The sequence below is a fragment of the Achromobacter sp. RTa genome (assembly GCF_000757485.1).
Taxonomy (GTDB): domain Bacteria; phylum Pseudomonadota; class Gammaproteobacteria; order Burkholderiales; family Burkholderiaceae_B; genus Achromobacter.
Genome location: NZ_JPYO01000006.1, coordinates 49,468 through 156,167, shown reverse-complemented (window position 1 = coordinate 156,167; position 106,700 = coordinate 49,468). Strand labels below are relative to the sequence as shown.

Genomic DNA, 106,700 nt, shown 5'->3' with positions numbered 1-106,700 from the left:
ATGTCCCCGGTCCATACACTGGCCCGCCTTGGGGCGGCCCGGCGGCGGGCCGGCCATTCTTATGGAGACTGCGGATGCTGCCGACGTTACGCTCGCCAAGCGTGCTGGCGGCCCCCGAGGGGGCTGCGCCGTCGTAACCAACCTTAACGGTGTTTGAATTCCGGTTTGCGCTTTTCCGTGAAAGCAGCCATCCCTTCCTTCTGGTCTTCGGTGGCGAACAGCGAGTGGAAGACGCGGCGCTCGAACAGCAGGCCTTCGTTCAGCGAGCCTTCGAAAGCCCGGTTGACGCATTCCTTGGCCATCATGACCGACGGCAGGGACATGGAGGCGATGACGGTGGCCGCGTCCAGGGCTTCTTCCATGAGCTTGTCGGCGGCGACCACGCGCGACACCAGGCCGGCACGCTCGGCTTCCTCGGCGCCCATCATGCGGGCGGTCAGGGCCAGGTCCATGGCCTTGGCCTTGCCCACCGCGCGCGGTAGGCGCTGGGTGCCCCCCGCGCCAGGAATCACGCCCAGCTTGATTTCGGGCTGGCCGAACTTGGCGGTGTCGGCCGCGATGATGATGTCGCACATCATGGCGAGCTCGCAGCCGCCGCCCAGCGCATAGCCGGCCACCGCCGCGATCACGGGCTTCCTGATGCGCTTGAGCGTTTCCCAGTTGCGGGTGATGTATTCGCCGCCGTATACGTCCATGTACGACCAGTCTTTCATCGCGCCGATGTCGGCGCCCGCGGCAAACGCTTTTTCGCTGCCGGTGATGACGACCGCGCCGATGTCGGGATTGGCTTCGAAAGCCAGCAACGCCGCGCCGAGCTCATCCATCAGTTGATCGTTCAGCGCGTTCAGCGCCTTGGGGCGGTTGAGCGTCAGCAGGCCGACGCGGCCCCGGGTTTCGACCAGCACAAACGACTCGCTCATTGCATGTCTCCGAAGTTGTATGAAAGTAAGATATGGCTATGGAAAAAGACCAAGCCCCGCCGCTACTTTACCGCCTCGCGCCCCATGATCCCGCCGGACACCGCTACCGGATAACCCTAACCATCCCCGCGCCCTCTCCCGGCGGCCAGCGCCTGTCCCTGCCGGCCTGGATTCCGGGCAGCTACCTGATCCGCGATTTCTCGCGCCAGATCGAATCGCTGGCGGCCTATTCGGGCTCGCGCCGCGTGCCGGTCGACAAGACGGACAACCACACCTGGCAGGCCGCGCCCTGCGACGGCCCGCTGCGGGTGGAATATGTGGTCTACGCCTGGGACCTGTCGGTGCGCGGCGCGCACCTTGACGAGACCCACGGTTTCTTCAACGGCACCAGCGTGTTCCTGCGCGTGCACGGCCAGGACCACCTGCCCTGCCTGGTCGACCTGGCACCGCCGCGCGGCATCGATGGCTGGAAGGTCTACACCAGCCTGCCGGAAGCCCGCGGCCACCAGGGCGCGGCCCGCCGCCACGGCTTCGGCCTGTACCTGGCGCCGGACTACGACGCGCTGATCGACCACCCCGTCGAAATGGGCACGCCGCAAGTCTCCAGCTTCACGGCGCACGGCGCCGAGCACGAACTGGTGTTCACCGGCGTCGCGCCCAACCTGGACCTGGCCCGCATCACCGAGGACGTGCGCAAGATCTGCGAGACGCAGATTGCCTTCTTCGAACCCCGGACCCAGCGCGCGCCCTTCCTGGACAGCGCGGACCGCTACGTCTTCATGACCATGGTCACGGGCGACGGCTACGGCGGCCTGGAGCATCGCGCAAGCACGGCGCTGATGACCGCGCGCAAGGACCTGCCCGTCCTGGGGCAGCAGGGCCAGGGCGAGGGCTATCGCGGCTTCCTGGGCCTGGTCAGCCACGAGTACTTCCATACCTGGAACGTCAAGCGGATCAAGCCGGAAGCGTTCGCGCCCTACGATCTGACGCAGCCCGACCTGACCCGGCTGCTGTGGGTATTCGAAGGCTTCACCTCTTATTACGACGACCTGCTGCTGCTGCGCTCGGGCGCCATCACCCGGCCCGACTACCTGCGGCTGCTCGCCAAGACCATCTCCAGCGTGGCCCGCACGCCGGGCCGCGGCAAGCAATCCGTGGCGGAGAGCTCTTTCGACGCCTGGACGCGCTATTACAAGCAGGACGAAAACTCCCCCAACGCGCTGGTCAGCTACTACACCAAGGGCGCGCTCGTGGCGCTGGGGCTGGATCTGCTGATCCGCCGCGAAAGCGCGGGCGCGCGTTCGCTGGACGACGTCATGCGCCTGTTGTGGGAGCGCTACGGGCGGGACTTCTACCGGGGCAAGCCCCAGGGCCTGCCCGAAGACGGCCTGCCCGCGCTCATCCAGGAAGCCACGGGCGTCGATACCCGCCGCTTCATCGCCAGGCATGCCTATGGCACGGCCGACGTTCCGCTGGCGGAGCTGCTGGAGCCGCAAGGCGTCACGCTGCAATGGAAAGCCGCGGCCAATATCCCGTCGCTGGACGTGCGCACCCGCAAGCAGGGCGATTCGCTGGCGCTGGCAACGGTGCTGGAAGGCGGCGCCGGGCACAAGGGCGGGCTGTCGGCCGGCGACGTGCTGGTGGCGATCGACGGCTTGCGCGTGGATGCGCCGGCCGGCCTCGACCTGCTCCTGGCGCAATACCGGGCGGGCGACAGGGTGACGGTGCACGTGTTCCGCCGCGACGAGCTGCGCGCATTCCGCGTGAAGCTGGCCGCGCCGGAAGCCTTGGAGTGCGTGCTGACGGCCTGAAGCATCAGTTCAACTTGGCGCCCGACGTCTCGACCGCTTTCTTCCAGGTTGCGAGCTCGCGGTCGATGTGGCTGGCGAATTCGGCCGGTGTGGATCCTACGGTTTCATAGCCGTATCCCTCCACCTGCTGCTTCAGAGCCGGCACGGCCAGCGCCTCGGCGATGCCGCGGCTCAGGGTATCGACGACCGCGGGCGGCGTGCCAGCAGGCGCCAGCACGCCGTACCAGCCGTTCACCACGAAGCCCGGCACGGTTTCGGCCACCGTCGGCACGTCGGGCAGCAGGGGCGAACGGCGCGCCGCCGTGACGGCAATCGCCTTCAGCTTGCCGGCCCGCACTTGCGGCAGCGATGTGGAGATGCTGTCGAACATCAGCGACACCTCGCCGCCCAACAGGGCCACCACGGCCGGGCCGCTGCCCTTGTAAGGCACGTGCATCATGTCCGCGCCGGTCTGGTTCTTGAACATTTCCGCGGCCAGGTGGCTGGTGTTGCCATTTCCCGCGGAAGCGAAGCTGAGCTTGCCGGGATGGCTCTTGCCGTAGGCGATGAGCTCGCCAATGGTGTCGGCCGGGGTCGTCAAGGGCGCCGCCACCAGCATCGGCAAGGTGGCGACCAGCGACACCGGCGCGAAATCGCGGCGCGTATCGTAAGGCAGGGAGGGATACAGGCTGGGGTTGATCGTGTGGGCCGCCAGCACCATCAGCAGGGTATGGCCATCGGGCTTGGCGCGCGCCAGCTGCGCGGACGCAATGGCGCCGCCCGCGCCCGGCTTGTATTCCAATACCACGGGCTGGCCCCACTTCTTCTGCAGTTCCGCGCCCAACGGGCGCGCCAGCATGTCCGCGCTGCCGCCGGGCGGATAAGGGATGAGCAAGGTGATCGGCCTGTCGGGATACGCGGGCGCGGCCTGCGCGGCGCCCATGCACAGCATGCCGAGCGTTGCCGCGGCCAGTATGGAACGGATCATCAGGGTCTCCTTGGCCCGGGATCGGGCGGGAAGCGCCACGCGTCAGGCGTAGCGCGGCGTGCCGTCGGCCTCCAGCACGATACGCAGGGGCGCCGCCGGGAAATACAGCGGCGCGCCGGTCACGGAACGCAGGAATGCTTCATCTACGCCGGACGCCATCGCGTGGACGCGGAAGCCTTCCGGAGCCACGTCGATCACGGCCAGGTCGGTATAGATGCGAGTCACCACGCCCTTGCCCGTCAGCGGGTACGTGCATCGCTCCAGCAATTTTGGAGCGCCGTCGCGGCCGCGGTGCTCCATGGTGACCAGCACCTGCCTGGCGCCCACGGCCAGGTCCATCGCGCCGCCCACGGCGGGGATGGCGTCGGCCGCATCGGTCTTCCAGTTGGCCAGGTCGCCCCGCTCCGATACCTGGAACGCTCCCAGCACGGCGTAGTCCAGGTGGCCGCCGCGCATCATGGCGAACGAAACGGTGTGCTCGGTGATCGACGCGCCTTGCCGCAGCGTGACCGGCTGGCGGCTGGCGTTGATCAGGTCCGTATCCACGTTCTCGCCGCTGGCGGCCGGGCCCATGCCCAGGATGCCGTTTTCGCTGTGCAGGAGAATGTCCTTGTCGGGCGGGAGATAGTCGCCCACCAGGGTCGGCATGCCGATGCCCAGGTTGACGATGGAGCCGTCCGGGATGTCGCCGGCCAGGAGCCGGGCGATCTGCTGCCGGGTCAAGCCTATGGTTTCTTGCATATCAGGCCTCCACCCGCACGACGGACTTCACGAAAATACCCTGCGTCATGACCTGTTCGGGCGCAAAGGCGCCCAGCGGCACCACTTCATCGACCTGCGCGATGGCGTGGCCCGCCGCCATGCACATCACGGGATTGAAATTGCGCGCGGCGTGCCGGTACATCAGGTTGCCCCAGCGGTCGCCCAGATGCGCGCGGATCAAGGCGTAGTCGCCGCGCAGCGGCTGTTCCAGCACATAGCCCACGCCGTCGATCACTTCCTGGCGGCGGCCTTCGGCCAGTTCGGTGCCATAGCCGGTAGGCGTGTAGAACGGCCCCAGCCCGGCGCCAGCCGCGCGCAGGCGCTCGGCCAGCGTGCCCTGCGGCACGCATTCCAGTTCGACCTCGCCGGCCCGGTAGGCGCGCGCGAAGGCCTCGGAATTGGGCGGGCGCGGATGAGAGCAGATGATCTTGCGCACCTGCTTGCGGATCAGCAAAGCGGCGATGCCGCGCTCGAAGGTGCCTGCGTTGTTCGAGATGATGGTCAGGTCGCGCCGCCCCAGCTCCGCCAGGCAATGCAGCAGCTCGTAGGGCACGCCGGCCTCGCCGAAGCCTCCCACCAGCACCGACGCCCCATCGGGGATCACCGCCACCGCCTCGGCCATGGATGTTTGAATCTTGTCGATCACTTATTGCTCCTGCGCCAACCCGGCCGCATCCACGATCTGTTTCCAGCGCGCGCGCTCCTGGTCGATGAATGCCGAGAATTCCGCCGGCGTGTTGCCGCCGGCCTGCCCGCCCATGGCCTTGAAGCGTTCTCTGATCTCGGGACTGCGGACGATATCGCGCGTGGCGGCGTAGAGCTTGTCGACGACGCCGTCCGGCGTGCCCGCGGGCGCCACCAGGCCGAACCAGGCGGTGACCACCATGTCCTGCACGCCGGCCTCGGCCATGGTCGGCACGTCAGGCAATTCCGCCAGGCGCTTGCCGCTGGTGACGGCCAGCGCGCGCAGCTTGCCGGACTGGATGTACGGCATCGAACTGGGCAGGTTGTCGATCATGAAGGTGAACTGCCTGCCCAGCAGCGCGGCCACGGCCGGCCCCGCGCCCTTGTACGGGATGTGCGTGCCGGAGATGCCCGCGCGCTGCTTGAAGAGTTCGGCCGAGAGATGCGGCGACTGGCCGGCGCCCGAGCTCCCGAAGGACACCTTGGAAGGATCCCGCAGCGCCTCGGCCTTCAGCTCCGCCACCGTGCGGACGGGCGAGGCCTCGTTCACCACCAGCACGTTGGGCACCGAGATCACCAGCGTGACCGGCGCGAAATCGGCGGGCTTGTAGGGCAGCGTCTTGTATAGCGCGTAGTTGATGGCGTTGGGGCCGATGTTGCCCATCAGCAGCGTATAGCCGTCGGGCTTGGCTCGCGCCAGCGCCTGCGCGCCGATGATGCCGGCCGCGCCCGCGCGATTCTCCACGATGACCTGCTGGCCCAGCCTGGCGCCCAGCTTGTCCGCGATCAGGCGCGCGGAGATATCGGTGGTGCCGCCGGGCGAGGCCGGGATGATGAGTGTGATCGGCCTTTCAGGCCAGGCGGCATGGGCCGGGCCTGCCAAGGCGGCGGCCATCGCGCCGACGGCCAGCCAGCGGTGCGCGTGCAACATGTCTGTCTCCCAATGCGATCATTGTTCGATCAACTTGTGGCACAGAGTGTGTGCGCCGCGCTGGCAAATGACCATTCTCCAATCTGGAGGAGAGGCTTCGCCTGGGCTTAACGCCGCCTGCGCGGCGGGCACGGCCCGATTACGATCCGGCCCGCTCCCAGCGCCGCTGGATGGCCTTGGCCGCCACCACGCCGTCGGCCATGGAGGTCACCACGCAGGGATGCATGCGGTTGGCCACTTCGCCCACGGCGTAGATGTCCGGCACGCTGGTTTCGGCGGTGGCGAAATCCGTGCGGATGTAGCCGCGCTCGTCGCGCGCCAGTTGCAGGCTGTCGGCAAAGCCGGCCTGGGGCTCCCAGCCGTAGAAAACCAGGATCAGGTCGTACCGGCGGCCGTCGACGGTGCGCGCGGCCGGGTCGACCTTGTACGGGCCGATGCTCACGCCGTCGCGGCCGGCGCGCGTGACCCATTGCTGCTGGGCGCGGACGCTGCGGGCATAGAGATGGACGGCGCGCGCCCCGCGGTTGCGCACATAGACGTAATTTTCGAAGGCGTTGTCGCCGCCGCCCAGCACCGCCACGGACAGGCCGGAATAGTCCTGCGCCACGATGGGCGAGCCGGGGCCGATCAGCACGCCGGGCCAGGAGGCCCCCGCAGGATGGTCCGGCAAGCCCTTGGCCCGAACGCCGGAGGCGATGACCAGGGTGCGCGCCCGTGCCAGGGTCTCGGCCCCGCCCGGGCCGGCAAGGGTGGCCTCGATGCCGCCCTTGCAGGGACGCACCCCGGTGACGCGGGTTTCCAGGCGCAGCGGCACGCCGGCCGCCCGCACGCTCTCGGCTATATTGGCGGCCACCTGCTGCCCGGTGACGCCGGGCAGCACGGCGATCCAGTCGTCGGCGAACGGGTTCTCGTTGCCCAGCCCTCCCAGCCGGGCGCTGGCCTCGACCAATAGCGGGGACAGGCCCAGCCTGGCCAGCCACAGGGCGCAGGAGGCGCCGGCCGGGCCGCCGCCTACAATGACCGAATCGTGCATCTGTTGCATTTCACCCCTTATTGACTGCGCCGGCGCCTCGCGGGCGCCCGGACATGGCCGGATTGTAGCCAGCGGACCGCCCTCGTCCCGCGTCCGCCTTACAATTCCCGGCTACCCCACCCAGGTTTTCATCATGCCTACACGCCGCATCATCCTTTCCGGGCTCGCGCTCGACGCCCGCATCGGCATCCTCGAGCACGAACGCCGCGCCACCCAGCCCCTGCATGTCGACGCCGACTTCGACGTGGACATCCAGCGCGAGGTCGACGACCACGACATCCACAGCGTGCTGGACTACCGCCGCCTGCGCGAGGCCATCGTGGAGGAATGCACGCATGCCCACGTGAACCTGATCGAAACCCTGTCCGAGCAGGTTGCCGCGCGCCTGCTCGCCGACTTCCAGGAAATCCGCGCGCTGCGCCTGCGCATCAGCAAGCCCATGGCCTTTTCCGACTGTGCGGCGGTAGGCGTGGAAATCCAGATCACGCGCTGACCATGAACGACATCGCATCCCCCGGCCTCCTTACCGGAGCCGAAGAAAAGAAAGCCCGCCACGAAGGCAACAAGCTGACCAAGCGGCTTGCCCGCGAGACCACCCGCGCCCTGTCCGACTACAACATGATCCAGGACGGCGACCGCGTGATGGTGTGCCTGTCGGGCGGCAAGGACTCCTACGCGCTGCTGGACATCCTGCTACAGCTGCAAAAGCGCGCGCCTTTCAAGTTCGAACTGATCGCGGTCAACCTGGACCAGAAGCAGCCGGGCTTCCCGGCCGACATCCTGCCGCGCTACCTGACCGAGCTGGGGGTGCCCTTCCACATCGAGACCCAGGACACGTATTCGATCGTCACGCGCGTGCTCGAGGAAGGCAAGACCATGTGCTCGCTCTGTTCGCGGCTGCGCCGGGGCATCCTGTACCGCGTGGCGTCCGAACTGGGAGCAACCAAGATCGCGCTGGGACATCATCGCGACGACATCCTGGGCACCTTCTTCCTGAACCTGTTCTATGGCGGCAAGGCCAAGGGCATGCCGCCCAAGCTGGTGTCCGACGACGGCCGCCACACGGTGATCCGCCCCCTGGCCTATGTGCCGGAAACCGACCTGATCGCCTATGCGGAACTCAAGCAGTTCCCCATCATTCCGTGCAATCTCTGCGGCTCGCAGGAAAACCTGAAGCGCAAGGAAGTCGGCCGGATGATCAAGGAATGGGACAGGCAGCACCCGGGCCGCTCCTGGAACGTGTTCAACGCGCTTTCACGCGTGGTGCCCTCGCACCTGATGGACCGCGACCTGTTCGACTTCGTGGGCCTGAAACCCACGGGCGTGCCGGACGCCAACGGCGACACGGCGTTCGACGCCGTGGATCCGGAAGAGGATGGCGCCGAAGCCTGCGGCGACACGCCCCAGGCCGAAGAGCCGGGCGCCATCATCGAGAAGAAGGTGGTGTTCTCTCGGGGGTGAGACTTCCGTGTCTGACACCCTGGGGCGATGCCGTCACGGTCCATACGGGTGGTCAGAGGGTGTCAGACACTGGCCTCACCGTCTCGACTGCCTGACACCTGCCTCATCGTCTCGACTGTCTGATACTTGCCCCACCGTCGAGTACCTGACACTGGCGCCCGGCGGCATTGCTTACCCGTTCAGTACGCGTATCGGCTTGCCCGCGTGCCACGCTTGCACGGCTTCGAGCGCGTTCTGGTAGAACGCCTCGAAATTTTCGCGGCTGACGTAGCCCAGGTGGGGAGTCAGGATCACGTTGTCGAGGTCCCGCACGGAATCCGTGGGCGAGAGCGGCTCCTCGGGATAGACGTCCAGCCCCGCGCCGGCGATGCGGAACTTCACCAGCGCGTCCATCAGCGCTTCCTGGTCCACCAGGCCTGCCCGCGAGGTATTCACCAGGTAGGCCGTCGGCTTCATTGCGGCCAGCGCGGCGGCGTCGACCACGTGGCGGCTGCGTTCGGAAAGAATCAGGTGCAGGCTGATGACGTCGGACGTGGCGAAGAGCTCGTGCTTGTCCACCCGCTTCACGCCGGCGGCCTCGGCGCGCTCGTCGGTGAGGTTGGGACTCCAGGCCACCACATCCATGCCGAAGGCCAGGCCCACCTTGGCCACCGCGGCGCCCAGCTTGCCCAGGCCCAGCACGCCCAGGCGCTTGCCCGCCAGCGGCTCGGGCATGGCCGTCTGCCACATGCCGCGCCGCATGGCGGCGTCTTCGGCGGGCAGGTGCTTGAACAAGCCCAGGATGTGCGCCCAGGCCAGTTCGGCCGTGGCGGTGTTGGCGTCGGCGCTGCCGGGCGCGCCGCAGACGATGATGCCCTGCTCGGCGCAGGCCTGCATGTCGATGGCGTTGTTGCGCATGCCCGTGGTGATGAGCAGGCGCAAATTGGGCAGCGCCCGGATGCGTTCCGCGGGGAACGGAGTGCGCTCGCGCATGGCCACGATCACGTCGAAGGCCTCGAGCGAAGCCTCGACCTGTTCGGGCGGGATGAAATTGTTGAAGATCTGCACCTCGGCGTCACCGCCCAGCGAGGTCCAGTCCGCATAGCGCCGGGCTACGTCGTGGTAATCGTCGAGTATTGCGATTTTCAAGTGCTGTCTCCGGGTGGCGTGGCGCCTGTGGCGCCAGCCTCCCGGCCGGCGCTCATGGCGCCGGTCAGTTCAAGCGGGCTTTGAGTTGTTCCAGGGGCAGCGCGCCGCTGGTGCGCGAGCCGTCCGCGAAAAACAGGGTGGGCGTGCCCCGCACCATCAGCTTCTGGCCCAGGGCCAGCAGCTTGTCCTCGGGCACGTCGCACTCGGCGGTGGCGGGTTTCCGGCCGCGCAGCATCCAGTCGTCCCAGGCGGCGCCGGGGTCCTTGGCGCACCAGACGTCACGCACCTTGACCTTGGAGTCGGGCGACAGGATGGGATAGAGGAAGGTGTAGACGGTCAGGTTGTCGACGTCTTCCAGCGTCTTGCGCAACTGCTTGCAGTAGCCGCAGTTGGGATCCTCGAAAATCGCCACCTTGCGCGAACCGTCGCCCTTGACCTGCTTGATGGCCAGTTCCAGCGGCAGTTGGTCGAACGTGACGGCGCTCAGGCGTTCCTGGGATTCCCGCGTGACGTCGCGGCGCGTCATGGCGTCGATCAGCGGACCTTCCATGACCCACGTGACCTTCTCATCCGTGTAGATCATGTCCATGCCCAGCTGCACTTCGAACAGGCCATAAGGCGTGCGGCGCACGGCGGTGACGTCCATGCCGGAGAAACGCTGCTTGAACCGTTCCTTGACGGCGTCCGCCGCGGGATCGGCCGGCGCCGCCTGGGTCGTCGAGTAGACCTTGTCGCCCTTGGCGGGCAGGCCCTGCGATTGAGTGGAGACGGACTTGCCGTCCTGCGCCATCGCGCCGGTGGACACGCCCAGCCCCGCGGCCAGGAAACCAGCCGCCAGGACGGCGGATATGCGGAAATTCATCAGTACTCCTGTACTTGTCTATCGTGTTCTTCCGGGGAAGCGTAACCGATCCCCCCAAGGGCCGGCCCGGCAGAACCGTCTTAAAGTGAGACGCCCGCCATCATCCAAGGTTCCACTTCCGTGGCCGCCGCCCGGCGGGCAGGCGCCCCTTTCCTTGGCGTCAGTTGGTCGAGGCGCCGGCGATCAGGCGGCGCTTGATGAGGGGCGCGCGCTCTACCCAATGCATGCCGGCGTTGCGCAGCCACACCAGCGGCGTCGCCCGGGAGGCGAACAGCTTGTGCAGGCCGTCGGTGGCCAGGCGCATGGCCAGCACCGGCTCGGCCCGAGCGCGCTGGTAACGGTGCAGCACCCTCAGGTCGCCCGCTTCGCGGTAGGGTTCGCGTCCGGCGACCGTGCGCGCCAGGGCTTCGACGTCGCCCAGGCCCAGGTTCAGGCCCTGGCCGGCCAACGGATGCAGGCGGTGCGCCGCATCGCCCGCCAGCGCAATGCCGGGCGCGACCATCTGGGCGCGCTCCAGGGTCAGGGGAAAGCCGTGGAGCTTGCTGCGGACCTTCAGCGCCCCCAGGCGGCCTTCGGCGGCGTCGGCGAGCAGGGCCTCCAGGCGCGCTGCCTGCTCGGCAGCCGGCAGCGCCAGCAAGGCCTGGGCCCGCTCGCTGCGCATGGACCAGACCATGGAGACCTGCGGGCCATCCGCCGTGTCGGGCAGCGGCAGCAGGGCCAGCACGCCATCGTCGCGGAACCATTGGAAGGCCGTTCCCTGGTGCGGATGCTCAGCATCCAGGTGCACCACCAGCCCCGTATCGTCGTAGGGCTGGGACTCGTGCTTCAGGCCGGCCGCCGTGCGCAGCGGCGAGGCCGCGCCGTCGGCGCCCACGAACAGCTCCGCCTGGATCCGGGCCCCGCTTTCCGTTTCGACCGTGCCGGCGTGGTATCCCGTGCAGCGGTCTTCCAGCCAGGGGATCCCGAACATGCGCACGGCCTGGATCAGCACGCGTTCGATTTCGCCGGATTCGACGATCCATGCCAGCTGCGGCAGCGCCGCCTGCCAGGCGTTGAGATTCACCTGCCCGTCGGCGTCGCCGTGGATCTCCATGGCGCTGACCGGCATCAGCCGCGAGGCGGGCATGGCGTCCCAGACGCCCAATTCGGCCAGGAAACGCTGGCTGGCGGGAGAAATCGCGTACACGCGCGGGTGGTAGCGGTCGGGATCGGCCGCCGGCACGCTGGCGCGCGGCGCCAGCACGGCCACGCGCTGGCCGCGGCGGGCCAGCGCCAGGGCGGTGGACAGGCCGACGATGCCGGCCCCGCAAACGACGATCTGATGGCTCATCTTGCTGTCGGCTCCCCTGCTTGCTTGGGCCACAGCACCCACATCTGGCCGCGCTGCTTCATGCGGCCCGCCTGCTGGCCGGCCTCGTCCCCGTAGCCCCAGTAGAAGTCGGCGCGCGCCGCGCCGCGGATGGCCGTGCCCGTGTCCTGGGCGAACACCAGGCGCTGCAGCGGCCGGTCGGACGCCGGGTAGGTGGTGGCCAGGAACACCGGCGTGCCCAGGGGCACGAAGCTCGCGTCGACCGCCACCGAGCGCATCGGCGCCAGCGGGATGGCGTATGCCCCCTTCGGGCCCTGTTCCGGATCGACCACGGGCTCTTCCCGGAAGAACACGACGGCCGGATTGGCGTTGAGCATTTCGGGCACGCGCTTGGGATTGCGCTGCGCCCAGGCGCGGATGTTCTGCATCGACGCCTGGTCCGCGGACAGTTCGCCGCGGTCGATCAGCCAGCGGCCGATGGACGCATAGGGCTGGCCGTTGTGATCGGCGTAGGCCACGCGGATGGTCTTGCCGGTATCGGGGCCATCGGTGAGCTGAACCCGGCCCGATCCCTGCACCTGCAGGAAGAAGTTGTCCACCGGGTCGTCCACCCACACGACCACGGGCGGGCGGCGGCCGGACGATTCGATGGCGGCGCGCGTGTCGTAGGGCACCACCCGCTTGCCGTCCAGCTTGCCCCGCACCCGCTTGCCCGCCAGGTCGGGATACACCGACCCCAGGTCGATGGTCAGCAGGTCGGCCGGCACGGCGTACAACGGCCATTGGTAGTTGCCGCCCTGGCGGCGCGAACCGCGCACCAGGGGCTCGTAGTAGCCCGTGACCGTGTTGCTGGCCGGCTTGCCGTCGGCCGCGTTCAGGCGCCAGGGCTGGAGGTAGGTCTGCAGGAAGCGGCGCACGGCCTCGCCGTCGCCGGCGGCGGGCGCGCGGGACGGATCCACCGCCGCTGCGCAGACCGGCTGCCAGGCCCGCGGCGTGGCGCGCGCGGGCGCGGCCAGGTTGCCGGAGGTCGGACGCATCAGGCCGCGGCAGTTCCGCAGGAAAAGGGGCCAGAATCGCGACAGATCATCATTGGTCCAGCCGGGCATTTCGGCCCAGGTCCCGGGCTTGAACTTTCCCGCCAGCGCGCGCGGCGGGGTGTCGGGCAGCGCCGACAGCGGCGGAACCACCAGCGGGCCGTCGGCCGGGAAGCGGCTGCCGGCCGTGCCAGGCGCGCCGGATTCGGGAGGGATGTCGGAGGGCGTGGAACATGCCGCCAGCAATACGGACAGCACGGACAGACTGAGAATGCGCTTCATGAGCTGAGGAAAAACGTACGACGGGAGCCGGGCCATTCAGTGCAGGGTGCGCGGCATGGCCAGGACGAATTCGGAGATCGGCACTTCGAACGGGATGCCGTTCTCGCCGACGCAGTGATAGGTGCCTCGCATCGTGCCCACCGGGGTGGGCAGGGGACAGCCGCTGGTGTATTCGAAGGTCTCGCCGGGCGCCAGCAGGGGCTGCTGCCCGACGACGCCCAGCCCGCGCACTTCCTGCACGCGCTGGTTGCCGTCGGTGATGATCCAGTGGCGGCTGATCACCTGGGCGGGATGCTCGCCCGTATTGGTGATGCGGACGGTATAGGCGAATACGAATTGCTGTTCGCCGGGATCGGACTGTTCGGGCACGAAGCGCGGAGAGACAGAGACGCTCAGGTCGTAAGGTTTCACAGTCCTTCCCTGTGTAGCAGGCGCGGATCCCGGACCCTCCGGACCGGGCCATTCCCGGTACTGCGCCTCAAACTGCAATAATGGCACATTATGCCCTCCCCGACCCCGAACATCATGTCTACCCAACCGGCCTCCACCCGCATCACCCCCAGCATCCTGTCGGCTGACTTCGCCCGCCTGGGCGAGGAAGTCCGCAACGTCGTCGCCGCCGGCGCCGACTGGATCCACGTGGACGTGATGGACAACCACTATGTCCCCAACCTGACCATCGGCCCGATGGTGTGTTCGGCGATCCGTCCCCACGTCTCGGTGCCCATCGACGTGCACCTCATGGTGGAGCCGGTGGACGACCTGGTCCCGATGTTCGCCAAGGCCGGCGCCGACTACATCAGCTTCCATCCCGACGCCAGCCGCCACGTGGACCGCACGCTGTCGCTGATCCGCGAGAACGGCTGCAAGGCCGGGCTGGTGTTCAACCCCGCCACCCCGCTGTCCTACCTGGACTACGTGATGGACAAGATCGACCTGGTCCTGATCATGTCGGTCAACCCCGGCTTCGGCGGCCAGAGCTTCATTCCCGCCGCCCTGGCGAAGCTGCGCGAGGCCCGCGCCCGCATCGACGCCTGGACGCAGGCCGGCGGCCAGGAAATCGTCTTGCAGGTGGATGGCGGCGTCAAGATCGACAACATCGCCGAGATCCGCCGCGCGGGCGCCGACACCTTCGTGGCCGGCTCCGCCATCTTCGGCAAGCCGGACTATGCCGGCATCATCAAATCGATGCGCGAGCAGATCGCCATCGGCGAAACCACCGCCATCTGACCAGGAACCGACATGACCGCTTTTCGCGCCGCGCTGCTGGATCTCGACGGCACCCTCCTCGATTCCATTCCCGACCTGGCCTTCGCCGCCAATGCCATGCGCGTGGAGCTGGGCATGTCCCCGCTGCGCGAGGACGTGGTGGCCACCTTCGTGGGCAAGGGCGTGGACAACCTGGTCCGCCGCAGCCTGGCGGGCAGCCTCGACGGAGCCGCCCCGGAACCGGCCGAATTCGAACGCGCCCGCGCGGCGTTCTTCCGCCACTACCACCTGGTCAATGGCGAAAAGGCGATGGTCTATCCGGGCGTCATCGACGGCCTGAAGCACATGCGCGACCACGGCCTGAAGCTCGCGGTCGTCACCAACAAGCCGACCGAGTTCACGCTGCCGCTGCTGCAGCGCACGGGCCTGGCGGGCTTTTTCGAGGCGGTGGTCTGCGGCGACACCTGCGCGCGCCGCAAGCCGGATCCCGACCAGGTCCTGCATGCCTGCGAGCTGCTCGGCGTCTCCGTGGGCGAGGCCGTGACCATCGGCGATTCCCTTAATGACGCCCAGGCCGGCCGCAGCGCCGGCACGCAGGTGCTGGTGGTGCCATATGGCTACAACGAAGGAAGGGACGTGCGCGAGCTGGATGTCGATGGTATAGTTGACACGCTAGTCGACGCCGCCCAGTGGATCGCGGTCTGGAATCAGAACCAGAACGCGGCAAAAACCGGCTCTTGATGCCTCTGGCGGCTCGCAGGCACGCTTGACGCAAATTCAGCACCCGAATCCAAATACAGCTCAATGAACGCTTCCATCCAGAACCAAATGCTCGGCGCCTCGTGGCGCTGGTGGCGTTTGTCTTCCGGGTGGCGATGATCCCTCCCGGCCCTGGACGCGTATGCCGCCTAGTGCCGTAGCTGTGTAACCACAGAGCCAAGCCCGGAACCAGTAACCTGGACCGGGCTTTTTTGTTGTGCGCCTGGTCCGATAGCAAATCAATCGCTTACGAGACCCGACATGACCGAAATCGAATTCAAGGCCCTCGCCGCGGAAGGCTACAACCGCATCCCGCTGGTTGCCGAAACCTATGCCGACCTGGACACTCCCCTCGGCATCTACCTGAAGCTGGCGCATGCCGGCCCCCTGGCGGGCCGCATGACCTGCCTGATGGAATCGGTGGTGGGCGGCGAACGTTTCGGCCGCTATTCCTTCATCGGCCTGCCGGCCCGCACGGTGATCCGCGCCAGCGGCACCCGCACCGAAGTGCTGCACGACGGCAAGATCGCCGAAACCCATGACGGCGACCCGCTGGCCTTCATCGAGCAATACCAAAGCCGCTTCAAGGTCGCCCTGCGCCCCGGCATGCCGCGTTTCTGCGGCGGCCTGGCCGGTTATTTCGGCTACGACACGGTGCGCCACATCGAGCCCTGCCTGGGCCCCGCGGTCAAGCCGTTTCCCGCCGGCATGGAAGGCGGCACGCCCGACCTGATGCTGATGCACGTGGACGAACTGGTCATCGTGGACAATCTGGCCGGCCGCATCTACCTGATGGTCTACGCGGATCCCAGCCAGCCCGAGGCCTACAGCCGCGCCCAGCAGCGCCTGCACGACCTGCGCGTCCGCCTGCGGCGCCCGGTGGAAATCCCCTACAGCCACGCCAGCATGCAGACCGAAGAGCGGCGCGACTTCAAAAAGGAAGACTATCTGGCCGCCGTGCGCCGCGCCAAGGAGCACATCGCCGCGGGCGACCTGATGCAGGTACAGATCGGCCAGGTCATCGCCAAGCCCTTCCGCGACTCCCCCCTCTCCCTCTACCGCGCCCTGCGGTCCCTCAATCCCTCCCCCTACATGTACTTCTGGAACTTCGGCGACTTCCAGGTGGTCGGCGCGTCGCCCGAGATCCTGGTGCGCCAGGAGCGCGTGGTGGAGAACGGCGAGGCCAAGTCGCAGATCACGATCCGTCCCCTGGCCGGCACCAGGAAGCGCGGCGGCACGCCCGAGGAGGACGCCGCCCTGGCCGCCGAACTGAAGGCCGACCCCAAGGAAGTGGCCGAACACGTGATGCTGATCGACCTGGCGCGCAACGACGTGGGCCGCGTGGCCCAGGTGGGTTCGGTCAAGGTCAGCGACACCATGGTGATCGAACGCTATTCGCACGTCATGCACCTGGTGTCCAACGTCACCGGCACGCTCAACTCCAAGAAGATGCCCCCACGCTCACTGGGTTCGCTGCCCCCCGAGGGGGCTGCCGGCGCCTTGGGGCGGCCCGGCGACGCCGGCCTGAGCAGCATGGACGTGCTACGTGCCGTATTTCCGGCCGGCACCCTGACTGGCGCGCCCAAGGTCGAGGCCATGAAGATCATCGACGAGCTGGAGCCCGTGCGCCGCGGCATCTACGGCGGCGCGGCCGGCTACCTCAGCTATGGCGGCGAAATGGACGTGGCCATCGCGATCCGCACCGGCGTCATCAAGGACGGCACGCTGTACGTGCAGGCCGCGGCCGGCATCGTGGCCGATTCCAGCCCCGAAGCCGAATGGGCCGAGACCGAAGCCAAGGCCCGCGCCGTGCTGCGCGCGGCGGAGCAGGTGCAACACGGCCTGGACGAACCCATCTGAGGCCCGCGCGGCTCAACCCGGACACCCCCGGGCCGCCGGACGGCCCGACAGGAGAAAACAATGCTGCTGATGATCGACAATTACGATTCTTTTACCTACAACCTGGTCCAATACTTCGGCGAGCTGGGCGAAGAGGTGCGCGTGGCGCGCAACGACCAGATCACGCTGGAAGAGATCGCCGCCATGAACCCGGACCGCATCTGCGTGTCGCCCGGCCCCTGCTCCCCCGCCGAGGCCGGCATCTCCGTGCCTGTCATCCAGGCCTTCGCGGGCAAGAAACCCATCCTGGGCGTATGCCTGGGCCACCAGGCCATCGGCGCCGCCTATGGCGGCGACATCGTCCGCGCGCAGCAGATCATGCACGGCAAGACCGTGCGTATCTCGCATACCGGCACCGATATCTTCTCCGGCCTGCCCACCCCGTACACGGCCATCCGTTACAACTCCCTCACCATAGACCCCGACACCCTGCCCGAGTGCCTGGAGGTAACGGCGACCGCCCCCGATGGAGACATCATGGGCGTGCGCCACAAAACTCTGCCGCTATACGGAGTACAGTTCCACCCCGAGTCCGTGCTCAGCGAGCATGGCCATGCCCTGCTGCGCAATTTCCTGAACCTCGCCTAAGAAGGAAGCATCGTGACGATTTCCCCCTCCGAAGCGCTGACGCGCTGCATTGAACACCGCGAAATTTTCCACGACGAAATGCTGCATCTGATGCGCATGCTGATGCGCGGCGAGATGTCGCCGCAGATCGCAAGCGCCCTGCTGATGGGCCTGCGCGTGAAAAAGGAAACCATCGGCGAGATCACGGCGGCCGCGCAGGTCATGCGTGAATTCGCCACGCCCGTGGCCACCCCCAACCCCGAAGACCTGCTGGACATGTGCGGCACGGGCGGCGACGGCAGCCATACCTTCAACATTTCCACCACCGCCATGTTCGTGGCCGCGGCGGCCGGCGTGCCGATCGCCAAGCACGGCAACCGCAGCGCCTCGTCCTCCAGCGGCAGCGCCGACGTGCTGGAAGCCCTGGGCGCCAACCTCGTGCTGACGCCCGAGGAAGTGGCCGAGTGCATCCAGGCCACCGGCATCGGCTTCATGTTCGCCCCTGCCCACCATGGCGCCATGAAGAACGTGGCGGCGGTGCGCAAGGAACTGGCCGTCCGGACGATCTTCAACATCCTCGGCCCCCTGACCAACCCGGCCGGCGCCGCCAACCAGCTCATGGGCGTATTCCACCCCGACCTGGTCGGCATCCAGGTCCGCGTGCTGGAACGCCTGGGCTCGCGCCACGTGCTGGTCGTGCATGGCAAGGACGGCATGGACGAAGCCTCGCTGGGCGGCGCCACCATGGTCGGGGAACTCAAGGACGGCAAAGTCCTCGAATACGAGATCCACCCCGAGGACTACGGGCTATCCATGATGTCCAACCGGAGCATCAAGGTGTCCAATCGCGAACAATCGCGCGAGCTTGTCATTGAAGCGCTCGAGAATGTCGAGGGCACGGCCCGCGACATTGTCGCGCTCAACGCCGGGCTCGCCATCTATGCCGGCAATAAAGCCGATTCCATTCCCGCAGCCTTAGCGCTAGCATTTGAACTGATTTCCACCGGCGCGGCACGAGCCAAGCTGGAAGAATTCTGCGCATATACCCGGAAATTCCAGAAATGAACGATATTCTTGCGAAGATCCTCGCCGTCAAGGTCGAGGAAGTCGCCGCCGCCCGCCAGATGCGCAGCGAAGCCGAAGTCCTGCGCGAGGCGCAGGCCCGGCAAGACGTCCGCGGCTTCGCCCAGGCCATCGAAGACAAGATCTCGCAGGGCAAGGCCGGCGTCATCGCCGAAATCAAGAAAGCCTCGCCCTCCAAGGGCGTGCTGCGCGACACCTTCAACCCTGTCGAAATTGCCTCCTCCTATGCGGTGCACGGCGCGGCCTGCCTGTCCGTGCTGACCGACGTGCAGTTCTTCCAGGGCTCCCACGACCACCTGCGCCAGGCGCGCGCGGCCTGCTCGCTGCCGGTCCTGCGCAAGGACTTCGTGATCGACCCCTACCAGATCATCGCCGCGCGCGCCATGGGCGCGGACTGCGTGCTGCTGATCGTGGCCGCGCTCTCCCCGGCGCAGCTGCGCGACATGGAAACCCTGGCGATGGAGCTGGGCATGGACGTGCTGGTGGAAGTTCACGACGCCAAGGAACTGGACATCGCGCTGGAAATGAAAACGCCCTTGCTGGGCATCAACAACCGCAATCTGCGCACCTTCGAAACCAGCCTCTCGAACACGCTGGACCTCCTGCCGCGCATCCCCCCGGGCAAGCGCGTCGTGACGGAAAGCGGCATCCTCAAGCCGGAAGACGTGAAGCTGATGCGCGAACACAAGGTCGACGCCTTCCTGGTGGGCGAGGCCTTCATGCGCGCCAAGGATCCGGGAGTGGAGCTAGCGCGCCTGGTCGGCTAGCCCCCGCCGGCGGCCTCGCGCGCCGGGCGCGGCCCGCCCCGGACCCGCCAGGAGCCCATGGATACTTCCTTCCTGCTCAATTTCATCCAGGTCATCGAGCACGGCTCGATAGCCGAGGTCGCGCGGAAGAACGGCCTGACCCCGGCGGCGGTGAACCAGCGCATCAAGAAAATCGAGGACGAACTCGGTTTCAAGCTGGTCGTGCGCTCCGGGCGCACGGTCAAGCCTACGGTCGAGGGCGCCCAGATCCTGGCGCAGGCCAAACACGTCATGGAAGAGGTCCGCAACCTCAAGGCCGCGTCGCAGGGGCCTGTGGTGTTCGGCCACCTGACCCTGGGCGCGTTCGATTCCGCCATGACGACGCTTATGCCGCCGCTGCTGGCGCGGCTCATCGCCCGGTACCCCAATCTGGAGATAAGCCTGGTCAAGGGCTATTCCGTCAATCTCTACAGCAAGATATGCGACGGTGAAATGGACGCGGCGCTGATCCTCCAGCCCCAGTTCCAGATGCCCAAGAACCTCGAATGGCGGCGCGTCCGCGACGAGCCGCTGGTGGTGCTGGCGCCGGCCTCGCTGGCGGAAACCGACCCGCACCAGCTGCTGCGCGCCAACCCGCTGATCTGCTACGACCGGAAACTGTGGGGCGGGCAGCTTGCCACCAACTATTTCCGCCAGCACAGCATACGGCCGAAGATCCGCATCGAAACCGCGTCCATCGAGGTCATCGCCCTGCTCGTTGCCCAGGGGCTGGGCGTGACCCTGATCCCGGACGGCGCCGGCGAACTGGCGGCGAATCCCAAGCTGCGCAAGGTCCCGCTGCCCGGCAACGAGCATTTCCGCAGCGTCGGCCTGCTGTGGAACCGGCAATCGGTCCGCGCCGCGCTGATCGAGGAAATCTACGACATCGCGCGGGCGGCCTGAACGGCTAAAGCGTCTCCGCGGAACCCAGGATGACGGTGGACTGGCTCGACAGCGTGCCGCCGTTGCCGTGGGCCAGCGCGAGGCGGACGTCCTTGACCTGCCGCTGCCCCGCCTCGCCACGCAACTGGCGCACCGCCTCGATCACCAGGAATACGCCGTACATGCCCGGGTGCACGCAGGACAGCCCTCCTCCATTCGTGTTCACTGGCAGGCGGCCGCCCGGAGCGATGCCGCCCCCGCGCACGAAGGCCCCGCCTTCTCCCTTGGGGCAAAAGCCCAGGTCCTCCAGGAACAGAATGGTATTGATGGTGAAGGCGTCGTATAGCTCGGCCACGTCGATGTCGGCGGGACGGCAGCCCGCCATGTCGAAGGCCAGCGCGCCGGACTGCCTCGCCGCCGTCATGGTCAGGTCCTCCATGGCGGAAATCTGGCGGTTCCATACCGCCGTGGCGCTGCCCATGATATAGGCCGGCGGCCGGGGCAGGTCCCTGGCGCGGTCGGCCCGCACCATGACGAAGGCGCCCGCCCCGTCCGTCACCAGGCAGCAGTCCCGCACGGTCAGCGGATCCGACACCATGCGGGCGCCAAGCACGTCCTCGATCGAGAGCGGATCCCGGGAGTGCGCCTCGGGGTTGAGCCGGGCCCAGCGGCGCGCCGCCACCGCGACCTCGGCAAGGTCCTCGCGGCGCGTGCCGAACTGGTGCATGTGACGCCTGGCCGCCAGCGCGTAGGCGCTGGGCGGATTCAGGGGCGCATAAGGCGCCTCGTGGGGCTGGGGATCCAGCGCCTTGCGGGCGCCGGCGATCGCCGAACGGCCGACCGCGGCGGTTTTCTGCGCGCTGCCGTAACAAACGAGCACGGCATTGCACTGCCCCGATTCCAACGCATGCGCGGCCGCCAGGATGTAGGACATGAAACTGGACCCGCCCAGGCAGGTGCCGTCGATGTAAGTCGGCCGGATGCCCAGCGTCTCGATGACGGACATCGGCCACATGCTGGCGGCCACGCTGGACGTCGCGATGCCGTCGATGTCCCGCAGCGTCAGCCCCGCGTCCCGCACGGCGGCATGCGCGGCGCGCGTCAACAGCTCCATGTCCGTATAGCCCGGCGCCTGGCCCAGCCCGAAGTGGCCGACACCGGCGATGGCCGTCTTGCCCCGAAGTTGCCGGTAGTTCATCTCGCCTCCTCGAACAGCACCGCCGGCGCGCCGTCGCGCTCGCCGATCAAGGCCTGCACGGCCATGCCGATGCGCACCTGATCGGGCGGCATGCCCACCACGCAGGACATCATGCGCACCCCCTCCTCCAGGTCGACCAGCGACACGTTGTAGTCGCCGCCCGCCTCGGGTTTGCGCGCCACGGTAGTGAAGCTGTAGACCGTCGCCCGGCCCGCGGGCGCGACCCAATCCAGCGCATCGCCGCCGCAATGCGGGCAGATCTCACGCGGATAAAAGACGTGGCGGCGGCATGCGGAGCAATGCTGTATCAGGAAGCGGCCCTGCGCCAGGTGGTCGAAATACTGCCGTTCGACGCCCACGGCTGCGGTTGATGCGCCGGTCATCGCGATCCTCCATTGGCGGCGTGCTGCTGCAGCGCCGCGATTTCAGTGTCGGAGCATCCCAGCCTCGCGCTGAGAACGTCCCGGGTGTCGGCGCCCAGCAAGGGCGCGGCATTGCGGTAGGCCACCGGGCTGTCCGAGAAACGCATCGGGCTGCGGACCTGGGGCACGCTGCCGCATACGGGATGCGGCAGCGAGAACTTCAGGCCCCGTGCCTGCACCTGCGGATCTCCGTGGACCTGGGCGATATCGTTGATCACGCCCACGGGCACGCCAGCGGCGTCCAGCAGCCTGACCCACTCGTCGCGGCCCCGCGCGCGGAAGAGGCGTTCCAGCTCCGGGATGAGCGTGGCCTTGCCGAGCACGCGGCCGGTGTTGGTGAGGTAGCGCGGATCCTCTCCCAGGTCCGGGCGGCCGGCGGCCTGGCAGAACTTCTGGAACTGGCCGTCGTTGCCCACGCCCAGCACCACGTGCCCGTCGGCGGCCTCGAACACCTGGTAAGGCGACAGGTTGACATGGGCATTGCCTTCGCGGCGCGGCACTTCTCCCGACAGGAAGTAGTTGAAGTTCTGCACGCCCAGCGCCGCCACCTGGCAGTCCAGCATGGAGATATCGATGTGCTGGCCCAGGCCGCTGCGGCCCCGCTCGTGCAGCGCCGCCAAGATGGCGCTGGTGGCGTACATGCCGGCCATCAGGTCCGCGGCGGCGTTGCCGGCCTTCTGTGGGCCACCGCCGGGCAGCGCGTCCTTCTCCCCGGTGATGCTCATCAGGCCGCCCAGCGCCTGGATGACGAAGTCGTAGCCGGGCTTTTCCGCGTAGGGGCCGTCCTGTCCGAACCCCGTGATCGAGCAGTAAATGAGCCGCGGGTTCATGGCGATCAGGCTGGCATGGTCCAAACCGTACTTGCGCAGCCCGCCCACCTTGAAGTTCTCCACGAATATGTCCGCTCCGGCCGCCAGGCGGCGCACCGCGTCGGCGCCGGCCGGCGTGGAGACATCCAGCGCCAGCGACTTCTTGTTCCGGTTGGCGGCCAGGTAGTACGCAGATTCCTGCGTCCGGCGCCCGGCGGCGTCCATCAGGTTGGGCGGCCCCCAGCCGCGGGTATCGTCGCCCGACAGCGGACGCTCGATCTTCAGCACTTCGGCGCCCAGGTCCGCCAGGTTCTGGGTGCACCAGGGCCCCGCCATGATGCGGGTCATGTCCAGCACGGTGATGCCGCTAAGCGGCGGTTCTCTTTTGATCGACATAGGATGGATTCCTGGATGACGGGTGAAGGTCAGCGCGAGTAGAAGCCGCTGCCGTCCCGGGCCTGGGCGAGCAGCAGGGGCGACGGGGTCCAGTACGCTTCGCCGGCCTGGCTGGCGTAGTGGCGGATCCGCTCGCAGATGCGGGCGGCGCCGACCTGGTCCGCATGGAACATCGGCCCGCCGCGAAAGCGCGGAAATCCGTAGCCGTTGAGCCAGATGGTGTCGATGTCCTCGGGCCGGCTGGCGACGCCCTCTTCCAGGATGCGGGCGCCTTCATTGATCATGGCGTAGAGGCAGCGTTCCAGGATCTCGTCGTCGGAGATGGCGCGGCGCCGGATGCCGCGCCTTTCGGCATTGCGCACGATGAGGTCCGAGATCGCCGGATCCACCGAACGGTTGCGCTTCTCGTCGTAGGTGTAGAAGCCCGCGCCCGTCTTCTGGCCCAGGCGGCCCGACGCGACGATCTCGTCAAGGATGTCGCATGCCGCTTCGCGTTCGCTCAGGCGGTGCAGCCGGCTCTGCCGGTTGCGCCAGGCGACGTCCAGGCCCGCCAGGTCATTGAGCTGGAACTGCCCCATGGGAAAGCCGAACTCGCGCAGCACGCGGTCCACCTGCTCGGGCAGCGCCCCCTCTTCCAGCATGAAATAGCACTCGCGGGTGCGTCGCGCCAGCATGCGGTTGCCGACGAAGCCGTCGGACACGCCTACCATGACCGCGACCTTGCCCAGGCGCTTGCCCAACGCCTGCGCCGAGGCCAGGGCGCGCGGCGAGCTGCGGGCCCCGCGCACGTTCTCCAGCAGTTTCATGATGTGGGCCGGGCTGAAGAAGTGCATGCCCACCACGTTCTCCGGCCGTCGCAGCCCGGCGGCCAGCGCGTCGATGTCGAGGAAAGACGTGTTGGACGCGATGATGGCGTCCGGCTCCAGGACTTCTTCTATCGCGGCCAGCACCTGCCGCTTCACGTCCATGTCTTCGAAGACCGCCTCCACGACCAGGTCGCAGCCCCGTAGCGCGCCGTATTCGAGCGTCGGCGCAAGCGCGTTGCAGCGCGCTTCGCGCGTGTCTTCGCCGATGCGCCCTTTCGCCACGTCGTTGCGGTAGGTCTTGCGTATCGTCTCCACGCTGGCCGCCAGCACCTTTTCGTTCTGCTCCACCAAGGTGACGGGAATGCCCGCGTTCAGGAGGCACATGGCGATGCCCGTTCCCATGGTGCCCGCGCCCACGACACCGGCCTTGCGGACCGGCGCGGCATCCTCGGCGGGCAGGCCCGCCGGCTTGGTCGCGACGCGCTCGGCGAAGAAAGCATGGCGCAAGGCCGCCGCCTGCGGCGACGCGACGAGCTCGCGGAAACGCTCGCGTCCATGGGCGACGCTCTCGTCGAAGTCCGCGGACACGCCATGCTGCGCCACGTCCATGCAAGCCTGCGGCGCGAGCTGGCCCCGATGGCTCGCCTGGAACCGCGCGCGCGCGGCATCGAAGACGCCTGGATCGAAAGCCGGAACCGGCAGCTCGCGCGTGCGCCGAGCGCCCCGCCCCTGCGCCAGCAGACGTTCCGCGAACGTGATGGCGGCGGCGCGCACGTCGTCTTGCGCCAGTTCGTCCACCAGGCCCGCCTCGCGCGCCTCGGCCGCGCCGATGGGTTTACCGCCGGCCGCCATGTCCAGCGCCCTTTCCACGCCGACCAGCCGCAACAACCGGGGAATGCCGCCGGCGCCCGGAATGATGCCCAGCGTCGACTCGGGCAGCCCCAGCCGGGCCCGCCGGTCCGCCACCCGGTAGTGGCAACCCAGCGCCAGCTCCAGCCCGCCGCCCAGGGCGTTGCCGTGGATTGCCGCGACGACCGGCTTGGCGCTGGACTCGATGGCATGGATGACCACGGAGAGATGCGGGTCCAGCGGCGGCTTGCCGAATTCCTTGATGTCCGCGCCGGCCACGAAGGTGGCGCCCGCGCAGGCGATCACGACGGCCTGGGCCGCGGCGTCGGCGCCGGCCTGTTCAATGGCCTGCATCAGGCCCGCGCGCACCGCCTGCGAAGTGGCGTTGACCGGAGGGTTGTCGATGATGATGACGCGGATGTTTCCGCTGAGCGTGGAAGATACGGCTTGCATGGTTGTCCTGTAGTGATGGCGGCGAGCCGCCGCCGCGATTCAGCGCGATTTCTGCATCGGCACCTTGGCCGTCTTGATGACCTGGGCCCACTTGTCCTTTTCCTGCCCGATGTAGCGGCCGAAGCCCTCGGGCGTATCGGTCTGCGGCTCCATGCCCTGTTGCTGCAGCCATTGCGTGAAGTCGGGTTTGCTCACCATGTCGCGCAGCGTGGCGTTGAGCTGGGCCACGATGGGCTTGGGCGTGCCGGCGGGCGCAAGCAGTCCGTACCAGCCCGCGGCCTGGAATCCCGGATAGCCCGATTCGGCCACCGTCGGCACCTGCGGCAGCGACTGGATCCGCTGCGCCGTTTCCACCGCGAGCGGAACGAGCTGCCCCGACTGGATCAGCGGCACCAGCGTGATCGCGTTGTCGCTGACCGCGGAGATCAGCCCCGACTGCACGTCGACCAGGGACGCCGCGCTGCCCTTGTAGGGCACGTGCAGCATGTCCACGCCTGCGGTGGACTTCAGCAGCTCCATGGAAAGATGTTGCGTGGACCCGGTGCCGGCCGATCCGAAGGTCAGCTTGCCGGGATCCTTTTTCGCCAGGGCCAGGAATTCGCCCAGCGATTTCGGCCCCAGCTTGGGGCTGACCGCGATGACCAGGGGCGATACCGCCACGATGGTGATGGGTTCGAAGTCCTTGACGGGGTCGTACGGCAGCTGCTGGTACAGCGAAGGATTGATCGACATCGCGCCCGAGAAGGTCATGCCCAGGGTGTAGCCGTCGGCGGGCGCCTTGGCGATGGCGGACATGCCCACGATGGCCGCGGCGCCCGGCTTGTTCTCGATCACCACGGGCTGGCCGAACTTCTCCGTTAGGCCGCGGCCTATCATGCGCGCCAGCGTGTCGGCGGCGCCGCCCGCCGCGGCGGGCACGATCATGCGTATCGGCTTGTCGGGATAAGGCGCCGCCTGCGCGGCCGTCGCGCTCAACGCCGCGCAGGAAAAGGCAAGACTGATCAGGATGCGTTTCAAGATTGTCTCCGTATGCTTGTTTTGAGAGATGGCGTAAGAATCAGCCGAGACGGCGGGTGATGGTCCCCACCTGCACCTTCTTCCCATCGGGCAGCGCGCAGGCGTAGGCCAGCTCGAGCCATCCGGGTTCACTGCGCGTCACTTCGAACTCCACGTCCACCGCGTCCCCCGGCCGCGTGAACGCCACGAACTTCGCTTCGATCTCGCAGCCGTCGTACCAGCCCGCGCCCAGCAGTTCGGCCGCCATGTCCATGACCGGGGCCATCACCAGCGCGCCCTGCACGATGACGCCCCCGAACACGCTCTTGGCGGCGTACTCCGGATCGGTGTGCGTCCTGCCCGTCGTGCCGTGCAGCGCGCCGAAGCGGTTGATGTCTTCCTGCGCGACCCCGCGCGCGGCGGAACGGAATGTGTCGCCTGTTTTGAATTCCATGCTCGCCTCCTCAGTTGGGCCAAACCAGGCTGCGCTCCGCCACCAGGGCGACGCGCGCGTTTTCCAGCTTGCGGACGGTGATCTCCAGCACGACGAAACGCTTGTCGTTCTTGAGGTATTTGTCCTTCACCCGCACGCTGGCCTCGAGTTCCTCGCCCGGATACACCGGCGCCAGCAGGCGGACCTTTTCACGGGCATGCAGCACGCCGACGGGCCAGGAAAACGCCGCGTGCTGCGGCTGAAAGCTGCCGACGAGGATCGGGTGCACGCTGCGCACGGCGCTTGCCGCGCCATTGCCCGGCACCGCGCGGCCTGCGGCGTCGAGAACGGGGGAATGATCGAAGGTGCCGATGAATGCATCGCTATCGGCGGCGCCGATGCTGTATCGGCAGGGAGGAAAGAGACGGCCCGGTTCGAAGTCGTCGTAGAACAGCTCGTTGCTTGCCATGTCATCACCTGCGTTGAAGGGGATGCGGGCATCGTAAGCAGTTCTTCCCAGGCGCAGGGATACTTAACTTATCTTCAAAAGATAGTTTTTCTTCAAGCGGCGCACAGCCGCCCCAGGCAAGGCCGCGCCGCCACCGAGGGTGGCGAGCGGTACTGGAAAAGCGCCCTCAGGCGGGGCGCGGCAAGCGGCGGTAGAGGGTGCTGCGGTGCACGCCCAACGCGCGGGCCGCGCGGCTGACGTTGCCGCCATGGGCTGCCAGGGCATCGCGGATCGCGGCATCCGTCATCGCCTGCAGATTGGCGGGATCGCCGGCGCTGGCGGACGGAGGAAGGCTGGGCGCGCCGCGGATATCCGCGGGCAGCATGTCGGCATCGACTCTGCCCGCCGGCCCGGCCAGCACGTGCAAGGTGCGCAGCACCGCCACCATCTGCCGGTAGTTGCCGGGCCAGGGATAGGCCATCAGGATGGCTTCGATCTCGGGAGGAAGGACCGGGCCCGCGCCATGCGCCGCCCACAGGCCGCGCAACAGATCCAGGCGATCCGCGCGTGCGCGCAGCGGCTCCAGCGTGACGGTGTACTCGGCGATCCGGAAATACAGGTCGGGCCGCACCGGCGCATCGGGACCTTCATGCGCCAGCGGGCGATGCGTTGCGCATACCAGCGCGAAATCCACCGGCACCGGCCGCGCCGCGCCCAATGGCGACACCTCGCGTGTCTGCAGCACGCGCAGCAGCCGCGATTGCAGTATCAGCGGCATGTCGCCGATCTCATCCAGGAACAGCACGCCGCCATGCGCCTGCCGCAGCAAGCCCTTGCTGCCCTGGCGGCGCGCGCCGGTGAATGCGCCCTCTTCATAGCCGAACAATTCGGACTCGATCAGGCTTTCCGGCAACGCGGCGCAGTTCACCGCCACGAATGGCCCCGACGCCCGCTTGCCGCGGGCGTGCAGCTGCCTTGCGAACACTTCCTTGCCCACGCCGGTTTCGCCTTGCAGAAGGATCGCCACGCCGGCATCGGAAAGATGCACTGCGCGCGCCAGCGCGCCCAAGGTCGCGGTATCGAAATTCGGCGTGTCGACGCGCGCGGGGCCGGCGGGCGGCGAGGCCGGCTGCGCCGGCGCCTGGCGGACTCGGGAGCGCGGCAGCCGCAGGCGCGCGTGATACACCGCGCCCGAACGCGTCTGCACCCTGCCCGCTGCATCGGGGCAGCGGTCGATGTCTCCATCGAAAACATCCGCGTAGCGGTACACGCCCAAGGCGGTGGGCGCAAGGCCCAGGGCCTGCAACGCGCACCGGTTCGCGCCGACCAGCCGGTCGCCCTCGAACGCCATCAGACCTTCGCCCGGCATACCCAGACCGGAATGATCCACGTGCAGCCGCAACACCGCATATTGTTCGTAGGCTTGCTCGAACAAACGGTGCTCGATCAGGTCCACCGCAGCGCGCACCAGTTCCAGCACGTCCGGGCGCACCTCGCGCGCCTGGCTGGACAGGTCCAGCACGCCCAGCGTGCGGCCTTCGCCGTCGGCGATGGGGATCGCCGCGCAGGTCAAGATACGGTTCGGTTCGAAATAATGCTCGGCGCCGTGGACCGTAATGGGTTGGCCCTCCACCAGCGCGGTGCCGATGGCATTGGTGCCTGCGGCGGCTTCGTCCCAGGGCGCCCCGGGCATGAGCGCGACGCGCGAAGCGCGCTGGGCGAAATCCAGGTCGCCATCGCTGTCCAGGACCAGCCCTTGCGCGTCGGACAGGATGACCAGGCTGCCGCTGCCGCCGGCCTGGCGGCGCAACATGGACATGGCGGGCTCGGACATGCGGCGCAGCGCTTCATTGCGCTGCTGCGCCTCGCGCAGCTCTCCCTGCGTCATGAGTTCGGCCCGGCGCACGCCGCGCATGTCGAAACCCAGGTCGGCGCAGCGCCGCCATGATCGCAGGATGGGCTCGGCGACCATGCCGCCGGGCACCGCGCCCTGCTGGTTGAACAGCAGGCGCGCTTGCGTCAGCGCGTGCTGACGGGACTGAGTGGCCATGCATGTCTCCTTGGACAGGCGTTCTGCGACACCTGTTCCGCGACACTGTCGCAAAACGCAACGGTGAGGGGAAGGCCCCCACGCCGCACCCGCTTGCGCGGGCTTGCTGCCCCCCGAGGGGACGCCGAGGAACATTCGCTGTGCGTCGCCCGCTTGGAAAATCTACTTTCGCATGTGCCGCGTGGGCTGTCCAGCGGATAAGTCCGGGCTGGCACGCTCCTTGCTTGATACAGGTCAGGCAGCCGACTGCCGCATCCCCACAATACCGGAGACAAGCATGGACATCGCGACCCGCGTTACCCCCGACACCTACGGCACGCGCCTCGACCTCAAAACCCAGTACGACAATTTCATCGACGGCAAGTGGCAGAAGCCGGCAGACGGCGAATATTTCGACAACGTCACCCCCGTCACGGGCCAGGTCCTGACCCGCAACGCCCGCTCCAAGGAGCGCGACATCGAGCTGGCGCTGGACGCCGCGCACCGCGCCGCTCCCAAATGGGGCTCCACCCCCGCCGCCGAACGCGCCCGCATGCTGATGCAGATCGCCGACGTCATGGAAGCGAACCTGGAACGCCTGGCCACGGCCGAGACCTGGGACAACGGCAAGCCCATCCGCGAGGCGCGCGCCGCCGACATCCCGCTGGCGATCGACCACTTCCGCTATTTCGCCTCGTGCATCCGCAGCCAGGAGGGCGGGCTGTCCGAGATCGACCACGACACGGTGGCCTATCACTTCAACGAGCCGCTGGGCGTCGTCGGACAGATCATTCCGTGGAACTTCCCCATCCTGATGGCGGCGTGGAAACTGGCGCCCGCCCTGGCCGCCGGCAACTGCGTGGTGCTCAAGCCCGCCGAACAGACGCCGCTGGGCATCCTGCTGCTGATGGAACTGATCGCCGACATCCTGCCTCCGGGCGTGGTGAACGTGGTCACGGGCTTCGGCCTGGAGGCCGGCAAGCCGCTGGCGTCCAGCAAGCGCATCGCCAAGATCGCCTTCACTGGCGAAACCACCACCGGCCGCCTGATCATGCAGTACGCGTCGCAGAACATCATCCCGGTCACGCTGGAGCTGGGCGGCAAATCTCCCAACATCTTCTTCGCCGACGTGGCCGCGCAGGACGACGACTTCCTCGACAAGGCCGTTGAGGGCTTCGTCATGTTCGCGCTGAACCAGGGCGAAGTCTGCACCTGCCCCAGCCGCGCGCTGATCCAGGAATCCCTGTACGACAAGTTCATGGAACGCGCCTTGAAGCGCGTCGCGGAGATCAAGCAGGGCAATCCGCTGGATGCGGACACCATGCTGGGCGCGCAGGCGTCCACCGAGCAGCTGGAGAAGATCCTGTCGTACCTGGACATCGGCAAGCAGGAAGGCGCCGACGTGCTGGCCGGCGGCTCGCGCGCGCAGATGCAGGGCGCGCTGGAAGGCGGTTACTACGTGCAGCCCACGGTTTTCAAGGGACACAACAAGATGCGCGTGTTCCAGGAGGAAATCTTCGGCCCGGTGGTGGCGGTGACGACCTTCAAGGACGCCGATGACGCGCTTGCCCTGGCCAACGATACGCTCTACGGCCTGGGCGCCGGCGTGTGGTCGCGCGACGCGAACACGTGCTATCGCATGGGACGCGCGATCAAGGCCGGCCGCGTGTGGACCAACTGCTACCACGCCTACCCGGCGCACGCGGCGTTCGGCGGCTACAAGCAATCCGGCATCGGACGCGAGAACCACAAGATGATGCTCAACCACTATCAGCAGACGAAGAACCTGCTGGTGAGCTACTCGCCGAAGAAACTGGGCTTCTTCTAAGCCGCAAACCGCGAAGGACGGGCGCGCCTGGCCTTGCGGCCGGGCGCGCCCGAAAGGACGACATCATGGCAGAGCACACGCCGCGCGTGGTCGCGACCGACGAAGCGCGCGAACTGATCGAAACCCTGCGCGCCAAGCACGGCCCGCTGATGTTCCACCAATCCGGCGGATGCTGCGACGGCAGTTCGCCCATGTGCTATGCGCTGGGGGAATTCATGGTGGGCGGTTCGGACGTGCTGCTGGGCGAACTGGAAGGCTGCCCCTTCTACATGGGCGAGGACCAGTTCGCCTACTGGGAACACACCCAGCTCATCATCGACGCCGTGCCCGGCCGGGGCGGCGCCTTTTCGCTGGACAGCGCCGAGGGCAAGCGTTTCCTGCTGCGCTCGCGGCTTTACTCGGATGAAGAGTGGGCGCGGGTGGCGCCGGTGGGGCGTGGCTAGGGGGAGATGTGCGTTATGTCGTTATGTGTCAGACACCCGTGTCAGACACCCGGGAAGCGTCTGTTCGGTGCGTGGCGGCGGGGCGTAAGGGTGTCGGACACGGCTTCTGATGAAGGGTGTTAGACACGGCTTCTTTTGAAGGGTGTCAGGGACCCGGCTTCTTTTGGGATGGTGTCTTTTGGCGGTTCTTGGGGCAGGTGCTCGGCCTGTTCCCATTGGAACGACACCCGCCTGATGCGGGCGGCGCGGAATTGCGTGAACGAACGGCCGCCCGGCATGGGCGCACCGCGATAGGCACTGCTGGCGTTCTTCATTGCTTGTTGGTGGTTTGACGAAAAACTCGTGCGGCGTCTGGGCTCAGGCGCGGGCCGCGGGCGGCGTCCAGGCGCTGGCGGGCGCACCCCGGCGCGTCCAGTCCAGCGCATCCTCCAGCCGGTCGTTGCCCCAGAACATTTCGCCGTCCACGAAGAACGTGGGCGCGCCGAACAGGCCCAGGTTGCGGGCGCGGTCCACCTGGCGCCGCAGCGCCTCCTTGGCGGCCTCGGACTTGGCGCGGGCGATCAGCGCGTCCGCGTCCAGCGAAAGATCCGTCAGCAGCTGGTGCACGACGTCCTCGGCCTGGATGTCCTGGTCATGCTGGAAATTGGCGCGGAACACCGCCACGCAGAAATCCCGGCCCCAGGGCTCATCCTGGCCCAGCAGGGCGATGCGTGCGGGCAGCACGCTCATGCGCGGGAATAGGCGCGGCCGCTTGTAGACCACCCCGTACTTCTCGGCCAGACGGGCGATGTCCCGCATCATGTAGGCGCCCTTGCCGGGAAAGAGCCGGAACGGCGTGTCGTTCCAGCCCTGGGCCTGGAAGATCGGGCCCAGCAGAAAGGGGCGCAGCTCGACCCGAACGCCGGCATCCTGCGCCAGGGCGTCGATGCGCTCGATGGCCAGGTAGCTGTAGGGGCTGGCGAAATCGAACCACATCTCGATGCGGGGCGAATCGGGCAGGGACGCAGTCATCACGAACTCCGGTAGGACCCTAGGAAATTAGCGCGACCTGCGCATCCGGCAGGCCGCTGAGAACGACGTCGCGATCGCTGCCGACGGTAACGGAATCACCGGCTTGAAGCACGCTGTCATCGAAGCGGCGGTATTCGGAGACCCACAAGGTGCCGGCGTGACACACGATGCGGAGGCCCGATGCCCGCTTGAGCAGCATAGTCGACCCGCCGGCCAAACGGAATGACATTCCCGCAGTGCAACATACCTGGATCATGGCGTTCCTCCCGGGCCGCGGCGGCGGCAATCGAGGCGGATCGCCGGGCAACGCCCGTTGATCCGTCGTCTGGGTTCTATTGAACGCCTGCGGAGTACTATTGCTCAAGCGACATTTCTGTCCGGTACGCATGAGTTTTACGAATGCCATATCCGCTGGCCAAACTTCCGCCCCTTGATCTCGTCCGAGGCTTCGTGGCCGTGGGCCGCCGCATGAGCATCACCCTGGCGGCGCAGGACCTGCATGTAACCCAGTCCGCCGTCAGCCGCCAGATCCGGGCGCTGGAAGCCCACCTGGGCGTGCCCTTGCTGGTGCGCGGCTTCCGCAGCGTGTCGTTCACCTCCGAAGGCGCCCAGCTATTCCGCATGGCCGACGTCTGGCTGAGCCAGCTGGGCGATTTGACCGAGCAGCTGCGGGCCCCCGAAAGGCGCACGCCCGTCACCATCACCACTACCATCGGCGTGGCGTCGCTCTGGCTGCTGCCCCGCCTGGGCGACTTCCAGGAGGCCCACCCGCATATCGACGTGCGCGTGGCGGCGGACAACCGGCTCATCGACATCGACCGCGAGAACGTGGACATCGCCATCCGCTACAGCCTGCGCGACAGCGTGCCGGACACGGCGGCCTGGCTGTTCGGGGAATCGGTGGTGCCGGTGGCGCACCCGTCCCTCCGGGCGCGCGAACTGGATGCGCGCGAACTGCAGCGCCACGTCTTGCTGGAGTTCGACGACCCCACGCGGCCCTGGCTGCAATGGTCCGAATGGCTCAATGCCCGCGGCCTGGGCCGGGTGGCCGCCAAGGGCATGCTGCGTTTCAACCAGTACGACCAGATCGTGCATGCAGCCCTGGCGGGCCACGGCATCGCGTTGGGACGGCTGGCGCTGATCGCCCCGATGCTGGCGGACAAGCGCCTGGAGGCCGTTGGCGGGCAGGCCGCCCGCGCCACCGATCTTGCCTACTGGCTGGTGCGCAATGCGCGCCGCAGCACGCCGGACGCGGAGGTCGTCATGCAATGGCTGATGGAACAGGCCGCGGCGACCGCGCGCGACCTGACCTCGTAGGGCCCGCGGGCCCCGCGCCTACTCCACGCGCACGAGGGGCTCGCCGGCGCTCATCTCGCCGATGACGGCGGCCTGGGCGAAGCCCTGCCCATGGAACAGGTCCAGCACCGCCTCGGCCGTTTCCGGCGCGCAGGACACCAGCAGGCCGCCGGAGGTCTGGGGGTCGGTCAGCAGGGCGCGCTGCGTGTCGGTGACCGCGGCGCCCAGGCGGATGGATTCGCCATAGGACGCCCAGTTGCGGCCGGATGCGCCAGTAATGACGCCGTTTGCCGCGTGGGCCTGCACGCCGGGCAGCCAGGGCAAGGACTCCAGCCGCAGGCGCGCCGTCAGTTTCGCTCCGCGCGCCATTTCCAGCGCATGGCCGAGCAGGCCGAAGCCCGTCACGTCGGTAACGGCATGCACGCCGTCCAGCGCGGCCAGCGCCGCCCCCGGCCGGTTCAGGCGGGTGGTGGTGTCGATCATCACCCGGTAGCCGGCCTCGTCCAGAAGGCTTTTCTTCAACGCCGCCGACAGAATGCCCACGCCCAGGCCCTTGCCCAGGATCAGCACGTCGCCGGCCCGGGCGTCGGCGTTGCGCTTCACGCGGGCCGGATGCACCAGCCCCATCGCAGCAAGACCGTAAATGGGTTCGACGGAATCGATGCTGTGGCCGCCGGCCACCGGTATGCCGGCATCCGCGCACACCGATTCGCCGCCGCGCAGGATGTCCGCGATGACGCTGTGCGGCAGGACGTTGATCGGCATGCCCACGATCGCCAACGCCATGATCGGCGTGCCGCCCATCGCATACACGTCGGACAGCGCGTTGGTCGCCGCGATGCGGCCGAAATCGAATGGATCGTCCACGATCGGCATGAAGAAGTCGGTGGTGGCGATCAGCGCCTGCTCGTCGTTGAGGCGGTACACCGCTGCATCGTCGGCGGTCTCGGTGCCGACCATCAGATCCGGGTAGCTGGCCGCGGGGCCGAAGCGCGCCAACAGCGCCGACAGCACGCCCGGCGCAATCTTGCAGCCACAGCCGCCGCCGTGCGAAAGCGAAGTCAGCCGCGGCACCGCGGCGCTAGCAACATCCTGGGGCATTTCGATCTCCATACGCCAATCGAAAAGCATAGCACCGCCTTGGCGGCCCTTTTGCGCGGCCCGGCCGCGTGGCCCGCGGGCGCGCCGCCGGCCGCCCCTATGGCAGAAATTGGCCGCGGAAATGCGCTTTTTCACGGATTCCGGATGCGCGCCCCGCTGCTACCATGGCCGCCACCCTCGGGGAGGCGGCAGGCTCGCCTTCCGGCGACGCCGCGCCGCGGATTGCCTGCACGCGGCCCCCTCATTTTTTCCCGGTTAGTCCGTAGGAACGCCGATGCGCCGCCTTGTTGTCCTGGCCCTGTCTTTCGCCGCCGCGCTGGCGCCCGCCATGACGGGTGCCGCGCCGGCCATGCCGACCCCGGCTGCGGCGGCCACCGAGGCGGCCCGCCAGGCCGCCATGGAGGGTTATCTCTATTTCTACCCCCTGGTGACGATGGACCTCACCCGCCGCCAGTCGATCCATCCGTCCCGGGGCGCGCAAGGCGCGCCCGCCAATACCTTCCTGCACGGACGGGCCCTGCCGGAACCCGAGGCCGCCACGCCGTGGGCCAACCCCGACATGCTGCGCAGCACCGCCTGGCTGGACCTGACCGGCGGTCCGGTGGTGCTCTCCACGCCGGACACCCAGGGACGGCTCTACACGCTGACGCTGCTGGACATGTGGACGGACGCCTTCGCCATCCTCGGCAAGCGCGGCACCGGCACGGCCAAGGGCAATACCGCCATCGTGCCGCCGGGTTGGACCGGCGCGCTGCCTCCGGGCATGGCCCGCATCGACGCTCCCACGGCCCATGTCTGGGCCAAAAACCTGATCCAGGCCGACGGCCCCGCCGACTACGCCGCGGTCCACGCCTTGCAGGACGGCTTCGTCCTGACGCCGCTTGCGCAATGGAACCTGCCCCCCCAGGCTCAGCGGCTGCGCTCCGATCCCTCACTGGACCTGGCCATCCCGGTGCGCGAGCAGGTGGAATCGATGCCCACGGACGCTTTCTTCACCTACGCGGCCGGACTGCTGCGCAAGAATCCGCCGCACCCCACGGACCAGCCCGTGCTGGCCCAGTTGCGCCGCGTAGGCCTGGTTCCCGGCAGGCCGTTCGATTTCGACAAGCTCGACCACCCTGCCAAGCAAGGCATGCGCCGGGGGATGCGGGCCGCGCGCGAGCGCATGGCGGCCGCGGCGGGCCGGACGGTGCAGGACGTCAACGGCTGGCAACGCGAAACCGCCAGCATCGGCGTGTACGGCAACGCCTATCTGCGGCGCGCGCTGGCCGCCCAGGCGCAGCCGGGCTCGGGCCTGCCCGAGGACGTGGCCGTGCTGCTGCTGGCTGCCGACAGCGAGGGAGCGCCGCTGGACGGCGCGCACGGCTATGTGCTGCGCTTCGAAAGCGGCCAGCTCCCGCCCGCGGGCGCGCTGTGGTCGCTGGCGGCGTACGATGGCAACGGCATGCCTGCCGCGAATCCCCTGGGCCGCCGCGCGCTCGGCAGCCGCGCGCCCCTGCGCTACAACGCCGACGGTTCGCTGGACGTGCGCCTCAGCCATGCGGTCCCCGCGCCCGAAGCGCAATCCAACTGGCTGCCCCTGCCGCTCTCGGGCCCGGCCAGCGTGCTGCTGCGCGTCTACCAGCCCGGGCCGGCGCTGCTGGACGGTTTGTGGGCGCCCCCGGCCGCGCAGCGGGAAGAAAACCCGGAAAGCGCCGAAAAGACGGAGCCATGACGGGCGCCTGCCGCTACCATAGGCGTTTTATCCGAGATTCAACGCCGCCATGGACGACGCCTTTAGCCACCAATTGTCGATGACCATCCTGATGACGCCCGACATGGCGAATTTTTCAGGGAATGTGCACGGCGGAACCATCCTCAAGTACCTGGACCAGGTGGCCTACGCCTGTGCCAGCCGGTACGCCGGCCAGTACGTCGTGACCTTGTCCGTCGACCAGGTCGTGTTCCGCGAACCCATCCACGTGGGCGAGTTGGTGACCTTCCTGGCCGCCGTGAACTACACGGGCCGCACGTCCATGGAAATCGGGATCAAGGTCGTCACCGAAGACATCCGCAAGAAGCTCGTGCGCCACACCAACAGCTGTTACTTCACGATGGTGGCGGTAGACGACCAGGGCGCCCCCACCGCGGTGCCGCCGCTTGCGCCGCGCACGCTCGAGGAAAAGCAGCGCATGGAAGCAGCCAGGCTGCGCCGCGAACTGCGCCAGGAAATGGAACGCCGGCACGGCGAGATCAAGCGCGAAACCACGCACGACGCCCAACCCGGCGCCTGACCTGCCACCGGGCCGCGGCCTGCGTTCAATCCGGGCCGCTGCCATGATGCCGCCGGTACGCCGCCGGCGACACCCCGACATGCTTGACGAAGGCCCGCCGCAAAGTGTCCACGTTGGCGAAGCCGCACTGAGCCGCCGCCTGCTTGGGCGTGGCGGCGCCGCCCTCCAGCATGGCCCGGGCCGCCGCCACGCGCGTCATCTCCACCCAGGCCGCCGGCGTGACGCCGACCTCGGCGTGGAACAGCCGCGCAAAGTGCCGCGGGCTGAGGCCCGCGTGCGCGGCCAGGGCATCCACCGACAACGGCAGCTGCGGGTGCGCCGCCACCCAGCGCTGCACTTCCTGCAGCACCGACCTGCCGACCGGCCCGGCCTGCCCCTTGCGGCTGAACTGAAGCTGCCCGCCAGGGCGCTTGAAGAACATCACCAGCTGCGACGCCACTTTCGCCGCCACCTCGCGTCCCAGGTCCTCTTCGACGAGCGATAGCGCCAGATCCAGCCCGGCCGTCACGCCCGCCGAGGTGCGCAGCTTGCCGTCGCGCACGTGCAGCGCATCTTCCTCGACCTCGACCCGCGGATAGGCCAGCCGCAACTCCCGGGCCGCATTCCAGTGCGTCGTCACCCGGCGCCCATCCAGCAGGCCCGCGGCCGCAAGCACGAACGCGCCGGTGCAGACCGATCCGTAGCGCCGGGCCTCTCGCGCCGTCGCCCGGATCCATTGCAGCGCGGGCGTGCTGAGCACCGCGCGCGAGGCATGCGGCGTGCCGGCGACCAGCAGCGTGTTCAAGCGCGGCAGCGGGTCGCCCACCACGGCGTCGGGCAGGAGGCAGACGCCCGACGAGCTGCGCACGGGCCCCGGTTCATAAGCCACCACGCGCAACACGTAGTACGCGCGCCCCAGCTCCGCATTGGCCTGGGCGAAGACGTCGAGCGGGCCCGAAACGTCGAGCATCTGGACGCCCGGCAGGGCCAGCACGGCAATGGTTTGGGTCATGGCAGCAGATCGCGGTATTTGGCAGGAATCGGCGTATTACGCCTATTGAGGCCATTCTAGTGCGGCAGCAGAATGAATCGCCACCCCCTACCTGAAGGCCTTTGCCATGACATTCTCCATCGACGACATCCAGATCCCCGACAGCCAGCTGGCCCGCGAAATCACCGAACTGGTGCGCGACACCGAGTCGCCGCTGCTGTTCCATCACTCCAGCCGCGTCTATTACTTCGGCGCGCTGGCGGGCAAGCAGCGCGGGCTGAAATTCGACCCAGAGCTGCTGTATTGCGGCTGCATGTTCCACGACATGGGACTGACGCAGCGGCACAGCAGCAACTGCTGCCGCTTCGAAGTGGACGGCGCCAACGCGGCGCGCGATTTCCTGCAAAGCCGCGGCATCGCCCCGCGGGACATCGAGCTCGTCTGGACGGCGATCGCGCTGCACACCACGCCCGGCATTCCCGAATTCATGGATCCCATCGTCGCGCTGGTGACCGCGGGCGTGGAAATGGACGTGCTGGGCCTGACCTATGGCGAATACAGCGACGCGCAGCGCCAAGCCGTGGTGGCGGCCCATCCGCGCGGGCCGCGCTTCAAGGAGGAGATCATCCAGGCCTTTTACGACGGTATCAGGCACAAGCCGCAAACCACGTTCGGCAACGTCAAGGGCGACGTGATCGCCGACAAGGAGCCGGACTTCCGGCCCGGCAATTTCTGCGACGTCATCCGCCAGTCGCGCTGGGCGGGCTGACGCCGGGCCTGGGCGCGTCAGGCGCGCTCGGCGGCTGGCGGCTGGCCCGGCGGCGCACCGGCCGGTTCGCGGTCGCGGTCCCGGCCCGCCAGGCGCTTGAGCCCGAGCCACTGCTGGGACCAGAAGCTACGGCCGTAGTCCCTGGCGCCCGCTTCGGGCTGCTGGTCATGGATGCCGGTGGGGCCGTAGCCCACGCCGAAACGCGCGGTGCGGAACAGCACGTCCCAGATGGGGAACAGCGCGCCGAAGTTGTAGCCGCCCGCCGGCCCCGGCGACGAAGCGTCGTAGGCGATGGAGTGATGGTGGCGGTGGAAGCGCGGACTGACCAGCAGGCGTTCGCCCACGGCGCCGAAATGCATGCGCAGGTTGGCGTGCGAAAAGCTCTGCGCCAGCTGGGTAATGGCCACCACCATCACGAACTGCGCCGGCGGCACGCCCACCAGTTGCGACACGAACACCACCAGCACGTCGCGCAACATGTCGTCCAGCAGGTGGTTGCGGTCGTCGCTCCAGATAGTCATCTGGCGCTGGCTGTGGTGCACGGCATGCAGCGCCCAGAGCCAGCCGAAGCGGTGCTGGGCGCGGTGATAGAAGTAGTCCACCGCGTCGAACAGCAGCAGGTAGATGATCAGGCTGACCCAGGCCTTATCGGTCACGCCAGGCCAGTACTGGTCCAGCTGGAACGTCGCGAAGCCCCATATGTGGAGCTGGCCGAACACGCTGTCCCATAGCGGATCGATGGTGAAGAAGAGCACCAGGCGGAACGCGCCGAGCCGGTGGATCAGCGTGTACAGCACGTCGATGCCGATCTGGCGGCGGTCGGTGACGGGTTCCACGGGCCGCAGGCGCTGCAGGGGGCCGAACACCAGGACCAGCACCGCGATCTGCAGCAGGCCGACCAGCAGCCACATCGTGGCGTCATAGCCGTCCTCGATGAAGTTGCTCATGCCCAGATGAAACAGCGCGGGCTGAATCGCCGTTTCGAAGACCCATTGCTGGCACTCTCCGAAAAGTTGACTAAGCGTATCCATGATCAATGATGAGTGGCAATCCAGTCGCGGTAGGCCGGATGCTTGTCCAGAGTAGCGAAACAATAGCCCTTGCGCTGCAAACCTTCAATCAGAGGCTCCAGCACGGCGGGCGCCCAGGGATCCTGGCGCGACCAGATGCCCAGATGGGCAAGCAGGATGTCGCCGGGCTTTATCGTGCGCAGCGCCTGGTCCAGCAACCGGGCATTGGGATATTTGTCGCTGGGCAGCTCGTCGCCCAGGAAACCCGCGGGCGCCCAGCCCACGTGCTCGAAGCCGCAGGCCTTGGCCGCCTTCAGCAGCGCCGGCGAGGTCTTGCCGCCCGGGGCTCGGTAGATCGGCAGCATGTTCTTGCCGGTCATCTGGTGGAAACGGGTGACGGACCGCTTGATCTCGGCGCAATACTGCTCGGGCGTCCACTCGGCGCGCTTGCCCGCGTCGGGGCCGGCGCTGGGCTTGACGCGGAACCTGCCGCCGGGCAGGTCGCCCTGCCAATAGACGTGATCGTAGGTATGCGAGCCGAAGGCATGCCCTTCCGCCGCGCGCGCCTTCCACCAGGGCGCCCACACGTCGTCCATGCTGGAGCCGTCCGTCAGCGTGCGTTCATTGGCGAGAAAGAACGTGACCGTGACGTGATGGCGGGCCAGCACATCCGCCACCAGCGGCGCCACGCCCATGTGGCCGGTGTCGAAGGTCAGGTAGACGGGCTTGTCGCAGGTGGCCGGTTCCGCAGCGCCTGCGGCGGGAACCGCCAGCGCCAAAAACAAGGCCCCAGCCAAGCCCCTTAAAGCGCGCGCAGCGTGGGGGCCCTCTTTCGCCGCCGGGCCGCCCCAAGGCGAAAGACGCCCCCTCGGGGGGCAGCAAGCGCGCGCAGCGTGGGGGCTCCCTTTCGCCACCGGGCCGCCCCAAGGCGAAAGACGCCCCCTCGGGGGGCAGCAAGCGCGCGCAGCGTGCGCAGCGTGGGGGCTCTTTCCTCTATCTTGTCGGAGCATGGTTCAGCGTCCACACGCCGTGGGGGGACTTGCCCACCGGCACCTGGTTGGAGACCTTCTTCTGCTCAAGGTCCACCACGGTGAGCTTGCGCGCCCAGCGCGAGGTGACAAGCAACGTCTTGCCATCGGCCAGCACGTCCATGCAGTCCGGGCCGCCGGGCACCGGGAACGTTTCTACGACGGTCAGCGTCTGCATATCGATGCGGCTGATGGAATTGGCGGTGCGGTTGCTCACGAACAGATGGCGATGGTCGCCTTGCGCGCGGAAGGCGTGCGCGCCGGCGGCGGTCTTGATGCGCGTCACCAGCCTGGCCGGGCCATTGCTGACGTCATAGGCCTCGACGTAGGAATCGCCCGTCAAGGCCACCAAGAGGGTTTTCTGGTCGGGCGTCAGGAATACGTCGGCGGGCGTCTTGCCCACGGGCACCGTCCACTTCGGAGTCTGGGTTGCCAGGTCGATCGCGATCAGCTGATCGCTGTCCTGCAGGGTGACATAGGCCGTCGTGCTGTTCTTGTCGATCATGATGTGGCTGGGCGTCTTGCCCGCCGGGATGCGCTTGACCAGAGCCAGGTCGAACCCCTTTTCCAGCGGCTTCCACGCATAGATGTCGATATGGTCCAGGCGGTTGGCCGCCGTCACGAACCATTTCATGTCGGGCGAGAATTGAAGCTGGTAGGGATCGACGATGCCCGTCAGGGTGCGCTGCACCTCGCCCGTCTTGGGATCCATCAGCGTGATCGTGTCGCCGGTGGCATTGGCCACCATGAGCGACTTTTCGTCGGGCGTGAGATACAGGTGGTGCGGCTCCTTGCCCGTCGGCACGCGCCGCAATTCCTTGTAGGTGGCCGGATCGATGATGCTGACGTTGGCGTCCAGGGAGTTCAGGACGAAAATCGGCGTGGACGCCGCCGCGGCGCTAAGCGCCATCCCTACGCCGAACAGGGCGTAGCGGACAAAATGCTTGGGGTTCAATTTCTAGGTCCGGCAAAGGGAAATCGGGCTGGGTCCCGGTGCTCGCCATTGTAGGCACGGCGGCCTGACAAAAGAGCGTCAAAGCCTGCTTTCGCCACAAACGCACACGCCTGTTGCGACCCAGCAACAAGCGTGTTCCGATCTGCCCCCGAAAACCGGAAAACTCATTTTGCGCCAATGGGTTGCGCGTTGGCGGCGGCCCAGTTTGCAGCGGCGATATCGCGCTCGCGCAATGTCGCCGCGCGCGCGGCGGATGAAGGCCCCAGGTCGGCCTCCAGCACACCGCCCTCGGGCCCCACCACGAAGGATCCGATGCCGGTCTGTCCGTAGCGGGCGGGCCAGGCGACGATGCGATACGTATCGCCCTGCCCGCCCGGGATCACCTTATAGCGGTATCCGTAATAGGCATCGTCCAAGGGCACCTCGGGCCCCATGGTCAAGGCGTCCGGTCCGAAAGCCTGCTGCGGGGAACCTGGGACCTCCGGCCAGTACAGGCCATCCCGCTCGCCCGTCCGGCTGACCAGGCGGCTGGCGTAGCGCCCCTGGCCCACGCCGTCCTTGTAGCGCGCCTGCGCAGCCTGCAACTGCTGCAGGGTTTCGATGGCAGTCAGCTCATTGCGGCCTATCGCCCGGCGGCGGATTTCCGCCGTGCCCGCGGCCGGATCGAAGCGCCAGCCGTGGCCGGCGCGCACGATGGGCACGGGCAGCGTCCAGCCCGAGTCGCCAACGCCCAGCCAGGAGCGCCCCCCGTCGGCGATGATCTCGTGCTTGCGGGACCACGCCGCCAGGAAGCGGTAGATATCCTCCTGCGCCACGCCGCCCGGCACGATCCGCTGATGATTCGGCCCCAGCACCTTGGCCAGCCCGTCGAGGTCGCCGGTCGCCATGGCGTCGACGAAGGCATCCGCGGCCGCCTGCGGACTGGGGTACAGGCTTTGCGCTGCGGCGGGAGCCGCCAGGCCGAGCGCCAGCGCCGATGCGGCGCACAGCGCGCGCAAACGGGCGAAAGCCATGAAAGTTCCGTTTTCCATGATGCTTATCTCCGGCCGCCGAAATGTCCGCCACCACCGCCGCGCCCTCCGCCTCCGTGCCCGCCGCCGCGCTGGATTCCTCCGCCGCCGCCGTGGCCCATTTCGCTGCGATGGCTCTGCTGCCGCATGCGTTCGCCGTTGCCTGCGTCGCTCAGCGCATTGGTGCTGTTGGAGGCCCGGCCCCGGTTGCGAGCGGCCGATTCGTCCGCGCGCTGGCGCTGGGCGGCGGCCTGGCGGTCTTGCGACGACATGCCCGAAGCCCGGTCGTGCTGCGCGCCAGCCTGGGGCCGTTCGCGAGCGCCCTGGCCGGCCTGCTGCCGCTGGCCTTGACCTTGCCCGCGTCCCGCGGCGCCCTCGCCCCGGCCAGCGCCCGGCTGGCTGTGCCCCGGAATGGCCTGGCCGGTACGGCCTTCAAACGATTGCGCCGCGCGTTCGCGGGCGGCATCGCGGGAGCTGGCCCCTGGCGCCGCGCCGGACGCGCGGCCGGCTTGGCCCTGCCGCTGCGCGCGGTCCTGCAGGCCCGCCTGGCGCTGGCTGTCGAAGCGCTGGCGGCTGGCCTGGTCGGCATATGGCGCGTTACCGCGGTTGGCCGCGTTGTGCTGCCAGGCAACCTTGTTGTTGTTGACGTTGGTCCGGTCGATGCGCTGGTTGACGTTGATGTTGTTGTAGCGGTTGACGTCGATGTCCACGTCGTTGTGCCCCCAGTCGAAACCGCCCCACATCGAGTTGATGGCGGCCACGCCCAGGCCGAAGCCGACGCCGGCCACCAGCGAGGTGGCGAACACCGATCCCGGCGGCGGCGGATAGTAGTAAGGGGGATAGGAGGGATAGGCCCAGGCGCCGTAGACCACGCTGGGGTTGTAGCTGGGCACGTACACCACCTGCGGATCCGCCGGCTCGATCACGACGACGGTCTTGTCATTGGCGGTGCTGGAGGTGACCTTCTGCTGCGGCGTGCTCTTCAGGTTGCCCGCCTTCTGGGCCTGGACCCGCAGCCGCTGGACCGAATCCATGACCGCGTCCGGTTGGGCCAGGAAGGCGTCGCCCACGGACTTCACCCAGTCCGGCTGCCGTCCCATCATGTCCATGACGGACGGAAAGGCCACCAGGGCCTTGACGCTAGGGTCCCAGGCCTCGCCCTCGACCGCCTTGACGGCCTTGTCGCCGGATTCGGAAGCATGGCCGGCCGACCACTTGGCGGCCGCCGCCACGTCGTCGGGATAGGTGGCGCCCATGAGTATCTGGGACAGCAGCGAATCCGGGTATAGCGCCACGGGAGCCATGAGCTGATCCAGTTGCGCGTTGTCCAGCTTGGTCTGCGCCGTGGCGGGGAGGCAGGCCGCCAGCCCCAGGCATAACCAGCCGATGAACCACCGATGCAGTCGACGCATTTTCCGTTCTCCGTGAATCGCAAAGCATCACGCCACAAGCCAGGAGGGAACAGCCGGATATCGCGCTGACAATATATGCCCAACGGCGGCGCAGGGGAAGCGCCGCGTTGTGGCGTTTATGGCGTTACAGCTTGGCGACGGACACCTCGGTGGCCTTGACGAAGGCCAGCACCTCGGTGCCCACCTGCAGGTCCAGTTCTTTCACGGAGCGCGTGGTGATCACGGACGTGACGATGCCCGCGGGAGTGTCCACGTCCACCTCGGAAACCACCGGTCCCAGGACGATCTCCCTGATCTTGCCGCGGAACTGGTTGCGCGCGTTGATGGATTGAATGCTCATGGTCCGGCTCCTGAAGGTATGACGAGTAGGGCAAGCCTACGGGCCGGGCGCGCCGCGGAGAAGGACCGATTCCGAATGGCGATATGCGGAATCGGCATATGGCGGGGCGGCGCCGGCCGGGCCGCGTCTCGTCCGTATGCGGGACTGGCCTGCCGCCGGACGCGAGCCTATACTGGATTCGCGGTTGCTCGGTATTCCTTTTCCTAAAGGAGAGGCAACATGTACAAGCACTTGCTCATCGCCGTGGACGGCTCGCTCCTGTCCGAATCGGCTTTCAAGCGTGCTCTTGTTTTCGCCAAGGAAATGGGAGCCACGGTGACGCTCATCCGCGCCATCCCGGAAGATCATCTGCTGATCTACCAGGCCGAGATGCTGGGCACCACGCAAACGCAGCATACCGACCAGGCACGCAAGAACGCGCAAACGTATCTGGACGGCCTGGAAGCGGAAGCGCGCCACGCGCTGGTGCCGTGCAACGCCATCGTCACGGTCAACGATCATCCCCATGCAGCAATCGTCGAGGCGGCGCAAAGCCTGGGCTGCGACCTGATCATCATGGGTTCGCACGGGCGCCACGGCATGACCGGCTTCCTGCTGGGCAGCGAAACCCAGCGCGTGCTGGCGCACACCCGCCTGCCGGTGCTGGTGTTCCGCTAGGGCCGGCTCAGCCGGCGACGGCCAGCGCGTGCTGGAAGGTGAAGCTGTCGGCGTACATGTGGTCGAGGCTGGCGCCGCGCGAGGCCAGCAGGCTCTTGGCCTGCTGGATCATCTCCGGCGCTCCGCACAGGTAGATCGCGTGCTCGGACAGATCTTCGTGGTCTTCCAGGACGGCCTGCTGCACGTGGCCGCGCCGCCCCTGCCAGCCCGCCCCCGCGCGCGACAGCACCGGCACGAAATTGAATTCGTACAGGCGCCCGGCCCAGCCTTCGATCACGTCGCGCAGGTACAGGTCGGACTCGGTGCGCATGCCCCAGTAAAGGGTGACGGGCGGGCAGTCCTCGTTGTCCAGCAGCGATTCCAGGATGGCCTTGATGGGCGCGATGCCAGTGCCGGTGGCCATCATGATGAGCGGCCGCCAGTCTTCCTCGTGATAGCTGAACACGCCCAGGGGAGCCTCGATCTCCACGCGGGCGCCGGCTTGGGCCTGCCCCAGCCAGAGGTCGGTATAGCGGCCTCCCGGAATGCGGCGGACGTGGAAGTCCACCAGGTTGCCTGCGGGCACGGACGCCATGGAAAAGCTGCGCGTCTCGCCATCGGGCAGCACCACGTTCATGTATTGGCCCGGCACGTATTCCAGGCCGGGTTCGGGAAGCGCCAGCGTCAGGTGGATGACGTCGTCGCAATACCTTTCGATGCCGTGGATCGTGGCGGGCAGGCGGCGCGGCTCCGGAAACGATTGCCGGCTGCTGGCCACGCTGATGCACAGGTCGCCCAGGGGCCGGGCCTGGCAGGCCAGCGCATAGCCGTCGGCAGCCTCCTCCGGCGTCAGCGCCATCGGAAACTCGTCGTACGCGACGGCGCCGGACTCCAGTTTGATGCGGCAGGTGCCGCAGCCGCCGAAGGTGCACTCGTGCGGCAGCTTCACCGCCGAGCGCTCCGCGGCCTGCAGCACGGATTCGCCGTCTTCGACGTGGAACGCCTCGTCGGTTTCCAGGATATGCACGCGGTATGCCATGGCCGGCCTCGCCTATTTCTTGATGTCCGCCTCGACCAGCACTTTCATGCCGCGCGGTTCCAATAGCGCCGCCAGCGCGGCCAATGCGGCCAGGCCAGCCTTGGTGTCCTGCTCGCCATTGCCGCCGCTCAGGCCCACGCCGCCGATCACTTCGTCATTCACCACGATGGGAAAACCGCCGACGAACACCGCAAACTTGCCGTCGAAGCTCCACTGGATGCCGAATGCCTCGTTGCCGGGCAGCGCGGGGCCGTTGGGCGGGGTGTTGAACAGATGCGTGGAGCGTTTGTGCCCGGCGGCCGTGAATGCCTTGTTCCACGCGATCTGCGGGCCGGTGATGCGCGCCCCGTCCATACGCTCCAGCGCGATGGGATAACCGCCGTCGTCCACGATGCAGATGGTTTCCAGCACGCCTATCTCTTCCGATTTGGCGATGGCTGCGCGGACCATGGCGCGCGCTTCTTCAAGTTCCAGGCGGTAGACCTGTTTCATATCGATATCCTCTTCGATTGCAATGGACGGGAGCGCGTGGCGTCAGCCCGCGCGGTAGACAGTCTTGATCTGGGTGTAGAACTCCAGGCCGGCGCGTCCCGACTCGCGGAACGTGGACGTGCTGGAATGCTTGAGTCCGCCGAACGGGGCGTTGATCAGGTTGCCGGTGGTGGTCCGGTTGATCTTCACCGTGCCCGCCTGGATGTCGCGCGCGAAACGATGCGCGTAGCGCGCGTCGGTGGTGGCGATCGCGGCCGCCAGGCCGTACTCGGTGTCGTTGGCCTTGGCGATGGCGTCTTCATAGCCATCGACCTCGATCAGCGCTATCACGGGCCCGAAAATCTCCTCCCGCGCGATGCGCATCTGTTGCGTCACCCCGGTGAACAACGCCGGCGACACGAAGTAGCCGCGGTCGAAGCCCTCGCCCGTGATGCGGTCGCCGCCATACAGATGGGTGGCCTCCTGCTTGCCGAGGGCCACATAGCCCAGCACGTTGTCCAGCTGCTTGGCCGTCGCCAGTGGACCCAGGTCGAAATTTCCATCCAGGCCATTGCCGATGGTCAGCGCCTTCATCCGGGCCAGCAGCCTGTCGGTGAAGTCCTGCCGCACCCGCTTGTCCACCAGCACCCGGCTGGTGCCGGTGCAGGCCTGGCCGCTGAGCGAAAAGCCACCCTTCACGGCAAGGTCCACAGCCCGGTCCAGGTCGGCGTCCGCCAGAACGATCAGCGGATTCTTTCCGCCCAGTTCCATCTGCGTGCGCGTGGTCAGCCCGGCCGTCCGGTGGATCTGCTCGCCCGCGGCGGTGGACCCGGTGAAGGAAATCGCGCGGACGGCGCGCGCGCCGGTGATCGCCTCGCCCACCGCGCCGGCCGGCCCCGTCAGGAAGTTGAGCACGCCGGCGGGCAGCCCGGCCTCTATGAACGCCTCGGCCAGGCGGTAACCCGACAAGGGGGCATCGGAGGACGGCTTGAACACCACCGTGTTGCCGGCGATCAGTGCCGGGGCGATCTTGCGGGCGGGGATGGAAATGGGGAAGTTCCAGGGCGAAATCACCGTCACCACGCCCAGCGGCTCGCGCTGGCTGTAGACCACCATGTCCGGATCGTCATTGGGATAGGTTTCGCCCGTGAAGGACTGGCCTTCCACGGCGTAGAACCGGATCGTCTGGGCCGAACGCAGCACTTCATCCTTGGCCAGGCCCAGGCTTTTGCCCTCCTCCCGCGTCAGTTCGCGCGCGATGTCGCCGGCATGGTCTTCCAGGTGCTGGGCCGCCCGAAACAGGATTGCGGCGCGCTTGGAGATCGGCATGTCGCGCCAGACGGGGAACGCCGCCTCCGCCGCTTCCACGGCCTGCTGTGCGTCGGACGCGTCCGATACCTGGAAACGGCCCACGATATCCGAGGTATCCGCGGGATTGACGTTGGGCGCCGTTTTGCCAGTGGCGCTGGGAACCCAGGCGCCGCCGATGTGGTTCAGGAAAGTTTGCTGCGAGAGATCGTCCACGGGAGCGCTTCCTTTGGCTATGCCAGGCGTGCCGCCAAGAGGACGGCTGATTGGCTTAGGAACATTGTATACTTTAATCAATATAGGGCGATACGTGAAAACCCCTGGTCCGCCGGCCAGCAAGCGGCCGCCCTCAAGTGCAAAGGGTCCCCGCAGGGACCCTCCAGCCCGCCTGGCGGCCGGCTCAATGCCAGATCAGCACCGCGCAGATCGTCGAGACGAACAGCGCCAGCAACACCGGCAGCAGCAGGGCGCGCACCAGGGACAGCACGTTCACCCGCGCGAAGCCCGCCACCGCGATCAGCGAGGACCAGGCGATCAGCGTGCCGCCCCCGGTCCAGACCGCGCCCATCTGCCCGACCGCCGCCAGCGTTGCGGGATCCACGCCCACCACCGGCCCCAGGGCGCCCGACAGCGTGCCAGTCAGCGGCAGGCCGGCGAAACCCGAGCCGTCGATGCCGGTGATCATGCCGACCAGCAGCACGCCGAAGGCCACGAGGAAATGGTTCTCGGGTATCAGATGCTGCCCCGCCGAGATCACCTCGAACAGCAGCCCGGGGGCTTGCGCCTGGGGCACGCCCAGGATCTGCGCGGCGGTTTCATTGGCGCCGACGAAGAAGAAGCCCGCGATCGGCAGCACGGAGCCCATGGCCTTGAAGGCGAACACGAAACCGTCGGTGACATGCTCCGGACAGACGTCCAGCATCTTGCGCGGCCCCTCCGCCGCCAGCGTGACCAGCATCATCACGACGAAGGCCACGCCGCCCACCAGCGCCGCCGCGTCGCCGCCCCGCAGCGCGGGCAGGGACGGGAACAGGCGCGGCAACACCATCACCGCGATCACGCCCAGGAAGGCCAGCGGCGTCACGACCGCGAAAGTCTTGGACCAGCGCACCCGGCGGCGCTCCTCTGCACTGAGCTGCGGCTCGCTGGGCAGGGCCGGATCGGCGCCCATGGTGCCGCGCGCAAGTTCCGCCTTGTCGAACGAGCCCGAATGTTCGATGCTCGCCAGGCTGCCGTCCTGCGCGCGCGCCTGCCAGGCCGACAGCAGCGCCGGATCGGCTGCCACAATGTGCTTGCGGACCAGCAGGTAGGCGGCCACCAGCGCCACGCCGCCAGTGATCAGCGACAGCACCAGCGCGCGGTCGGCCACCATGGCGGCGCTGACCGCCGCCCCCGCGGCCTTGGCGCTGATGCTCGGCGCCACGCCGATCACATAGTCCGAGGACAGGGCCATGCCCTGGCCGGCGATGGCGATGGCCATCGCGCCCGCCAGCGGCGGCAGTCCGGCCGCGATGGCGGCGGGCAGCAATATGGCGGAGACCAGCGGCACCGCCGGAGTGGGCCAGAAGAAAAGAGAGATCACATAGGTACAGAGGGCGATGATCAGGAACGAGGAGTGCCCGCCCCGCATGACGCGGCGGAACGGCTGCACCATGCGCACGTCCGCCTGCAGGGTCTTCAGCGCGTTGAGCAGCGCCGTCATGAAGGTGATCACCAGGAATATATTGAACAGCTCCTTGGCGGCCACGAAGCTGGCCGAGAAGATGCCTATCAGCGCGCTGATGGGGCTGCCGGTGATGGCGAACACCACCAGGAAAGTGCCTATGACCGACGGCACCACCACATTGGCCCGCAGGATCATCGTCAGGATGATGGCGGCCACGCTGAATAGGTACATCCAATGAGCAGCGTTGAGCACTACGTCCGATTGCATGCGCGATTCCCCTTGTAGGCGTGGCTGTTGGGTCGCCACAATCGGTATACTATATTTCGTTTCGAGCTATACCAATCAAAATATGCGGTGCCTAGGGAAAGCGATAATTCTTAAAAATCCTTGAATAAAATCAATAAATCAGGGAATTACCCTAAATTTCCACCTGGTTCGACCATTACGCTCGAATCATGGATAGACTACCGTATACATAAATTACCGCCCTAGGCATGACACCCTCCCTGCCGTACCCTGACCTGCTGCAATACGCCACCATGGCCATCGTCGTATTCGGCGCCGCGATCGCGCAGGGCGTGGGCGGAGTCGGTTTCGCGATGTTCGCTGCCCCGGTGGCCGCCATGTTCTTTCCCCAGTTGGCGCCCGGCCCGCTGCTGACGCTGGGCGGCTGCATCTCCCTCTTGACCGCGCTGCGCGAACGCGCGGCCATCGATTGGCCGTCCGTCTCCTACGCGCTGGCCGGCCGCGCCGTAGGCACGCTGATCGCCATCTACGCCATGACCCGCTTCGCCCCGCAGGCGCTGGGCGTGCTGTTCGCCGGCCTGATCCTGGCGGCCGTCGCGATCAGCGCGGCCGGCCTGCGCTTTTCCGCAACGCCGGGGCGCGTCTCCGGCGCGGGCGTCGCGTCGGGCATCATGGGCACGATGACCTCCGTGGGCGCGCCCCCGATCGCCATCGTGATGCAGCATTCCGCGCCGCCGCGCCTGCGCGCCACGCTGGGCATGGTGCTCTTCCTGGGATCGGTTTTTTCGCTTGCCATGCTGGCCTTGGCCAAGCGGTATACGGGTTACCACGCCGGGCTGGCGCTCAGCCTGGCGCCTTTCCTGCTGGCCGGTTTTGCGGTCTCCAACCGGCTTCGCAACCGGCTGCCGCCGCGCGCCGTGCGCGGCGTGCTGCTGGCCGTGTGCGCCCTGGGCGCGCTGGGAGTGCTGGCCAAGGCGTTCTGGGGCGGCTGATGCCATACGCCCCGACCCGCGCTCGGCCATGCCCGGTAATACAATGGAGACTGTATCCATTAAGCCAAAACCGCTCGCCATGACCACTCTTCCCGTCAGCCCGCAAGCTGTAGCCACGCAGCATTCCGCCCCGCTGAAGATCGGGGAGCAGCATCCGCAGTTGTTCGCGGTCATCCGCGACAAGCTGCGCGAACGCATCCTCAGCGGTGAATTCACGCCCGGCGACCGCCTGGTCGAAGGCCGCCTGTCCGAGGAAATGGGCGTGTCGCGCATTCCGGTGCGCGAGGCGCTGCGCGCGCTCGCCGCCGAAGGGCTGGTCACCATCGAACCGCGGCGCGGCGCGTCCGTGTCGGTACTGTCCGACGCGGTTGCCTACGACATGGTGGAAGTGCGCGCCACGCTGGAGGGGCTGAACGCCAAGCTCGCCGCGCAACGCCGCGACGAAAAGACGGTGGAGCGCCTACAGGCCTTCCTGCGCGAAGGCACCGAGGCCGCCCGCAGCGAGCAGCTGGACAAGTTCCTGGCGCTGAATTCGCAGTTCCATGAAATGCTCGCCACCATCGGCGGCAACGTGGTGCTGACCGACCTGATGCGTTCGCTGCGCGACCGCACCGCGCTGCTGTTCGCGCCCAGCAACATGCACCGGGCCAAGCAGAATTGGGACGAGCATTCCCAGATCCTGAACGCCGTCATCGCGGGCAATGGCGATCTGGCCGCCCTGCTGGCCAGCCAGCACGTGCATAACGCCGCCAAGGCCTATACCGACACGCAACAGGCGCAGCACGCTTCCGTGGCGTAGCAGCCAAGGCTCCTACGCCCCTGGCCCTCAGGTCGCGGTTTGCACGGGATCGGCGGGCGCGTCCACCACGATGCCCTTGCCGTTCTGGATCACCCACGACACCTTGATGTCGCCGTTCACGAAAGTCTGGCATGCCATGCGGTAGCCCGCCACGAAGTCCTCCGGGCGCAGATGCTTGCGCTCCTTGGGCTTGATGGCGTCGGTATTCTCAAGCCCCTCTTCTATCCGGCATTTGCAGGTGCCGCACAGGCCGCCCCCGCATTTGAACGGTATCCCGCCCTTTTCCTTGAGCGATACCCGCAGCAGATTGCTGTTCTCGGGAGCCGTCGCGATCTTGCCGCCATTGGATATGAATGTGATCTGGACCATGATGTTCAGTGCTCCGCGGGAACGGCGCCGCGGCGCAGCGTCAGGGTGGATTCCATGCTGCCGAAACGCGTGAGGTGCGCAAGCTCCTTGCGCGCTGCCTCCACCGACTCGAACTTCTCGAGGAACTTGGACGGCACGCGGTTCACCACGTACGGCGGCGTCTCTTCCGTGACGACCAGCTTCGTCTCCCCATGCAGTCGGGCGATGCGGTATTCCGCCAGCGCTCGGCCATAGAACACGTAATCGTAGGTTTCGATGATGTCGACCTCGCCGCCGGCTTCCGTGCGGAACACGCCGGGCTTGGAGGTCAGGATGACATATACCGGGTCCATCGCCGCTACGCCTCCACGTCCTGGGTCAGCTCGATATCGCTGTTGAGCCACAGCTGGCAAGCCAGCCGGTAGCCCTGGTCGATGCGGTCGCCCAGCTGCTTCTTTTCCTTCCAGTTGACCGGCGGCAGATGCTCGGACCCGGCCAGCACCCGGCAGGCGCACTTGGCGCACTTGCCCATGCCGCACTCGTAGCGCAGGTGCGGATACGGAAACTGCTTGATGCCGGCCCGCACCACCAGGTTGGTGTTTTCCTTCACCACGTCGGTGTAGGTCTGGCCGCCTTTATGAAACACAACGGTAGGCATGGTTCTCTAGGGCCTCTCGACACAAATAGGAGCCTCGCGCAGACCGTCCGGCGGGATAGCCGGACGAGCCGCGCGAGAGATTCAGGCGGCGAGGCCCAGTTCGGGCAGCGCGATGTCGTCCTGCACGTAGTCGGTGTAGAGCGCCGTGGTGTACAGCAGCCGCATCTGCGCGCCGATCTCGCAGATCTTCAGGCAGCGTTGCTGCAGGTCCACCGTATTGGCATGCTCCAGCACGATCTGGTAGCCGCGTTCGCCGTGGATTTCGTCGGACACGATGTGCAGGTCGAAGAATTCCACTTCCTCATCGGTAAAGCCGTACTTTTCGCGCAGCGTGGGCGTCTGCTTGCGGTAGATGGAGGGCACTTGCGATTCCAGGCCCACGACCAGTCCGGCCACGGCCACGATCGGGTCCTCGCGCATCGCAACCGCGTAGCACCAGCTTTGCAGCGCGCGCGTGGTGGGCGACATGTTGTCGGGGTCCACGACCCGCTCGCGGGTCGTGCCGCAGGCTTCGGCGAAGCGGATCAGCAGGTCCGTGTGGCGGTCGCCCCCGATCTCCTCTTCATACATATTGGCCAGCAGGAAATCCTTGGCCTCGGTGTAGGTGTCGGGCGTGCGGGCATACAGGTATCCCAGGTAGTCGGCGAAAGGCCCCACATAGTGATAGTGGTTCTCCGCCCAGCGCTGCAGGTGCTGGCGGCTGAGCTTGCCTTCTGCCCAGGCAATCGAAAAAGGCGAGGCGTTGGCGCTCTTGCCCTTGATCGCGTTTTCCAACGCGGTACGGAATTCATCTCGGTTCATCAGTTCAGCCATGACGCGCTCCAGGTCCAGTAGGGAGGGATCCAGGCCTGTCTCAGCCCGGGCATGTTGAACATTGTATACCGTCTACTATTTTGAGCTGCTAGGGCAATCCCGGAGATTCCCATCAACAAACGGGGACGGTCCCTTTAGGATCAAGCACTTGAGACTGTGGGCGGGGCTGGCGCCGCGAGGTCAACGCTGGTACACTGAATACAATCTCAATGCAATACGGAAATACCATGAATACCCGCCATCCCCTGGGAGACGCCCCGATCGGCCAGCAACTGCTGGCGCACTACGCCCGCCGCGATGCCGTGCGGCATGCCACTCCCCTGTTCCCCTCGTCGTGGTCCGAATGTTTCGCGCCGTTCCGCAACGCGCGGCTGCAGCCGTTGCGCGCGGCAGCGCCCGCCCCGCACCGGCACGATGACAACGCGGCGGTCTGCCAGGCAGGCTGAACGCCAGGCCAGGCCCTCGCGGCCAGGCCTGGATCCATGCGCGGCTAGGCGGCGCGCAACTCAGGCCGCCGCCAGGCGGCCAGCGCCAGCACCAGCCCGAATCCCAGCGTATAGGCCAGCACGTCCCACCAATCTGGCACGCTGCCCAGCACGATGCGCAAGAGCGGCTGCTCAAGCCGCCAGCCGAAATGCCGGGCCAGGTATTGGCCCAGCTCCACCGCATAGCCCGTCAGCAGCGCCGCGAAGGCCAGCGGCAGCACGCCCGCGCGGATGATGCTGCGGTACGCCAGGTACGCCCATCCCACCGCCACCACGTCTCCCACGAAGCCCCGCAACAGGGGATAGGGAGCGCCCAGGGTGGCGATAAGCGCTTCCAGCGCAGTCACGGCCAGCAGCGCGGCAAACGCGCGCCCATTGAATCTCAGGATCATCACAGCGGAAAACGCGGATATTGGAACGGTCAGCGCGGACATTAACGCATTTGTCAGGACGAGGCGCGTAGGCTCGTATGCATGCGCCGCGGGGTAGGGCGTTGGATAAAAACGAGGAGACACGGAGATGAGCACATTCGATGCGAATGGGCGTCGGCGCTTCCTGCGCCAGGCCTGTACCCTTGGCGCGACCAGCACGCTGGCCGGCCACACCCTGACGAGCCTGGCGGCGCCCGCCACCGTCACGCTGCCCTTCGCCAATGGCGAGCGCGACCTGATCGCCTACCCGCAAAAACGCCCGCTGATCCGGCAGACGTCCCGCCCGCCCCAGCTCGAAACGCCGTTCTCGGTCTTCAACGACAACGTCATCACGCCCAACGACGCCTTCTTTGTCCGCTATCACCTGGGCAACATCCCCACCGCCATCGACTTGAACGCCTACCGCATCCGGGTAAGCGGGCTGGTCGACAAGCCCTTGGAGCTGTCGCTGTCCGACCTGAAGCAGCAGTTCGGCAAGCCGGTGGAGCTGGTGGCCGTCACCCAATGCTCGGGCAACAGCCGCGGTTTCTTCTCGCCACGGGTGGGCGGCGGCCAGTCGGGCAACGGCGCCATGGGCAATGCCCGCTGGCTGGGCATTCCGCTCAAGCGCGTTCTTGAAAAAGCCGGCATCCGCGCCGGCGCACGGCAGATCACGTTCGAGGGCATGGACCGCCCGGTGCTCCCCGGCACGCCGGAATTCGTCAAGGCGCTGGACACGGCTCACGCCATGGACGGCGAGGTCATGTTGGCCTACGCCATGAACGGCTCCGACCTGCCCATGCTCAACGGCTATCCCGTCCGCCTGGTCGTGCCCGGGTATTACGGCACCTACTGGGTCAAGCACCTGGCGGACATTAAGGTGCTGGACAAGGAGTTCGACGGGTTCTGGATGCAGAAGGCCTATCGCATCCCGGACAACGATTGCGCCTGCACCCCGCCGGGCAAGGCGCCGGAGAAAACCCGCCCCATCGGGCGCTACAACGTGCGCAGCTTCATCACCAGCCTGACCGAAGGCGCACGGGTCGCCCAGGGCAAGCGCGTGCAGGTGCGGGGCATCGCTTTCGACGGCGGCAAGGGCATCCGCGACGTCCAGTTCTCGTCCGACGGCGGCAAGACCTGGCATGCCGCCACCCTTGGCAAGGACCTGGGCCGCTACTCCTTCCGCGAATGGCATGCCGATTTCACCCCCGCCACCGCCGGCGACTACGAGTTGAAGGTCCGCGCCACGAACATGGCGGGCGATACGCAGCCGCTCGATCCGCTCTGGAATCCGGCTGGCTACATGCGCAACGTGGTCGAAACCATCCGCGTCACCGCCGCTTGAGGAGCCCGCCATGACTCGCCACTATCGTCGCTGCGCGCTGGCGCTTGCCCTCGCCGCCGCCTGCCTGGCCCCCGCGGCCCAGGCCCTGGAGATCAAGCTCCCCCAGGAGACCGCCAAGCTGCGTCCCGGCACCACCCCCGGCGCCCAGGGCGCGTCCCTGTGCCTGATGTGCCATTCGGTGGATTATGTTTCGTCGCAACCGCCGATGCCGCTCGGCTTCTGGGATGCGGAGGTCAAGAAAATGATCGGCACCTACGGCGCCCCCATTCCCGCCGAACAGGTTCCCCTGATCGTGGAATACCTGAACCAGGCCTACCCGCCCGCGGCGAGCGCCGCGGCCAAATCCAAGCCGTAATACCGGCTGGCCTGCCCCGGCCTGGCCCCGCCCGGCGGCGGGCCAGGCCGGATCCGTCCGCTCCGGCGCGGCATCCCCACCTCCCATCCGCTTAGGCGTACCATTACCCGACCCAGACAGCCTGCCGGGGCGGCTCCCGCGCGCCCCGAACCCATCCCCATGCTGCAACCCGTTTCGGCCACGAACGACCTGCCCCCGGAAGCGCCGGCCGCCCCCGCTCCCGTCCTGCAGGTAAGCACGCTTTCCCCTTTCGCCTTCCCCGCGTTCCGCATCATCTGGATCGCCAATCTCTTCGCCAACCTGGGCACCTGGGCGCAGTCGGTCGCAGCCGCGTGGATCATTACCACCGAGCAGAGCAGCCCATTGATGGTCGCCATGATCCAGGTGGCCGCCGCGTTCCCGCTGGTGGCGCTGTCGATCCTGACCGGCGTGCTGGCCGACAATTACGACAGGCGCAAGGTCATGCTGACCGGCATGCTGCTGGAACTGGCGGGCGGCCTGTTCATCACCGTGCTCGCCTTCGCCGGGCTGCTGCATCCCATCACCCTGATCGCGTCGGTCTTCTGCATCGCGATCGGCAGCGCCATCGTTACGCCCGCCTGGCAGGCGGCGGTGGGCGAACAGGTGCCGCGCGCCCACGTCGGCAGCGCGGTGCTGCTGAACAGCGTCAATTTCAACGTCGCCCGCGCCGTGGGCCCGGCCATCGGCGGCCTGCTGCTGGGCGCCATGGGCGCTCCCTGGGTATTCCTGCTGAACTGTTTCTGCTACGGCGGCCTGATCTGGGCGATCTGGCGCTGGAAACGCGACCTGCCCCTGCGCCGGCTGCCGCCCGAGGGCATTTTCGAAGGCGTGGTGGCGGCGGTGCGCTACACCCAGCATTCCACCGTGACGCGCGTCGTGATGCTGCGATCCTTCGCCTTCGGGCTGTCCGCCAGCGCGCTCTGGGCGCTGCTGCCCCTGCTGGCGCACGAACACGAAGGCGGCAGCGCCCTGCTGTACGGCTACATGCTGGGCGCGCTGGGGCTGGGCGCCATCCTGGGCAGCGCCGTGGTGCGCCGCGTGCAGGCGGCCTGGGGCGCCAGCGGACTGGTCAGCGTGGCGGCCGGGCTGCTGGCCGCCTGCCTGCTGGCGCTGGGCCTGGCCGGCTCCCTGTGGATCGCGTTCCCCGCGCTGCTCCTTTCCGGCAGCTGCTGGATCGGCGTGCTGGCCACCTACAACACCACCGTCCAGATGCTGGTGCCCGACTGGGTCAAGGCGCGCGCCCTGGCGCTCTACCAGACCGCCATCTTCGGCGGCCTGGCCGCGGGCTCCTTCATGTGGGGCCACTTCGCGGAAACCATGGGTGTCTCCGGCGCGCTGGCAGCCGCCGGCATCATGCTGGGCATCACCGTGGCGCTCCTGTACCGGTCGCGCCTGCCCGAACAGGTGGACACGCAATCCCTGGCGCGCGCCGACAGCACCGAGCCCGCCCTGGCCGCGGCGGGCTTCAATACCCAGCACGGCTCCGTGCTGGTGGCGGTGGAATACCAGATCGAACGGGACAAGCTGTCCGCGCTGATCCAGGCCGCGCGTCCGCTGCGCCTTTTGCGGCTGCGCAACGGCGCGCAGCAGTGGCAGCTGTTCCGCGACCTGGAGCGCGAAGGAATCTGGCGCGAGGTATTCCTGGTGGAAAGCTGGATGCAGTACCTGCGGATGATCGACCGCATGACCCTGGCCGACAAGATGGTGCTGGACAAGGTGCACGCGCTGCACGCCGGCGACAAGCCGCCCGTGGTGTCGCGCAATGTCAGCTACCTGGCGATGAACGAAGCGCAGGGTTTTTCGCTGCGTCGCGATCCCGAATCGCTGTAGCAGCGTATCCGGCTATGCCGTCTCCGGCGCCCACCCGCCTGCCACGCGGCGCATGCGGGGGGACTCGAACGCGCAGGCCACCGGTATCGGCGCGCCCTGTGCGTCCACCAGGCGCGCGCGCCAGCGCTCGCCCTGGCACATGGCCACGACGATGCCCGCCACCTCGGCGCCGCAGCGGGCCAGCAGCTCCAGCGCGGAAACCATCGTCTGCCCAGTGCTGACGGCGTCGTCCACAACCAGCACCCGGCGGCCGGCCAAGCTCTCCGCGAGGTTCGGGTCCACGTACAGCAGCTTGCCGGCGTCCGGCGTCGTCAGCGAACGCACCGGCACCGCCAGGCGCTCGTCGTACCAATACTTGCGCGAGTAGCCGAAGGGCACATAACGCGTGAATCCGAGCCCGCGCGCCACCATGGGCGCGAAAGCCAAACCCAGCGTGGGCAGGCCCACCACCATTTCGGCCCCGAAGGCGCGCGCCCGCTCGGCCATGAAGCCCGCCAGCGCATCGACCACGTCCAGCCCCGCATGGTTGGCGATCAGCGAGGCCACGCAGCGCTCCGGATCGCCAGGCACGCCGCGCAGCGGCAGCACCAGGTAGCGGCCGTCCGGCAGCCTCGCGGGATAGCCCCGGCAATAGGGCGGATCCAGCGGCACGGATAGTGCGTCGGCGCCGACGATCTCCTGCCAGTAGCCGGTGGTGGCGTCGAACGCCGGCGCGCCGGCGGATGTCGAGTGTTGAGGAACAGTCATGCGTTGCGGATGGAACGGCGAAAAGCGGCGGATCAGCGCGCGCCGGCGGCCAGGTAGGCTTCCGCCAGCGTCACCCAGTAGCTGGCCGTGACCGGCAGGATGCCATCGTTGAAATCGTAGTCGGGGTTGTGCACCATGCAGCCGCCTTCGCCCTCGCCGTTGCCGACGATGAAGTAGCTGCCCGGCACCGCCTCCAGCATGAAGGCGAAATCGTCGCTGGCCTGCAGGGGCTCGAGGTCGGGAATCAGCAGGCCCTCGCCGAGCCAGCCGCGCGCCACGTCCGCCGCGAACTGCGTGGCGCCGCGGTCGTTGACCACGGGCGGATAGCGCCAGCGGTAGTCGACCTCGACGGTGGCGCGGTGCACCGCCGCCTGCGCGGTGGCGATCGCCGTGATGCGCTCGCGCAGCAGCGCGCGCGTCTCCGGCCGGCGCGCGCGCACCGTCAGCCGCAGCTCCACCGTCTTGGGAATCACGTTGGGCGCGTCGCCCCCATGGATGGCGCCGATGGTCACCACCGCCATGTCGTTAGGGTCGACCTCGCGCGAGACGATGGTCTGCAGGGCCAGCACGATGCTGGCCGCGGCCACGATGGGGTCCACCGCCACGTGCGGCATGGCGCCGTGGCCGCCCACGCCGCTGACCGTCAGCACCACAGTATCGGACGAGCTGTACATCACGCCGGAACGGAAACCGAAATGGCCCGCCGGATAGCCCGGCTCGTTGTGGAAGCTGTAGACGGCATCGCAGGGAAAGCGCTCGAACAGGCCGTCGGCGATCATCTTCTGCGCGCCCCCATGGCCCTCCTCGGCCGGCTGAAAAATCAGGTGCAGCGTGCCATCGAAGCGGCCGCGCCCGGCCAGGGCGCGGGCGGCGGCAAGCAAGGTGGCGGTATGGCCGTCATGGCCGCAGGCATGCATCTTCCCCGGGTTCCGGCTGGCGTACGGCAGGCCGGTGGTCTCGTGGATGGGCAGGGCGTCCATGTCGGCCCGCAAGCCCAGCCGGCGCTGGCCGCTGCCCAGCCGCAAGGTGCCCACTACGCCGGTCACGCCCAGGCCCCGGTGCACCTCGTAGCCCCACTCCGCCAGCTGTTGCGCCACCAGATCGCCGGTATCGACCTCTTCGTAGGCCAACTCGGGGTTGGCGTGGATGCGGCGGCGCAGGGCCACCATCTCGTCCTGGATGGCCTGGATTTCGGGCAGCACGGGGCCGCTTGCGGGAATGTTCATGGCGTTGGCGTCCTCGGGCTTATTCCTGCTGGATGTCGGCGCTCTTCACGATGTGGCCGTACAGGGCTTTTTCCTTCTTCAGGAACTCCGCGAATTCCTGGGCCGTGCCCTGGCCGGGGATGGCGCCGCCTTCGGCCAGGCGCTTTTGCACATCATCCAGCTTGAGCACGGCGTTCAGTTCCTGGTTGAGCCGCCCCACCACGGCGGGATCCGTGCCCGCCGGCGCGAAGACGCCCGTCCAGGTATTCAGTTCAAAACCCTTGAGCTCGGGCGTCTCGCCGAACGCCTGCACGTCCGGCAGCGTGTCGACGCGCTCGGCCGAGGTGACTCCCAGCGCATGCAGCTTCTTCTGCTGGACCAGCGGCGTGGCGCTGGTGGTCACCAGCAGGCCCAGGTCCACCTGGCCGCCCATGACGTCGTTGGTGATCTGCGCGCCCCCGCGATAGGGCACGTGCACCAGCTTGACCTTGGCCTGGTCCTGCATCACCTCCATCGCCAGATGCAGCACGGTGCCCACGCCCGACGAGGCGTAGGTCAGCGTGTCGGGCTTCGCCCGCGCCAGCGCGATGAGTTCGCCCATGTCCCGCGCGGGCAAGCCGGGGCGGGCCAGCAGCACGACGGGCGCGGTGGTCACCAGGGCGACCGGCTCCAGATCCGTTTCGGCGTCGTACTTCACGGCGGAATTGATCAGGCGGGCCACGCTGATGGGGCCGTCGAAGCCCATCACCAGCGTGTAGCCATCGGGCCTGGCATGCGCGGCCTTCGCCACGCCCAGCACCCCGCCTGCGCCCGCCACGTTATCCACGATGACGGATTGCTTGAGCCGGTCCGCCAGTTTCTGCGCCACCAGCCGGGCGGTGGTATCGACGTTGCCGCCGGGGCTGAACGGCACGATCAGGGTCAATGGCCGGGCTTCGGGCCAGGCGGCTTCGGCGGCCATGGCCGGAGCGGCGCACAGCGCGGCCGCCAGCGCGGCGACGGACAGGAACAGACGTTTGAACATGGCGGGAACGGTCGAATGCGCGCGCGCAGCGGGCGCGAAGAAGGGCGACGGCGCCATGCTACGCAGATCCTGGTAATAACTGAAATGCTATATTTTTATAGATTCATCAGGTAAATCTATGACCAAGCCTCCTCTGCCCGACAGCGTGTCCGTGCCGGCGCGCCAGCCCACGCTGCGGCAGTTGCGCGGCTTCAAGGAAGTGGCCCGCCACGCCAGCTTCAGCCGCGCCGCCCAGGCGCTGGCGCTGAGCCAGCCCGCCCTCTCCGCCGCCATCCGCGAGCTGGAGGCGCTGATGGGCATGGCGCTGTTCGAACGCAGCACCCACCATGTGCGGCTGACGCCCGCGGGCCTTGCCGCCCGCGCCCAGATCGAATGGCTGCTCAACAGCTACACCCAGGGCGCCGAAGACCTGCGGCGCCTGCTGGACACCCAGGCAGCAACCGTACGCATCGGTTGCATCCCGTCCACCATGCACCTGCTCGCTCCGGTAGTGGCCCAATGGCGCCGGCGCCATCCGGACATCGCGCTGATCCTCAGCGACCATCTCAACGACGAGCTGATGGCCGCGCTGGGCAATGGCGAACTGGATATCGGGCTGGGCCTGGACTTCGGCCTCACGCCCGGCCTGGCCGCCGCCTTCGTGGCGGAAGACGATCTGGTGGCCGTGCTGGCCGACACCCATCGCCTTGCGCGGCGCCAGGCGCTGACCTGGCAGGACCTGAAGTCCGAACCGCTGGCCGTGCTGTCGCGCGGCAGCACCTACGAGATGATTGTGTCCACGCTGCGCCAGCAGGGCTCGGACCTGGCCGCGACCGACACCCTGAACTACACCGACACGCTGTACAGCCTGGTGCGGGCCGGCCTGCGCGTAGGGCTGATCTCGCGGCTGTACACGCAAGGCCAGCGCCAGGACGGCCTGGCCATCGTGCCCTTGCAGCGTCCGCGGCTCACGCGGCGCATCTGCCTGATGGCGCGCGCGCCGGAACAGCAGGCGCGCGCGGCGGTGCGGCGCTGCTACGCCGAACTGGCCGAGCAGCTGCGCGTCCACAACGTGGAATAAGCGGACGGCGTCCGCGGGGCCCGTCTCCCGTGCCGTAGAATCGACGGTCACGATTCCCGGTCCGCAACGCGGACGCCTCGCGGCGCAGCCTGTCACATGCTCACGTTCTCCCACAATACCGTTTATCCGGCCGGCGTCGGCCTGCCGGCATCGGAACGCCTGGGCGCGCTCCTGGCCGTCATGCTGGCGCTGTGCATGGCCAGCCTGGACACCGCCATCGCCAACACGGCGCTGCCCACCATTGCGCGGGACCTCGGGGCCAACGACGCCGAATCCATCTGGGTCATCAGCGGCTACCAGCTTGCCATGGTGGCGGGCCTGCTGCCCGCCGCCGCGCTGGGCGAGATCCTGGGCCATCGCCGCGTCTATATCGTGGGGCTGGTCCTGTACACCCTGTCGTCGCTGACCAGCGGACTGGCGCCGTCTCTGCCCACCCTGGTGGCGTCGCGGATCCTGCAGGGCCTGGGCGCGGCCGGCGTCATGAGCGTCAACGGCGCGCTGCTGCGCTTCATCTATCCCTCCCACCTGCTGGGCCGCGGACTGGGCCTGAACGCCATGGTGGTGGGCCTGTCTTTCGCGGCGGGCCCCACCGTCGCGTCGGCCATCCTCCTGCTGGGGAACTGGCACTGGCTGTTCCTGATGAATGTGCCCGTCGGCGTCGTGTGTGCGGTCTTGGCCCTGCGCGGCCTGCCCAAAACGACGCGCGCGCCGCATGGTTTCGACGGCCTGGCCGCGGCGTTGTGCGCCCTGACGCTGGGCCTGTTCGTGCTGGGAACCAATGAGCTGGCGCACGGCGCCCCCCTGCCGCGCGTGACGCTGGAATGGGGCGTCGCCGCGGCCAGCCTGTTCCTGCTGATGCGCAGGCAGGCCGGGCATCCCGCGCCCATCCTGGCCGTCGACCTGCTGCGCCGGCCCTTGTTCGCCCTGTCCGCCGCCACCGCGATCTGCGCCTTCGCGGCCCAGGCGCTGGCATTCGTGTCCTTGCCCTTCCTGTTGCAGACCACGCTGGGCTACACCCAGGTGGAAACAGGCTTTCTGATCACGCCCTGGCCGGTGGTGGTGGCTTTCATGGCGCCGATCGCCGGGCGCCTGTCCGACCACTATCCCGCGGGCATGCTGGGCGGCGTGGGGCTGGCGCTGATGGCCCTGGGCATGGCGCTGCTGGCGATGATGCCCGCCGACCCGCCCATCTGGGACATCTGCTGGCGCATGGCCGTCTGCGGCGCCGGGTTCGGCTTCTTCCAATCGCCCAATCTGCGCGCCATCATGATGTCGGCGCCGGCCTCGCGGGCGGGCGGCGCCAGCGGCATGATCGGCACCGTGCGCCTGCTCGGACAGGCGTCGGGCGCGGCCTTGGTGGCCGCCTGTTTCAATGTGTCCAGCACGCAGGGCGCGGTCGCCGCGCTGTGGCTCGGCGGCCTGTGCGCCGCGCTGGCCTGCGCCGCCAGCTTTTCAAGGCTGCGCTTCGACGCCTCGGAGCCCGTGCAGGCGCGCTGCCCCCGATAGGGCCTGGCCGTCCTCGCTAGCGGCCGGCCGGCAGCTCGCGCACGTAGCAGGGGTATTGCAACTGTTGCGCCCGCGATCTCCTGGGGTCCACGTCGACCACCACGATAGCCTCGCTGTCCGTGGACGTCGCCAACGGTTCACCATCCGGCTGGAAGGCGAATGCACAGCCACCGAACACCTGCCCGCCCGCGGCGCGCCCCGCGCGGTTCGAACTGACCACATAGCAACCCGACACCAGCGCCGCCATGGCGCCGGCCGTCAGCCAGCGCCGGGTCGACGCGCTGCTGGCGCGCGGCGCCACGATCAACTCCGCTCCGTCCCGCCCGTAGCGCCGCGAACGTTCATTGAACATGAGCTCGGTGCATAGCTGCACGCCCAGGCGGATTCCACCCACCTCGAAGACCTCGAAGCCCTCCATGGCTGGCTCGAACCAGGTCGCCTCGAAATAGCCGGGCTCCTGCGGAAAGTACTGCTTGTGGTGCAGCCTGGTGTAGCGCCCGCCCTCGAGGGCGTAGGCCTCGTTGGCCAGGCGCTTGCCCGCCGGCACCGGGCGGGAAGACACGATGGCCGGCACATTCAGCGCCGCCAGTGCCTCCAGCCCCGCCTCGTGGATCCGCAACGACTCGGCGGCCCGCGCGGCGTCATAAGTGGACGAAGCCGCCAGCCAGGAGCCGAACGGCAGCTCGCTGGTGACCAGCAGGTCGGGCGCAAGTTCGCCGATGCGCTCGGCGATGCCTTCCCACGTGGCTCCTTGCGGCGCCAGGTCTACCGGACTTTCCATTATGCAGATCCGCATGCGTGCTCCTTGGACGATGTGCTCGCCCGCCAGCGGGCGCATTGGAGCCACATCGTAGAACGCCGCGCCTGGCCTGGGTGCGCCTGCGCGCCACTTGGTCCTTTTTGGACGCACATTGGTCCGAATCCGCCGCTATCAATCCCGCCGCGGCGCGCCCGCGTCTTCGGCGTGCCGGATGACCCGCTTGGGCAGGTCCCCGCCCACCCAGTAGGCCAGTTCGGAAGGATGGGCGATTTCCCACGCCACGAAATCCGCGGCCCGCCCGGGCGCCAGTTCCCCGTGCGTGCCTTGCAGCCCCAGCGCCCGCGCCGCATGCACGGTCGCGCCGGCCAGCGCCTCCTCGGGCGTCATCCTGAACAGGGTGCAGGCCATGCTCAGCATCAACCGCAAGGACAGCACGGGCGAGGTTCCCGGATTCAGGTCGGTGGAAATGGCGATGGGCACGCCGTGCCGGCGCAAGAGCTCGATCGGAGGCAGTTGCGTTTCGCGCAGGGCATAGAACGCGCCCGGCAGCAATACCGCGACAGTGCCTGCCCTGGCCATCGCCAGCACGTCGCTTTCGGTCAGGTACTCCAGGTGGTCCGCCGACAGCGCGCCATAGCGCGCCGCCAGCGTGGCGCCATGCAGCGAAGACAACTGTTCGGCATGCAGCTTGACCGGCAGGCCCAGTTGCCGGGCGGCCTGGAACACGCGTTCGACCTGCTCGGGGGAGAACGCGAGGTGCTCGCAGAAGGCATCGACGGCGTCGATCAGGCCTTCGGCCGCCAGCACCGGCAACATGCGCTGCGCCACCTCGTGGATATAGTCCTCCGCGCGTCCGGCGAACTCGGGCGGCAGCGCGTGCGCGGCCAGGCAGGTGGCCCGGACCGTCACGGGCAAGGTCTGCCCCAGCCGCCTGGCCACCCGCAGCATCTTGCGCTCGTTCGGCAGGTCCAGCCCGTAACCCGACTTCACTTCCAGCGTGGTCACGCCGTCGCGAAGCAGGTGCAAGGCTCGTTCGCGCGCGCTGGCGTAGAGCTCGTCTTCCGAGGCGGCGCGCGTGGCGCGCACCGTGCTGGCGATGCCGCCGCCCTGCGCCGCGATCGTCGCGTAATCCACGCCTTGCAGGCGCTGCTCGAACTCCAGGCTGCGGTTTCCACCGAACACCAGGTGCGTGTGGCAGTCGATAAGCCCGGGCGTGACCCACGCTCCGCCCAGATCGTGCTCCCGCTGCGCGTCGATGGACGGCAGCGCCGCCTCCGGGCCGATCCATTCAATGCGATCGTCCAGGGTCACGATGGCGGCGCGCTCGATCGCCGAATAGGCGCCCCGCGCCATCGTTGCGGCGTGGAAATTACGCCATAGCTGTCTCATGTCGTCTCCTTGAAGGCGCGCCTCGCGTCAAGCCGGTCCAAGGCTGGGCAGCAGGCCGGCGGGCATCAGGCCATTCAAGGCCTGCCCGGCGATCAGGCCGCTGGCCGCCGCGATGTCGGGAGCGAAGAAGCGGTCTTCCTCGTAGTGCGGCACTTGCTCGCGCAGAATGCTGCGCGCCTTCTCGAGCCGAGGCGATGTTTTCAAGCCTACGCGGAAATCCAGGCCCTGGCAGGCGCCCAGCCATTCGATCGCCAGGATGTCGCGCACATTCTCGGCCATGGCCCATAGCCGCTTGCCGGCATTGGGCGCCATCGACACATGGTCTTCCTGGTTGGCGGACGTCGGCATGCTGTCCACGCTGGCCGGATGGGCCAGCGCCTTGTTGTCGCTCGCGAGCGCCGCCGCCGTGACCTGCGCGATCATGAACCCGGAATTGACGCCTCCCCGGCTGACCAGGAAGGGCGGCAACTGCGACATGTGCTTGTCCATCATCAATGCGATGCGGCGTTCGGACAGCGCGCCGATCTCGGCCAGCGCCAGCGCCAGGTTGTCCGCGGCCAGCGCCACGGGTTCGGCATGGAAGTTGCCGCCCGAAATCACGTCGCCCTGCTCCACGAACACCAGGGGGTTGTCCGACACCGCGTTCGACTCGATCCGCAGCACCTCGGCCACGTGGCGGATCTGCGTGAGGCAGGCGCCCATCACCTGGGGCTGACAGCGCAGGGAATACGGGTCCTGCACCTTTCCGCAATCCATGTGCGAATGGCCGACCTCGCTGTCTTCGCCCAGCAGGTCGCGGAATACCGCCGCCACGGCGATCTGGCCCGGCTGGCCGCGCGCGTCATGAATGCGCGCATCGAAAGGCACGCGCGACCCCAGCATGGCCTCGACGCTCAGGCTGCCGCAGACCAGACCGGCCGCCATCATGTCTTCGGCCTCGAACAGGCCGCGCAAGGCGTATGCCGTGGAAACCTGCGTGCCGTTGAGCAGGGCGAGGCCTTCCTTGGCCGCCAACGTCAACGGCTCCAGCCCCGCGCGCGCCAGCGCCTCTCCGGCGGGCAGCCATTCGCCCTGGAAACGGGCGCGGCTTTCGCCCAGAAGCACCAGCGACATATGCGCCAGGGGCGCCAAGTCTCCTGACGCGCCCACCGAACCCTTCAAGGGGATGTGCGGATACACGCCCGCGTTCACCAGCGCGATCAGATGGTCGATCACGCGGCGGCGGATACCGGAGCAGCCGCGCGCCAGGCTGTTGATCTTCAGCACCATGATCAGCCGGACCATGGCGTCGTCCAGCGCCTCGCCCACGCCGGCGGCGTGGGACCGCACCAGCGAGGTCTGCAGGGCCTCCAGGTCTTCGCGCGCGATCTTCGTCGAGGCCAGCAGGCCGAAGCCGGTATTGATGCCGTATACCGTGCGACCCTCGGCGATGATGCGTTCGACGGTCGCCACGCTGTCATCGATGGCGCCGGCGGCGCTGGCGTCCAGGGCCAGGCGCACGGGCTGTTGATATACGCGCCGCAGGTCGGACAGCGTCATGTGTCCGGGCTTCAAGTGCAGATCCATTCTGTATCTCCCATGCCGGTTCTCCGGCGTCATGCCATTCTTTTTCAAGCGGTCTTGTGCGCAGGCTTGCGGACCGCGGGCCTCGCGTCGCGGCGGGCAAACAGGTAGTAGAGGATGCTCGGAACGATCAATCCGATGACCCATGAAATATCCACGCCGCCCAGGCGCTCCACCATCGGCCCCGTGTAAAGCTTGGTCGAAATGAAGGGCATCTGGACCAGCACGCCAAACGTATAGACCAGGATGCCGGGCAGGTTCCAGCGGCCATAACGCCCGTCCGGGTCCGACAGCGCGGGCACGTCGTAGCGTTCACGGCTGACGAAGTAGTAGTCCACCAGATTGACCGCGCTCCACGGAGTGAAGAATGCGAGCAGGAACAGGATGAAGGACTTGAAGGCGTTCAGGAAGGAATGCTGGCCCACCAAGGCCACGGCCGTCGCCACGCCCACGATCAGCACCACGGCCGCCGCGCGCTGCCAGCGCGTGATCTCGACCGAACCGCGAAAACCGCTGATGACGGTTGCGATGCACATGAAGCTGCCGTAGGAGTTCAGCGTGGAGATCGTGACCTTGCCGAACGCGATGCTGAAGTACAGCAGGGCCGCCATCGTCCCCGTGCCACCCAGCCCGACGATGTACGCCACCTCGCGGCCCGCGAACTGGCCGGCGGACATCGCGGCGGCCAGCACGCCCAGCACCATCGCGATCTGCGCGCCGATGACCGATCCCAGCCCCACCGCCAGGAACGTCTTCACCGGCGACGTCGAACTGGGCAGGTAGCGCGAGTAGTCGGCCACATAGGGGCCATAGGCTATCTGCCACGAAGCCGCCAGCGACACCGCCAGCAGGAACGAGCTCCAGCTGAAATGCCGGATCTGCAGGAGCTGGGCGACGTCGCCCACCGCGATCACGCGGCTGAACAGATAGACGAACGCGATAATTCCCAGCACCGTCGCGGCCCGGCCGATGATGTGGATCACCCGGTAGCCGAACAGCGTGGCCAGGATGATGACGGCCGCGAAAATCAGGATGCCCGCGGTGTCGCTGACGCCGAACAGCTGGCCCAGCGCCTGCCCCGACAGCACCGTGCCCGTGGCGGTGAAGCCCAGGTACATCAGGCACACGAGCACGATGGGAATCGCCGCCCCGTACACGCCGAACTGCACGCGGCTGGATATCATCTGCGGCAGCCCCAGCCTGGGGCCTTGCGCCGCGTGCAGCGCCATCACGGCGCCGCCCAGCACCTGGCCGATGAACAGGCCGATCAGCGACCAGAACACGTCGCCGCCCAGCACTACTGCGAGCGCGCCGGTAACGATGGCGGTGATTTGCAGATTGGCGCCCATCCACAGCGTGAACTGGCTGTAGAGCTTGCCGTGCCGTTCAGATTCAGGAATGTGGTCAATGGAACGCCGCTCCAGAAGCGGCGCGGACCCTGCCTCGTTGCCCAAAGCCATTGCATTGCCCCGAAATTGGCGCGGGGATCGCGGCTTGCGGCCGTCCCCGCCCCGGTTAGCGAAATGGTGTTGCGCGCCGGCTCAGCGCGAACCCGTGACCATGGGAAGATTCAGGCCTTGTTCCTTGGCGCATTCGATTGCGATGTCGTATCCGGCATCCGCGTGGCGCATGACGCCCGTGCCCGGATCATTGGTCAGCACGCGGGCGATGCGCTCGGCGGCTTCGTCCGTGCCGTCGCACACGATCACCATCCCCGAGTGCTGCGAGAAACCCATGCCGACCCCGCCCCCGTGATGCAGCGAAACCCAGGTCGCGCCGCTGGCGGTATTCAGCAGTGCGTTGAGCAGAGGCCAATCGGAGACCGCGTCCGAGCCATCGCGCATGGATTCGGTTTCGCGGTTGGGGCTGGCCACCGAGCCGGAATCCAGGTGATCGCGGCCGATGACGATGGGCGCCGACAGCTCGCCCGAGCGCACCATTTCGTTGAAAGCGAGGCCGAGCCTGGCGCGTTCGCCCAGGCCCACCCAGCAAATGCGCGCCGGCAGGCCCTGGAAGCTGATGCGCTCGCGCGCCATGCTCAGCCAGTGGTGCAGATGCGTGTCGTCGGGGATCAGCTCCTTGACCTTGGCGTCCGTCTTGTAGATGTCTTGCGGGTCGCCGGACAGCGCGGCCCAGCGGAACGGCCCTACGCCGCGGCAGAACAGCGGCCGGATGTAGGCCGGCACGAAGCCCGGGAAATCGAAGGCGTCGCTCACGCCTTCTTCCTTGGCCATCTGGCGGATGTTGTTGCCGTAGTCGAACGTGGGGACGCCCTGGCGCTTGAAGTCCAGCATGGCCCGCACGTGGACCGCCATCGATTGCTTGGCGGCCTTGACGACGGCGGCGGGCTCGCGCTGCGCGCGGGCGCGGTAGTCGTCCCAGGTCCAGCCGGCAGGCAGGTATCCGTTCAGCGGATCGTGCGCGCTGGTCTGGTCCGTGACCATGTCCGGCTTGACGCCGCGGCGCACCAGTTCCGGCAGGATTTCGGCGGCATTGGCGCACAACGCGATGGAGACGGCCCGGCCTTCCTTCGCGTACTTGGCGATGCGCGCCAGCGCGTCGTCCAGATCCGAGGCCTGCTCATCCACATAGCGGGTGCGCAGCCGGAAATCGATCCGGCTTTGCTGGCACTCGATATTCAGGGAAGACACCCCGGCCATCGTGGCCGCCAGCGGCTGCGCGCCGCCCATGCCGCCCAGGCCGGCCGTCAGCACCCAGCGACCCTTGAGGTCGCCGCCGAAGTGCTGCCTGCCCGCCTCGACAAAGGTCTCGTACGTGCCCTGCACGATGCCCTGGCTGCCGATGTAGATCCAACTGCCCGCGGTCATCTGCCCGTACATCGCCAGGCCCTTCGCGTCCAGTTCGTTGAAGTGCTCCCAGTTGGCCCAGTTGGGCACCAGGTTGGAGTTGGCGATCAGCACGCGCGGCGCGTCGGCGTGGGTCTTGAACACGCCCACCGGCTTGCCCGATTGCACCAGCAGCGTTTCATCGCCGTTCAGTTCCTTGAGAGTCTCGACGATCTTGTCGTAGCACTCCCAATTCCGGGCCGCGCGGCCGATGCCGCCGTAGACCACCAGTTCCTTGGGGTTTTCCGCAACGTCCGGATCCAGGTTGTTCATCAGCATGCGCAGGGGGGCTTCGGTAAGCCAGCTCTTTGCAGTCAGTTGATTGCCGCGCGGCGCGCGGATGACGACATCGCGATATCGGGTCGGTTGGTCCAAGACGGTCTCCTTGATCGGTTCATCCGCAGGCATTCGGAATGCGCGGCGCTTGTCCAGATCATAGGACCTCTATGCTTGTATATACAAGATAGTAAGACTGGTATTTCCCTAGGGGATTTCCCGGATCAACCTGCGCGGGGAGAGAGCTCGATCACGCAGGCATCCAGCGCCCCCGCGCCCTCCAGGCAATACTCCGCCAGGCCTTCCTGCCCTTCGGCATGCAGGCAGTCGTACCGCCCGGGCAAGGCATGCGCGACGCCGTCCACGCGCACCGACAGGTCCTGGCCTGCGTTGAGGATCAGCACCGTGCGCGCCGCGCTGTGGAAGGTCCAGGGGCCGGTCCCGCCCGCCCATTGAAAGCGCGCCTGAAGGCTTGCCGGCGCATAGATCAGGTTGAAATCCCGGATCGGGCCGTCCACCAGCCGGCAATGCACGGGCGCGTCGCCGGAAAACGCATATGCCTGGCGCTGGCCCAGCGGCGCCTGCGCGCGCCCGTCGACGGTAAGCTGGATGCCTTGCCCTTCCAGCACGGTAATGATGCGCTGGTACCCGGAGAACGTGGAGAATCCGCCTTCCTGGGCCACGTCCGCGATGGAAAGCCGCCAGTCGAACGCGGCCGTGCTGCCGCCGGGATTGCAGGCGACTTCCTGCGTGGTGCCTCCGCCGTTGCGCCACGGCATGCGGGGGTAGCCGGCGGCGCGGTAAAGCCGGACGTCGGGGCGGGTCATTTCGTGAACTTCCCTTCCAGGCGGTGGCGCGAACCCGGATGGATCAAACGGGCCAGCGTGACGACGCGTTCGCCCGACCAGGTGCGGCGGCTGATCAGCAGGCAGGGCTCGTCTCGGTCGATCTGCAGCAGCTGGCATTCGCGCGGCTTGGCCAGAATGGCTTCGACCACGTGCTCGCCTTCGCTCAGCGGCGCCACGCGGGTCAGGTACTCGTATGGCGTGCTCCGCGCGAAATCCTGCTTGAGGTAGTCGGGCGCGAGCTTCACGTTGACGTAGCGGTCTTCCAGCTGGATCGGCAAGTCGTCCTCGAAGTGGACGATGACCGAGTGGAACACGGGCTGCCCGGCCCGGATCTCGAGCGCCTGGGCCTGTTCCGCGCCCGCGGGCTCTTCCGCCAGGCGCACGACGCGGCTATGGTGGCGATGATTGCGCGCCGCGATCTCGTCCGCGATATTGTTGACCGCGAACAGCGCCGACCGCGCCTTGGGCTGCGCGACGAATGTGCCCACGCCCTGCATGCGCACCAGCAGCCCTTCGGACGTCAGCTCGCGCAGCGCGCGGTTGATCGTCATGCGGCTGAAGCCCAGTTCGTCGACCAGCTCGCTTTCCGAAGGCACGCGATAGTGCGCCGGCCAGGCGCCGGTGCGGATCTGCTGCGCGATCATCTGCTTGACCTGCGCATAGAGCGGAGCGGGCAAGGCGTTGTCCTGGATGGGCAATTTGGGAGGAGAAGAGGCCACGGGGAATCCTGTGAGGGGCCGCGATTCGGCGGAAACGAAGGATTCAAGTATAGACAGGTACAGATGGGCTGTGAATGTGGCCGCCCGATCGATGGCGCGCGCACCCAGGACCGAGCGCGCGCCGGCAAGGTAGACGGCGCGTCCGGGATTCCCTATACTCCCCCCCTGTATTGCTTCGGAGCCTGCCGTGCCGCACTCGCCGGAAGAAAAAAAACGTGTCGTTACCCGCTTGCGCCGTATCCAGGGGCAGGCGTTAGCATTGGAACGCGCGGTCAACGAGGGCACGGAGTGCGGCGCGCTGTTGCAGCAATTGGCCGCCTTGCGCGGCGCCGCCACCGGCCTGATGGCCGAGGTGCTTGAAAGCCATCTCCGGGAGACCTTCCTCCAGTCCTCCCAGGGCGGGCCGCAAGCGGCCAGCGTCAACCCCGAAGCCGAGGTCGAGCAGCTGATGCGCATCGTCCGTTCCTATTTGAAGTAACGCTACCTGACATTCGTGGAGCAAAGCTATGAAATCACGCGCAGCAGTCGCATTCGGACCCGGCAAGCCGCTGGAAATCGTTGAAATCGACGTCGCGCCCCCGCAGCGCGGCGAGGTGCTGGTGAAGATCACCCATACGGGCGTCTGCCACACGGACGCGTTCACCCTCAGCGGCGAAGATCCGGAAGGCCTGTTCCCGGCCGTGCTGGGCCACGAGGGCGCCGGCGTCGTGGTCGAGGTCGGCGAAGGCGTGACCTCGCTGAAGCCGGGCGATCACGTCATTCCGCTCTACACGGCCGAATGCCGCGAATGCAAGTTCTGCCTGTCCGGCAAGACCAACCTGTGCCAGAAAGTGCGCGCCACGCAAGGCAAGGGCGTCATGCCCGACGGCACCTCGCGCTTCAGCTACGAAGGCAAGCCGCTGTACCACTACATGGGTTGCTCGACGTTCAGCGAATACACCGTCGTCAATGAAATCTCGCTGGCCAAGATCAATCCGGCCGCCCCCCACGAGAAGGTGTGCCTGCTGGGCTGTGGCGTTACCACGGGCCTGGGCGCCGTGCACAACACCGCCAAGGTCAAGGAAGGCGATACGGTCGCCGTGTTCGGCCTGGGCGGCATCGGCCTGGCCGTGATCCAGGGCGCGGTGCAGGCCAAGGCCGGCCGCATCATCGCCGTGGACACCAACCCCAACAAGTTCGTGCTGGCCAGCGCCATGGGCGCCACCGACTGCGTCAACCCCAAGGACCACGACAAGCCGATCCAGGACGTCATCGTCGAGATGACCGACGGCGGCGTGGACTTCTCGTTCGAATGCATCGGCAACGTGCACGTCATGCGCGCGGCGCTGGAATGCTGCCACAAGGGCTGGGGCGAAAGCATCATCATCGGCGTGGCGGGCGCAGGCCAGGAAATCAGCACCCGTCCGTTCCAGCTGGTCACCGGCCGCGTCTGGCGCGGCTCCGCCTTCGGCGGCGTCAAGGGCCGCACGCAGCTGCCGGGCATGGTGGAAGACGCCATGAGCGGCAAGATCGACCTCGATCCGTTCGTCACGCACACCCTGCCGCTGGAGCGCATCAACGAGGCCTTCGACCTGATGCATGAAGGCAAGTCGATCCGCACGGTGATCCACTACTGAACCGAAACCGCTCGCTGAATGCGGGCGGATGCACGGGCCCGGCGCAGCGCGCCGGGCCCGTGCCGTTTCATGACAGTCGCGCGACCCGTCTTCCGCGCGCATGACAATCCTGTCATTCATTTCCGCGTCATCTTGAGCCGCGACCATTCGTCCTCCAATAACGGAGGGATACACGCGAATGACTACGTGGAAGAGGAACGCCGGCGCGGCGATGCTGAGCGCCCTGGCGCTATTGGCCGGCTGCGGCGGCAGCGACGATGACGACACGCCCGCCAGCCCTGCGCCCGAACAGCCCGCGCCGGAACAGCCCGCGCCAGCCCGTCCGATGGAACTGACGATCCTGCACATCAACGATCATCACTCCAACCTGGACGCCAAGACCAAGACCCTTACGCTCAAGGCGGCCAGCGGCGCGCCCCTGGCAGTGAGCGTGGACGCCGGGGGCTTTCCCCGCGTGACGGGCGCGATCGGCGCCCTGGCGGCGCAATCGGCCAACGTGCTCAAGCTGCACGCGGGCGACGCCACCACCGGCACACTTTATTTCAACCGCGCGGGCGAGCCCGGCGAAGCCGACGCCGCGCTTATGAATACGGTCTGCTTCGACGCGATGACCCTGGGCAATCACGAGTTCGACAAGGGCGACGCCGGCCTGAAGCGGTTCATCGAATTGCTGCATTCCGGCACGTGCCAGACGCCGGTGCTGAGCGCCAACGTCAGCTTCGGCGCCGACTCGCCGTTGAATCCCTCGCGCGCTCCCGGCATGGTCCAGCCCTCCGTCGTGCTGCAGCGGGACGGCCAGCCGATCGGGCTCGTCGGCCTGACCATCGCCAACAAGACCCAGCAATCCTCCAGCCCTGACCCCGGCACGCTGTTCTCGGACGAAACCGCCGCCGCGCAACAGCAGATCGACGCCCTGCGCGCCCAGGGCGTGAACAAGATCGTCGTGATGAGCCACATCGGCTATGACTACGACAAGCAGGTCATCGCTCGCCTGAGCGGCGTGGACGTGGTCGTGGGCGGGGATTCGCATACGCTGCTGGGCCCCGATGCCATGGCGGACTATGGCGTGGGCTCGCCTGCCGGCGCCTATCCCACCGTGCTGCAGGACAAGGACGGCAAGCGCGTATGCCTGGTGCAGGCCTGGGAATATTCGCAAGTGGTCGGCGAATTGAAAGTGAGCTTCGACGCCAACGGCGACGTCACCGCCTGCGCCGGCACCCCGCACGTCCTGATGGGCGGGGCGCTCAGCGTCGCGGGGGCCCCGCCCGCCGCGGGCGACGCGGCCGCGATCCTGGCGGACGTGCAGGCAAGCGGCTTCCTGCGCGTACAGGAGCCGGACGCTCAGGCCGCCGCGGTGCTGCAGCCCTTCAAGGCCAAGGTCGACGCCTTCAGCGCCAGCGTGGTCGCGTCCGTTCCGCAGGAACTGTGCTCCCGCCGCGTGCCGGGCGGCCCCGGATCGCGCGACTACAGCCGTTCGAGCGCCGCCTGCAATACCCTGGGCAACGTCAGCCTGCACGGCGGCGATATCCAGCAACTGGTGGCCCAGGCCTACCTGGAAGTGGCCAACGCCGACTACGGCGGCGCGGACATCTCCCTGCAAAGCGGCGGCGGCGTGCGCGTGCCGCTGCTGGGCAACGTGACCGCGGCCAATGTGATCGAAGTGGTTCCGTTCGGCAACATGCTCTGGCGCCTGGAAGTCACGGGCGCCGAGGTGAAGAACATGTTGGAGGACGGCATGCAGGCCGTCTACGGCCCAGGCGGCTCGACCGGCCCATACCCGTATGCGGGCGGCTTGCGCTGGGACGTTAACGCCGCCCAGGCCCAGGGCAGCCGCGTATCCGGCATCGAGGTGCTGGACCAGGCCAGCGGAAACTGGCTGCCGCTGGACGCGAGCCGCAGCTACAGGCTTTTCGTCCTGAGCTTCAATGCCACCGGCGGCGACGGCTACAAGACCCTGGCCGATGTGCCCGCCGCCCGCAGGCAGGACATCGGGGTGCTGGACGCCGACGTGCTGCAGGCCTATATCGATAAGCAGGCCAAGGATCCCGTCAGCGGCCTGCCGGTGCTGAACCTGCTCCCCGTCAGCCTGTACAGCACCAAGACGTACAGCGAGTAGCGGTCAGCGGCGGCGCCGGGCCCGCCACAGGGTCCGGCGCCGCGATCAGGATGTGAGCCGCAGGCGGTAGGGCTGCCGCACGCGTCCTTCCTGATAGACGCTTTCGGTCTTTCCGACGAAAGTGGCCAGCGAGAACTCCTTCAGGGCCGTGCTGCGCGCCTCTTCGCCCATCCTGCCCAGGGCGTCCCGGTTCGCCAGGATCTGGGACAGGGCCTGGACCACGCTGTCCACCGAAGCCGGCGGCACCACCCAGCCATCGCGGCCATCGGTGACATTCTCGGTCAGCCCGCCCACCTCGGTCACGATCACCGGCTTGCCCGCCGCCATCATCTCGCGGCAGGCGAACGAAATCGTCTCCAGCTTCGACGACAGCACGAAGCCCACGTCCAGCGCGGACAGGAACGGACGCACATCGTCCAGCAGGCCCGTGAACACCACCTGGTCGGACATCCCCAGCTCGGCCACGCGTTGCATCTGTTCGGCGTCCGGCAGTTTGCCGGCGATCAGGATCACCACCTGCCGGCGCTGCGGGGCGGGCAGCTTCGAAACGGCGGCAACCATATCCAGCCAGTTCTTGTAGACCGCCGTTCCCGCGTTGCTGCCGATGACGAGCCTGCCCTGCATGTTGCCGGGCAGCAGGCTGTCCCGCGCCAGGGCCGCCTGGCTGCGCGTGGCGGGGCGGCATTTCTCGGTATCGACGCCGTTGTGCACCACGCGCAGGTCCTCGTTGCGGAACACGGATTGCTTCATTCGGCGGAAGGTATGGCTGCACACGCAGATGACGCGATTGGTGCCCCATTTGGCGCGCACGCGCGCGCCCAGGCTCGTCGCGCTGCGGTCCGTGTGCTGCGTGTAGACGATGAAGGGACGGCGCGCGCCCATGCCCATCGTCGCCAACATGCACAGCCGGTGGTCGGCCGAGCCGTTGACGTGCACCACGTCGAACTGCTCGTCGCGCAGCAGGGCGCGCAAGCGGCGCAGCGCGCGGAGCTGCGCCAGCGGCCGGCTCTTGAATTCCAGCGGAATCGTTCGCACGCCGGGCAGGGCGCCAGCCTCGGCCAGCAGCCGACTGCGCGCGGGCGCGGCCACGGTGACCTGCGATTTATGGCAAAGAATGCGCGCCAGCGACATCACATAGGTCGTGTGGCCGCCGCCATCGCCTTGATGGAAATTGGTATAGAGAATCTTCATGGGCTCACATCCCCGAGCGTTTGTGGATCCATCTGCCGCGGCAGCAGGCAGCTCCAATGGCGTTTTTCGAATACGTCGCCGCCCAGCCGGCTGCCGGGAGACAGGTTGTAGACCTTGACCCCGCGCGCGCTCAGCAGACGGCCAGCCTGCCGGAACGCGGGTTCGATGTGCCCCGAGAACTGCCGGTCCAGCGCGGTCGGCAATTGCGACGCGGCGCTTTCATAGAATCGAGGCCCCGCGGCGGCCGTCAGGTCCAGGCCGTGCAGGTAAACGGTTTTTGCGCCCAGCCACGCCAGCAGCTGCAGGGACGTATAGGCCACGGTCCCCCCGCCGAAGAGGCCACGCGGCGGGTCCAGGCTGAATCCGTGCGCATGCACGGGGTGCCTGGCGTCGAACAGCACCAGGCCAGGATCCTCGGCCAGCTGCGCCTCCAGCTCTTCGGGACGCGCCCGCGGCCGCAAGGCGCGCTGATGCACTTCCTCGAACAGCGCAATGCGGCAGCGCACGGCGCGGCCGTCGAACAGGAATGCGATCCAGCGGTAGACCTCCGGCGTGACGAACAGGGTCAGGTCCTGCCCCAGCACCTCCGCCACCAGGTCGCGGCGGCGTTTGACGAAGCCGGCGTCCAGCATCGCGTAATAGTCGAAACGCAAGGAGGGCCGTTGCCGCCGCAGCGCGATGGAACCGTTGACGCCCATCACCGCTCCCAGCCTGCAGCGCGCATAATCGATCTGCGCCACGGAGGGGCCGCTGAGGATCAGGTGCGCATCGTCGCCGATGGAGCGCGCCAGCTGTTCCATCGGCGTGGTGGCCGGACCGCGCACGCCGCGGAGCTCGCAACCCGCCAGGCGCCCGCCCGCGTCGCGCCGCACTTTCACGAAAGGCCACAACGTTTCATTGTGCCGATACGCCTGGGGCCGCGTGTAGCGATAGAAATAGCGCAAGCCCTTGGTCAACGGGCGCGAGCGCAGCAAGCGGGGAATGAGCCCGAAACTAGGCATGGACAATGTTGCGTGTATGCCGCAAAAAACTTGACGAGCGACAAATTCTACGCAGCCAACCCTGCGCAAACGCGAGCGAAACCGTTGAGATGTAACGCTTTCACGCTGCTGGCAACACGTCCCTGAATTGCTTGGGAATTCACGCGCCCAGCCTTCAGCGCATTGCGCGGCCGGCATGGTTCATAGAGGGCCGGGCGCCTGAAAGCAGTGCGTATATACCGGCTTGCCTGCACCAGCCGGCGGCCGCAGCCGCATGGCCAGGGCAACACCTTCGATTACGTTTTGCCGCAAAGATTAGCCTTCGCTGCCCCGCACGCCGATAAAGCGCCCCGGGGCGCTGGCGCCGGCGTTCCGCTACGATGCGGGTACCGGCATGACGGCCTCCACGGCCGCGCGCCTGGAGAGGCTCGGCCCCCGCGCGCAAGTACTGAACCCCTGGATAGGAAAGGAATTCGATGTCTACGACCGCCACCCTGGCCGCCACCGCCGCGGCCACCGCCAGCACGCCCCGGATGAGCGTCCCGGCGTTCCGGGCCCGCAAGCGCCAGGAACCGCTGGTCATGCTGACGGCCTATACGGCGCGCATGGCCGAACTGCTGGATCCGCACTGCGATGCCCTGCTCGTGGGCGACAGCCTGGCGCAGACCATCTATGGCCTGCCATCCACCGTGCCCGTCACGCTGGACATGATGATCGCGCACGGCGCCGCCGTGGTGCGCGGCGCGCGGCGCGCGCTGATCGTCGTGGACATGCCCTTCGGCAGCTACGAAGAAAGCCCCGAACAGGCCTTCCGCTCAGCCGCGCGCGTCATGAAGGAAACCGGCGCGGGCGCGGTCAAGCTGGAGGGCGGCCAAAGCATGGCGCCGACCATCGCCTATCTCTCGGCCCGCGGCATCCCGGTCATGGGCCACGTGGGCCTGACACCCCAGGCCGTGAACATCCTGGGCGGATACGGCGCGCGCGGCAAGGGCGAAGCCGAGTACGCCCGCATCGCCGCCGACGCCGCCGCGGTGGCCGACGCCGGCGCGTTCTCGCTGGTGATCGAGGGCGTCGTCGAGCCCCTGGCCGCGTCCATCACCGAAACCGTCGCCTGCCCGACCATCGGGATCGGAGCGTCCGCCCGCTGCGATGGCCAGGTGCTGGTGGTGGACGACATGCTGGGCATGTTCGATCGCACGGCGCGCTTCGTGAAACGCTACGACGACGTGTCCGCCCGCATCCAGCAGGCGGCGCAGGGCTACGCCGCGGAGGTAAAAAACCGGACATTTCCCGATTCCGCCCATCTCTACGGCGTGGCCTGAGCCACGCCCGGCTAGAATCGTCCCCATGTCTTCCTACGCGCACAAGCCATGAGCATGCCCCGCAGCGACCCTCCCCAACTGCAGGACGCGATCGCGGATGCCATCAGCACCGCGACCCGCGGCGCGGGGCGCGTGAACATCCTGGTGGCGGGAAAGACCGGCGTGGGCAAGAGCACGCTGATCAACGCCGTGTTCCGCGGCGACCTTGCCAAGACCGGCGCGGGCAAGCCCGTCACCCAGTCCACCCAGGAATTCACCAAGCCGGGCCACCCGCTCACCATTATCGACACGCGCGGCCTGGAAGTCGGCGACTACGAACGCTCGCGCCGGCAACTGGCCGACCTGATCCAGGAGCGCTCCGCGTCGGACGACCAGGACAAGCACCTGCACGTGGCCTGGCTCTGCATCCAGGACAGCAGCCACCGCGTGGAAGACGCCGAGATCGAGCTTTGCGACATGCTGTCCAACGCCGGCATACCGGTGGTGGCCGTCCTGACCAAGGCACGCAAGAACAGCGCCTTCGTGGACGAGGCGCGCAAACTGCTGCCGCGCGCCAAGCAGGTCGTGGCGGTGCGGGCGCTGCCGGAGTGGATCGAGGAACTGGACGCCGAACTTCCCCCCATGGGCCTGGACAAGCTCATCGAGGTGACGGCGCTGCACATCCCCGAATCGCAGCAGCGTGCGTACGCCAACGCCCTGTCCACACGCAACAAGAAGGCCCTGGAAGTAAAAAAAAAGCGGGCTGAGATAGAGGTCAACGTGGCCGCGGGGCTGGCCGCGTCGGCCGCCGCCGCCCCCATCCCGTTCTCCGATGCCTTCGCGCTGGTGCCCATCCAGGTGGGCATGATCGCCAAGATCGGCATCACCTTCGGCATGGAACTGGACACTACCGCCATCACCACCCTGGTGACGTCCACGCTGGGTGCGTCCGCCGCCACGCTGATCGGGCGTTCGGTCGTTTCGGGCCTGCTGAAGTTCATCCCCGGAGCAGGCAGCGCGGTAGGCGGAACCATCGCCGCCACTACGGCCGGCTCCATCACCAAGCTGCTGGGCAACGCCTATGTGGCGGTGCTGTACGACTTCTGCCTGAAGAATCCGGGCAGGGATATCGACATCGCCATGATCGCGGCTGCCTTGAAGCAGCGCGTCAGCTTCTGAGCGGCGCCCGCCGGATCTATACTTTTCCTATCGTCCCGGCCGTTGCGACGCGCCATCGGCCTGGGCGCTCCGCGCCGCGCGTCGGATTCTCTATTGCGCAAGCCACAGCGAGCCTGCGCTCAGGGAGACTTTCATGACACGCAAATACATCGATTGCCGCGAATATCCCAGCGAAATGAATTGCTCGGTGGCGCTGGCCGCGGACTCCGAGAATGAATTGCTTGAAGCCGCCGTCCAGCATGCCACCACCGTCCACAAGCATGCGGATACGCCGGAACTCCGGACGCAGTTGAAGTCCTTGTTCCATGACGGCACGCCGCCGGTCGAAACACCGCCCCGCGCCTGAACTTCCCGATGCAGGCGCCGGCGCGGCTCACCAGGCCAGCGCTTGCGCCACCTGCTCGATGCGCGCGTCGCCGTCCGCGGTCAGCGGCGCGCGCAGGATGGACCGGCTGTCGCCGCGGTCCACGATCCAGAAAACCATGCGCGCGGGCGCGGCGCCATCGCGTCCGCCATCCAGGCGCAGCGTGCGCCCGTCATCCTGCCCGGGCAATACCTCGAATACCCATTTCCTGCCCTGCACACGTCCTGTCCCGCCTTCGCGCTCGCGGGGGGAAAAGGCGGAAGCCTGCTTGTCTCCGGCCTCCAGGCCCAGCTTGTTCCGCATGAAGGAACGCATGGATTCTTCCAGCGCGTGGTCATCGATTCCCGCCTTTTGCTCTACCGAGAGCCCTAGCAGCGCCCCCGTTTTCAGGTCCTGGTACTGAAAGAGCTTTCCGCCGATCGGCTTCAGGCGGAAATCCGCGATGCGCAAGGGCAGGACCTGCCCCGTCCGCCCGCTCTGGAGCTCGGCCCGGCCTTCGGGCAGGCTCCATGCGGGGTCCCGGTCTCCTACCCATTCGATGAAGCGCCTGTTCAGCGCGATCGCCTCTTCCTCGCGGCCCTGGCGGTACGCGACGTCCGCGGCGCGATCCAGCGCCGTCTCGTACAGGACTTCGTCGTGATAGGCCTTGCCCGCGTAGGCCCAGGCCGCCAGCCCGGCATCGTACTGGCGGCGAGCCTCGTCCAGCGCGCCGCGCTCGTAGGCGGCGGTGGCCATTACGGTGTTCAAGCGCGCGATCTCCAGCGGAAACGCCGCATCGGGCAGCGCCGCCTGCGCCAGCTTCGCGGCCGCAGCCCAATCCCGCGCCATTGCCCATTCGGCATTGATGGCTTCGTATTGCGCGGCCATCGTCCGCTCGCGGAACAGGCGCTGCTCATGATCCCACGACACGGCGCCTAGCAGCGCCTGCAGCTGCTTGCCCGCCTCTTCCCTCAGTTCCTCGGGATACGACGCCAGCACCTCGAGACGCCAGTCTCCGCGCGCCGCCACCCATTCAGCCTCGACCACGCCTTCCCGCTCTTTCCCTGACCGCACCGCGCCCTTGGCCTGCGTCAGGTCCTTGAAGGGAAGGTCCGGCATCGCCGCGGCCACGGCAGGCGCGGCGGCCTGCTCGCCATACGGCCCGGCCAGAGCGCGCTCCAGCTGCGCCAGCCGCTCCGCGCCATCCAGGCCGCGCAACGCTTCCATGTAGCCGATGCGCAGCTGCACGACGATGCGGCCGCGCTCGTTCAGCGCTCGCGCATAGTCCAGCCGCGCCGTCTTGCCGCGCGCATCGGCCGGCTCGAAGCGCAGCAATGCCCAGCCGTCCCGCGCCAGCGGCACGGACAGGCCGGCCGGCGCGTAGCGCAGGCGCTGGCCGGACTCGGCCTCCCACAGCGCGGGATAGGGCCGGGCCAGCTCGACGAGCCGCGCCTGCAGGCGGGCGACCTCCGCCGTTTCCCCCGCCGCCGTGCCGGCCTCGATGGCTCGCGACAAGAGGATGGCCATGCCGTCGTCGTCGCCAAGGCGCCCGAAGTCCTCGACCTGCGCCTCCGCTACGCGGCGGGCTTCGGCATGCAGGCCTTGTTTCTGCAACAGGTTGAGCAGCAGCATCGCGGCATCGAAGATTTCGTACCGGTTGCGATTGAGGCGCGCCGCATCCAGCGCCGCCCGCGCCGAATCCGTGGCGGCGGCCCACGAAGCCTCGCGGATCTGGCCGCGGGCCGCTTCCATATGACGCATGAAGGGCGACAGCGGAGCCTGCGCCTCGGCCGTTGGGGCCGAGCCCTGCGCCGCCGCCGGTGCGGCGCACGTCGACAGGAGCGCGGCCGCCAGCATGGCGCGCCCGGCGCGCAATGGGCGAAAAACGGACGTCATCTGGCCCCTTCCTCTGCAAACATAAAGGGGGCCAGTATACGGTTCGGCCCCGGCCCGCCGCCGGGGCCGGCTATCCGCGGACGAGGGCGGGAGAAGCAGTCCGGGCGGCGGGCACGATGCCGAACAGATTCTTCGGGTCGGCCATCCGCGGCGCCACCTCGATGCGGGAGCCTATGCCGTGCCGCATGGCCGTGTCGCGCAGCCAGCGCAGCGCCGAAAAGTCCTCCAGCGCGAAACCCACGGAATCGAAAACGGTCACCTCATCGGCGCGCCGGCGGCCGGCGTCCTGCCCCGTCAGCACGCGCCACAGTTCCGTCACGGGAAAATCCGCCGGCATCTGCTGCAGATCGCCCTCGATGCGCGTCTGCGGCTCGTATTCCACGAACACCGGTCCCGCGCGCATCACGTCGGCGTGCAGCTCGGTCTTTCCCGGGCAGTCCCCGCCCACGGCGTTGATGTGCATGCCGGGCTCGATCATATCGGGCGTCAGGATGGTGGCGTACGCCTTGTCCGCCGTCACCGTGGTGACGATGTCCACGCCCTTGACGGCTTCCGCCGTGCTGCCGAAGCGCACCACGCGCAAGCCGGGCACCGAGGCCAGATTGCTTTCAAGCTTGCGTGTGGCGCCTGCGTCCACGTCATAGACGTGCAGCGTATCGATACCCAGGATGTAGTGGAAGGCGAGCGCCTGGAATTCGCTCTGCGCGCCGTTGCCGATCAAGGCCATCTTGCGCGAGCCTGGCCGCGCCAGCGCACGCGCCGCCAGCGCCGACGTCACGGCCGTGCGCAGCGCGGTGGTCAGCGTCAGCTCGCTGATCAGCAGCGGCTCGCCGGTCGCGACCCGCGCCAGCGCGCCGAAGGCCATCACGGTGGACAGTCCGGACTGCGGATTGCCGGGATGGCCGTTCACGTACTTGAAGCTGTAGAAATCGCTGTCGGCAGTGGGCATCAATTCGATCACACCGGTCGCGGAATGGCTGGCCACCCGCGCACTCTTGTCGAATTCCTGCCATCGAAGAAAGTCCGACAGCACATAGTCCAGCAAGCTGGAAAATACCTGTTGCGGGCCTTGCAGGGCCACGATCTTCGCAACATCGGAAGTGGAAAGCAGCGTCGTCATTCATTTCTCCCCGAGTTATGGAAAGGAAATTCTGGAGGACGGGCAAACCAATTCCTAGTGACAACAATCCACACAAAACGCTAAGATCCTGACATTCTGACAGCGACAAATAGCACTTTTCACAATGGATACGCTAGATCAGAACCTGCTGGGCCTATTGCGCGCCAACGCCCGCATGTCCGTCGCCACGCTGGCGAAAAAACTGGACGTCTCGCGCGGCACCATCGACAACCGCATCCAGAAACTGGAGGAGCGGGGCATCATCCTCGGCTATACCGTGCGCCTGCGTCCCGAGGTCGAGACCGAGGACATCGTCGCGTGGATGAGCATCGCCGTCGAAGGCCACGAAACGCGCAAGATCGTGAATCTGCTGATGGGCGAGCCCAGCGTGGCGAGCCTGCACGACACCAACGGCCGCTGGGACCTGCTCGCCGAGCTGCGCGTCCCGACCATAGACCAGCTGTCCGACGTGCTGGACCGCCTGCGCACCCTCAAGGGCATCGCAGCCACCGAAACCAGCATCCATCTCAAGACCTTCAAGGCGCTCTGAGCCCCGCGGGCGCGGGGAAACCCGATATAAAACTTTGCACAGCGCCCATGATCCAGCGTTATGCATGGCGCCTTGACGGTTTGCCCAGCCCCTCCAAATAGTCCGTCGAATCAGGGCCTTAGCGGAAATTCCCGGGCGCCGCCCCCGGCGCCGAGCGAGGCCGCGGCCAGGTTTCGGATTTCCGCGTACGCATGCATGCTTGCACCTTCCGCCGGGCTCGCCGCGACGCGCGCCCGGCCTGCCCCTTCATGCGCTCGGACTTCCCATGACAGACTTCGATCTGACCCTGCACAATGGCCGCATCGTCACGGCCGAGGCCGACTTCATCGGCGACATCGGCATCGTGGACGGCGCCATCGCCGCGGTTTCCGCGAAGCTGCCGGCGGGCCGGCGCGCCATCGACGCCACGGGCCGGCTGGTGATGCCTGGCGGCATCGACAGCCATTGCCATGTGGAACAGTTGTCCAGCATGGGCGTGCTGTGCGCCGACGACTGGCACAGCGCCTCGATCTCCGCGGCCTATGGCGGCAACACCACCATCGTGCCGTTCGCCGCCCAGCATCGCGGCCAGTCGCTGCGCCAGGTGGCGGACGCCTATGCCGCATCGGCCGCCGAGAAATCCGTGATCGACTACAGCTATCACCTGATCGTCTCGGACCCCACGCCCGACACGCTCAACCGCGACCTGCCCGAGCTGATCCGCGCGGGCATCACCTCGTTCAAGGTCTTCATGACCTACGACAAGCTCAAGCTGGACGACAGGCAGTTGCTGGACGTGTTCGCCATCGCCGCGCGCGAAGGCGCGCTGCCGATGGTGCACGCCGAGAACAACGATGTGATCAGTTGGATCGCGCGCCACCTCCTGGCGGCCGGCCACAAGGCGCCCAAATACCATGCCGTCAGCCACGATCCCATCGCGGAGAGCGAGGCGACGCAGCGGGCCATCAGCCTGGCCGCGGTGCTGGAAGTGCCGGTGCTGATCGTGCATGTGTCCACCCAAGGCGGCGCGCAGGCCATCCACGCCGCGCAGACGCTGGGCGCGCCCGTATACGGCGAAACCTGCCCGCATTATCTGCTGCTGACGGCCGAAGACATCGACATCCCCGGCGTCGAAGGCGCCAAGTTCTGCTGCAGCCCGCCGCCGCGCGATCCGGTGTCGCAGCAGGCCCTGTGGCAAAGCCTGGACAGCGGCACCCTGGCCCTGCTGTCGTCCGACCATGCGCCGTACCGCTATGACGAATCCGGCAAGCTTCCGGCGGGCGACGCCACCACGTTCAAGCAGATCGCCAACGGCCTGCCGGGCCTGGAAGTCCGCATGCCGCTGCTGTTCTCCGAAGGCGTGCGCAGCGGCCGCCTGAGCCTGCAGCAGTTCGTGGCGCTGACCTCCACCAACCACGCCCGCATGTACGGCCTGCATCCGAAGAAAGGCACGCTGTCGGTCGGCGCCGATGCCGACATCGCGGTGTGGGATCCGGAAAAGACCGTGACCCTGCGCGCCGCCGGCCTGCACGACGCCGTCGGCTACACCCCGTACGAAGGCCGCCAGGTGACCGGCTGGCCCACGACGGTGATCAGCCGCGGCGAGGTCATCGTCGACGACGGCGTGCTGCGGGCCGAACGCGGCCGCGGCCGCTTCATCGCCCGCGGCCTGCCCGCGCCGCTGCAGAAGACGCGCGAGATCAGTCCGCGCGCCGCCCTGCTGCGCAAGATTTTCCCGGCCGTGATCGAACCGTAGAGCACGGCGCACGGCACTCAATCCACAGCGACAAGAACACCTGGAGATTTACATCGTGAGCAACGCAACCCCCTCCCGCAAAATGGGCCTGGCGGTCGCCCAGATGGGCGCCGTGAACCTGGCCGACAGCCGCGCGGCGGTCGTCCGCCGCCTGGTCGAGATGATGCGCGAGGCAGCCGCCCGGCAGGCGGAATTCGTCGTCTTTCCGGAACTGGCGTTGACGACCTTCTTTCCGCGCTACTGGATGGAAGACGCGGAGGCGGTCGAGCGCTACTTTGAAAAAAGCATGCCCAACGCCGACGTGCAGCCGCTGTTCGACACCGCCCGCGAACTGGGCATCGGCTTCTATCTGGGCTATGCCGAGCTGACGCCCGAGGGCCGGCAGTTCAATACGGCCATCCTGGTGGACCGCAGCGCCAAGATCATCGGCAAGTACCGCAAGATCCACCTGCCCGGCCATTCGGACCACAAGGTCGACGCGCCGTTCCAGCACCTGGAAAAGAAGTTCTTCGAGGTGGGCGACCTGGGCTTCGGCGTCTGGGAAACCGACGAGGTCAAGATCGGCATGTGCCTGTGCAACGACCGCCGCTGGCCCGAGACCTACCGCGTGATGTCGCTGCAAAGCGCCGAACTGATCGTGCTGGGCTACAACACCCCGTCCCTGAACATCCACTGGAACGAGCCCGCCCACCTGCGCACCACGACGCACGAGATCGTGCTGCAGGCCAGCGCCTACCAGAACGCGGTCTGGGTCGGCGCCGCGGCCAAGTGCGGCCACGAGGACGGCCACCACATGATCGGCAGCTCGATGATCGTCGCCCCCTCGGGCGAGATCGTGGCGCGCTCCAGCGGCGAGGAAGACGAGGTGATCACGGCGCGCATCGACCTGGGCATGGGCCAGACCTTCCGCGACCACGTCTTCAACTTCGCCAAGCACCGCAGTCCGCAGCACTACAGGCTGATCATCGAGCGCACCGGCGCCGGCGAGCCGCTGCCCGTGCCCGAAGCGGGCTAGCCTCGCTTGACGATTGCCTGCGTCATCGCAGGCAACTCCTTTTTGACGATCTGGGAAAACTGGGCGAGGAACGCCTTGGCGATGGACGGCGGAGGTTCGATCCGGGAATGAGACACGTGCACCGAAAGCGCGATCGCAGGCTCGATGCGCCGCACCACGATGCCGTGCATCAAGGCATCCGTGAGACCGTAGGAATCCACCAGGGCGATGCCGACTCCCTGCCGCACGAACGAGCACGCCGTCTGGGACGAGCGCACTTCGATCGCGGGGACGAACTCCTGCCCCAACGGATCCAGATAGTCGCACAAGGTCTCGCCCAGCGGCGTATCGCGGCCGTAGCCCACCAGCATCTCGCCTGCCAGCATCGCCGGCTCGATCACGCTTTCGCGCGCCAGGCGATGGCCGGCGGGCAGCACGCAGACGATCTCGCCTTGCGCCAGTTCGCTCGTGATCAGATTGGGATGCTCGGGCTTGAACGTGGAGATCGCGATATCCGCGTGGCCCAGCAGCAACTGCGGCAGCAGCGCGTCCATGCCCAAGGGCCGGTAGCGGATGCGCACGCCGGGATTGCGGGCGCAGAATTTCGCGGTCGCCGCCGGAATCAGCCATTCGCCGAAGCTGGGGCTGGAGACCACGCTGACCAGGCCGCCGCCGTGGCCCGCCAGGCCGGCCGCCATGTCGTTCAGGCGATTGACCCCCGCCTGGATGGACTCCACTTCCTGAAACAGCTTGCGAGCCTCCTTGGTGGGATGCAGGCGGCCCTTGAACCGCTCGAACAAGGCATAGCCCAGGCGCAGCTCTATCGACGCCAGCACCCGGCTGATGGCCGGCTGGGTCACGTGGAGCAACCGCCCGGCGGCGCTGAGCGAGCCCGTGATCATGATGGCGTGAAACACCTCGATCTGCCGCAGGTTCAGCGGCCCAGACCGGACCTTTCCCGGTAATTCCGACATGCTGCTTTCTTTCCTCTAGACCTGGGCGGTGCGCGCATGGCGCCGGCCCGCCTCTTTCGCAGGGATTCTACTCAATCGTGCCTAACGCCCGCATCACCCTCGTCAATCCCAATTCCCTGGCCAAGGTCACCGAGGCCATCGACCGCGCGGTGGCGCCGTTCCGCCGCCTGCCGCTGGAGTTCCGCTGCCTGACCTCGGCCGACGGCCCCGCCGGCATCCAGACGCAGGCGGAAGCCGATGCCAGCATCGCGCCCCTGGCCCGGCTGGTCCGGCAGGAGGCCGCCGGCACCGACGCCTTCATCGTGGCCTGCTTCAGCGATCCCGGCCTGCACGGGCTGCGCGACCTGGTGCCGGTGCCGGTGCTGGGCATCGGGGAATGTTCGGTGCTGACCGCCATGGGCATGGCCGCGCGCATCGGCGTGATCGCCATCGCCGGCGCCGCCATTCCGCGCCACCTGCGCTATTTCCGCGCGATGGGCGTGGCCGACCGCATCTGCGGCGAACTGGCGCTGGACATGAAGGTAAGCGAGCTGGCCGACGCCGAACTGGCGTTCCAGCGCATGGCGGCGGTGGGCAGGACCTTGCGCGACGCGCACGGCGCCGACGCGCTCATCATGGGCTGCGCCGGCATGGCGGACCTGCGCGGCCGGCTGGAGGATGCTTGCGGCGTGCCCGTGGTGGAGCCCACCCAGGCCGCCGTGGGGATGGCGGTGGGCAGGATTTTCAGCCGCGCCTGAAAGCGGCGGGCGGTCAGGCCGCCTGTTGCACGTAGTGGCCGGCGGCCACCTGCACCAGCTTCGCCACCTGGGGGTTGTCGCCCACCTTGCGGATGGGGCTGGGGATCTCGCGCGCGGCGCGCACGGCGCGCTGGTGGCGGCGCGCCGGATCGGGCACCGGCACCGCCGACAGCAGGCGCTGCGTATACGCATGGCGCGGCCGGTGCAGCACTTCCTGCGTGGGCCCGATCTCGACGATCTGGCCCATGTACATGACCGCCACGCGGTGGCTGACCTTCTCCACCACCGCCATGTCGTGCGAGATGAACAGGTAGGACAGTCCCATCTCGGCCTGCAGCTCCTTCATCAATTCGATCACGCGCGCCTGCACCGACACGTCCAGCGCCGACACCGGCTCGTCGGCCACGATGATCTTGGGATTCACGCTCAGCGCGCGCGCGATGCACAGGCGCTGGCGCTGGCCGCCCGAGAACTGGTGGGCGTATCGGTCCAGGAACTCCCGCGGCAGGTTGACGCGCTCCAGCAACTGCGCGGCGCGCTCCCGGCGCTGATCGCGGGTAAAGCCGCCATGCACCTTCAGCGGCTCGCTCACCAGGTCCCAGGCATGCAGGCGCGGATTCAGCGAAGCGTATGGATCCTGGAAGATCATCTGGATATGGCGCCGCATCTCGCGCATGCGGTCCGGCGGCATATGCGTGATGTCCTGGCCCGCCAGGCGGATCGATCCTTCGGTGGGCGCCACCAGCTTCATCAGCAGGCGCCCGGTGGTCGACTTGCCCGACCCGGATTCGCCCACCAGGGCCAGCGTCTCGCCGGCCCGCAGATCGAACGACACGCCCTCCACCGCATGCACGTTCGCCACCACCTTGCCGAAGGCGCCCGTCTTCACGGGAAAGCGCTTGGCCAGGCCCGAGACCTCCAGCACCGCAGGACGGCCCTGGACGGCGGCCTCGTCCGGCGAACCGTCTCCCAGCTTGGGCACGGCGGCCAGCAGGTCGCGCGTATAGGGCTGCCCGGGTGCATCGAACAGCGCCACGGTCGAGTTCTCCTCCACCTTGTCGCCATGCCGCATGACCACCACGCGGTCCGCGATCTCGGCCACCACGCCCATGTCGTGCGTGATGAACAGCACCGCCATGCCCACCTCGCGCTGCAGGTCGCGGATCAGGTCGATGATCTCGGCCTGCACCGTCACGTCCAGCGCGGTCGTCGGCTCGTCGGCGATCAGAAGCTGCGGCCGGCAGGCCAGCGCCATCGCGATCATCACGCGCTGGCGCATGCCGCCGGACAGGTCGCCGGGATACTGCGTCATCCGGCGCTCCGGTTCCGACATCTTCACCGCGACCAGCATGGCCTGGGCGCGCGCCCAGGCCTCCTGGCGCGAGATGTCCTGGTGCAGCAGATAGACTTCGGCCAACTGGTCGCCGACGGTCATCACCGGATTCAGCGAAGTCATCGGCTCCTGGAAGATCATCGAAATCTCGTTGCCGCGGATGCGGCGCAGCTCGGATTCCGCAAGGCCGAAGAGATCCACCTCGCGGCCGTCCCGCGGCACGAAGCGCGCGGCGCCCGCGGCGATGCGGCCGCCGGCGCGTTCGATCAGGCGCAGGATGGACAGCGCCGTGACCGACTTTCCGGAACCGGACTCGCCCACCAGCGCCACCGTTTCGCCGCGGCCGATCGTGAAGTCCAGGGACTTCACGGCGCGGTAGGGCTGCGCGCGCGAGCCGAACTCCACGCTCAGGCCCTCGACCGCCAGTAAGGTTTCGCTCATCGGGTTTCTCCGTCAGGCGCGGGTGGGGAACACGCGCGGCGACATGGCGTCGATGCCGCGGCCGGCATAGTCGCGCTGCGACACGGTTGCGATCGTCTGCGCCTGGGCGCGCTCCACCTCCTGCATCGCGCGCTCGATGTCGATGGTGAGCAGTTTTCCGTCCTTCACGACCAGCGAGCCGTCCACGTACACATCGCGGACGGCCCGCTCGCCCGCCGAGTAGATCAGGCTGCGCAGCGGCTCGCGGCCGGGACGCATATAGGGATGCGAGAGGTCGACCAGCGAGAAATCGGCCTTGCCGCCCACGGCGATGCGGCCGATATCGTCGCGGCCCAGCATGCGGGCGCCGTTCACCGTGGCCGCGTTGAACACCTCTTCGGTGGACGCGGCGCGGAAATGGCCGGCCTGCAGGCGGGCCACATAGCAGGCGAGCCGCATTTCGTCGAGCATGTTGTGCGGGAAGGTATCGGTGCCCATGCCGACGTTGATGCCGGCGCGCAGGTAGCGGCCCAGGAAGCTGAGCGCGATGCCGCGGCGGGCGAACACGGTGGGACAGTGCGCCACGTGCGCGCCCGAACGCTGCAGCAGGCCGAAGTCGTCCGCATGCGGCCAGTACAGCGCGCGATGATCGTTCAGGAAAATGCCGTGGCCGATGATCAGGTCGCCATTCAGCAGGCCCTGGTCGTCCAGCCATTCGATGGGCGTGCGCCCATGGCGGCGCGTCATCTCCGAAAACTCCACCACGCTCTGCGCCGCGTGGATCTGCATCGGGATGCCCAGGCGCCGGGCTTCCGCCTGCGCCTGCTTGAGCAGTTCCGGCGAGCAGGTATCCACCTGCGAAGGGCACAGCATCGCGCTCAGCCGGCCGCTGGGATGCCCGACCGCGCTGTCCACGACGTCCAGCGCGGCCTCGAACGACTTGGTCGCGGCGGCTTCGTCCCAGGCGTATTCCACCGAATGGCCATCCGGCGTGCGCCAGGCGGCGGAACGGAACATGGGTCCCAGCACGCCGCGGATGCCGGTGGCGGCCACCACGTCCGCCCAGCCCGGGCGCGGCAGCGACATGTCCACGAACGTGGTCACGCCGCTGAGCAGCATTTCGGCCACCGCCACCTGGTTGGCGTACTGCGCGGTCTCGATGCCCATGCGGAAAACCGGCATGTATTCGTACAGGGAACTCTGGCCCAGCTTGTCGCTGCCCAGCTCTTCCAGCAGGCCGCGATTTCCCGGCTCGGAGGAGGGATGGGTATGGATATTGACCAGGCCCGGCATCGCCATCAGGCCGCCGCCCTCCACCACGGTGTCGGCCGGCCCCGAATAGCCCGGGCCGGCATGGATGACGGTGCCGCCGCGCATCACCAGGTCGGCGTTCTCGATATAGACATGCGAACCCAGTTCCGCGTCCCACGCCACCAGGGTGGCGAGGTTCTTGATCTGGGTGGTACGGGCTTGATTGGCGTCGCTCACGGATGGCTCTCTGTGCGGTTTACTTGAGTTCGATGTCCAGGCCCTTGTAGGCCGCGGCTCCGAAGATGCCGTGCGCGCGCATGGGTTTCATGCGCGGGCCGCCCACCAGGTACAGGGAGTCGTGGTACAGCGGAATCCACGCGGCGCCGTCGGAGATCTTGGTCAGCGCCTTGGACAGGATGGCGTCGCCGGCCGCGGCGTCCAGCGCCTCGCTGCCTTCGCCCAGCCAGCGGTCGGTCTCGGCGTCCTTCCAGTTCATGCGGTTGGGCGTGGGAATGCTGTTGGACAGGAAGTAGCTGTTGAGCGCTTCGCCCGTGCTCATGTAGCCGAAGCTCATGCTGAATTCGTCGAATTCCTGCGTGGCCAGCTTGCCCCAGGCCGAGGTCGAATCAAATAGCTGCACGCGCAGGTCCACGCCCACTTTCTTCATGTCGCCCTGCACGGCCTCCATGATGTCTTTCCAGTAGCCGGTGATGCCGTAGTGCAGCAACGACAGCTGGCCGTCCTTGTAGCGGTAGCCGTCGGATTGCTTCTTCCAGCCGGCCTCGTCCAGCAGCTTGTTGGCGGCGTCCGGATCGTAGCGATAGGCCTCGTTCTTGCCGGCGGGCGTGCTGGTGGCCAGCATGCTGGTGGCGGGAACCGCCTCGCCGAAAGTGATGGCTTCCGTCAGCGCCTTGCGGTCGATGGCCAGGTTGATGGCGCGGCGCACGTTCACGTCCGTCAGCATCGGCTTGTCGATCTTGAAGCCCAGGAAGAACGTCCAGTAGAACGGATCCGCCTTGCTGACGAACAGGCGCTTGTCCGCCTTCAGGTCCTTGATGGCCCATTGCGGCAGGTAGCGCGAGAGGTCGGCCTGGCCGCTTTGGAGCGCGGTCAGGCGGGTGCTTTCCTCGGGCACGATCTTCCAGACGATCTTGTCGACCTTGGGCGTCGGATCCTTGTAGATGGCCGGCCCCCAGTTGTAGCCGGCATGCCTGGTCAGCACGACTTCGTTGCGCGGGGACCAGCTCTGGAAGCAGTACGGGCCGGTGCCGTCGAAGGCCTTGACGCCATAGTCCTGGCCCAGTTCCTTGACCTGGTCGATGTTGATGACCGAGTGCATGTAGTGCGCCATCTGCCGCAGCAGCTCGTTGTAGGGCTTCTTCAGCTTGTAGACCACGGTCGCGTCGTCGGGCGCCGTGATGCTGTCCACCGGGCCCGCGCGCCAGCGTTCCAGTCCCTTGGTCTCCGGGTTCAGCCAGCGCTCGTAGCTGGCCACCACGTCCTTGGCGGTCATTTTCCTGCCACTGCAGAACGTGACGTCGTCGCGCAGGTTGAAGGTGTAGGTCAGGCCGTCGGGCGACACAGTCCAGCTCTTGGCCAGGGCCGGCACCGGCGTCTTCATGTCATAGTCCAGGCCTACCATTGTGTCCGCGGCCATGAACAGTACCTCGGCCGCGCCCCGCGCGGTGGTGCGGTGGGGGTCGTACTTATCTGTGTCGAGTTCACGCAGGATCAAAACAGTCTTTCCGGACTGGGCGAGCGCGAGCCCCGGTGTGGCCAGCAGGCAGGTCAATGCGAACGGCGCGAAGGCCAGGCCCTTGATGATCTTCATGGTTTCAATTCCCCGGAGTTGGTCTGTTGTAAGGTCAAGCGCGCCGCGGCTCAGAACCGCAGCTTGGGATCCAGCGCGTCGCGCAGGCTGTCGCCCAGCAGGTTGAACGCCAGCACGATGAAGAAAATAGTCATCGTGGGTATGGTCGAGATGTGCGGAAATATCTGCAGGAACTTGCGGCCGTCGGCAGCCATGCTGCCCAACTCGGCGAAGGGAGGCTGCGGACCCAGCCCCAGGAACGACAGCACGGAACCCAGCAGGATCGTGTGGCCAAGCTGCAGCGTGGCATAGATCATCAACATCGACGAACAATTGGGCAGCAGGTAGCGCGTGATCAGATAGAAGTTGCCGAAGCCCATGGCGTGGCCGGCTTCCATGTACTCCTGCTTCATCACCACCATGGCCGAGCCGCGTGCGATGCGCGCCATACCGGGAATGGCGGATACACCCAGCGCCAGCACCATGCTCAAAGTGCCGGGACCGAGCAGCGCGGACAGGCTTAGGCCGAATAGGATCGCGGGGAACGACAGGAGCACGTCCACGACGCGCATGATCACGCCTTCTAGCGGACGGTAGTACGCAGCCAGAATACCCAGGATGGCGCCAATACCCGATCCGCCGATCACCGCCAGCACACTTAGCATCAGCGTCGCGCGAATGCCGTAGATGATGCGGGACAGGATATCGCGTCCCTGCACATCGGTGCCCAGCAGATAACTCACGCCATCAGGCGACGTCCAGCCCGGCAGCTTGCGGGCGATGGCCATATTGGTCGAGTAGGGATCGTGCGGCGCGAGCCATGGCGCGAACGCGGCGATCAGCACGATGGAGATCACAGCCAGAAGCGATAGCAGGAGAATGGGATCGTGGCGCAAGCGCGACGCGATGCGCGCCAACGGCGTGGCCATGACCTGGGGCGGCAAGCCGCCCAGCGAAGATGTGGTCCCTGCGCTCATGATTTTTGTCCCCGCGGATCCAGGTAGCCATAGAGCAGGTCCACGATCAGGTTGATAACGATGAAGCCCAGCGCGGTCACCAGGATCGCGCCCTGAGCCAGCGGGAAGTCGCCCGCGAAGATCGCGCCCACGGCCATGCGTCCCACGCCCGGCCAGGAATAGATCTGTTCGGTGACCACCGCGCCGCCGAGCAGGTTGCCCACCTGCAGCCCGACCAGCGTCACAATCGGCAGCAGCGCGTTGCGCAAGGCGTGGCGCAGTACCACCCGGCGCTCACCCGCGCCTTTGGCTCGCGCCGTACGCACGTAGTCACCGCTGAGCGTTTCAATCACGGCGGTACGTGTAATGCGGGCCACAGGTCCGATCAACACCGAGCCCAAGGTAAGCGCCGGCAACGCGATGGATTCCAGCCCCGCCAAGGTCCAGATCGGACCATTGCGTCCGATATAGGGCAGGATGCCTGCGCCACCGATATGCTGCACCAGCAGCAGGCCGACCCAGAACACCGGCAACGACACGCCCACGACCGACAGGGTCATCACGAAGCGATCGATCAGCTTGCCGCGCCGATAGGCGGCCAGCGTGCCTAGCAGGATCGCCAGCGGAATCGACCAGACCACGCTGGCCAGCATCAGTTCAGCCGTCGCCCCGATGGTGCCCGCGATCTCGTCGATCACCGGCACATTGGAAATCATCGACCGGCCCAGGTCCAGGTGCAGCAAACGCCACATGTACAACGACAGTTGGTAGGCCATCGGTTTGTCCAGGCCCAGCTCCTGGCGTACCTGCGCCAGTTCGTCGGCCGTTGCCGTGGGGCCGGCAATCACGGCGGCGGGGTCGGCCGGCGCGACCTGCAGGAGCACGAAGCACACGACCACCACACCCAGCAGAACCGGCAGCGAAATCGTGAGGCGGTTTAGCAATTGCCGGATCATGCGAGGCACGCTCCGATTGCGAAAAGCCGCCCGCGGGCTAGCCAGGCCGGCAAAGGCCTTCCTGTGACGGGATGAACTGAACTCGGCATGAAACTACCCCTCTTTGCGCGTCCGAACGCTACGGTCGTCGAAGAATGCCAGCGCCCTCCGGCGTCGTGGACCCAGGGAAATCCACTATGAAGCGATTCGGGCGCCTTGCATCGAATTCCGCACAAACACTTGAAAAGAAAGGAATTTTCGGAATTCAGAAAGCCCCCCGGCGCGCACACCCGATAACGGGGTGTTATGACGCCTGCGCAAAGATTGATAGCCCGCCGCGGCCCTTCGCGCGGTCCCCCAAAGCTCGCTCCGCCTCCCGCGCTGCTAGACTGCCCGCAGCCCAGCTCGAAACCGACCCGGATCCCATGCGCTTCATCGACACAGAACAGACCCGCGACGCCCTGTCCTTCGACGCCGTCATTCCCGCCCTGCGTGACGCTTTCCGCGACGGCGCCACGGTGCCGCCGCGCCACGTCCACGCCATCCAGTCGGGCAATGCGCACGGCACGTCGCTGATCATGCCGGCCTGGAGCGACCGCGGTTATTTCGGCGTGAAGATCATCAATATCTTTCCCGAAAACACGCATCAGGGCCTGCCGGGCCTGCACGCCACCTACAACCTGTACAGCGCCACCACCGGCGTGCCGATCGCCCAGGTGGACGGCGACGTCGTCACGGTGTATCGCACCGCGGGCGCGGCCGCGCTGGGCGCGGACTACCTGGCCCGCGCGGACGCCAGCACGCTGCTGATCGTGGGATCGGGCCGCATCGCCGGCCTGGTCGCCCAGGCCATGCGCGCCGTGCGCCCCATCAGGCGCGTGCTGGTGTGGAACGTCCGGCACGCCGGCGCCGAACGCCTGGCGGAGCAGTTGCGCGCACTGGGCTTCGATGCCCGGCCCACGGAAGACCTGGAAGGCGCGGCGCGCCAGGCCGACATCATCAGCTGCGCCACGCTGTCCACCGTGCCGTTGATCCGGGGCGCCTGGCTGCGTCCGGGCGTCCACCTGGACCTGATCGGCAGCTTCAAGCCCGAAATGCGCGAAACCGACGCGGCCTGCTTCGACGGCACCAGCGTCTATGTGGACACCGACGAGGCGCCCACCAAGTCCGGCGACCTGCTGTCCGCTTTCGAAGCCGGCGTGCTCACGCGGGAAGACATCAAGGGCAATCTGCACCAGCTTGCCGCGGGCCAGCTGCAAGGCCGCCACGACGACCAGGAAATCACCGTATTCAAGGCCGTGGGCAGCGCGCTGGAAGACCTGACGCTGGCAACGCTGGTCTACGAATCCTCGAACGCACCGTAGGGTGGCGGTCGTGGTCCAGGGTCACGCCCATCATCATGCCGCCACCGGCGCCCGCGCCGCCTTCGCCGCCGCCCCCGCCCCCGCCCCCGCCACCGCCGGATTTCGCGCCGCCGTCGCCCTTGCCGCGCGCCGACGAAGAGGGCCGGACAGGGCCTTGCCGGGGAATGCTCAACTCCGCGGGCACCGGCTCCAGGTCCAGCACCCGGCGGATGAATTCGCGCAGGGACACCACCAGTTCGGCGGTGTGCACCGGACGCCCCGCCACCAGGTCGGACGCCGCCTGGGCCGCGAGCCTGACCTGTTCTTCGGTGCCCAGCAGGATGATGTCGGACAGCGCGGCTTCCGTCGCGTCGCGCATGCGGCGCGCGCGGTCCCCGCTGGGCCGCAGCGGCACGGGTTCGCCTTCTGCCCCGGCGCTGGCCTCCTCGCGCCGCAAGTCCCGCAGATGCCGCGGATCCACCGCCAGATTGCCCGTGAACGATCCGCCCAGCGTCTTGTACGCCGCGATCAACGTGCGCAGGCGTTCATTGATCTGCCGGTTCTCGCGGGCGCGGCGCTGCTGGATCGTCTGCATGACGAGCAAACGGACTCCGACGCCGATCAGGGTAATCAATGCCAGCCCCAGCAACGTCGAGAGCAGGCCTTGCCAGGAAGTGAAATCCAGATTTCGCATGCGACGGCGCTCCGTTACTCGAATCCGCGGGGCCCCAGCGCCCCCGCCATGTAATCAATGAAGGACTTGATGCGGGACGAGATCGCGGTATTGCGGTAGTACACCGCGTTTATCGGCTGCCTCACCTCCAGGGTCTGCCTGGAGAAAAGCTGCCGCAAGGCGCCCGTCTTCCGGTCGCCGTGCGTCATGAAATCGGACAGGCACACGATGCCCGCTCCGTTCAGCGCCAGTTGCCGCAGGGTTTCCCCGTTGAATGACTTCACGGCGGGCGTCACGCGCAGCGGCTGGCCCGAGGCATCCAGCAGCGGCCATTCGTTCAGCGCTTCCAGCTGGCTGAACCCGAGCAGGGTATGCGAGGCCAGGTCCGCCACGCTCTTGGGCGTGCCGTGTTTCTCCAGATAGCCGGGGCTGGCCAGCACGCGCACCCTGCTGCTGCCCAGCGGCACGGCGTGCAGCGACGAATCCTTCAGCCGCCCAATGCGGATCGCCAGATCCGTGCGGCGCTCGATGAGGTCGATGTTGCCTTCATTGCTATTGAGTTCCAGCTCCACCTGCGGATACCGGCGACAGTAGCCCGGCACCAGCGGAACCACCACATGCAGCATGAAAGGCGACGCCGCGTCCACCCGCAGCAGCCCGGCCGGCTGGTTGCGGCGCAGGCTCATCAGTTCTTCGGCTTCCTCCACCGCGGCCACGATCTTGCGGGCCTGTTCCAGGTAGGCGCTGCCTTCCTCGGTCAACGCCAGGCGGCGCGTGGTGCGGCGCATCAGCGTGGTCTGCAGCTTTTCCTCCAGCCGGCTCATGGCGCGGCTGGCGGCCGAGACGGTCTGGCCCAGCACGTCTGCGGCAGCAGTGATGGAACCGCTGTCCACAACAGCGATAAAGACCTGCATTTCGTCGAGCGTCGTCTTCATAATTGCACTTATATCAAAAGTCTTTCTCCGATATGGGACTTTTTTTGCAAGGATCGCGCGGGCACACTGAGCGCATTCCAGGCACTTCCGCCTGATCGAACGAACCGCCAGGAGTTTTACATGAGCATTCCCGCTTTCGGTGCCGGCACCTTCCGCCTGCAAGGACAGGCCGTCATCGACTCGGTGCGCAACGCGCTGGACGTGGGCTACCGCGCCATCGATACCGCGCAGATCTATGAGAACGAAGCAGGGGTCGGCCAGGCGATCGCCGAATCCGGCGTATCCCGCGACGAACTGTTTCTCACCACCAAGATCTGGGTTCCCAACTACGGCCGCGGCAAGCTCGCGCCCAGCCTGAAGGACAGCCTCGCCAGGCTGCGCACCGACTACGTGGACCTGACGCTGATCCATTGGCCGGCGCCGGGCAACGGCGTGCCGATCGAGGAGTTCATGACGGCGCTGGCCGACGCCAAGGCGCAGGGCCTGACCCGCCAGATCGGCATTTCCAACTTCCCCATCGCCGAAACCCGCGCAGCCATCGCGGCCGTGGGCAGGGACCAGATCGCGACCAACCAGATCGAGCTCAGCCCCTATCTGCAGAACGCCACGCTTACCTCCTTCCTGAAGGAGCAGGGCATCCACGTCACCTCGTACATGACGCTGGCCTATGGCAAGGTGCTGAAGGATCCGGTCATCGGCCGGATCGCGCAGCGCCATGACGCCACGCCCGCGCAAGTCGCGCTGGCCTGGGCGCTGCAACTGGGCTACGCGGTGATCCCCTCGTCGACCAAGCGCGACAACCTGGCCAGCAACCTGCTGGCCAGGCAACTGCGCCTGACTGCCGAAGACATGGCTGAAATCGCCGCGCTGGAACGCAATGGCCGCGAGGTCAGCCCGGAGGGCCTGGCCGCCGCCTGGGACTGATTCCCTGCTGCAATGCCCTCGTCAGGCAGCTCCCCGCCCGCAACAGCATCTCCTCGCTGCCGGGCGGGCCCAGCAATTCCAGGCCCGCCGGAACGCCGGACGCGGAAAACCCGACTGGCACGCTCAAGGCCGGCAAGCCCGTCACGGCAGCCAGCAGCCCATTGCCTCCGCTTTGCGCCTCGCCCAGCAGCACGGGCCCGCGGCGCATGCTGGGATAGGCCAGCAGATCCAGGCCCAAGCTATCCAGCGCGGCCAGCACTTCGCCGCGCAGGCCGTTGGCATGCTCCAACGCGGTAAAGCGGCCACCCGAATCCCGTTGCGCCTCGCGCTGGCGCAATATCGCCAGCACTTCTGCATGCGGATAACCACCATCCAGAATATCCGCCAGGCTGCTCACGACCAGTCTGGCGTCGCGCAGGCAAGCCTTCAACGCGTCGCGGAATTCGTAAGCCGTAACGTTAGCCTTGATCAGCCGTTCATCGTCCAGTGCCAAGCCGACGGGCGACACGCAAGCATCGCAACTGCTCCATTGTCCGAGTGCCGCGCGCACCTGGACGCTCACATCCCGTTCGTCCGCCGTCTTGCCGAAAAGGGTCTCCAACGTGCCGATGCGCCATCTCCCGCCCGGTGTGCGTCCGTCGTCCGGCGCTCCCGCCGGATCCGCCATCGCGGACCACAGCAGCGACAGATCCTCCACCGTGCGCGCCATCGGCCCGACAGTGTCCATCGTGGGTGACAAGGGCACCACGCCAATCGTGCTGCATCGTCCAGCCGTTGGCCGGAGCCCCCAGACCTGATTGAAGGCCGCCGGGATGCGGATCGAGCCGCTAGTATCCGAGCCGATCGCCGCCGCGGCGAAGCTCGACGCCACTGCCACGGCGCTGCCACCGCTTGAGCCTCCGGGTACGCGTCCGGCGTCGTAGGCATTGCGCGTGCGGCCGGACAACGACGATACGTTGGTGATGCCGCAGGCCAGCTCATGCAGCGTGGTCTTGCCCAACACGATAGCGCCAGCCTCGCGCAGGCGCCGCACGACATCGGCGTCGCGCGGTGGCCGGCGTTGCGCCAGGGCGAGCGAACCCGCCGTGGTCGGCATGCCTGCCGTATCGATATTGTCCTTGAACAGGATGGGAATACCGTGCAAGGGGCCTCGCACGGAGCCGCGCTTCCTCTCCCCGTCCCGCGCGGCCGCCTCGTCCAGCGCCCGCCCGTTCAGGGCCAGTACGGCATTGAGCGCCGGCCCCGATTGGTCATGGGCGGCGATCCGCGCCAGGTAGCAGCGGACCAGCTCCTCGGCGCTCAGGCTTCCGGCCGCCATGGCCGCCTGCAGCGCGGCTATCGGCTGCCCGAAGACCGGATCTTCCGACAGCGGGCCCGCCAGCAGGCTCGGCCGGCTCATCGGAAGTGGCACGCCACCCAGTGTTGCCCGGCGGCCACGCCTGCGGCCCGGTCGGCCAGCGCCGGTTGCTTCTCCCTGCAAATGGGTTGCGCCAGCGGGCAGCGCGTGTGGAAGCGGCAGCCGCTGGGCGGGTTCGCCGGGCTGGGAGGATCGCCCTGCAGCAGCTTGCGCTGCGCGGGCTTGTGCGGATCCGGCACCGGAACCGCCGAGAGCAGGATTTCCGTATAGGGGTGCAGCGGCCGCGAGAACAGCGTATCGCGGTCGGCGACCTCGACGATGCGGCCCAGGTACATCACAGCCACACGATGGCTGATGTGCCGCACCACCGCCAGGTCATGCGCGACGAACAGGTACGCGATGCCCATCTCTTGCTGCAAGTCCATCAGCAGGTTAATCACCTGCGCCTGCACCGACACGTCCAGGGCGGATACCGGCTCGTCGCAAACGATCAGCTTGGGCCGCAGGGCCAGCGCACGCGCGATGCCCAGCCTCTGACGCTGCCCGCCGGAGAATTCATGGGGAAACTTCTTCATCGCCTCCGGACGCAGACCTACCTTGCTGAACAGCCAGGCGATTTCATCCTGCCGGGACCGCCCGCCCGGGCCCGGGAAGTTCTGCAGAGGCTCGCCGACGATATCTCCCGCCGTCATGCGCGGATTCAGCGATGCGTATGGGTCCTGGAAAATGATCTGCATGTCGCGCCGGCGGCTGCGCATCTGCTCGGGCGTCAGCGCCAGGATCTCCTCGCCTTCCAGCCGGACCGATCCCGAGGTCGGCTGGATCAGCCGCAGTACCGATTTTCCGGTCGTGGTCTTGCCGCAGCCGGACTCGCCCACCAACGCCAGGGTTTCGCCCTTCGCCACGGAGAACGACACGCCATCCACGGCCTGGATAACCTTGCGGCGGGGCTTGAACCATCCGCCTGCGCCAGGGTAGTGCATTTTCAGATCACGGACGTCCAACAGGGGAGTGGACGCCGGGACGGAGACGGACTTGTTGCGGACGCTCATACTTGGGCTCCGGTCAGGGCGGCGGCGGCATGGGGGCCGGGTTGCGCGGCGACGCGCGCCGCTTCGTGACACGCCACCACATGGTCGGCGCCATACTCGGCCAGCGCCGGCGCCTCGACGCGGCAGCGCTCGGTTGCGAAGGCACAGCGCGGAGCGAAGCTGCAGCCCTTGCCGAGCTCGCTGGGCGCGGGCACCATGCCAGGAATCTCAGCCAGCCGCTGGGTGGAAGCGTTCATCGAGGGCATCGAAGCCATCAGCGCGCGCGTGTACGGGTGCGAAGGCCGATCGAACAGCTCGGTCACCGGCGCCTCCTCGACCTTGCGGCCGGCATACATCACCGCCACGCGATCGCAGCATTCCGCGACCACTCCCAGATCGTGGGTGATCAATACGATGCCCATGCCCAGGCTCTTCTGCAGGCTGCGCAACAGGTCGACGATCTGCGCCTGGATGGTCACGTCCAGCGCGGTCGTCGGTTCGTCGGCGATAAGCACCTCGGGATTGCAAGCCAGGGCCAGCGCGATCATCACGCGCTGCCGCATGCCGCCCGACAGCTGGTAGGGATACTCATGCACTCGCCGCTCTGGCTCGGCGATCTGCACCAGGCGCAGCATTTCCTCGGCGCGCCGGTAGGCGTCCCGGCGCCCCAGCTTCTGGTGCAGCATGACCGTCTCGGCGATCTGGCGGCCCACCGTCAGCACGGGATTCAGCGAGGTCATGGGCTCCTGGAAGATCATCGATATCCGGTTCCCCCTGATCTGGCGCATCTGCTTTTCCGTCAGGCCCAGCAGGTCCGTGCCGCGATAACGGATCTGGCCGCCGGCGTAGCGCCCGGGCGGCGTGGGAACCAGCCGCAGGATAGACAGCGCGGTAACGCTCTTTCCACAGCCGGATTCGCCCACGACGCCCAGCGTGCGGCCGGCCCGCACCTGGTAGGAAACCCCGTCCACCGATCGCACGGTGCCCGAGACGGTATCGAAGTAAGTGCGCAGGTTGTCGACTTCTAGCAGCACGTCGCCTGGGGCGACGGCGGCGGCGGGAGATGATGCCATGGCGTCCTCCTAGGGCCTGTTCGCAGGCCCTAGCGTTGATTGGTCAGGCGGGGGTCGAGCGCATCGCGCAAGCCGTCGCCCATCAGGTTGATCGCCAGCACGGTGATGGCCAGCAGGATTCCCGGGTACAGGATGGTGTAGAACGCCACCGCCACGTAGTTGCGGGCGTCGGCCATCATGTTGCCCCAGCTGGGCACCTGGGCCGGCACGCCGACGCCCAGGAACGACAGCACGGCCTCGGTCAAAACCGCGGTCGCGGCGATGAAGGTGGCCTGCACCACTAGCGGCGTGACCATGTTGGGCAGCACATGGCGACGCAGGATCACGGGCAGGCGCGTTCCCACGGCATGGGCAGCCTCGACGTACAACTGCTCACGCAGCGTCAGCGCCAGCGAACGCACCAGCCGCACCACGCGCGGCACCTGCGGAATCGCGATGGCGATGATCACGGTGGTCAGGCTGGCGCGGATCACGGCCATCAGGGCGATCGCCAACAGGATGTCGGGGATGGCCATCATGCCGTCCATGATGCGCATGATGATCGCATCGGCCCAGCGCACGAAGCCCGCCATCAGGCCGAGCACCACGCCCATCGCCGTGGCGATCAGCGCCACCACGATGGCGACCACGAGAGACACGCGGCCGCCCCAGACCACGCGGCTGAACACGTCGCGGCCCAGCGCGTCCGTGCCGAAATAATGCTCGGCCGATGGCGGTTTCATACGTTGCAGGGGATTGATGCTGATGGGGTTGTGCGTGGCGATCCAAGGTGCGGCGATCGCCAGTCCCGCCACGATCAACAGCAGCAACAGGCCGAGGATGAGGGTGGGGTGTTTGCGCATCCAGCGCCAGCGCCGGCCGCTGGCGCTCAGCGCCTCGTGCAGCACGATGGGCGCGCCGGATGCGTTGGTGGAAATCGAGCTTTCGGACATGATTGTTCCCTGCGGCGGCTCAGTAGCGGATACGCGGATCGAACAGCCGGTAGCTGAGGTCGATCAGCAGATTGATCAGCACGTAAGTGCCGGCCGATAGCAACAGCACGCTCTGAATCACCGGGTAGTCGTGGTGCTGGACCGCGTCGATGACCAGCCGGCCGATGCCGGGGATGGCGAACACCGTCTCGGTCACGACCACGCCGCCGATCAACAACGCGATGCCGACGCCCACCGTTGTGGCGATGGGGATGGCAGCGTTGCGCAGCGCATGCTCGAGCACGGGCAGCACCGCCAGGCCCTTGGCGCGGGCCGTGCGGATGTAATCCTCGTGCAGCACTTCGACCACCGTGGCGCGCGTCATGCGCGTGATCAGGGCGATGTATACGAGCGCCAGGTTGATGCAGGGCAGGGTCAGGTTGCGCAGCCAGGGGCCGACGCCCTCGGACAGGCTGACGTAGCCCTGCACCGGCAGCCATTGCAGCTTGATGGCAAAGCCGTAGATGAGCAGGTAGCCGACCAGGAACACCGGCACGGAGAACGCCAGCACCGCGAACAGCATCACCAAGCGGTCGATCCAGGTGCCGGCCCGATAGGCGGCCAGCACGCCCAGCGGCACCGCCACCAGGATCGAAACCAACATCGTGAGCGCAGCGATCGATAACGTGGGCTCCACGCGCTGCGCCAGCAGCTGCGTCACCGGCACGTGAGTGAAGATGGACGTTCCCAGGTCTCCCTGCAGCAGCTTGCCGGCCCACAGCCCGAACTGCCGCCACAACGGCTCGTCCAGGCCCAGCGCCACGCGCAGCTTGGCGATGTCTTCCGCGGAAGCGAAATCCCCGGCGATCAGCGCCGCCGGGTCTCCAGGCGACAGGTGGATCAACAGGAAGACGATCACCGCGACCACGGCCATGACAGGCACGATGGCGAGCACCCGCCGAATGATGTAACCCATAGTTGTCTCGCGTATCGATAAGGCCGGCGGCGGACTACTTGTCCAGCACCCAGAGGTTCGGCAGGCTCCAGATCTTGTCCGCGTTCTTCAGGCTGTTGTGCGAGGCGAATGCCCTCGAATACTGGCCCACCGAGATCGCGGGAAAGGCTTCATAGGCACGCTCCTGGAACAGGTCGAGGACCTTCTTGCGTTCGTCGGAGCTAGTGGCCGCGATCCATTGGGCGCGCAGCTCGTCCAGCTTCTTGTCGCAAGGCCAGCCCGGCAGGCTGTTGCCGCACACCGCGCCCAGATAGGTGTTGCTGATCGGCGAGTCGACGTTGAACTCGGACGCGGCCGACAGGAAGATGTTCCAGCCGCCCTTGTCGATGGGCTCCTTGCGGGCGCGGCGGGCGGTCAGCGTTGCCCAGTCCATGGACTGGATGTCGAGATTGACGCCGATGTCCTGCAGGGCCTGGATGGCGACCAGAGTAGCGGAATTCAGATAGGCCAGGTCGGTGGGCAGCAGAATCACCACCTTCTCGCCCTTGTACCCGGCTTCGGCCAGCATTTTCTTGGCCAGCGCTGGATCGGCCTTGGCATAGGGCGCCGCGCCGGCGGTCGTATCATTGGGCCCGCCGCAGATGAAGACCGTGGCGCAGTACTTCATGCGCAGGTCGTCGGGGTAGCCCATGGCGGCGGTGAACTTGTCCTGATCGACCAGGTGCGCGATGGCCTGGCGCGCCTTCGGATTGTCGAAGGGCGGCATGGATTGGTTGAGAATAATGTAGCCCTGGGCACGCTCCATCACGCCGATCTTGACGTTCTTGTTCCCGCGCAGGGCGTCGATATAATCCGCCGGCGCCTGCTCGATCATGTCGACTTCGCCATTGGTCAGCGCGGCGGTGGCGCTATTAGAGTCCGGCAGCACGCGCCACTCCACGCGCGGGATGTGCGGCGTCTTGTTGCCAGCCAGGCCATCGGCTTGCGCCTTGGGGCCGATGTAGTTCGGGTTCTGCTCGAACACGATCTTGCTGCCAGGCACCCATTCGTCGCGCTTGAAGACATAGGGACCGGAACCCACGACCTCGGTCAACGGACGGTTGGCGGGCTGGGAAGCCAGCCGCTTGGGCAGGATGAACGCCGGATAGCTCGACACCTTCGCCAGGCCGTCGAGCACGAGGTCGAAGGGCTGCGCCAGCGTCAATTTGAAGCGGCTGTCGTCCAACGCCTCCCACTTGCCGCCGGCGCGCGTGATCGCTTGGCCGATATTGTCGCGGGCGGACCAGCGTTCCAGCGACGCGATCACGTCGGCGGTCGTCAGCGGCTGGCCGTCGCTGAACTTCAGGCCAGGCAGCAGCGTGAAGGTCCAGGTCTTCTTGTCGTCGCTGGCCTCGTACTTCTCGACCATCTGCGGCTGCGGCTTGCTGTTCGAGTCCATCGCGAACAGCGTGTCGTACACCATGTAGCCAAAATTGCGGGTGATGTACGCGGTGGTGAAGGTCGGATCCAGCACCTTCAGGTCGGCGTGCGGCACGATTCGCAGGGTCTTGGCTTGCGCCTGCGCGGGCACGGCTCCAAAAGTGCAGGCCAGGCCGAGCGTGGCCGTCGAAAACAGGCAAAGCAGACGTTTCTTCATCGCGCTAGGCTCCCATCTTGATGGTGGATTCGCCGGCATGATGCGCCGGCAAGGTCTTAGAGCGGCCACTTGGGCAGCCGGATGTTGCGATAGGTCAGGGTCTTCCAGTCGGGCGTCGCGACGCCCTTGCCGCCAACATAGATAATGTGGCGGGCGACCTTCGAGAACGAGGCATGGAAATGCTGGGCGGACTTGACCACCACGATCCGCTTGGCGGCCAGATTGCAGCCCAGCTGCGTGAAGAGATCCATGTTGATGGCCTGGTTGCGCACCGAGGTCAACGCGATCTCGATGCCCTGGGCTTCGACCAGGGCGCAATCCCCCATCGGGGCTGGCGCGCCCGACAGGCCCGTCATCACCATTTCCGCCTTGATGGCCTTGACCGTGCAACGCAGGTCGACAGGATC

105 protein-coding genes are annotated in these 106,700 nt (G+C 67.4%); 37 read left to right on the top strand and 68 right to left on the bottom strand.

All coding sequences use genetic code 11. The features are described from left to right. Nucleotides 1-143: 143 nt before the first annotated feature. Nucleotides 144-920 (bottom strand): enoyl-CoA hydratase, encoded by a 777-nt coding sequence (locus tag JL37_RS03760; protein ID WP_043542097.1) that lies wholly within the window; start codon nucleotides 918-920, stop codon nucleotides 144-146. 38 nt (nucleotides 921-958) lie between these two features. Between JL37_RS03760 and JL37_RS03755 the strand changes: the two genes are divergently transcribed. Then, complete coding sequence (locus tag JL37_RS03755; protein ID WP_043542095.1) at nucleotides 959-2,731, top strand: M61 family metallopeptidase; 1,773 nt, start codon at nucleotides 959-961, stop codon at nucleotides 2,729-2,731. 4 nt (nucleotides 2,732-2,735) lie between these two features. Here JL37_RS03755 and JL37_RS03750 read toward each other — a convergent pair whose 3' ends face one another. The 5 genes from JL37_RS03750 to JL37_RS03730 all read right to left on the bottom strand — a co-directional run bounded on the left by JL37_RS03750 (nucleotide 2,736) and on the right by JL37_RS03730 (nucleotide 7,117). Next, nucleotides 2,736-3,698 (bottom strand): tripartite tricarboxylate transporter substrate binding protein, encoded by a 963-nt coding sequence (locus JL37_RS03750; protein ID WP_043542093.1) that lies wholly within the window; start codon nucleotides 3,696-3,698, stop codon nucleotides 2,736-2,738. Nucleotides 3,699-3,740: 42 nt separating this feature from the next. Next, nucleotides 3,741-4,439 (bottom strand): 3-oxoacid CoA-transferase subunit B, encoded by a 699-nt coding sequence (locus tag JL37_RS03745; RefSeq protein WP_043542092.1) that lies wholly within the window; start codon nucleotides 4,437-4,439, stop codon nucleotides 3,741-3,743. 1 nt (nucleotide 4,440) lies between these two features. Beyond that, nucleotides 4,441-5,106, bottom strand: coding sequence for a 3-oxoacid CoA-transferase subunit A (locus JL37_RS03740; protein ID WP_043542090.1), 666 nt, complete (start codon nucleotides 5,104-5,106; stop codon nucleotides 4,441-4,443). After that, a complete protein-coding gene (locus JL37_RS03735) occupies nucleotides 5,107-6,075 on the bottom strand; it encodes a tripartite tricarboxylate transporter substrate binding protein (RefSeq protein WP_043542085.1) in 969 nt (322 codons plus the stop codon). 139 nt (nucleotides 6,076-6,214) lie between these two features. Next, on the bottom strand, nucleotides 6,215-7,117 hold the full coding sequence (locus JL37_RS03730) for an NAD(P)/FAD-dependent oxidoreductase (protein WP_043542084.1): 903 nt from the start codon (nucleotides 7,115-7,117) through the stop codon (nucleotides 6,215-6,217). A gap of 124 nt (nucleotides 7,118-7,241) precedes the next feature. Between JL37_RS03730 and folB the strand changes: the two genes are divergently transcribed. Together folB and ttcA are read left to right on the top strand one after the other, a co-directional pair. Then, nucleotides 7,242-7,601 (top strand): dihydroneopterin aldolase, encoded by a 360-nt coding sequence (gene folB, locus JL37_RS03725; protein WP_043542083.1) that lies wholly within the window; start codon nucleotides 7,242-7,244, stop codon nucleotides 7,599-7,601. Nucleotides 7,602-7,603: 2 nt separating this feature from the next. Further along, the gene (ttcA, locus tag JL37_RS03720; RefSeq protein WP_052096835.1) at nucleotides 7,604-8,569 is read left to right on the top strand and encodes a tRNA 2-thiocytidine(32) synthetase TtcA; all 966 of its coding nucleotides are present in this window, start codon (nucleotides 7,604-7,606) and stop codon (nucleotides 8,567-8,569) included. A gap of 171 nt (nucleotides 8,570-8,740) precedes the next feature. Here ttcA and JL37_RS03715 read toward each other — a convergent pair whose 3' ends face one another. The 5 genes from JL37_RS03715 to apaG all read right to left on the bottom strand — a co-directional run bounded on the left by JL37_RS03715 (nucleotide 8,741) and on the right by apaG (nucleotide 13,595). Continuing rightward, a complete protein-coding gene (locus tag JL37_RS03715) occupies nucleotides 8,741-9,697 on the bottom strand; it encodes a D-2-hydroxyacid dehydrogenase family protein (protein WP_043542081.1) in 957 nt (318 codons plus the stop codon). Nucleotides 9,698-9,761: 64 nt separating this feature from the next. After that, entirely contained in the window at nucleotides 9,762-10,559 is a 798-nt protein-coding gene (locus JL37_RS03710) for a DsbC family protein (protein WP_043542078.1), read from the bottom strand. A gap of 160 nt (nucleotides 10,560-10,719) precedes the next feature. Beyond that, nucleotides 10,720-11,889: a UbiH/UbiF family hydroxylase gene (locus JL37_RS03705; protein ID WP_043542077.1), complete on the bottom strand. Its 1,170-nt coding sequence runs from the start codon at nucleotides 11,887-11,889 to the stop codon at nucleotides 10,720-10,722. Next, the gene (locus JL37_RS03700; RefSeq protein ID WP_043542076.1) at nucleotides 11,886-13,184 is read right to left on the bottom strand and encodes a murein transglycosylase A; all 1,299 of its coding nucleotides are present in this window, start codon (nucleotides 13,182-13,184) and stop codon (nucleotides 11,886-11,888) included. Before JL37_RS03700 ends, JL37_RS03705 begins: the two co-directional genes overlap by 4 nt. A 36-nt stretch (nucleotides 13,185-13,220) precedes the next feature. Further along, nucleotides 13,221-13,595 carry a Co2+/Mg2+ efflux protein ApaG gene (apaG, locus tag JL37_RS03695; protein ID WP_006392509.1) on the bottom strand — a complete coding sequence of 125 codons (375 nt, stop codon included), beginning with the start codon at nucleotides 13,593-13,595 and terminating at the stop codon, nucleotides 13,221-13,223. A 90-nt stretch (nucleotides 13,596-13,685) separates the two neighbouring features. On the opposite strand from apaG, the gene rpe reads away from it, so the two are divergent. The 7 genes from rpe (at nucleotide 13,686) to JL37_RS03660 (ending at nucleotide 20,389) form a co-directional block, all read left to right on the top strand. Continuing rightward, a complete protein-coding gene (gene rpe / locus JL37_RS03690; protein WP_043542072.1) occupies nucleotides 13,686-14,414 on the top strand; it encodes a ribulose-phosphate 3-epimerase in 729 nt (242 codons plus the stop codon). Between the two features lie 12 nt (nucleotides 14,415-14,426). Then, nucleotides 14,427-15,134, top strand: a complete 708-nt coding sequence (locus tag JL37_RS03685; protein WP_043542070.1) for a phosphoglycolate phosphatase — start codon at nucleotides 14,427-14,429, stop codon at nucleotides 15,132-15,134. 279 nt (nucleotides 15,135-15,413) lie between these two features. Beyond that, a complete protein-coding gene (locus JL37_RS03680; protein ID WP_043542069.1) occupies nucleotides 15,414-17,012 on the top strand; it encodes an anthranilate synthase component I family protein in 1,599 nt (532 codons plus the stop codon). Between the two features lie 60 nt (nucleotides 17,013-17,072). Continuing rightward, on the top strand, nucleotides 17,073-17,639 hold the full coding sequence (locus tag JL37_RS03675) for an aminodeoxychorismate/anthranilate synthase component II (protein WP_043542068.1): 567 nt from the start codon (nucleotides 17,073-17,075) through the stop codon (nucleotides 17,637-17,639). Nucleotides 17,640-17,651: 12 nt separating this feature from the next. Next, on the top strand, nucleotides 17,652-18,683 hold the full coding sequence (trpD, locus tag JL37_RS03670; protein WP_043542067.1) for an anthranilate phosphoribosyltransferase: 1,032 nt from the start codon (nucleotides 17,652-17,654) through the stop codon (nucleotides 18,681-18,683). Then, nucleotides 18,680-19,468: an indole-3-glycerol phosphate synthase TrpC gene (gene trpC / locus JL37_RS03665; protein ID WP_043542066.1), complete on the top strand. Its 789-nt coding sequence runs from the start codon at nucleotides 18,680-18,682 to the stop codon at nucleotides 19,466-19,468. The genes trpD and trpC overlap by 4 nt, the downstream gene beginning before the upstream one ends. A gap of 57 nt (nucleotides 19,469-19,525) precedes the next feature. Continuing rightward, nucleotides 19,526-20,389 carry a LysR family transcriptional regulator gene (locus JL37_RS03660; protein ID WP_043542065.1) on the top strand — a complete coding sequence of 288 codons (864 nt, stop codon included), beginning with the start codon at nucleotides 19,526-19,528 and terminating at the stop codon, nucleotides 20,387-20,389. A gap of 4 nt (nucleotides 20,390-20,393) precedes the next feature. On the opposite strand, the gene JL37_RS03655 is transcribed toward JL37_RS03660, so the two are convergent. From JL37_RS03655 to JL37_RS03620, 8 genes are all read right to left on the bottom strand, one after another. Beyond that, a complete protein-coding gene (locus JL37_RS03655; protein ID WP_043542063.1) occupies nucleotides 20,394-21,566 on the bottom strand; it encodes a thiolase in 1,173 nt (390 codons plus the stop codon). Further along, on the bottom strand, nucleotides 21,563-21,949 hold the full coding sequence (locus JL37_RS03650; protein WP_043542061.1) for a Zn-ribbon domain-containing OB-fold protein: 387 nt from the start codon (nucleotides 21,947-21,949) through the stop codon (nucleotides 21,563-21,565). The genes JL37_RS03655 and JL37_RS03650 overlap by 4 nt, the downstream gene beginning before the upstream one ends. After that, nucleotides 21,946-23,193 carry a CaiB/BaiF CoA-transferase family protein gene (locus JL37_RS03645; RefSeq protein WP_043542060.1) on the bottom strand — a complete coding sequence of 416 codons (1,248 nt, stop codon included), beginning with the start codon at nucleotides 23,191-23,193 and terminating at the stop codon, nucleotides 21,946-21,948. The genes JL37_RS03650 and JL37_RS03645 overlap by 4 nt, the downstream gene beginning before the upstream one ends. Nucleotides 23,194-23,222: 29 nt before the next feature. Next, on the bottom strand, nucleotides 23,223-25,301 hold the full coding sequence (locus JL37_RS03640) for a 3-hydroxyacyl-CoA dehydrogenase NAD-binding domain-containing protein (RefSeq protein ID WP_043542059.1): 2,079 nt from the start codon (nucleotides 25,299-25,301) through the stop codon (nucleotides 23,223-23,225). Between the two features lie 39 nt (nucleotides 25,302-25,340). After that, complete coding sequence (locus JL37_RS03635; RefSeq protein ID WP_043542056.1) at nucleotides 25,341-26,318, bottom strand: tripartite tricarboxylate transporter substrate binding protein; 978 nt, start codon at nucleotides 26,316-26,318, stop codon at nucleotides 25,341-25,343. A 40-nt stretch (nucleotides 26,319-26,358) separates the two neighbouring features. After that, nucleotides 26,359-26,751 (bottom strand): MaoC family dehydratase, encoded by a 393-nt coding sequence (locus JL37_RS03630; RefSeq protein WP_043542053.1) that lies wholly within the window; start codon nucleotides 26,749-26,751, stop codon nucleotides 26,359-26,361. A 10-nt stretch (nucleotides 26,752-26,761) separates the two neighbouring features. Further along, nucleotides 26,762-27,199, bottom strand: a complete 438-nt coding sequence (locus JL37_RS03625; RefSeq protein WP_043542052.1) for a MaoC family dehydratase — start codon at nucleotides 27,197-27,199, stop codon at nucleotides 26,762-26,764. A 166-nt stretch (nucleotides 27,200-27,365) separates the two neighbouring features. Next, the gene (locus tag JL37_RS03620) at nucleotides 27,366-29,228 is read right to left on the bottom strand and encodes a sigma-54-dependent Fis family transcriptional regulator (protein ID WP_043542051.1); all 1,863 of its coding nucleotides are present in this window, start codon (nucleotides 29,226-29,228) and stop codon (nucleotides 27,366-27,368) included. A gap of 277 nt (nucleotides 29,229-29,505) precedes the next feature. Here JL37_RS03620 and adh point away from each other — a divergent pair, with 277 nt between their 5' ends. Together adh and JL37_RS03610 are read left to right on the top strand one after the other, a co-directional pair. Continuing rightward, complete coding sequence (gene adh / locus JL37_RS03615; RefSeq protein WP_052096833.1) at nucleotides 29,506-31,035, top strand: aldehyde dehydrogenase; 1,530 nt, start codon at nucleotides 29,506-29,508, stop codon at nucleotides 31,033-31,035. A gap of 65 nt (nucleotides 31,036-31,100) precedes the next feature. Then, nucleotides 31,101-31,478 carry a DUF779 domain-containing protein gene (locus JL37_RS03610; RefSeq protein ID WP_043542050.1) on the top strand — a complete coding sequence of 126 codons (378 nt, stop codon included), beginning with the start codon at nucleotides 31,101-31,103 and terminating at the stop codon, nucleotides 31,476-31,478. A gap of 119 nt (nucleotides 31,479-31,597) precedes the next feature. Here the strand turns inward: JL37_RS03610 and JL37_RS29900 are convergent, their stop codons facing one another. The 3 genes from JL37_RS29900 to JL37_RS03600 are packed head-to-tail and all read right to left on the bottom strand — an operon-like array spanning nucleotide 31,598 to nucleotide 32,718. After that, nucleotides 31,598-31,792, bottom strand: coding sequence for a hypothetical protein (locus JL37_RS29900; RefSeq protein ID WP_081954969.1), 195 nt, complete (start codon nucleotides 31,790-31,792; stop codon nucleotides 31,598-31,600). 43 nt (nucleotides 31,793-31,835) lie between these two features. Continuing rightward, nucleotides 31,836-32,489: a 2-hydroxychromene-2-carboxylate isomerase gene (locus JL37_RS03605; RefSeq protein WP_043542049.1), complete on the bottom strand. Its 654-nt coding sequence runs from the start codon at nucleotides 32,487-32,489 to the stop codon at nucleotides 31,836-31,838. Between the two features lie 19 nt (nucleotides 32,490-32,508). Next, on the bottom strand, nucleotides 32,509-32,718 hold the full coding sequence (locus tag JL37_RS03600) for a DUF2917 domain-containing protein (protein WP_156124205.1): 210 nt from the start codon (nucleotides 32,716-32,718) through the stop codon (nucleotides 32,509-32,511). Between the two features lie 170 nt (nucleotides 32,719-32,888). Between JL37_RS03600 and JL37_RS03595 the strand changes: the two genes are divergently transcribed. Further along, entirely contained in the window at nucleotides 32,889-33,806 is a 918-nt protein-coding gene (locus JL37_RS03595; protein ID WP_043542047.1) for a LysR substrate-binding domain-containing protein, read from the top strand. Between the two features lie 18 nt (nucleotides 33,807-33,824). Here JL37_RS03595 and selD read toward each other — a convergent pair whose 3' ends face one another. Next, complete coding sequence (selD, locus tag JL37_RS03590; protein ID WP_043542118.1) at nucleotides 33,825-34,886, bottom strand: selenide, water dikinase SelD; 1,062 nt, start codon at nucleotides 34,884-34,886, stop codon at nucleotides 33,825-33,827. A gap of 274 nt (nucleotides 34,887-35,160) precedes the next feature. Between selD and JL37_RS03585 the strand changes: the two genes are divergently transcribed. Then, nucleotides 35,161-36,600: a DUF1254 domain-containing protein gene (locus JL37_RS03585; protein ID WP_043542044.1), complete on the top strand. Its 1,440-nt coding sequence runs from the start codon at nucleotides 35,161-35,163 to the stop codon at nucleotides 36,598-36,600. A 49-nt stretch (nucleotides 36,601-36,649) separates the two neighbouring features. Continuing rightward, nucleotides 36,650-37,159, top strand: a complete 510-nt coding sequence (locus JL37_RS03580; protein WP_043542042.1) for an acyl-CoA thioesterase — start codon at nucleotides 36,650-36,652, stop codon at nucleotides 37,157-37,159. Nucleotides 37,160-37,184: 25 nt separating this feature from the next. On the opposite strand, the gene JL37_RS03575 is transcribed toward JL37_RS03580, so the two are convergent. After that, on the bottom strand, nucleotides 37,185-38,150 hold the full coding sequence (locus JL37_RS03575) for a GlxA family transcriptional regulator (protein ID WP_043542041.1): 966 nt from the start codon (nucleotides 38,148-38,150) through the stop codon (nucleotides 37,185-37,187). A 106-nt stretch (nucleotides 38,151-38,256) separates the two neighbouring features. On the opposite strand from JL37_RS03575, the gene JL37_RS03570 reads away from it, so the two are divergent. Further along, the gene (locus JL37_RS03570) at nucleotides 38,257-38,898 is read left to right on the top strand and encodes an HD domain-containing protein (protein ID WP_043542039.1); all 642 of its coding nucleotides are present in this window, start codon (nucleotides 38,257-38,259) and stop codon (nucleotides 38,896-38,898) included. Between the two features lie 17 nt (nucleotides 38,899-38,915). On the opposite strand, the gene JL37_RS03565 is transcribed toward JL37_RS03570, so the two are convergent. The 6 genes from JL37_RS03565 to JL37_RS03540 all read right to left on the bottom strand — a co-directional run bounded on the left by JL37_RS03565 (nucleotide 38,916) and on the right by JL37_RS03540 (nucleotide 44,653). After that, nucleotides 38,916-39,929, bottom strand: coding sequence for a sterol desaturase family protein (locus JL37_RS03565; RefSeq protein ID WP_043542038.1), 1,014 nt, complete (start codon nucleotides 39,927-39,929; stop codon nucleotides 38,916-38,918). A gap of 2 nt (nucleotides 39,930-39,931) precedes the next feature. Beyond that, entirely contained in the window at nucleotides 39,932-40,705 is a 774-nt protein-coding gene (locus JL37_RS03560) for a polysaccharide deacetylase family protein (RefSeq protein ID WP_043542036.1), read from the bottom strand. Between the two features lie 196 nt (nucleotides 40,706-40,901). After that, on the bottom strand, nucleotides 40,902-41,846 hold the full coding sequence (locus tag JL37_RS03555) for a beta-propeller fold lactonase family protein (RefSeq protein WP_043542035.1): 945 nt from the start codon (nucleotides 41,844-41,846) through the stop codon (nucleotides 40,902-40,904). A gap of 209 nt (nucleotides 41,847-42,055) precedes the next feature. After that, nucleotides 42,056-42,922 carry a DUF2950 family protein gene (locus JL37_RS03550; RefSeq protein ID WP_043542033.1) on the bottom strand — a complete coding sequence of 289 codons (867 nt, stop codon included), beginning with the start codon at nucleotides 42,920-42,922 and terminating at the stop codon, nucleotides 42,056-42,058. 5 nt (nucleotides 42,923-42,927) lie between these two features. Beyond that, on the bottom strand, nucleotides 42,928-44,313 hold the full coding sequence (locus JL37_RS03545; RefSeq protein WP_043542032.1) for a DUF3300 domain-containing protein: 1,386 nt from the start codon (nucleotides 44,311-44,313) through the stop codon (nucleotides 42,928-42,930). A gap of 124 nt (nucleotides 44,314-44,437) precedes the next feature. Next, on the bottom strand, nucleotides 44,438-44,653 hold the full coding sequence (locus JL37_RS03540; protein ID WP_043542031.1) for a molybdopterin-binding protein: 216 nt from the start codon (nucleotides 44,651-44,653) through the stop codon (nucleotides 44,438-44,440). Between the two features lie 219 nt (nucleotides 44,654-44,872). On the opposite strand from JL37_RS03540, the gene JL37_RS03535 reads away from it, so the two are divergent. Further along, a complete protein-coding gene (locus tag JL37_RS03535) occupies nucleotides 44,873-45,310 on the top strand; it encodes a universal stress protein (RefSeq protein ID WP_043542030.1) in 438 nt (145 codons plus the stop codon). Between the two features lie 7 nt (nucleotides 45,311-45,317). Here the strand turns inward: JL37_RS03535 and JL37_RS03530 are convergent, their stop codons facing one another. From JL37_RS03530 to JL37_RS03515, 4 genes are all read right to left on the bottom strand, one after another. After that, complete coding sequence (locus tag JL37_RS03530; RefSeq protein ID WP_043542028.1) at nucleotides 45,318-46,328, bottom strand: 2Fe-2S iron-sulfur cluster-binding protein; 1,011 nt, start codon at nucleotides 46,326-46,328, stop codon at nucleotides 45,318-45,320. Between the two features lie 12 nt (nucleotides 46,329-46,340). Then, nucleotides 46,341-46,820 (bottom strand): heme-binding protein, encoded by a 480-nt coding sequence (locus JL37_RS03525; RefSeq protein WP_043542027.1) that lies wholly within the window; start codon nucleotides 46,818-46,820, stop codon nucleotides 46,341-46,343. 42 nt (nucleotides 46,821-46,862) lie between these two features. Next, nucleotides 46,863-48,323 carry an aldehyde dehydrogenase family protein gene (locus tag JL37_RS03520; protein ID WP_043542026.1) on the bottom strand — a complete coding sequence of 487 codons (1,461 nt, stop codon included), beginning with the start codon at nucleotides 48,321-48,323 and terminating at the stop codon, nucleotides 46,863-46,865. A gap of 184 nt (nucleotides 48,324-48,507) precedes the next feature. After that, nucleotides 48,508-50,040, bottom strand: coding sequence for a hypothetical protein (locus JL37_RS03515; protein ID WP_043542025.1), 1,533 nt, complete (start codon nucleotides 50,038-50,040; stop codon nucleotides 48,508-48,510). 227 nt (nucleotides 50,041-50,267) lie between these two features. Here JL37_RS03515 and JL37_RS03510 point away from each other — a divergent pair, with 227 nt between their 5' ends. After that, on the top strand, nucleotides 50,268-51,011 hold the full coding sequence (locus tag JL37_RS03510; protein ID WP_043542023.1) for a sulfite exporter TauE/SafE family protein: 744 nt from the start codon (nucleotides 50,268-50,270) through the stop codon (nucleotides 51,009-51,011). Between the two features lie 79 nt (nucleotides 51,012-51,090). Further along, complete coding sequence (locus tag JL37_RS03505; protein ID WP_043542022.1) at nucleotides 51,091-51,810, top strand: GntR family transcriptional regulator; 720 nt, start codon at nucleotides 51,091-51,093, stop codon at nucleotides 51,808-51,810. A gap of 27 nt (nucleotides 51,811-51,837) precedes the next feature. Here the strand turns inward: JL37_RS03505 and JL37_RS03500 are convergent, their stop codons facing one another. The 4 genes from JL37_RS03500 to JL37_RS03485 form a co-directional block, all read right to left on the bottom strand. Continuing rightward, the gene (locus tag JL37_RS03500; protein ID WP_043542021.1) at nucleotides 51,838-52,188 is read right to left on the bottom strand and encodes a 2Fe-2S iron-sulfur cluster-binding protein; all 351 of its coding nucleotides are present in this window, start codon (nucleotides 52,186-52,188) and stop codon (nucleotides 51,838-51,840) included. Next, nucleotides 52,185-52,511, bottom strand: coding sequence for a hypothetical protein (locus JL37_RS03495; RefSeq protein WP_043542019.1), 327 nt, complete (start codon nucleotides 52,509-52,511; stop codon nucleotides 52,185-52,187). Before JL37_RS03495 ends, JL37_RS03500 begins: the two co-directional genes overlap by 4 nt. A 5-nt stretch (nucleotides 52,512-52,516) precedes the next feature. Next, nucleotides 52,517-52,816, bottom strand: a complete 300-nt coding sequence (locus JL37_RS03490; RefSeq protein WP_043542018.1) for a 2Fe-2S iron-sulfur cluster-binding protein — start codon at nucleotides 52,814-52,816, stop codon at nucleotides 52,517-52,519. Nucleotides 52,817-52,897: 81 nt separating this feature from the next. After that, a complete protein-coding gene (locus tag JL37_RS03485) occupies nucleotides 52,898-53,629 on the bottom strand; it encodes a TenA family transcriptional regulator (protein WP_043542017.1) in 732 nt (243 codons plus the stop codon). Nucleotides 53,630-53,856: 227 nt separating this feature from the next. On the opposite strand from JL37_RS03485, the gene JL37_RS03480 reads away from it, so the two are divergent. Next, complete coding sequence (locus JL37_RS03480; RefSeq protein WP_052096831.1) at nucleotides 53,857-54,075, top strand: hypothetical protein; 219 nt, start codon at nucleotides 53,857-53,859, stop codon at nucleotides 54,073-54,075. A gap of 44 nt (nucleotides 54,076-54,119) precedes the next feature. Here JL37_RS03480 and JL37_RS03475 read toward each other — a convergent pair whose 3' ends face one another. After that, nucleotides 54,120-54,506 (bottom strand): DUF2809 domain-containing protein, encoded by a 387-nt coding sequence (locus tag JL37_RS03475; protein WP_043542116.1) that lies wholly within the window; start codon nucleotides 54,504-54,506, stop codon nucleotides 54,120-54,122. Nucleotides 54,507-54,633: 127 nt separating this feature from the next. Here JL37_RS03475 and JL37_RS03470 point away from each other — a divergent pair, with 127 nt between their 5' ends. The 3 genes from JL37_RS03470 (at nucleotide 54,634) to JL37_RS03460 (ending at nucleotide 58,075) form a co-directional block, all read left to right on the top strand. Further along, a complete protein-coding gene (locus JL37_RS03470; RefSeq protein ID WP_043542015.1) occupies nucleotides 54,634-55,869 on the top strand; it encodes a molybdopterin-dependent oxidoreductase in 1,236 nt (411 codons plus the stop codon). A gap of 10 nt (nucleotides 55,870-55,879) precedes the next feature. After that, nucleotides 55,880-56,224 carry a hypothetical protein gene (locus JL37_RS03465; RefSeq protein WP_043542013.1) on the top strand — a complete coding sequence of 115 codons (345 nt, stop codon included), beginning with the start codon at nucleotides 55,880-55,882 and terminating at the stop codon, nucleotides 56,222-56,224. 159 nt (nucleotides 56,225-56,383) lie between these two features. Further along, nucleotides 56,384-58,075, top strand: coding sequence for an MFS transporter (locus JL37_RS03460; protein WP_043542012.1), 1,692 nt, complete (start codon nucleotides 56,384-56,386; stop codon nucleotides 58,073-58,075). Between the two features lie 12 nt (nucleotides 58,076-58,087). Here the strand turns inward: JL37_RS03460 and JL37_RS03455 are convergent, their stop codons facing one another. From JL37_RS03455 to JL37_RS03445, 3 genes are read right to left on the bottom strand one after another with little or no spacing between them, the layout of a single operon-like run. Next, nucleotides 58,088-58,822, bottom strand: coding sequence for a phosphoribosyltransferase (locus tag JL37_RS03455; protein ID WP_043542011.1), 735 nt, complete (start codon nucleotides 58,820-58,822; stop codon nucleotides 58,088-58,090). 32 nt (nucleotides 58,823-58,854) lie between these two features. Further along, nucleotides 58,855-60,048 carry a M20 aminoacylase family protein gene (locus JL37_RS03450; protein ID WP_043542010.1) on the bottom strand — a complete coding sequence of 398 codons (1,194 nt, stop codon included), beginning with the start codon at nucleotides 60,046-60,048 and terminating at the stop codon, nucleotides 58,855-58,857. A gap of 19 nt (nucleotides 60,049-60,067) precedes the next feature. Then, complete coding sequence (locus tag JL37_RS03445) at nucleotides 60,068-61,051, bottom strand: tripartite tricarboxylate transporter substrate binding protein (RefSeq protein WP_043542115.1); 984 nt, start codon at nucleotides 61,049-61,051, stop codon at nucleotides 60,068-60,070. Nucleotides 61,052-61,169: 118 nt separating this feature from the next. On the opposite strand from JL37_RS03445, the gene JL37_RS03440 reads away from it, so the two are divergent. Both JL37_RS03440 and JL37_RS03435 read left to right on the top strand, forming a co-directional pair. After that, on the top strand, nucleotides 61,170-62,111 hold the full coding sequence (locus JL37_RS03440) for a LysR family transcriptional regulator (protein WP_043542009.1): 942 nt from the start codon (nucleotides 61,170-61,172) through the stop codon (nucleotides 62,109-62,111). 96 nt (nucleotides 62,112-62,207) lie between these two features. Further along, nucleotides 62,208-63,617 carry an MFS transporter gene (locus JL37_RS03435; RefSeq protein WP_043542008.1) on the top strand — a complete coding sequence of 470 codons (1,410 nt, stop codon included), beginning with the start codon at nucleotides 62,208-62,210 and terminating at the stop codon, nucleotides 63,615-63,617. A 16-nt stretch (nucleotides 63,618-63,633) separates the two neighbouring features. On the opposite strand, the gene JL37_RS03430 is transcribed toward JL37_RS03435, so the two are convergent. The 7 genes from JL37_RS03430 to hutC form a co-directional block, all read right to left on the bottom strand. Then, nucleotides 63,634-64,413 carry a carbon-nitrogen hydrolase family protein gene (locus JL37_RS03430; RefSeq protein WP_043542007.1) on the bottom strand — a complete coding sequence of 260 codons (780 nt, stop codon included), beginning with the start codon at nucleotides 64,411-64,413 and terminating at the stop codon, nucleotides 63,634-63,636. Nucleotides 64,414-64,548: 135 nt separating this feature from the next. Beyond that, on the bottom strand, nucleotides 64,549-65,766 hold the full coding sequence (gene hutI / locus JL37_RS03425) for an imidazolonepropionase (RefSeq protein WP_043542006.1): 1,218 nt from the start codon (nucleotides 65,764-65,766) through the stop codon (nucleotides 64,549-64,551). A 27-nt stretch (nucleotides 65,767-65,793) separates the two neighbouring features. Further along, nucleotides 65,794-67,332 (bottom strand): histidine ammonia-lyase, encoded by a 1,539-nt coding sequence (gene hutH / locus JL37_RS03420; RefSeq protein ID WP_043542004.1) that lies wholly within the window; start codon nucleotides 67,330-67,332, stop codon nucleotides 65,794-65,796. A 44-nt stretch (nucleotides 67,333-67,376) separates the two neighbouring features. Then, nucleotides 67,377-68,789: a cytosine permease gene (locus JL37_RS03415; protein ID WP_043542002.1), complete on the bottom strand. Its 1,413-nt coding sequence runs from the start codon at nucleotides 68,787-68,789 to the stop codon at nucleotides 67,377-67,379. Between the two features lie 81 nt (nucleotides 68,790-68,870). Continuing rightward, nucleotides 68,871-70,583 (bottom strand): urocanate hydratase, encoded by a 1,713-nt coding sequence (gene hutU, locus JL37_RS03410; RefSeq protein ID WP_052096829.1) that lies wholly within the window; start codon nucleotides 70,581-70,583, stop codon nucleotides 68,871-68,873. A 92-nt stretch (nucleotides 70,584-70,675) separates the two neighbouring features. Beyond that, nucleotides 70,676-71,278 (bottom strand): HutD family protein, encoded by a 603-nt coding sequence (locus JL37_RS03405; protein ID WP_043542001.1) that lies wholly within the window; start codon nucleotides 71,276-71,278, stop codon nucleotides 70,676-70,678. Next, nucleotides 71,275-72,018, bottom strand: coding sequence for a histidine utilization repressor (hutC, locus tag JL37_RS03400; RefSeq protein ID WP_255352848.1), 744 nt, complete (start codon nucleotides 72,016-72,018; stop codon nucleotides 71,275-71,277). Before hutC ends, JL37_RS03405 begins: the two co-directional genes overlap by 4 nt. Nucleotides 72,019-72,205: 187 nt before the next feature. Between hutC and JL37_RS03395 the strand changes: the two genes are divergently transcribed. The 3 genes from JL37_RS03395 to JL37_RS03385 all read left to right on the top strand — a co-directional run bounded on the left by JL37_RS03395 (nucleotide 72,206) and on the right by JL37_RS03385 (nucleotide 75,750). Next, on the top strand, nucleotides 72,206-72,496 hold the full coding sequence (locus JL37_RS03395) for a metal/formaldehyde-sensitive transcriptional repressor (RefSeq protein ID WP_043541998.1): 291 nt from the start codon (nucleotides 72,206-72,208) through the stop codon (nucleotides 72,494-72,496). A 28-nt stretch (nucleotides 72,497-72,524) separates the two neighbouring features. After that, the gene (locus tag JL37_RS03390) at nucleotides 72,525-73,634 is read left to right on the top strand and encodes an S-(hydroxymethyl)glutathione dehydrogenase/class III alcohol dehydrogenase (RefSeq protein ID WP_043541996.1); all 1,110 of its coding nucleotides are present in this window, start codon (nucleotides 72,525-72,527) and stop codon (nucleotides 73,632-73,634) included. Nucleotides 73,635-73,812: 178 nt separating this feature from the next. Beyond that, nucleotides 73,813-75,750, top strand: coding sequence for a bifunctional UDP-sugar hydrolase/5'-nucleotidase (locus tag JL37_RS03385; RefSeq protein WP_043541994.1), 1,938 nt, complete (start codon nucleotides 73,813-73,815; stop codon nucleotides 75,748-75,750). Nucleotides 75,751-75,795: 45 nt separating this feature from the next. On the opposite strand, the gene JL37_RS03380 is transcribed toward JL37_RS03385, so the two are convergent. Further along, a complete protein-coding gene (locus JL37_RS03380) occupies nucleotides 75,796-76,941 on the bottom strand; it encodes a glycosyltransferase family 4 protein (protein ID WP_043541992.1) in 1,146 nt (381 codons plus the stop codon). Then, nucleotides 76,938-77,942 carry a hypothetical protein gene (locus tag JL37_RS03375; protein WP_052096827.1) on the bottom strand — a complete coding sequence of 335 codons (1,005 nt, stop codon included), beginning with the start codon at nucleotides 77,940-77,942 and terminating at the stop codon, nucleotides 76,938-76,940. Before JL37_RS03375 ends, JL37_RS03380 begins: the two co-directional genes overlap by 4 nt. A 455-nt stretch (nucleotides 77,943-78,397) precedes the next feature. Between JL37_RS03375 and panB the strand changes: the two genes are divergently transcribed. The 3 genes from panB to JL37_RS03360 all read left to right on the top strand — a co-directional run bounded on the left by panB (nucleotide 78,398) and on the right by JL37_RS03360 (nucleotide 80,747). After that, complete coding sequence (gene panB / locus JL37_RS03370) at nucleotides 78,398-79,243, top strand: 3-methyl-2-oxobutanoate hydroxymethyltransferase (protein ID WP_043541991.1); 846 nt, start codon at nucleotides 78,398-78,400, stop codon at nucleotides 79,241-79,243. Nucleotides 79,244-79,291: 48 nt separating this feature from the next. Further along, nucleotides 79,292-80,401 (top strand): YcjF family protein, encoded by a 1,110-nt coding sequence (locus JL37_RS03365; RefSeq protein WP_043541989.1) that lies wholly within the window; start codon nucleotides 79,292-79,294, stop codon nucleotides 80,399-80,401. Nucleotides 80,402-80,534: 133 nt separating this feature from the next. Continuing rightward, the gene (locus JL37_RS03360) at nucleotides 80,535-80,747 is read left to right on the top strand and encodes a DUF1059 domain-containing protein (protein WP_043541987.1); all 213 of its coding nucleotides are present in this window, start codon (nucleotides 80,535-80,537) and stop codon (nucleotides 80,745-80,747) included. Nucleotides 80,748-80,774: 27 nt separating this feature from the next. Here JL37_RS03360 and JL37_RS03355 read toward each other — a convergent pair whose 3' ends face one another. Both JL37_RS03355 and JL37_RS03350 read right to left on the bottom strand, forming a co-directional pair. Then, entirely contained in the window at nucleotides 80,775-82,640 is a 1,866-nt protein-coding gene (locus JL37_RS03355) for a hypothetical protein (protein WP_156124203.1), read from the bottom strand. A 70-nt stretch (nucleotides 82,641-82,710) separates the two neighbouring features. Continuing rightward, nucleotides 82,711-83,760, bottom strand: coding sequence for an ornithine cyclodeaminase (locus tag JL37_RS03350; protein WP_043541985.1), 1,050 nt, complete (start codon nucleotides 83,758-83,760; stop codon nucleotides 82,711-82,713). A 124-nt stretch (nucleotides 83,761-83,884) separates the two neighbouring features. On the opposite strand from JL37_RS03350, the gene JL37_RS03345 reads away from it, so the two are divergent. The 3 genes from JL37_RS03345 to JL37_RS03335 all read left to right on the top strand — a co-directional run bounded on the left by JL37_RS03345 (nucleotide 83,885) and on the right by JL37_RS03335 (nucleotide 87,060). Continuing rightward, nucleotides 83,885-84,310: an Lrp/AsnC family transcriptional regulator gene (locus JL37_RS03345; RefSeq protein WP_043541984.1), complete on the top strand. Its 426-nt coding sequence runs from the start codon at nucleotides 83,885-83,887 to the stop codon at nucleotides 84,308-84,310. A gap of 265 nt (nucleotides 84,311-84,575) precedes the next feature. Next, on the top strand, nucleotides 84,576-86,045 hold the full coding sequence (hydA, locus tag JL37_RS03340; protein ID WP_043541983.1) for a dihydropyrimidinase: 1,470 nt from the start codon (nucleotides 84,576-84,578) through the stop codon (nucleotides 86,043-86,045). 82 nt (nucleotides 86,046-86,127) lie between these two features. Next, nucleotides 86,128-87,060, top strand: a complete 933-nt coding sequence (locus JL37_RS03335) for an N-carbamoyl-D-amino-acid hydrolase (protein ID WP_197064572.1) — start codon at nucleotides 86,128-86,130, stop codon at nucleotides 87,058-87,060. Here the strand turns inward: JL37_RS03335 and JL37_RS03330 are convergent. Next, entirely contained in the window at nucleotides 87,057-88,013 is a 957-nt protein-coding gene (locus JL37_RS03330; RefSeq protein ID WP_043541981.1) for a LysR family transcriptional regulator, read from the bottom strand. The two genes, JL37_RS03335 and JL37_RS03330, sit on opposite strands and share 4 nt — an antisense overlap. A gap of 77 nt (nucleotides 88,014-88,090) precedes the next feature. Between JL37_RS03330 and JL37_RS03325 the strand changes: the two genes are divergently transcribed. Continuing rightward, on the top strand, nucleotides 88,091-88,750 hold the full coding sequence (locus JL37_RS03325; protein WP_043541980.1) for an aspartate/glutamate racemase family protein: 660 nt from the start codon (nucleotides 88,091-88,093) through the stop codon (nucleotides 88,748-88,750). A gap of 13 nt (nucleotides 88,751-88,763) precedes the next feature. On the opposite strand, the gene JL37_RS03320 is transcribed toward JL37_RS03325, so the two are convergent. From JL37_RS03320 to JL37_RS03300, 5 genes are read right to left on the bottom strand one after another with little or no spacing between them, the layout of a single operon-like run. Then, on the bottom strand, nucleotides 88,764-90,524 hold the full coding sequence (locus tag JL37_RS03320) for an ABC transporter ATP-binding protein (RefSeq protein WP_043541979.1): 1,761 nt from the start codon (nucleotides 90,522-90,524) through the stop codon (nucleotides 88,764-88,766). A gap of 12 nt (nucleotides 90,525-90,536) precedes the next feature. Then, nucleotides 90,537-91,991 carry an amidohydrolase family protein gene (locus JL37_RS03315; protein WP_043541978.1) on the bottom strand — a complete coding sequence of 485 codons (1,455 nt, stop codon included), beginning with the start codon at nucleotides 91,989-91,991 and terminating at the stop codon, nucleotides 90,537-90,539. A 19-nt stretch (nucleotides 91,992-92,010) separates the two neighbouring features. Further along, nucleotides 92,011-93,585 carry an ABC transporter substrate-binding protein gene (locus tag JL37_RS03310; protein WP_043541976.1) on the bottom strand — a complete coding sequence of 525 codons (1,575 nt, stop codon included), beginning with the start codon at nucleotides 93,583-93,585 and terminating at the stop codon, nucleotides 92,011-92,013. A 50-nt stretch (nucleotides 93,586-93,635) separates the two neighbouring features. Further along, nucleotides 93,636-94,541, bottom strand: coding sequence for an ABC transporter permease (locus JL37_RS03305; protein ID WP_043541975.1), 906 nt, complete (start codon nucleotides 94,539-94,541; stop codon nucleotides 93,636-93,638). Next, nucleotides 94,538-95,476 carry an ABC transporter permease gene (locus JL37_RS03300; protein ID WP_043541972.1) on the bottom strand — a complete coding sequence of 313 codons (939 nt, stop codon included), beginning with the start codon at nucleotides 95,474-95,476 and terminating at the stop codon, nucleotides 94,538-94,540. Before JL37_RS03300 ends, JL37_RS03305 begins: the two co-directional genes overlap by 4 nt. 404 nt (nucleotides 95,477-95,880) lie before the next feature. Here JL37_RS03300 and JL37_RS03295 point away from each other — a divergent pair, with 404 nt between their 5' ends. Next, nucleotides 95,881-96,819, top strand: coding sequence for an ornithine cyclodeaminase family protein (locus JL37_RS03295; protein ID WP_043541971.1), 939 nt, complete (start codon nucleotides 95,881-95,883; stop codon nucleotides 96,817-96,819). Here the strand turns inward: JL37_RS03295 and JL37_RS03290 are convergent. Further along, on the bottom strand, nucleotides 96,746-97,492 hold the full coding sequence (locus tag JL37_RS03290) for a hypothetical protein (protein WP_231570281.1): 747 nt from the start codon (nucleotides 97,490-97,492) through the stop codon (nucleotides 96,746-96,748). The genes JL37_RS03295 and JL37_RS03290 overlap by 74 nt on opposite strands. 14 nt (nucleotides 97,493-97,506) lie before the next feature. After that, nucleotides 97,507-98,406 (bottom strand): LysR family transcriptional regulator, encoded by a 900-nt coding sequence (locus tag JL37_RS03285; RefSeq protein ID WP_043541969.1) that lies wholly within the window; start codon nucleotides 98,404-98,406, stop codon nucleotides 97,507-97,509. Nucleotides 98,407-98,526: 120 nt separating this feature from the next. Between JL37_RS03285 and dkgB the strand changes: the two genes are divergently transcribed. Next, nucleotides 98,527-99,330: a 2,5-didehydrogluconate reductase DkgB gene (gene dkgB, locus JL37_RS03280; RefSeq protein ID WP_043541968.1), complete on the top strand. Its 804-nt coding sequence runs from the start codon at nucleotides 98,527-98,529 to the stop codon at nucleotides 99,328-99,330. Here the strand turns inward: dkgB and JL37_RS03275 are convergent. From JL37_RS03275 to JL37_RS03245, 7 genes are all read right to left on the bottom strand, one after another. Next, nucleotides 99,296-100,729, bottom strand: coding sequence for an amidase (locus tag JL37_RS03275; RefSeq protein WP_052096824.1), 1,434 nt, complete (start codon nucleotides 100,727-100,729; stop codon nucleotides 99,296-99,298). The genes dkgB and JL37_RS03275 overlap by 35 nt on opposite strands. Beyond that, complete coding sequence (locus JL37_RS03270) at nucleotides 100,726-101,739, bottom strand: ABC transporter ATP-binding protein (protein ID WP_043541967.1); 1,014 nt, start codon at nucleotides 101,737-101,739, stop codon at nucleotides 100,726-100,728. Before JL37_RS03270 ends, JL37_RS03275 begins: the two co-directional genes overlap by 4 nt. Further along, nucleotides 101,736-102,791 (bottom strand): ABC transporter ATP-binding protein, encoded by a 1,056-nt coding sequence (locus tag JL37_RS03265; protein WP_043541966.1) that lies wholly within the window; start codon nucleotides 102,789-102,791, stop codon nucleotides 101,736-101,738. The genes JL37_RS03270 and JL37_RS03265 overlap by 4 nt, the downstream gene beginning before the upstream one ends. A gap of 29 nt (nucleotides 102,792-102,820) precedes the next feature. Further along, on the bottom strand, nucleotides 102,821-103,723 hold the full coding sequence (locus tag JL37_RS03260; protein ID WP_043541965.1) for an ABC transporter permease: 903 nt from the start codon (nucleotides 103,721-103,723) through the stop codon (nucleotides 102,821-102,823). Nucleotides 103,724-103,742: 19 nt separating this feature from the next. After that, nucleotides 103,743-104,678, bottom strand: a complete 936-nt coding sequence (locus tag JL37_RS03255; protein ID WP_043541964.1) for an ABC transporter permease — start codon at nucleotides 104,676-104,678, stop codon at nucleotides 103,743-103,745. Nucleotides 104,679-104,712: 34 nt separating this feature from the next. Then, complete coding sequence (locus JL37_RS03250) at nucleotides 104,713-106,293, bottom strand: ABC transporter substrate-binding protein (RefSeq protein ID WP_043541962.1); 1,581 nt, start codon at nucleotides 106,291-106,293, stop codon at nucleotides 104,713-104,715. 56 nt (nucleotides 106,294-106,349) lie between these two features. After that, nucleotides 106,350-106,700, bottom strand: a 351-nt coding sequence (locus JL37_RS03245; protein ID WP_043541960.1) for an MlrC C-terminal domain-containing protein, incomplete at its 5' end; no start/stop codon positions are given.

Bases quoted from the DNA above. Each gene is read 5' to 3' on its own strand.
- JL37_RS03380 (WP_043541992.1), bottom strand. From the start codon at position 76,941: ATGAAGATTCTCTATACCAATTTCCATCAAGGCGATGGCGGCGGCCAC.
- JL37_RS03385 (WP_043541994.1), top strand. From the start codon at position 73,813: ATGACTACGTGGAAGAGGAACGCCGGCGCGGCGATGCTGAGCGCCCTG.
- JL37_RS03275 (WP_052096824.1), bottom strand. From the start codon at position 100,729: ATGAGCCGGCCGAGCCTGCTGGCGGGCCCGCTGTCGGAAGATCCGGTC.
- JL37_RS03700 (WP_043542076.1), bottom strand. From the start codon at position 13,184: ATGAAGCGCATTCTCAGTCTGTCCGTGCTGTCCGTATTGCTGGCGGCA.
- JL37_RS03475 (WP_043542116.1), bottom strand. From the start codon at position 54,506: ATGATCCTGAGATTCAATGGGCGCGCGTTTGCCGCGCTGCTGGCCGTG.
- JL37_RS03555 (WP_043542035.1), bottom strand. From the start codon at position 41,846: ATGGCGCTTAGCGCCGCGGCGGCGTCCACGCCGATTTTCGTCCTGAAC.
- JL37_RS03485 (WP_043542017.1), bottom strand. From the start codon at position 53,629: ATGGCTGAACTGATGAACCGAGATGAATTCCGTACCGCGTTGGAAAAC.
- JL37_RS29900 (WP_081954969.1), bottom strand. From the start codon at position 31,792: ATGAAGAACGCCAGCAGTGCCTATCGCGGTGCGCCCATGCCGGGCGGC.
- JL37_RS03445 (WP_043542115.1), bottom strand. From the start codon at position 61,051: ATGTTCAAACGTCTGTTCCTGTCCGTCGCCGCGCTGGCGGCCGCGCTG.
- JL37_RS03755 (WP_043542095.1), top strand. From the start codon at position 959: ATGGAAAAAGACCAAGCCCCGCCGCTACTTTACCGCCTCGCGCCCCAT.
- JL37_RS03510 (WP_043542023.1), top strand. From the start codon at position 50,268: ATGACACCCTCCCTGCCGTACCCTGACCTGCTGCAATACGCCACCATG.
- JL37_RS03600 (WP_156124205.1), bottom strand. From the start codon at position 32,718: ATGTCATTCCGTTTGGCCGGCGGGTCGACTATGCTGCTCAAGCGGGCA.
- JL37_RS03730 (WP_043542084.1), bottom strand. From the start codon at position 7,117: ATGCAACAGATGCACGATTCGGTCATTGTAGGCGGCGGCCCGGCCGGC.
- JL37_RS03480 (WP_052096831.1), top strand. From the start codon at position 53,857: ATGAATACCCGCCATCCCCTGGGAGACGCCCCGATCGGCCAGCAACTG.
- hutU (WP_052096829.1), bottom strand. From the start codon at position 70,583: ATGCCTGCGGATGAACCGATCAAGGAGACCGTCTTGGACCAACCGACC.
- JL37_RS03290 (WP_231570281.1), bottom strand. From the start codon at position 97,492: ATGCGAAATCTGGATTTCACTTCCTGGCAAGGCCTGCTCTCGACGTTG.
- JL37_RS03685 (WP_043542070.1), top strand. From the start codon at position 14,427: ATGACCGCTTTTCGCGCCGCGCTGCTGGATCTCGACGGCACCCTCCTC.
- JL37_RS03405 (WP_043542001.1), bottom strand. From the start codon at position 71,278: ATGACCCGCCCCGACGTCCGGCTTTACCGCGCCGCCGGCTACCCCCGC.
- folB (WP_043542083.1), top strand. From the start codon at position 7,242: ATGCCTACACGCCGCATCATCCTTTCCGGGCTCGCGCTCGACGCCCGC.
- JL37_RS03260 (WP_043541965.1), bottom strand. From the start codon at position 103,723: ATGTCCGAAAGCTCGATTTCCACCAACGCATCCGGCGCGCCCATCGTG.
- JL37_RS03330 (WP_043541981.1), bottom strand. From the start codon at position 88,013: ATGTCGGAATTACCGGGAAAGGTCCGGTCTGGGCCGCTGAACCTGCGG.
- JL37_RS03545 (WP_043542032.1), bottom strand. From the start codon at position 44,313: ATGCGTCGACTGCATCGGTGGTTCATCGGCTGGTTATGCCTGGGGCTG.
- JL37_RS03515 (WP_043542025.1), bottom strand. From the start codon at position 50,040: ATGCAATCGGACGTAGTGCTCAACGCTGCTCATTGGATGTACCTATTC.
- JL37_RS03285 (WP_043541969.1), bottom strand. From the start codon at position 98,406: ATGAAGACGACGCTCGACGAAATGCAGGTCTTTATCGCTGTTGTGGAC.
- JL37_RS03375 (WP_052096827.1), bottom strand. From the start codon at position 77,942: ATGCCTAGTTTCGGGCTCATTCCCCGCTTGCTGCGCTCGCGCCCGTTG.
- JL37_RS03540 (WP_043542031.1), bottom strand. From the start codon at position 44,653: ATGAGCATTCAATCCATCAACGCGCGCAACCAGTTCCGCGGCAAGATC.
- JL37_RS03655 (WP_043542063.1), bottom strand. From the start codon at position 21,566: ATGAACTACCGGCAACTTCGGGGCAAGACGGCCATCGCCGGTGTCGGC.
- ttcA (WP_052096835.1), top strand. From the start codon at position 7,604: ATGAACGACATCGCATCCCCCGGCCTCCTTACCGGAGCCGAAGAAAAG.
- JL37_RS03530 (WP_043542028.1), bottom strand. From the start codon at position 46,328: ATGGCATACCGCGTGCATATCCTGGAAACCGACGAGGCGTTCCACGTC.
- JL37_RS03630 (WP_043542053.1), bottom strand. From the start codon at position 26,751: ATGGAATTCAAAACAGGCGACACATTCCGTTCCGCCGCGCGCGGGGTC.
- JL37_RS03620 (WP_043542051.1), bottom strand. From the start codon at position 29,228: ATGGCCACTCAGTCCCGTCAGCACGCGCTGACGCAAGCGCGCCTGCTG.
- JL37_RS03355 (WP_156124203.1), bottom strand. From the start codon at position 82,640: ATGACGTCCGTTTTTCGCCCATTGCGCGCCGGGCGCGCCATGCTGGCG.
- JL37_RS03435 (WP_043542008.1), top strand. From the start codon at position 62,208: ATGCTCACGTTCTCCCACAATACCGTTTATCCGGCCGGCGTCGGCCTG.
- hydA (WP_043541983.1), top strand. From the start codon at position 84,576: ATGACAGACTTCGATCTGACCCTGCACAATGGCCGCATCGTCACGGCC.
- JL37_RS03310 (WP_043541976.1), bottom strand. From the start codon at position 93,585: ATGAAGATCATCAAGGGCCTGGCCTTCGCGCCGTTCGCATTGACCTGC.
- JL37_RS03710 (WP_043542078.1), bottom strand. From the start codon at position 10,559: ATGAATTTCCGCATATCCGCCGTCCTGGCGGCTGGTTTCCTGGCCGCG.
- hutI (WP_043542006.1), bottom strand. From the start codon at position 65,766: ATGAGACAGCTATGGCGTAATTTCCACGCCGCAACGATGGCGCGGGGC.
- JL37_RS03505 (WP_043542022.1), top strand. From the start codon at position 51,091: ATGACCACTCTTCCCGTCAGCCCGCAAGCTGTAGCCACGCAGCATTCC.
- JL37_RS03295 (WP_043541971.1), top strand. From the start codon at position 95,881: ATGCGCTTCATCGACACAGAACAGACCCGCGACGCCCTGTCCTTCGAC.
- JL37_RS03470 (WP_043542015.1), top strand. From the start codon at position 54,634: ATGAGCACATTCGATGCGAATGGGCGTCGGCGCTTCCTGCGCCAGGCC.
- JL37_RS03365 (WP_043541989.1), top strand. From the start codon at position 79,292: ATGAGCATGCCCCGCAGCGACCCTCCCCAACTGCAGGACGCGATCGCG.
- JL37_RS03660 (WP_043542065.1), top strand. From the start codon at position 19,526: ATGGATACTTCCTTCCTGCTCAATTTCATCCAGGTCATCGAGCACGGC.
- adh (WP_052096833.1), top strand. From the start codon at position 29,506: ATGGACATCGCGACCCGCGTTACCCCCGACACCTACGGCACGCGCCTC.
- selD (WP_043542118.1), bottom strand. From the start codon at position 34,886: ATGCCCCAGGATGTTGCTAGCGCCGCGGTGCCGCGGCTGACTTCGCTT.
- JL37_RS03250 (WP_043541962.1), bottom strand. From the start codon at position 106,293: ATGAAGAAACGTCTGCTTTGCCTGTTTTCGACGGCCACGCTCGGCCTG.
- dkgB (WP_043541968.1), top strand. From the start codon at position 98,527: ATGAGCATTCCCGCTTTCGGTGCCGGCACCTTCCGCCTGCAAGGACAG.
- JL37_RS03300 (WP_043541972.1), bottom strand. From the start codon at position 95,476: ATGATCCGGCAATTGCTAAACCGCCTCACGATTTCGCTGCCGGTTCTG.
- JL37_RS03495 (WP_043542019.1), bottom strand. From the start codon at position 52,511: ATGGACCCGGTATATGTCATCCTGACCTCCAAGCCCGGCGTGTTCCGC.
- JL37_RS03455 (WP_043542011.1), bottom strand. From the start codon at position 58,822: ATGACTGTTCCTCAACACTCGACATCCGCCGGCGCGCCGGCGTTCGAC.
- JL37_RS03490 (WP_043542018.1), bottom strand. From the start codon at position 52,816: ATGCCTACCGTTGTGTTTCATAAAGGCGGCCAGACCTACACCGACGTG.
- JL37_RS03760 (WP_043542097.1), bottom strand. From the start codon at position 920: ATGAGCGAGTCGTTTGTGCTGGTCGAAACCCGGGGCCGCGTCGGCCTG.
- JL37_RS03465 (WP_043542013.1), top strand. From the start codon at position 55,880: ATGACTCGCCACTATCGTCGCTGCGCGCTGGCGCTTGCCCTCGCCGCC.
- JL37_RS03305 (WP_043541975.1), bottom strand. From the start codon at position 94,541: ATGAGCGCAGGGACCACATCTTCGCTGGGCGGCTTGCCGCCCCAGGTC.
- JL37_RS03745 (WP_043542092.1), bottom strand. From the start codon at position 4,439: ATGCAAGAAACCATAGGCTTGACCCGGCAGCAGATCGCCCGGCTCCTG.
- JL37_RS03265 (WP_043541966.1), bottom strand. From the start codon at position 102,791: ATGGCATCATCTCCCGCCGCCGCCGTCGCCCCAGGCGACGTGCTGCTA.
- JL37_RS03525 (WP_043542027.1), bottom strand. From the start codon at position 46,820: ATGAAACAGGTCTACCGCCTGGAACTTGAAGAAGCGCGCGCCATGGTC.
- panB (WP_043541991.1), top strand. From the start codon at position 78,398: ATGTCTACGACCGCCACCCTGGCCGCCACCGCCGCGGCCACCGCCAGC.
- rpe (WP_043542072.1), top strand. From the start codon at position 13,686: ATGCCCTCCCCGACCCCGAACATCATGTCTACCCAACCGGCCTCCACC.
- JL37_RS03430 (WP_043542007.1), bottom strand. From the start codon at position 64,413: ATGCGGATCTGCATAATGGAAAGTCCGGTAGACCTGGCGCCGCAAGGA.
- JL37_RS03650 (WP_043542061.1), bottom strand. From the start codon at position 21,949: ATGACCGGCGCATCAACCGCAGCCGTGGGCGTCGAACGGCAGTATTTC.
- JL37_RS03320 (WP_043541979.1), bottom strand. From the start codon at position 90,524: ATGAGCGAAACCTTACTGGCGGTCGAGGGCCTGAGCGTGGAGTTCGGC.
- trpC (WP_043542066.1), top strand. From the start codon at position 18,680: ATGAACGATATTCTTGCGAAGATCCTCGCCGTCAAGGTCGAGGAAGTC.
- JL37_RS03570 (WP_043542039.1), top strand. From the start codon at position 38,257: ATGACATTCTCCATCGACGACATCCAGATCCCCGACAGCCAGCTGGCC.
- JL37_RS03705 (WP_043542077.1), bottom strand. From the start codon at position 11,889: ATGAGCCATCAGATCGTCGTTTGCGGGGCCGGCATCGTCGGCCTGTCC.
- JL37_RS03675 (WP_043542068.1), top strand. From the start codon at position 17,073: ATGCTGCTGATGATCGACAATTACGATTCTTTTACCTACAACCTGGTC.
- JL37_RS03360 (WP_043541987.1), top strand. From the start codon at position 80,535: ATGACACGCAAATACATCGATTGCCGCGAATATCCCAGCGAAATGAAT.
- JL37_RS03625 (WP_043542052.1), bottom strand. From the start codon at position 27,199: ATGGCAAGCAACGAGCTGTTCTACGACGACTTCGAACCGGGCCGTCTC.
- JL37_RS03255 (WP_043541964.1), bottom strand. From the start codon at position 104,678: ATGGGTTACATCATTCGGCGGGTGCTCGCCATCGTGCCTGTCATGGCC.
- JL37_RS03390 (WP_043541996.1), top strand. From the start codon at position 72,525: ATGAAATCACGCGCAGCAGTCGCATTCGGACCCGGCAAGCCGCTGGAA.
- JL37_RS03605 (WP_043542049.1), bottom strand. From the start codon at position 32,489: ATGACTGCGTCCCTGCCCGATTCGCCCCGCATCGAGATGTGGTTCGAT.
- hutH (WP_043542004.1), bottom strand. From the start codon at position 67,332: ATGGATCTGCACTTGAAGCCCGGACACATGACGCTGTCCGACCTGCGG.
- JL37_RS03335 (WP_197064572.1), top strand. From the start codon at position 86,128: ATGGGCCTGGCGGTCGCCCAGATGGGCGCCGTGAACCTGGCCGACAGC.
- JL37_RS03270 (WP_043541967.1), bottom strand. From the start codon at position 101,739: ATGAGCGTCCGCAACAAGTCCGTCTCCGTCCCGGCGTCCACTCCCCTG.
- JL37_RS03535 (WP_043542030.1), top strand. From the start codon at position 44,873: ATGTACAAGCACTTGCTCATCGCCGTGGACGGCTCGCTCCTGTCCGAA.
- JL37_RS03440 (WP_043542009.1), top strand. From the start codon at position 61,170: ATGACCAAGCCTCCTCTGCCCGACAGCGTGTCCGTGCCGGCGCGCCAG.
- JL37_RS03595 (WP_043542047.1), top strand. From the start codon at position 32,889: ATGCCATATCCGCTGGCCAAACTTCCGCCCCTTGATCTCGTCCGAGGC.
- JL37_RS03565 (WP_043542038.1), bottom strand. From the start codon at position 39,929: ATGGATACGCTTAGTCAACTTTTCGGAGAGTGCCAGCAATGGGTCTTC.
- JL37_RS03450 (WP_043542010.1), bottom strand. From the start codon at position 60,048: ATGAACATTCCCGCAAGCGGCCCCGTGCTGCCCGAAATCCAGGCCATC.
- JL37_RS03750 (WP_043542093.1), bottom strand. From the start codon at position 3,698: ATGATCCGTTCCATACTGGCCGCGGCAACGCTCGGCATGCTGTGCATG.
- JL37_RS03640 (WP_043542059.1), bottom strand. From the start codon at position 25,301: ATGCAAGCCGTATCTTCCACGCTCAGCGGAAACATCCGCGTCATCATC.
- JL37_RS03415 (WP_043542002.1), bottom strand. From the start codon at position 68,789: ATGGCTTTGGGCAACGAGGCAGGGTCCGCGCCGCTTCTGGAGCGGCGT.
- JL37_RS03735 (WP_043542085.1), bottom strand. From the start codon at position 6,075: ATGTTGCACGCGCACCGCTGGCTGGCCGTCGGCGCGATGGCCGCCGCC.
- JL37_RS03580 (WP_043542042.1), top strand. From the start codon at position 36,650: ATGGACGACGCCTTTAGCCACCAATTGTCGATGACCATCCTGATGACG.
- JL37_RS03610 (WP_043542050.1), top strand. From the start codon at position 31,101: ATGGCAGAGCACACGCCGCGCGTGGTCGCGACCGACGAAGCGCGCGAA.
- JL37_RS03550 (WP_043542033.1), bottom strand. From the start codon at position 42,922: ATGGAAAACGGAACTTTCATGGCTTTCGCCCGTTTGCGCGCGCTGTGC.
- JL37_RS03460 (WP_043542012.1), top strand. From the start codon at position 56,384: ATGCTGCAACCCGTTTCGGCCACGAACGACCTGCCCCCGGAAGCGCCG.
- JL37_RS03575 (WP_043542041.1), bottom strand. From the start codon at position 38,150: ATGACCCAAACCATTGCCGTGCTGGCCCTGCCGGGCGTCCAGATGCTC.
- JL37_RS03345 (WP_043541984.1), top strand. From the start codon at position 83,885: ATGGATACGCTAGATCAGAACCTGCTGGGCCTATTGCGCGCCAACGCC.
- JL37_RS03680 (WP_043542069.1), top strand. From the start codon at position 15,414: ATGACCGAAATCGAATTCAAGGCCCTCGCCGCGGAAGGCTACAACCGC.
- JL37_RS03585 (WP_043542044.1), top strand. From the start codon at position 35,161: ATGCGCCGCCTTGTTGTCCTGGCCCTGTCTTTCGCCGCCGCGCTGGCG.
- JL37_RS03645 (WP_043542060.1), bottom strand. From the start codon at position 23,193: ATGTCGATCAAAAGAGAACCGCCGCTTAGCGGCATCACCGTGCTGGAC.
- JL37_RS03350 (WP_043541985.1), bottom strand. From the start codon at position 83,760: ATGACGACGCTGCTTTCCACTTCCGATGTTGCGAAGATCGTGGCCCTG.